Origin of the sequence: Terrabacter sp. 2RAF25 (genome assembly GCF_052115265.1) — a bacterium.
Classification (GTDB): Bacteria; Actinomycetota; Actinomycetes; order Actinomycetales; family Dermatophilaceae; genus Terrabacter.
This window is the reverse complement of sequence record NZ_JBFRGJ010000002.1, coordinates 1,084,268-1,197,281: the sequence shown is the minus strand read 5'-3', so window position 1 is coordinate 1,197,281 and position 113,014 is coordinate 1,084,268. Positions and strand designations below refer to the sequence as shown.

100 protein-coding genes and 1 tRNA gene (2 of these 101 cut by a window edge) are annotated in these 113,014 nt (G+C 71.9%); 44 read left to right on the top strand and 57 right to left on the bottom strand.

The features are described 5' to 3' along the window. Positions 1-158, bottom strand: partial view of an SLC13 family permease gene (locus AB4091_RS08820; RefSeq protein ID WP_442291359.1) — the 5' end (the start) only. Its footprint begins 1,174 nt before the window's first position; the window shows 158 of its 1,332 coding nt (coding positions 1-158); its start codon is at positions 156-158; its stop codon lies off the left edge, out of view. Positions 159-277: 119 nt separating this feature from the next. On the opposite strand from AB4091_RS08820, the gene AB4091_RS08815 reads away from it, so the two are divergent. Further along, a complete protein-coding gene (locus tag AB4091_RS08815; RefSeq protein WP_442291358.1) occupies positions 278-976 on the top strand; it encodes a FadR/GntR family transcriptional regulator in 699 nt (232 codons plus the stop codon). Continuing rightward, positions 973-1,734: a sulfite exporter TauE/SafE family protein gene (locus AB4091_RS08810; protein WP_442291357.1), complete on the top strand. Its 762-nt coding sequence runs from the start codon at positions 973-975 to the stop codon at positions 1,732-1,734. The genes AB4091_RS08815 and AB4091_RS08810 overlap by 4 nt, the downstream gene beginning before the upstream one ends. A 101-nt stretch (positions 1,735-1,835) precedes the next feature. Here the strand turns inward: AB4091_RS08810 and AB4091_RS08805 are convergent, their stop codons facing one another. The 3 genes from AB4091_RS08805 to AB4091_RS08795 form a co-directional block, all read right to left on the bottom strand. Continuing rightward, positions 1,836-3,380 carry a peptide MFS transporter gene (locus AB4091_RS08805; protein WP_442291356.1) on the bottom strand — a complete coding sequence of 515 codons (1,545 nt, stop codon included), beginning with the start codon at positions 3,378-3,380 and terminating at the stop codon, positions 1,836-1,838. A 78-nt stretch (positions 3,381-3,458) separates the two neighbouring features. After that, positions 3,459-5,132 (bottom strand): 5,6-dimethylbenzimidazole synthase, encoded by a 1,674-nt coding sequence (bluB, locus tag AB4091_RS08800; protein WP_442291355.1) that lies wholly within the window; start codon positions 5,130-5,132, stop codon positions 3,459-3,461. A gap of 9 nt (positions 5,133-5,141) precedes the next feature. Beyond that, positions 5,142-5,993 (bottom strand): SDR family NAD(P)-dependent oxidoreductase, encoded by an 852-nt coding sequence (locus tag AB4091_RS08795; protein ID WP_442291354.1) that lies wholly within the window; start codon positions 5,991-5,993, stop codon positions 5,142-5,144. A gap of 150 nt (positions 5,994-6,143) precedes the next feature. Between AB4091_RS08795 and AB4091_RS08790 the strand changes: the two genes are divergently transcribed. Both AB4091_RS08790 and AB4091_RS08785 read left to right on the top strand, forming a co-directional pair. Next, a complete protein-coding gene (locus AB4091_RS08790; protein WP_442291353.1) occupies positions 6,144-6,695 on the top strand; it encodes a SigE family RNA polymerase sigma factor in 552 nt (183 codons plus the stop codon). After that, positions 6,692-7,579: a hypothetical protein gene (locus AB4091_RS08785; protein ID WP_442291352.1), complete on the top strand. Its 888-nt coding sequence runs from the start codon at positions 6,692-6,694 to the stop codon at positions 7,577-7,579. Before AB4091_RS08790 ends, AB4091_RS08785 begins: the two co-directional genes overlap by 4 nt. 19 nt (positions 7,580-7,598) lie before the next feature. On the opposite strand, the gene AB4091_RS08780 is transcribed toward AB4091_RS08785, so the two are convergent. Continuing rightward, positions 7,599-8,111: a MarR family winged helix-turn-helix transcriptional regulator gene (locus AB4091_RS08780; RefSeq protein WP_442291351.1), complete on the bottom strand. Its 513-nt coding sequence runs from the start codon at positions 8,109-8,111 to the stop codon at positions 7,599-7,601. Between the two features lie 132 nt (positions 8,112-8,243). On the opposite strand from AB4091_RS08780, the gene AB4091_RS08775 reads away from it, so the two are divergent. Beyond that, a complete protein-coding gene (locus AB4091_RS08775) occupies positions 8,244-9,539 on the top strand; it encodes an MFS transporter (RefSeq protein ID WP_442291350.1) in 1,296 nt (431 codons plus the stop codon). A 36-nt stretch (positions 9,540-9,575) separates the two neighbouring features. On the opposite strand, the gene AB4091_RS08770 is transcribed toward AB4091_RS08775, so the two are convergent. Together AB4091_RS08770 and AB4091_RS08765 are read right to left on the bottom strand one after the other, a co-directional pair. After that, positions 9,576-10,325 (bottom strand): DUF5995 family protein, encoded by a 750-nt coding sequence (locus tag AB4091_RS08770; protein WP_442291349.1) that lies wholly within the window; start codon positions 10,323-10,325, stop codon positions 9,576-9,578. A gap of 18 nt (positions 10,326-10,343) precedes the next feature. Beyond that, positions 10,344-11,489: an aminotransferase class I/II-fold pyridoxal phosphate-dependent enzyme gene (locus tag AB4091_RS08765; protein ID WP_442291402.1), complete on the bottom strand. Its 1,146-nt coding sequence runs from the start codon at positions 11,487-11,489 to the stop codon at positions 10,344-10,346. Positions 11,490-11,620: 131 nt separating this feature from the next. Here AB4091_RS08765 and AB4091_RS08760 point away from each other — a divergent pair, with 131 nt between their 5' ends. The 4 genes from AB4091_RS08760 (at position 11,621) to AB4091_RS08745 (ending at position 14,308) form a co-directional block, all read left to right on the top strand. Then, a complete protein-coding gene (locus AB4091_RS08760) occupies positions 11,621-12,151 on the top strand; it encodes a phosphoribosyltransferase (RefSeq protein WP_442291348.1) in 531 nt (176 codons plus the stop codon). 51 nt (positions 12,152-12,202) lie between these two features. Beyond that, the gene (locus AB4091_RS08755; protein WP_442291347.1) at positions 12,203-13,075 is read left to right on the top strand and encodes an LLM class F420-dependent oxidoreductase; all 873 of its coding nucleotides are present in this window, start codon (positions 12,203-12,205) and stop codon (positions 13,073-13,075) included. A gap of 110 nt (positions 13,076-13,185) precedes the next feature. Next, complete coding sequence (locus AB4091_RS08750) at positions 13,186-13,845, top strand: hypothetical protein (protein WP_442291346.1); 660 nt, start codon at positions 13,186-13,188, stop codon at positions 13,843-13,845. Further along, positions 13,832-14,308 carry a MarR family winged helix-turn-helix transcriptional regulator gene (locus AB4091_RS08745; RefSeq protein WP_442291345.1) on the top strand — a complete coding sequence of 159 codons (477 nt, stop codon included), beginning with the start codon at positions 13,832-13,834 and terminating at the stop codon, positions 14,306-14,308. Before AB4091_RS08750 ends, AB4091_RS08745 begins: the two co-directional genes overlap by 14 nt. On the opposite strand, the gene AB4091_RS08740 is transcribed toward AB4091_RS08745, so the two are convergent. The 3 genes from AB4091_RS08740 to AB4091_RS08730 are packed head-to-tail and all read right to left on the bottom strand — an operon-like array spanning position 14,301 to position 18,402. Next, entirely contained in the window at positions 14,301-15,242 is a 942-nt protein-coding gene (locus AB4091_RS08740) for an ABC transporter permease subunit (RefSeq protein WP_442291344.1), read from the bottom strand. The two genes, AB4091_RS08745 and AB4091_RS08740, sit on opposite strands and share 8 nt — an antisense overlap. Then, positions 15,239-18,112, bottom strand: coding sequence for an alpha/beta fold hydrolase (locus AB4091_RS08735; protein WP_442291343.1), 2,874 nt, complete (start codon positions 18,110-18,112; stop codon positions 15,239-15,241). Before AB4091_RS08735 ends, AB4091_RS08740 begins: the two co-directional genes overlap by 4 nt. Before the next feature lie 53 nt (positions 18,113-18,165). Beyond that, a complete protein-coding gene (locus AB4091_RS08730) occupies positions 18,166-18,402 on the bottom strand; it encodes a hypothetical protein (RefSeq protein ID WP_442291342.1) in 237 nt (78 codons plus the stop codon). A 31-nt stretch (positions 18,403-18,433) separates the two neighbouring features. On the opposite strand from AB4091_RS08730, the gene tpx reads away from it, so the two are divergent. Further along, a complete protein-coding gene (gene tpx, locus AB4091_RS08725) occupies positions 18,434-18,928 on the top strand; it encodes a thiol peroxidase (protein ID WP_442291341.1) in 495 nt (164 codons plus the stop codon). Between the two features lie 28 nt (positions 18,929-18,956). Here the strand turns inward: tpx and glpK are convergent, their stop codons facing one another. After that, complete coding sequence (glpK, locus tag AB4091_RS08720; RefSeq protein WP_442291340.1) at positions 18,957-20,483, bottom strand: glycerol kinase GlpK; 1,527 nt, start codon at positions 20,481-20,483, stop codon at positions 18,957-18,959. A gap of 120 nt (positions 20,484-20,603) precedes the next feature. Between glpK and AB4091_RS08715 the strand changes: the two genes are divergently transcribed. After that, positions 20,604-21,026 (top strand): hypothetical protein, encoded by a 423-nt coding sequence (locus AB4091_RS08715; RefSeq protein WP_442291339.1) that lies wholly within the window; start codon positions 20,604-20,606, stop codon positions 21,024-21,026. Between the two features lie 14 nt (positions 21,027-21,040). Further along, complete coding sequence (locus tag AB4091_RS08710) at positions 21,041-21,985, top strand: HNH endonuclease signature motif containing protein (RefSeq protein WP_442291338.1); 945 nt, start codon at positions 21,041-21,043, stop codon at positions 21,983-21,985. A 22-nt stretch (positions 21,986-22,007) separates the two neighbouring features. On the opposite strand, the gene AB4091_RS08705 is transcribed toward AB4091_RS08710, so the two are convergent. Further along, complete coding sequence (locus tag AB4091_RS08705; RefSeq protein WP_442291337.1) at positions 22,008-22,439, bottom strand: DUF309 domain-containing protein; 432 nt, start codon at positions 22,437-22,439, stop codon at positions 22,008-22,010. 107 nt (positions 22,440-22,546) lie between these two features. Here AB4091_RS08705 and AB4091_RS08700 point away from each other — a divergent pair, with 107 nt between their 5' ends. From AB4091_RS08700 to AB4091_RS08690, 3 genes are read left to right on the top strand one after another with little or no spacing between them, the layout of a single operon-like run. After that, complete coding sequence (locus AB4091_RS08700) at positions 22,547-24,271, top strand: glycerol-3-phosphate dehydrogenase/oxidase (RefSeq protein ID WP_442291336.1); 1,725 nt, start codon at positions 22,547-22,549, stop codon at positions 24,269-24,271. A gap of 57 nt (positions 24,272-24,328) precedes the next feature. Next, complete coding sequence (locus tag AB4091_RS08695; protein ID WP_442291335.1) at positions 24,329-25,513, top strand: hypothetical protein; 1,185 nt, start codon at positions 24,329-24,331, stop codon at positions 25,511-25,513. Continuing rightward, entirely contained in the window at positions 25,510-26,448 is a 939-nt protein-coding gene (locus AB4091_RS08690; RefSeq protein ID WP_442291334.1) for a carbohydrate kinase family protein, read from the top strand. Before AB4091_RS08695 ends, AB4091_RS08690 begins: the two co-directional genes overlap by 4 nt. Positions 26,449-26,481: 33 nt before the next feature. On the opposite strand, the gene AB4091_RS08685 is transcribed toward AB4091_RS08690, so the two are convergent. After that, positions 26,482-26,910 carry a VOC family protein gene (locus tag AB4091_RS08685; RefSeq protein ID WP_442291333.1) on the bottom strand — a complete coding sequence of 143 codons (429 nt, stop codon included), beginning with the start codon at positions 26,908-26,910 and terminating at the stop codon, positions 26,482-26,484. A gap of 90 nt (positions 26,911-27,000) precedes the next feature. Next, a complete protein-coding gene (locus tag AB4091_RS08680; RefSeq protein ID WP_442291332.1) occupies positions 27,001-27,873 on the bottom strand; it encodes a DNA-formamidopyrimidine glycosylase family protein in 873 nt (290 codons plus the stop codon). 179 nt (positions 27,874-28,052) lie between these two features. On the opposite strand from AB4091_RS08680, the gene AB4091_RS08675 reads away from it, so the two are divergent. Further along, positions 28,053-29,279, top strand: a complete 1,227-nt coding sequence (locus tag AB4091_RS08675) for an extracellular catalytic domain type 1 short-chain-length polyhydroxyalkanoate depolymerase (RefSeq protein WP_442291331.1) — start codon at positions 28,053-28,055, stop codon at positions 29,277-29,279. A 9-nt stretch (positions 29,280-29,288) separates the two neighbouring features. Here the strand turns inward: AB4091_RS08675 and AB4091_RS08670 are convergent, their stop codons facing one another. Beyond that, on the bottom strand, positions 29,289-34,172 hold the full coding sequence (locus AB4091_RS08670) for an ATP-dependent helicase (RefSeq protein ID WP_442291330.1): 4,884 nt from the start codon (positions 34,170-34,172) through the stop codon (positions 29,289-29,291). A gap of 94 nt (positions 34,173-34,266) precedes the next feature. On the opposite strand from AB4091_RS08670, the gene AB4091_RS08665 reads away from it, so the two are divergent. Then, positions 34,267-37,134, top strand: coding sequence for a helix-turn-helix transcriptional regulator (locus tag AB4091_RS08665; protein ID WP_442291329.1), 2,868 nt, complete (start codon positions 34,267-34,269; stop codon positions 37,132-37,134). 9 nt (positions 37,135-37,143) lie between these two features. On the opposite strand, the gene AB4091_RS08660 is transcribed toward AB4091_RS08665, so the two are convergent. From AB4091_RS08660 to AB4091_RS08640, 5 genes are read right to left on the bottom strand one after another with little or no spacing between them, the layout of a single operon-like run. Then, entirely contained in the window at positions 37,144-38,409 is a 1,266-nt protein-coding gene (locus tag AB4091_RS08660) for an FAD-dependent oxidoreductase (RefSeq protein WP_442291328.1), read from the bottom strand. A 40-nt stretch (positions 38,410-38,449) separates the two neighbouring features. After that, positions 38,450-39,190 carry a maleylpyruvate isomerase family mycothiol-dependent enzyme gene (locus tag AB4091_RS08655; RefSeq protein WP_442291327.1) on the bottom strand — a complete coding sequence of 247 codons (741 nt, stop codon included), beginning with the start codon at positions 39,188-39,190 and terminating at the stop codon, positions 38,450-38,452. Then, complete coding sequence (locus AB4091_RS08650; RefSeq protein WP_442291326.1) at positions 39,190-40,032, bottom strand: fumarylacetoacetate hydrolase family protein; 843 nt, start codon at positions 40,030-40,032, stop codon at positions 39,190-39,192. The genes AB4091_RS08655 and AB4091_RS08650 overlap by 1 nt, the downstream gene beginning before the upstream one ends. Further along, positions 40,032-41,195, bottom strand: coding sequence for a cupin domain-containing protein (locus tag AB4091_RS08645; protein ID WP_442291325.1), 1,164 nt, complete (start codon positions 41,193-41,195; stop codon positions 40,032-40,034). Before AB4091_RS08645 ends, AB4091_RS08650 begins: the two co-directional genes overlap by 1 nt. An 11-nt stretch (positions 41,196-41,206) precedes the next feature. After that, the gene (locus AB4091_RS08640; RefSeq protein WP_442291324.1) at positions 41,207-42,574 is read right to left on the bottom strand and encodes an MFS transporter; all 1,368 of its coding nucleotides are present in this window, start codon (positions 42,572-42,574) and stop codon (positions 41,207-41,209) included. 99 nt (positions 42,575-42,673) lie between these two features. Between AB4091_RS08640 and AB4091_RS08635 the strand changes: the two genes are divergently transcribed. Then, positions 42,674-43,474 carry an IclR family transcriptional regulator gene (locus AB4091_RS08635; protein WP_442291323.1) on the top strand — a complete coding sequence of 267 codons (801 nt, stop codon included), beginning with the start codon at positions 42,674-42,676 and terminating at the stop codon, positions 43,472-43,474. 18 nt (positions 43,475-43,492) lie between these two features. On the opposite strand, the gene AB4091_RS08630 is transcribed toward AB4091_RS08635, so the two are convergent. The 4 genes from AB4091_RS08630 to AB4091_RS08615 form a co-directional block, all read right to left on the bottom strand. Further along, positions 43,493-43,933 carry a nuclear transport factor 2 family protein gene (locus tag AB4091_RS08630; RefSeq protein WP_442291322.1) on the bottom strand — a complete coding sequence of 147 codons (441 nt, stop codon included), beginning with the start codon at positions 43,931-43,933 and terminating at the stop codon, positions 43,493-43,495. Positions 43,934-43,937: 4 nt separating this feature from the next. Further along, entirely contained in the window at positions 43,938-45,725 is a 1,788-nt protein-coding gene (gene selB, locus AB4091_RS08625) for a selenocysteine-specific translation elongation factor (RefSeq protein ID WP_442291321.1), read from the bottom strand. Position 45,726: 1 nt separating this feature from the next. After that, a complete protein-coding gene (selA, locus tag AB4091_RS08620; RefSeq protein ID WP_442291320.1) occupies positions 45,727-47,037 on the bottom strand; it encodes an L-seryl-tRNA(Sec) selenium transferase in 1,311 nt (436 codons plus the stop codon). Between the two features lie 21 nt (positions 47,038-47,058). Continuing rightward, positions 47,059-47,154: transfer RNA gene (locus AB4091_RS08615), tRNA-Sec, on the bottom strand. A gap of 55 nt (positions 47,155-47,209) precedes the next feature. On the opposite strand from AB4091_RS08615, the gene selD reads away from it, so the two are divergent. Then, positions 47,210-48,211, top strand: coding sequence for a selenide, water dikinase SelD (gene selD / locus AB4091_RS08610; protein ID WP_442291319.1), 1,002 nt, complete (start codon positions 47,210-47,212; stop codon positions 48,209-48,211). A 13-nt stretch (positions 48,212-48,224) separates the two neighbouring features. Here selD and AB4091_RS08605 read toward each other — a convergent pair whose 3' ends face one another. The 4 genes from AB4091_RS08605 to fdh are packed head-to-tail and all read right to left on the bottom strand — an operon-like array spanning position 48,225 to position 55,183. Continuing rightward, positions 48,225-49,565, bottom strand: a complete 1,341-nt coding sequence (locus AB4091_RS08605) for an L-lactate MFS transporter (RefSeq protein ID WP_442291318.1) — start codon at positions 49,563-49,565, stop codon at positions 48,225-48,227. Between the two features lie 57 nt (positions 49,566-49,622). Then, on the bottom strand, positions 49,623-50,756 hold the full coding sequence (nrfD, locus tag AB4091_RS08600; protein WP_442291317.1) for an NrfD/PsrC family molybdoenzyme membrane anchor subunit: 1,134 nt from the start codon (positions 50,754-50,756) through the stop codon (positions 49,623-49,625). After that, positions 50,753-51,823, bottom strand: a complete 1,071-nt coding sequence (locus AB4091_RS08595; RefSeq protein ID WP_442291316.1) for a 4Fe-4S dicluster domain-containing protein — start codon at positions 51,821-51,823, stop codon at positions 50,753-50,755. Before AB4091_RS08595 ends, nrfD begins: the two co-directional genes overlap by 4 nt. A gap of 3 nt (positions 51,824-51,826) precedes the next feature. Further along, the gene (gene fdh / locus AB4091_RS08590) at positions 51,827-55,183 is read right to left on the bottom strand and encodes a formate dehydrogenase (RefSeq protein WP_442291315.1); all 3,357 of its coding nucleotides are present in this window, start codon (positions 55,181-55,183) and stop codon (positions 51,827-51,829) included. A gap of 150 nt (positions 55,184-55,333) precedes the next feature. Between fdh and AB4091_RS08585 the strand changes: the two genes are divergently transcribed. Together AB4091_RS08585 and AB4091_RS08580 are read left to right on the top strand one after the other, a co-directional pair. Next, positions 55,334-56,368, top strand: coding sequence for an FUSC family protein (locus tag AB4091_RS08585; RefSeq protein ID WP_442291314.1), 1,035 nt, complete (start codon positions 55,334-55,336; stop codon positions 56,366-56,368). Between the two features lie 34 nt (positions 56,369-56,402). Beyond that, complete coding sequence (locus AB4091_RS08580; RefSeq protein ID WP_442291313.1) at positions 56,403-58,952, top strand: DEAD/DEAH box helicase; 2,550 nt, start codon at positions 56,403-56,405, stop codon at positions 58,950-58,952. Between the two features lie 21 nt (positions 58,953-58,973). Here the strand turns inward: AB4091_RS08580 and AB4091_RS08575 are convergent, their stop codons facing one another. Then, entirely contained in the window at positions 58,974-59,417 is a 444-nt protein-coding gene (locus AB4091_RS08575) for an SRPBCC family protein (protein ID WP_442291312.1), read from the bottom strand. A 34-nt stretch (positions 59,418-59,451) separates the two neighbouring features. On the opposite strand from AB4091_RS08575, the gene AB4091_RS08570 reads away from it, so the two are divergent. The 4 genes from AB4091_RS08570 (at position 59,452) to AB4091_RS08555 (ending at position 61,843) form a co-directional block, all read left to right on the top strand. Continuing rightward, positions 59,452-60,324 (top strand): acyl-CoA thioester hydrolase/BAAT C-terminal domain-containing protein, encoded by an 873-nt coding sequence (locus tag AB4091_RS08570; protein WP_442291311.1) that lies wholly within the window; start codon positions 59,452-59,454, stop codon positions 60,322-60,324. Positions 60,325-60,448: 124 nt separating this feature from the next. Next, positions 60,449-60,652, top strand: a complete 204-nt coding sequence (locus AB4091_RS08565) for a hypothetical protein (protein WP_442291310.1) — start codon at positions 60,449-60,451, stop codon at positions 60,650-60,652. A 90-nt stretch (positions 60,653-60,742) separates the two neighbouring features. Beyond that, positions 60,743-61,528, top strand: a complete 786-nt coding sequence (locus tag AB4091_RS08560) for a DUF1206 domain-containing protein (RefSeq protein WP_442291309.1) — start codon at positions 60,743-60,745, stop codon at positions 61,526-61,528. 135 nt (positions 61,529-61,663) lie between these two features. Further along, positions 61,664-61,843 carry a hypothetical protein gene (locus AB4091_RS08555; protein ID WP_442291308.1) on the top strand — a complete coding sequence of 60 codons (180 nt, stop codon included), beginning with the start codon at positions 61,664-61,666 and terminating at the stop codon, positions 61,841-61,843. 97 nt (positions 61,844-61,940) lie between these two features. On the opposite strand, the gene AB4091_RS08550 is transcribed toward AB4091_RS08555, so the two are convergent. Genes AB4091_RS08550 through AB4091_RS08540 form a run of 3 tightly spaced genes read right to left on the bottom strand, consistent with a single transcriptional unit; the run spans position 61,941 to position 64,442 of the window. Then, entirely contained in the window at positions 61,941-62,672 is a 732-nt protein-coding gene (locus AB4091_RS08550; RefSeq protein ID WP_442291307.1) for a phosphatase PAP2 family protein, read from the bottom strand. Continuing rightward, positions 62,669-63,412, bottom strand: coding sequence for a phosphatase PAP2 family protein (locus AB4091_RS08545; RefSeq protein WP_442291306.1), 744 nt, complete (start codon positions 63,410-63,412; stop codon positions 62,669-62,671). The genes AB4091_RS08550 and AB4091_RS08545 overlap by 4 nt, the downstream gene beginning before the upstream one ends. Beyond that, positions 63,405-64,442, bottom strand: coding sequence for a diacylglycerol/lipid kinase family protein (locus AB4091_RS08540; protein ID WP_442291305.1), 1,038 nt, complete (start codon positions 64,440-64,442; stop codon positions 63,405-63,407). The genes AB4091_RS08545 and AB4091_RS08540 overlap by 8 nt, the downstream gene beginning before the upstream one ends. Before the next feature lie 151 nt (positions 64,443-64,593). Here AB4091_RS08540 and AB4091_RS08535 point away from each other — a divergent pair, with 151 nt between their 5' ends. Together AB4091_RS08535 and AB4091_RS08530 are read left to right on the top strand one after the other, a co-directional pair. Next, entirely contained in the window at positions 64,594-65,244 is a 651-nt protein-coding gene (locus AB4091_RS08535) for a DUF1345 domain-containing protein (protein ID WP_442291304.1), read from the top strand. Between the two features lie 102 nt (positions 65,245-65,346). After that, on the top strand, positions 65,347-65,739 hold the full coding sequence (locus tag AB4091_RS08530; protein ID WP_442291303.1) for a nuclear transport factor 2 family protein: 393 nt from the start codon (positions 65,347-65,349) through the stop codon (positions 65,737-65,739). A gap of 21 nt (positions 65,740-65,760) precedes the next feature. Here the strand turns inward: AB4091_RS08530 and AB4091_RS08525 are convergent, their stop codons facing one another. Next, positions 65,761-67,014, bottom strand: a complete 1,254-nt coding sequence (locus AB4091_RS08525) for an ATP-grasp domain-containing protein (RefSeq protein ID WP_442291302.1) — start codon at positions 67,012-67,014, stop codon at positions 65,761-65,763. Beyond that, complete coding sequence (locus AB4091_RS08520; protein ID WP_442291301.1) at positions 66,998-67,744, bottom strand: alpha/beta hydrolase; 747 nt, start codon at positions 67,742-67,744, stop codon at positions 66,998-67,000. The genes AB4091_RS08525 and AB4091_RS08520 overlap by 17 nt, the downstream gene beginning before the upstream one ends. Positions 67,745-67,931: 187 nt before the next feature. Here AB4091_RS08520 and AB4091_RS08515 point away from each other — a divergent pair, with 187 nt between their 5' ends. Next, positions 67,932-69,611: an HNH endonuclease signature motif containing protein gene (locus tag AB4091_RS08515; RefSeq protein WP_442291300.1), complete on the top strand. Its 1,680-nt coding sequence runs from the start codon at positions 67,932-67,934 to the stop codon at positions 69,609-69,611. Positions 69,612-69,757: 146 nt separating this feature from the next. Here AB4091_RS08515 and AB4091_RS08510 read toward each other — a convergent pair whose 3' ends face one another. The 5 genes from AB4091_RS08510 to AB4091_RS08490 all read right to left on the bottom strand — a co-directional run bounded on the left by AB4091_RS08510 (position 69,758) and on the right by AB4091_RS08490 (position 74,315). Continuing rightward, positions 69,758-70,435 (bottom strand): SPFH domain-containing protein, encoded by a 678-nt coding sequence (locus tag AB4091_RS08510; RefSeq protein ID WP_442291299.1) that lies wholly within the window; start codon positions 70,433-70,435, stop codon positions 69,758-69,760. 360 nt (positions 70,436-70,795) lie between these two features. Further along, a complete protein-coding gene (locus AB4091_RS08505; protein WP_442291298.1) occupies positions 70,796-71,119 on the bottom strand; it encodes a TfoX/Sxy family protein in 324 nt (107 codons plus the stop codon). Between the two features lie 5 nt (positions 71,120-71,124). Continuing rightward, a complete protein-coding gene (locus AB4091_RS08500; RefSeq protein ID WP_442291297.1) occupies positions 71,125-71,475 on the bottom strand; it encodes a TfoX/Sxy family protein in 351 nt (116 codons plus the stop codon). Between the two features lie 32 nt (positions 71,476-71,507). Then, the gene (locus tag AB4091_RS08495; RefSeq protein ID WP_442291296.1) at positions 71,508-72,956 is read right to left on the bottom strand and encodes an MFS transporter; all 1,449 of its coding nucleotides are present in this window, start codon (positions 72,954-72,956) and stop codon (positions 71,508-71,510) included. A gap of 33 nt (positions 72,957-72,989) precedes the next feature. Beyond that, positions 72,990-74,315: a M20/M25/M40 family metallo-hydrolase gene (locus tag AB4091_RS08490; RefSeq protein ID WP_442291295.1), complete on the bottom strand. Its 1,326-nt coding sequence runs from the start codon at positions 74,313-74,315 to the stop codon at positions 72,990-72,992. A gap of 28 nt (positions 74,316-74,343) precedes the next feature. On the opposite strand from AB4091_RS08490, the gene AB4091_RS08485 reads away from it, so the two are divergent. Continuing rightward, a complete protein-coding gene (locus AB4091_RS08485; protein WP_442291294.1) occupies positions 74,344-75,942 on the top strand; it encodes an LLM class flavin-dependent oxidoreductase in 1,599 nt (532 codons plus the stop codon). 19 nt (positions 75,943-75,961) lie between these two features. Here the strand turns inward: AB4091_RS08485 and AB4091_RS08480 are convergent, their stop codons facing one another. Continuing rightward, positions 75,962-76,510, bottom strand: a complete 549-nt coding sequence (locus AB4091_RS08480; protein ID WP_442291293.1) for a type 1 glutamine amidotransferase domain-containing protein — start codon at positions 76,508-76,510, stop codon at positions 75,962-75,964. Positions 76,511-76,644: 134 nt separating this feature from the next. Here AB4091_RS08480 and AB4091_RS08475 point away from each other — a divergent pair, with 134 nt between their 5' ends. Then, positions 76,645-77,364 (top strand): MBL fold metallo-hydrolase, encoded by a 720-nt coding sequence (locus AB4091_RS08475; protein ID WP_442291292.1) that lies wholly within the window; start codon positions 76,645-76,647, stop codon positions 77,362-77,364. 73 nt (positions 77,365-77,437) lie between these two features. Further along, positions 77,438-78,424, top strand: a complete 987-nt coding sequence (locus AB4091_RS08470; protein ID WP_442291291.1) for an LLM class F420-dependent oxidoreductase — start codon at positions 77,438-77,440, stop codon at positions 78,422-78,424. A 6-nt stretch (positions 78,425-78,430) separates the two neighbouring features. On the opposite strand, the gene AB4091_RS08465 is transcribed toward AB4091_RS08470, so the two are convergent. Beyond that, positions 78,431-78,961, bottom strand: a complete 531-nt coding sequence (locus AB4091_RS08465) for a DUF4395 domain-containing protein (protein ID WP_442291290.1) — start codon at positions 78,959-78,961, stop codon at positions 78,431-78,433. Between the two features lie 66 nt (positions 78,962-79,027). Beyond that, on the bottom strand, positions 79,028-80,581 hold the full coding sequence (locus AB4091_RS08460; protein WP_442291289.1) for an MFS transporter: 1,554 nt from the start codon (positions 80,579-80,581) through the stop codon (positions 79,028-79,030). Between the two features lie 92 nt (positions 80,582-80,673). Here AB4091_RS08460 and AB4091_RS08455 point away from each other — a divergent pair, with 92 nt between their 5' ends. Then, on the top strand, positions 80,674-81,471 hold the full coding sequence (locus tag AB4091_RS08455) for a deoxyribonuclease IV (protein WP_442291288.1): 798 nt from the start codon (positions 80,674-80,676) through the stop codon (positions 81,469-81,471). Between the two features lie 93 nt (positions 81,472-81,564). On the opposite strand, the gene AB4091_RS08450 is transcribed toward AB4091_RS08455, so the two are convergent. Next, on the bottom strand, positions 81,565-82,473 hold the full coding sequence (locus tag AB4091_RS08450) for a DUF4118 domain-containing protein (protein WP_442291287.1): 909 nt from the start codon (positions 82,471-82,473) through the stop codon (positions 81,565-81,567). Between the two features lie 111 nt (positions 82,474-82,584). Between AB4091_RS08450 and AB4091_RS08445 the strand changes: the two genes are divergently transcribed. From AB4091_RS08445 to AB4091_RS08435, 3 genes are read left to right on the top strand one after another with little or no spacing between them, the layout of a single operon-like run. Next, positions 82,585-82,989, top strand: a complete 405-nt coding sequence (locus AB4091_RS08445; protein WP_442291286.1) for a DUF6855 family protein — start codon at positions 82,585-82,587, stop codon at positions 82,987-82,989. A gap of 8 nt (positions 82,990-82,997) precedes the next feature. Then, positions 82,998-83,933 (top strand): aminoglycoside phosphotransferase family protein, encoded by a 936-nt coding sequence (locus AB4091_RS08440; protein ID WP_442291285.1) that lies wholly within the window; start codon positions 82,998-83,000, stop codon positions 83,931-83,933. 10 nt (positions 83,934-83,943) lie between these two features. After that, on the top strand, positions 83,944-84,345 hold the full coding sequence (locus AB4091_RS08435) for a DUF3224 domain-containing protein (protein WP_442291284.1): 402 nt from the start codon (positions 83,944-83,946) through the stop codon (positions 84,343-84,345). Positions 84,346-84,420: 75 nt separating this feature from the next. Here AB4091_RS08435 and AB4091_RS08430 read toward each other — a convergent pair whose 3' ends face one another. Then, entirely contained in the window at positions 84,421-89,556 is a 5,136-nt protein-coding gene (locus AB4091_RS08430) for a GH92 family glycosyl hydrolase (RefSeq protein ID WP_442291283.1), read from the bottom strand. A 239-nt stretch (positions 89,557-89,795) separates the two neighbouring features. Between AB4091_RS08430 and AB4091_RS08425 the strand changes: the two genes are divergently transcribed. Then, a complete protein-coding gene (locus AB4091_RS08425) occupies positions 89,796-90,827 on the top strand; it encodes a LacI family DNA-binding transcriptional regulator (RefSeq protein ID WP_442291282.1) in 1,032 nt (343 codons plus the stop codon). Next, positions 90,824-91,900, top strand: a complete 1,077-nt coding sequence (locus tag AB4091_RS08420; protein ID WP_442291281.1) for a class I mannose-6-phosphate isomerase — start codon at positions 90,824-90,826, stop codon at positions 91,898-91,900. Before AB4091_RS08425 ends, AB4091_RS08420 begins: the two co-directional genes overlap by 4 nt. Before the next feature lie 21 nt (positions 91,901-91,921). On the opposite strand, the gene AB4091_RS08415 is transcribed toward AB4091_RS08420, so the two are convergent. Together AB4091_RS08415 and AB4091_RS08410 are read right to left on the bottom strand one after the other, a co-directional pair. Further along, a complete protein-coding gene (locus AB4091_RS08415; RefSeq protein WP_442291280.1) occupies positions 91,922-92,773 on the bottom strand; it encodes an ABC transporter permease in 852 nt (283 codons plus the stop codon). Then, complete coding sequence (locus tag AB4091_RS08410; protein ID WP_442291279.1) at positions 92,770-93,816, bottom strand: ATP-binding cassette domain-containing protein; 1,047 nt, start codon at positions 93,814-93,816, stop codon at positions 92,770-92,772. The genes AB4091_RS08415 and AB4091_RS08410 overlap by 4 nt, the downstream gene beginning before the upstream one ends. A gap of 235 nt (positions 93,817-94,051) precedes the next feature. Between AB4091_RS08410 and AB4091_RS08405 the strand changes: the two genes are divergently transcribed. Further along, a complete protein-coding gene (locus AB4091_RS08405) occupies positions 94,052-94,474 on the top strand; it encodes a helix-turn-helix domain-containing protein (protein ID WP_442291278.1) in 423 nt (140 codons plus the stop codon). Between the two features lie 76 nt (positions 94,475-94,550). Here AB4091_RS08405 and AB4091_RS08400 read toward each other — a convergent pair whose 3' ends face one another. The 3 genes from AB4091_RS08400 to AB4091_RS08390 are packed head-to-tail and all read right to left on the bottom strand — an operon-like array spanning position 94,551 to position 97,422. Continuing rightward, positions 94,551-95,504 carry a phage tail tip lysozyme gene (locus AB4091_RS08400; RefSeq protein ID WP_442291277.1) on the bottom strand — a complete coding sequence of 318 codons (954 nt, stop codon included), beginning with the start codon at positions 95,502-95,504 and terminating at the stop codon, positions 94,551-94,553. A gap of 13 nt (positions 95,505-95,517) precedes the next feature. Beyond that, entirely contained in the window at positions 95,518-96,648 is a 1,131-nt protein-coding gene (locus tag AB4091_RS08395) for a peptidoglycan recognition protein family protein (protein WP_442291276.1), read from the bottom strand. A gap of 24 nt (positions 96,649-96,672) precedes the next feature. Further along, positions 96,673-97,422, bottom strand: a complete 750-nt coding sequence (locus AB4091_RS08390; protein WP_442291275.1) for a D-Ala-D-Ala carboxypeptidase family metallohydrolase — start codon at positions 97,420-97,422, stop codon at positions 96,673-96,675. Positions 97,423-97,725: 303 nt separating this feature from the next. Between AB4091_RS08390 and AB4091_RS08385 the strand changes: the two genes are divergently transcribed. After that, a complete protein-coding gene (locus tag AB4091_RS08385; RefSeq protein WP_442291274.1) occupies positions 97,726-98,178 on the top strand; it encodes a hypothetical protein in 453 nt (150 codons plus the stop codon). Between the two features lie 172 nt (positions 98,179-98,350). Then, positions 98,351-100,753 (top strand): tetratricopeptide repeat protein, encoded by a 2,403-nt coding sequence (locus AB4091_RS08380; RefSeq protein WP_442291273.1) that lies wholly within the window; start codon positions 98,351-98,353, stop codon positions 100,751-100,753. Here the strand turns inward: AB4091_RS08380 and AB4091_RS08375 are convergent. Further along, complete coding sequence (locus tag AB4091_RS08375; RefSeq protein WP_442291272.1) at positions 100,740-101,366, bottom strand: ClpP family protease; 627 nt, start codon at positions 101,364-101,366, stop codon at positions 100,740-100,742. The two genes, AB4091_RS08380 and AB4091_RS08375, sit on opposite strands and share 14 nt — an antisense overlap. Then, entirely contained in the window at positions 101,363-101,971 is a 609-nt protein-coding gene (locus tag AB4091_RS08370) for an ATP-dependent Clp protease proteolytic subunit (RefSeq protein ID WP_442291271.1), read from the bottom strand. Before AB4091_RS08370 ends, AB4091_RS08375 begins: the two co-directional genes overlap by 4 nt. A gap of 129 nt (positions 101,972-102,100) precedes the next feature. On the opposite strand from AB4091_RS08370, the gene AB4091_RS08365 reads away from it, so the two are divergent. Continuing rightward, entirely contained in the window at positions 102,101-102,649 is a 549-nt protein-coding gene (locus AB4091_RS08365) for a DinB family protein (RefSeq protein WP_442291270.1), read from the top strand. On the opposite strand, the gene AB4091_RS08360 is transcribed toward AB4091_RS08365, so the two are convergent. Then, complete coding sequence (locus tag AB4091_RS08360; RefSeq protein WP_442291269.1) at positions 102,643-103,830, bottom strand: glycosyltransferase 87 family protein; 1,188 nt, start codon at positions 103,828-103,830, stop codon at positions 102,643-102,645. The genes AB4091_RS08365 and AB4091_RS08360 overlap by 7 nt on opposite strands. A gap of 64 nt (positions 103,831-103,894) precedes the next feature. On the opposite strand from AB4091_RS08360, the gene AB4091_RS08355 reads away from it, so the two are divergent. Together AB4091_RS08355 and AB4091_RS08350 are read left to right on the top strand one after the other, a co-directional pair. Then, complete coding sequence (locus AB4091_RS08355; RefSeq protein ID WP_442291268.1) at positions 103,895-105,541, top strand: FAD-binding dehydrogenase; 1,647 nt, start codon at positions 103,895-103,897, stop codon at positions 105,539-105,541. A 133-nt stretch (positions 105,542-105,674) separates the two neighbouring features. Then, positions 105,675-106,187: an Hsp20/alpha crystallin family protein gene (locus AB4091_RS08350; RefSeq protein ID WP_442291267.1), complete on the top strand. Its 513-nt coding sequence runs from the start codon at positions 105,675-105,677 to the stop codon at positions 106,185-106,187. A gap of 81 nt (positions 106,188-106,268) precedes the next feature. Here the strand turns inward: AB4091_RS08350 and AB4091_RS08345 are convergent, their stop codons facing one another. Next, on the bottom strand, positions 106,269-107,492 hold the full coding sequence (locus AB4091_RS08345; RefSeq protein ID WP_442291266.1) for an MFS transporter: 1,224 nt from the start codon (positions 107,490-107,492) through the stop codon (positions 106,269-106,271). A 142-nt stretch (positions 107,493-107,634) separates the two neighbouring features. On the opposite strand from AB4091_RS08345, the gene AB4091_RS08340 reads away from it, so the two are divergent. Next, positions 107,635-108,072, top strand: a complete 438-nt coding sequence (locus AB4091_RS08340) for a MarR family winged helix-turn-helix transcriptional regulator (protein ID WP_442291265.1) — start codon at positions 107,635-107,637, stop codon at positions 108,070-108,072. A 25-nt stretch (positions 108,073-108,097) separates the two neighbouring features. Here the strand turns inward: AB4091_RS08340 and AB4091_RS08335 are convergent, their stop codons facing one another. The 4 genes from AB4091_RS08335 to AB4091_RS08320 form a co-directional block, all read right to left on the bottom strand. Beyond that, positions 108,098-109,180 (bottom strand): DNA polymerase IV, encoded by a 1,083-nt coding sequence (locus tag AB4091_RS08335; protein WP_442291264.1) that lies wholly within the window; start codon positions 109,178-109,180, stop codon positions 108,098-108,100. 38 nt (positions 109,181-109,218) lie between these two features. Then, the gene (locus AB4091_RS08330) at positions 109,219-109,650 is read right to left on the bottom strand and encodes a hypothetical protein (protein WP_442291263.1); all 432 of its coding nucleotides are present in this window, start codon (positions 109,648-109,650) and stop codon (positions 109,219-109,221) included. 99 nt (positions 109,651-109,749) lie between these two features. Next, positions 109,750-111,435, bottom strand: a complete 1,686-nt coding sequence (locus tag AB4091_RS08325) for a hypothetical protein (protein WP_442291262.1) — start codon at positions 111,433-111,435, stop codon at positions 109,750-109,752. Between the two features lie 136 nt (positions 111,436-111,571). Next, positions 111,572-113,014 carry the 3' portion of a penicillin acylase family protein gene (locus AB4091_RS08320; RefSeq protein ID WP_442291261.1) on the bottom strand. The gene runs 717 nt beyond the window's last position, so 1,443 of the gene's 2,160 nt are visible here — the last part of the coding sequence; the start codon falls outside the window, past its right edge; the stop codon is at positions 111,572-111,574.

Here is a 113,014-nt window from a genome sequence, read left to right as displayed (position 1 = left end):
CTGACCCCGGCGAGGATCTCCTTCTCGCTGAGCTGGAGCGAGTAGACCCCCACGAGCCAGGCCGCCACGTAGGCGAGGGCTCCCATGTTGATCGGCAGCAGGGTGCCGATCACGAACAGTGCGACGAGCGCGATGATCGAGACCCATTCCGGTCCCATACGTGTCCTCCGTCGGTCGCGGCCAGCGCGCCTGGTTCCACGCCCTTGTGACGAGGCTCATGGCTGGCTCAGTGGCCTAGCCAATAGGTCAACAGTCCGACTGTCAATAGGGTGATCTCATGTCGACACCGGGGATGTCCCGCCTCACGCGCACCCGCCTCTACGAGCAGGTGGCCGAGCAGATCACGACCTGGATCGACCAGAACGGTCTCACGGCGGGTGACCGACTGCCTCCCGAGCGCGAGCTCGCCCAGCGCCTCGGCGTCAGCCGCGCGACGCTCAGCCAGGCCCTCGTCGCGCTCGAGGTGATCGGCGTCGTCACGGTGCGCCACGGCGACGGCACGCTGATCGCGGACGCCCCTGCGCCGCGCCGGATCGTCGAGGCCATCCGCGCCCACGCGCACCGGCTGCCCGAGATCATCGAGACGCGCGACGCCCTCGAGACGAAGATCGCCGCCCTCGCCGCGACCCGCCACACCGCCGACGACCTCGCCCGCATCGACGAGGCGCTCGACGACATGCAGCGCGACGTCGAGGCCGGGGGTCGGGGCGTCGAGGGCGATGAGCGCTTCCACGGCGCCGTCACCGCGGCAGCCCACTCCCTGCTGCTCGCCCGGCTGATGGACGAGATCCGCGACCTCGTCCGCGAGACGCGCATCGAGTCGCTGAGCCAGCCCGGCCGCCCCGCCGACTCGCTCGTCCACCACCGCTCGATCGCCGACGCCATCCGCTCCGGCAACCCCGAGGCGGCCGCCGCCGCCATGCACGCCCACGTCGTCATGGTCAGCGACGTCGCCGTGCTGAGAGACGGGTCGTGACACCCGTCGAGATGCTGGCCGTTCTCGGCGCAGGTCTCGGCGCCGGCATCCTCACCTCGACGGTGGGGGTGGCCTCGCTCCTCAGCTTCCCGGTGCTCCTCGCCGTCGGCCTGCCGCCGGTCGTGGCCAACGCGTCCAACACCGTCGGACTCGTGCCGGCCGGCGTCAGCGGGTCGTTCGGCTACCGCGAGGAGCTGCGCGAGCACCCCCGCATCACGTGGACCGTCGTCGTCACGTGCGCGCTGGGGGCGGTGGGCGGCGCCGTGCTGCTGCTCGCGCTCCCCTCCAGCGTCTTCGAGGCGGTCGTGCCGTGGCTGATCCTCTTCACCTGCCTGCTCGTCGGCGTGCAGCCGTGGGTCGCGCGGTGGCTCCGGTCGCGCGGTGGCGACGACGTCGGTCCCCGCACCCGGATGGGGCCGGTGACGACCTTCTTCGCGCTGCTGACCGGCGTCTACGGCGGCTACTTCGGTGCCGGCTCGGGCGTCATGATGGTCGCCGTGCTCGGGCTCGGCCTCGATCTCGACCTGCGGGTCGTCAACGCCCTGAAGACCCTGGCGATCTTCGCGGGCAACGTCGTGGCCGGCCTCATCTTCGTCGTCGTGGCCGACCTCGACTGGCGCGCCATCGCACTGCTCGCGTCGGGCTCGGTCGTCGGCGGCTACGTCGGCGCACGGGTCGGACGGCGACTGCCGCCGACGCTCTTCCGCGTGCTGGTCGTCATCGCCGGCGTCGTCGCCGCGGTGCTGCTCCTGCGCTGAGCCTGCCGAGGCGCTGACGCGCCGATGGCGTATGCCGGGTGGCCCGCCCTCAGCCGTGCGTGGCGTCCCGGTGGCGCCGGGCGAGCTCGGCGACGATCACGTCAGTGCGCCGAGGCCGACACGGGCGTCGACGGCTCCGACACGTGCACCTCGGCCGTGGACATCCTGCGGCGGATCCACGGCACGAGCGCGAGCAGCACGCCCGCGACGACGAGCGTGATGACGCCGTTGACGACATAGAACGTCGCGTCGCTGAGGCCACCCATGGCCTGGATCAGCTGGGCCGCGATGGCCTGGCCCGCCGAGCTGGCGAGGAACCAGAGCGCCATCGCCTGGCTCGCGAAGGCCCGGGGCGCGAGCCGCGTCGTGGCCGACAGACCGACCGGCGAGAGGCACAGCTCGGCGACCGTCTGCATGACGAAGACACCACCGAGGATGTAGACCGGCGCGGTGTTGCCCTGGTAGCTGGCGAAGGCCCAGGCCATGGCGAGCGCCGAGAGACCGATGATCGTGACACCGAGGGTGAACTTCATCGGCGTCGACGGGAAGCGCCCGGCGCGGCGGGTCCAGATGAAGCCGAAGATCGGCGCGAGCAGCACGATGGCGAGCGGGTTGATCGACTGGAACCACTCAGGGTTCACCGAGACGCCGGCGGTCTCGGTGACGGTGTTCTTCGCCGCGAAGATCGCCATCTTGCCGGCGGCCTGCTCGAAGATCATGAAGAAGAGCATCGCGCCGACCCACAGCGGGAGGTAGGCCGCGAGGTGCGACTTCTCCTCTCGCTCGACCTTGGGACTGCGGAACATCATCGTGAAGTAGGCGATGGGCGTGGCGACCGCGACGATCGAGATCGCGTCGATGACCTGGTCGAGCACGGTGTCGCGCCAGAGCCCGGCGAGGGCGACGATCGCCACGAACGCGACGAGCACACCGACGGCGAGCAGGCCGACCCGGCTGCGCTCCTCGGGGGCCAGCGGGTTGGGGACGTCGTCGACGGCCTTGCCGAGGGCGCGGCGCCCGACGACGAACCAGCCGATGGCGATGGCCATGCCGACGGCAGCGGCCGAGAAGCCGGCGTGGTAGCCGTAGTGCTCGCGCAGCCAGCCGACGATCAGCGGCGAGAAGAACGAGCCGATGTTGATCGACATGTAGAAGATCGAGAAGCCGCCGTCGCGGCGGGCGTCGTCGGCGCGGTAGAGCGTGCCGACCATGGCCGAGACGTTGGGCTTGAGCAGGCCGGTGCCGAGCGCGACGAGCGCGATGCCGAGCCAGGCCGTCGCAGCAGCCGGCAGGGCGAGGCACACGTGACCGGCCATGATGACGACGGCGCCGTAGAGGGTCGAGCGCCGGGCACCGAAGACCCGGTCGGCCGTGAAGCCGCCGATGATCGAGAGCAGGTAGACCGAGGCACCATAGATCGAGACGACCGCGGCACCGGTGGTCTGGTCGATGCCGAGGCCGCCGTTGGCCGCGGTGTCGACGAGGAAGTAGAGCAGGATGGCGCGCATCCCGTAGTAGGAGAAGCGCTCCCACAGCTCGACGAAGAAGAGGGTCGACAGGCCCCGCGGGTGCCCGAAGAAGGCACGGTCACCGGGGTCGGAGCCCCGGTCCGGAGTCGGCGGACGGTCTGGGGACAGTGTGGTCATGCTTCGCTCCCAGCCCCTCGTGAGGGCAGTTCGACGGTTGGACAACCCATCCAAACTAGGTGCGAGCGCGTGCCGGACTCAAACCGTGGACGTGCGGGCGACCCCTCGCCGCAGGGCGAGGGCGTCCTTGACGAGCCCGGTCGCGAGGGCCGCGCCGACCCCCTCCCCCGCACGGATGCGCAGGTCGAGGAGCGGCTCCAGGCCGAGCTCGCGCAGCACCGCGGCGTGCGCCTTCTCACGTGACCGCTGGCCCGCGACGAGGTGGGCGGCGACCGCGGGCTCGGCCCGCACCGCCACGAGGGCGCACACCGACGTCGCGAGCCCGTCGAGCACGACGACGCCGCCGGCCTCGGCCACACCGAGCACCACTCCGGTCAGGACGGCCAGCTCGCCCCCTCCGAGGCGTCGCAGCACCTCGTGGGGGTCAGCGGTCGCGCCTACCCGAGCCAGGGCACGGGTGACGACGTCGCGCTTGCGCTCGACCATCGCGGTGTCCGCCGACGATCCCCGTCCGACGACGTCGTCGGGCGGGAGGACGAGCAGTGCGGCGGCGACGGCAGCCGCCACGGTGGTGTTGCCGACGCCCACCTCGCCGAGCGCCACCGGACCCGCCTCGGCCAGAGCGCGCCCGCACTGCTGGCCGAGCGCCAGCAGCGCGGCGTACGTGGTCTCATCCAGGGCATCGGTCGTGACGAGATCGCCTCTGCTGCAACCGATGCCGGCGTCGATCAGCTCGACCTCGAGGCCGGCCGCTGCCGCAGCCACGGCGCCCATCGACGTGCCCTCGCGGGTGGCTCGGGCGACGTCGGCGGTCACGGACGGGTCGAAGGCCGTGACGCCGTATGCCGTCACGGCGTGGTCGGCAGCCGCGACGACAAGGGTGCCCCGACCGTCGACGGCCGGGAGCGCGGTGACCCGGTCGAGCACGGCGTCGAGGACGCCGAGCGAGCCGGGGACGGTGAGGAGGTCGTCGGACCGGTCGCGGGCACCGACGACGTCGCCCTGGTCGGGGGCGCGCAGGTGCGAGACGGGGGCGTCCCGCTCGGCCCAGCGCTCACGCATGACGACCTGCTCGAGCGGCAGCCGGCGGCTCCACCCGGCGCGCTCGAGGCCGGGCTCGGGCGGCCGCTCATCGGGCCACCCCAGACAGAGCCAGCCGAGGGTCTCGACGCCGTCGGGCAGGCCCAGCAGTTGCTTGAGCTCGGCCGGCTCGAAGAGCGTCACCCAGCCGAGGCCGAGGCCGTGGGCGCGAGCCGTGAGCCACATGTTCTCGATGGCGGCGGCGCACGACCAGAGGTCGGCGTCGGGGAACGTCGCCCGGCCGAGCACCCCGGCCGCAGGCGTACGCCGGTCGCAGGCGACGACGACACCGACCGGGGCCTCACGGATGCCCTCGAGGCGCAGGTCGAGCAGGCCGCGTGCTGACTCCTCGGCCATGCCGGCGGCCTGGCGCAGGCGGCAGCGGTCGGCCATGAGGGCGGCCGTGTCGCGCGTCTGCGCCTCGGTGACGACGAGAAAGCGCCACGGCTGGCTGTGGCCGACCGACGGTCCACGGTGGCCGGCGGTGAGCACGGCCGTGAGCACGCCGTCGGGCACGGGGTCGGGCCGGTAGCGCCGGATGTCACGGCGGGCGCCGACCACCCGCTCGAGCGAGGCGAGGTCGTCGCGCAGTGCCCAGGCATCGGGTGCCTGCGCACGCTCGGCCGCCGACGTGGGGTCGCCGATGGTCGGGACGGGCCTGCGGTAGCTCACCGGGCGACTCTAGTTCGGGGCGGTCTCGATCCACCCGCGGGTCGCTCCCAGCACCCGGCTGCCGTCGGTGTCGGCGAGCGACATCCCGACGAACGCCGTCGCGCCGTCCGAGGTCTGCCAGCGGAAGCGGTAGTCAGCGGACATTGCGGCGTCGGCGATGGCGGCCGCGGCGTCCCGGGAGCTCTGGGCGTTGGCGAACGCCCCGGCCGAACGGGCGAGGTAGGCCGCGAGCTGGGCGGCATACGGGCCGTCGGGCACCTCGTCCGTGCGGGCGACGTTGCCGACGAAGTCGCTCGCGACCGCGGCGGGCTCGATGACCGAGACCCGCACGCCGTGGGGCAGCATCACGACGGCGAGCGACTGCATGAAGCCCTCGACCGCGAACTTCGCCCCGCAGTAGGCGTCGGCGAACGGCTGGCCCACGGCGCCCCCGACGCTCGTCACGGTGAGGACCGTGCCCGACCCGGCCTCCCTCATGTGCGGCAGGACGAGCTTGGTGAGGGCGACCGGGCCGAGGTAGTTGACCTCGAGCTGGTCGCGGATGTCGTCGAGCGACAGCTGTTCGGCGGTGGCGACGGCGCCGCGGCCGGCGTTGTTGACCAGCACGTCGAGCCGGCGGTGGTCCGCGATCACGCTGTCGATGGTCGACCGGGCCGCGTCGTGATCGGTGACGTCGAGCACGCGGACGTCGAGCTCGACCCCTGCCTCGCGTGCGGCCTCGGTCAGGGCAGTGGCGCGCGACGGGTCACGCATCGTGGCGACGACGGTGTGGCCGCGCCGGGCCAGCTCGACGGCGGCGTGCAGGCCCATGCCCGAGGAGGTTCCGGTGACGAGGGCGACCGGTTGCCCTTTGCTGTCCATACCGACGACGCTACGCCCGCAGTCGTCTGCTGTCGGCGCGCACGATTCCGCGGCGGCGAGGCAACCGCAGCCCTCGCCGCTACGTTCAAGGGGTGTGGGCCCGCACGGGCGTGGAGACGAACCCTGCAGTGCAGGGCGCACAGGGGAGACATGTCAGAGCGGGACGAGCAGTTCACGCGGTACGTCCAGGGGCGCCGCGAGCAGCTGCGGCGTTCCGCCCTCGTGCTGTGCGGCGACCCCGCAACGGCCGAGGACCTCGTCCAGACGACCCTGACCAAGCTCTACGTCGCGTGGCCACGCGTGGCGGCCGTGTCCGCGCAGGACGCGTACGCACGACGGGTGCTCGTCAACGCGCACATCGACCTGACCCGCCGACCGTGGTGGCGGCGGGAACGGTCGGCCGGCGACGACCTGCCCGATCTGCCCGCGCGCCCCACCGAGGTGGCCCTCGAGAACCGGGACGAGCTCGCCGACGCCCTCGCCGCGCTGCCGCCCGCGATGCGACGGGTCATCGTCCTGCGCTACCTGTGGGATCTCGGCGTCGCCGAGACCGCCGACCTGCTAGGGATCTCGAGCGGCACCGTCAAGAGCCAGACGTCCAAGGGGCTCGCGTACCTGGCCCGCGCGCTGTCACCGGGCGGCTCACCGGACGAGTCACGAGAGCCCGAGCATTCGTTCGACGCGCAGGAGGTGTCGCGATGACCGAGACGATCGAGAAGCAGCTGCGAGAAGGGCTGGCGCGCCTGCGCGACGCCGCCCCCGCCCAGCCCTTCGACCCCGCGGACGACCTGGCGCGAGGTCGTTCCGCGCGCCGCGACGCTCGGACCCGGCCGCTGGCCGGCGCCGCGGCCTCCGTCGTCGCGGTCGCGATCGCCGGCGGCATCTGGGTCCAGGGCACCGGCACTCCGACCTCCCACCCTGCCGGCGTGGGCACTTCGAGCGTCGCGGTCAGGTCGAGCACCCCTCCACCGCGCACGTCCTCCGCTGCCGCCCCGCCACTGACGGGCGACCAGCTCGGCGCCCGCATGGTCGCCGTCGTGCGGGCCCACGTCTCCGGCGCCGGCCGGTATCTCGGCGGCTGGGGGGACGAGTCGTCCGGCTCCGGCACCCGGACCAGCTTCGACGACTCCGGGGTCTCGCGGTTCGGCATCACCGTCTCGTGGGGCCGGAAGGGGTCCAGCTCGCTGGGCGGCGTGGAGATCGGCTCGACCACGGCCGGTTTCGCGCGCGGCGGGGGCGAGACCGACAGCCCGCGCTGCGGCGCTGCCTTCCCCGACGCCCCCTCCGTGTGCCGTCTGGTGCGCCAGGAACCGGACGGGTCGCGTCTCTACTACGGCAGCACCGGCACGACCCGCGCTGCCAGCCACACCCGCCCCGACGGGCGGACGGCCTATGTGTCGGTGACGGCGCGTGAGCCGGGGAACTCGCTCAGGGCCACGACGGCGCCGCTGCCGTCGAGGTCGGAGCTGCTGGCCGTCGTCACCGACCCCCGACTGCTCTGGGTCGGGCCGCTCATCACGTCACCGTCCGCCGACCCGAACGGGCGCGTCCCCTGGCCGAACGCGCCGACCGGGTCCGCGCCCTAGGAGCGCTCGGCCGGGCTGGTCACGCCTCGACGTCGTCGAGTCCTTCGATGACGATCTCGAGCAGGCGTGCGAGCTCGTGCCGTTCCGGCGTGGAGAGCCCGCGGAGGGTGTCGCTCTCGACGACGTTCGACTCGCGCACCGCGGCGCTGAAGAGGGCCCAGCCGTCGGTCGTGAGCGACACGAGCGTGCGGGTGCGGTTCGTCTCGTCGGGACGACGCTGGAGCAGACCGCGCCCCGACATCTTGTCGAGACGGTGCGTCATCGACGACGGGGCGACGTTGGAGAGGTCGGCGAGCTGGCTCGGGGTGAGGCACGTGTCGCCCGCCCGGGCCAGCGCGGCGAGCACCGACCACTCGCCCTGGGTGAGGTCGAGGTCGGCGAACTGCCGGACGTACCACTGGTCGAGCTTCTTCGTGACGGCATACACGGCCGTGATGACGCGCTGGACCGACTCCTCGCCGCCCGCGGCGACGTAGGTGGCGACGTCGGTCGCATGCTCCTGCTGGGCGGACCGCCGTCGCTTCGCTGCCATGGAACCGCATTGTTCCACCTGCGTCGACGCTGCTAATGTTCGACGTCGAACTTCGAATACGAAATATTCGAGATCGAAACTGCGTTGTCGAACGCGGCCCTGAACCCCAGACCCCGGAAGGGTGTGATTCCCGTGCGCACCAAGCTCCTCGTCCTCGCGTCGTCCATCGGCATGCTCGGATGGGGCACCGTGCTGCCCTACCAGTACGCGTACGCGGCCAACACCCGCAGCTGGGGCGCCATGGCCGCCGCCCTGGCGAGCACCCTGTTCTCCGTCGGCGCCCTCGTCGCGGCGCCTTTCGCAGGGCGACTCAGCGACCGCTACGACCCCGTCGTCGTCGCCGTCGCCGCCAAGCTCGTCGCCGCCGCCGGCGTCGGCAGCCTGGTCTGGGCCGACACCCCCGCGACTTTCCTCGTCGGCATGTTCGTCTTCGGCTTCGGGCTCACGGCCTCAGCTCCCGCCGCATCGGTGCTCGTGCTGCGCTGGGCCGGCAGCGACGACCGTCGCAAGGTCTTCGCCTACAAGTTCACGGCCGAGGCGATCGGCATGGCGGTGGGCGCGTTCGTCGCCGGCCAGTTCGTCGACCTGGCGCGTCCGGACGGCATGACGACGGCGTTCGTCGCTGCCGGTGTCGGTTTCGCGCTGTCCGCCGCGATCATCCACGTCGCCGGCGTCGGTGCCCCCGCGGAGGCCGCTCCCGACCTCACCGCGGGCGAGGCAGAGCAGCGCCTCGGGACCGTCGAGGCGCTCCGCCGCATCTTCGCCGTGCCCGCCCTGCGCTGGACCGCGGTCGTCGCGGTTGCGCTGGCCCTCGGCTTCTACGCGCAGTTCGAGTCCGGCCTGCCGGCGTACGCGTTGACCGTCCTCGACGTCGACGAGTCGGCCATCGGGCTGGCCGCGGCCGTCAACTGCGTTGTCATCGTCGCACTCCAGGTCGTCGTCGTGCGGCTCACGGCCCGCCACAACGCGGCCAGCCTGCTCATGGTCGTCGGCGGCATCTGGGCGCTGTCGTGGGTCGTCCTGTCCGTGGCCCAGCTGACGCCCGACATGGCGGCGGCCCTCTTCGTCACGACCTTCGGCATCTTCGCCGTGGGCGAGACGATGTACGCCCCGGTGCTCAACCCGCTCACCGCGAGCCTCGCCCCCAAGGGCCTCGTCGGCACGACGCTCGGCACGTTCACCGCGATCCAGACGACCTTCTCGGCCGTCGGTCCGCTCGTCGCCGGCGCCCTGCTCGGCCTCGGCCTGGCAAACGGCTTCCTCGGGCTGCACCTCGTGATCAGCCTCGTCGCCGTCTACGGCGCCTGGCGCCTGCGAGCCGCACTGCGCGCCGGCACCACCGAGCCCGAAACCCAGCCCGAAACCCAGCCCGAAACCGAGCCCGAAACCGTCGCCGATCCGGTCGCCGGGGCAGCGCTCGCGGCCTGACGCGCGGTGGCCCTCGCCCTCGCCTGACCCACACGGTCAGGCGAGGGCGGCCACCGGCGTCAGCAGGCACCGACCGGCCAGCCCGACGCTGCGGTCGAGCCGGTCGAGGAACTCGCTGCGCAGCGGCTCGACGCCCTGCAGCTCCCAGAGCACGCGGGCGTTGGTCCACGCGGCGTCCCGGGCACGCGAGATGCTCCACGACGCAACGAGGTTCGTCACCGGAGCCGCGACCGAGTCGAGCTCGAGGTGGATGCCGTCGAAGAACGACCGGCGCACCTGCTCCTGCACCGACTCGAGGATGCCGGTGATGCGCTGGTAGTCGGCCTCCACCCCGGTCGCGTCGAGGTCGGTGCCGAGCTGGCGGCAGGTGCGCACGAGCGCCAGCGGCAGGTCGTGGTTGATGTGGGCGTTCATGCCCGCCAGCGCGAACTGGATCGAGAGGATGCCCGGCGCGCGGCGGGACTCCATGACCGGCGCCCATGCGTGCGGGGCGCCACCGGGAACGATGGCCTCGAGGTAGAGGCCGGCGAAGACGACGTCGAGCCGCGTCATGAACCGGGCATCGCCGAAGGCCCCCGCCGACACCCGGTCACGCACGAGCTCGGTGACGTGCACGTACATCTCGTGGAAGGCTCGCACCCCGTCGCCGTCGGGCAGCGAGGCACCCGCGGCCCGCATCCGGTCGAGCACCTCGTCGATCGTGGCAGCCTGACCCACTGGCACCGGGTCGACCCGGCTGCGGAGGCCGGCGCGGACGGCGCCCACGAGGTCGCTGAACCATCCCATGCCCGGGACCGTAGCGGCTCAACGCGCGTTGAACGCCTCGATCCGCTCGATCGCCTCGCCCACGGCCGTGCGGCCGGCGGCGAAGCTGAGCCGCACCGAGCGACCCCCCGCCCGGTCGTCGAAGTCGCCGCCCGGTGTGATCGCGACGCCGACCTCCTCGAGCAGGGCGCGGGCGTATGCCGCCGAGCTCTCCCAGCGCTCGAGGCGCGGTCCGAGGTCGGCCCAGTAGTAGAAGGCTCCGTCCGGCGGCGCCGCGGCTCCCCAGCCCAGGCGGGCAGCGTTGTCCAGCAACAGTTTTCGGGTGCGGGCGAACTCCTCGACGGCGTCGTCGCACTCGCGGTAGGACTCCTCCGCGAAAGCCGACACGGCGGCATACTGCGCCGGCGCCGGAGGGCAGAGCGCCACGTTGCCGGCGAGCGCGTCGACCGGGCGGGCGAGGTCCTCGGGCAGCAGCAGCCAGCCGAGACGCCAGCCCGTCATCCCCCAGTACTTGCTGAACGAGGAGACGACGACGGAGCTCTCGTCGGTCTCCCACGCGCAGACGCCGCGGGGGTCGGGAGCGCGCGGCTCGGGATAGGTGACGCCGTGGTAGATCTCGTCGCTGACGAGGCGGACACCGTTGGCCGCGCACCAGCCCGTGACGGCCGCGAGCTCGGTGCGGTCGACCATGGTCCCCGTCGGGTTGGCGGGCGAGGCGACGATGAGCCCGGCGAGCGGCCCGTCCGAGTGCGCCGCGTCGAGCAGCGCCGGCGTCGGCTGGTAGCGGGTGTCGGGGCCGCAGTCGATCTCGACGACCTCGCAGCCGAGCGCCGCGAGGATGTTGCGGTAGGCGGGGTAGCCGGGCCGGGCCAGCGCCACCCGGTCGCCGGCCTCGAAGGCGGCGAGGAAGGTGAGCACGAAGCCACCCGACGATCCGGTCGTGATCGCCACCCGGGCCGGGTCGACGTCGAGGCCGTACCACCGGCGGTAGTGGGCCGCGATCTCGGCGCGCAGCTCGTGGATGCCCAGGGCCGAGGTGTAGGTGAGCGCACGACCGGACCCGTGGATGCGGGCGGCCGCCTCGGACACCAGGGACGGGGCCCCACCGGACGGTTCGCCGGCGCAGAGGGACACGACGTCGCGCCCGGCGGCACGGAGCACCGCGACGCGGTCGAGGACGTCCATCACCTCGAACGGCGGCACCTGCGAGCGCCGGGAGGGACGGAGGGCGCGGGGCGGGTGGCTCACCCGGCCAGTCTGCCCGACGGCGGACCGCCTGAAACACGGCGTTCACCCGAGGTGGTTAGCCTCGGTGCATGACGACCGCCTACCACGCCGACTCCTCCGCCCTGGTCGACAAGGAGGTGTTGACGTGGGAGGGCTTCGGCATCGCGATCCGCGAGCTCGCGACGCTCGTCGCCGACTCGAGCTTCCGGCCGGAGGTCCTCGTCGCCGTGGCGCGTGGCGGGCTGATCCCGGGCGGCGGCCTCTCGTACGCGCTCGGCATCAAGCTGACCGACGCCATCAACGTCGAGTTCTACACCGACGTCGAGGAGACCCTGCCCGACCCCGTGCTGCTGGCGCCGCACCTCGACACCGACAGCCTCAAGGGCGGGCGGATCCTCGTCGTCGACGACGTCGCCGACTCGGGCCGCACCCTCGCGCTCGTGCTCGACCTGCTCCAGGAGCACGGCGCCGAGGCCCGGAGCGCCGTCATCTACGGCAAGTCGCGATCGGTCGTGACGCCCGACTACGTGTGGCGACAGACGGATCGGTGGATCGTCTTCCCGTGGTCCGCCGAGCCGCCCGTGTCCGGCGCCCTGGTGGGCACCACCAACGGCGACTGAGAGTCCGTCGCCCCCTCGTCCGCTGGTGGTTCCGGACGTAGTGTGCAAGGCATGGACCTCGGACTGCACCTGGCCAACTTCACGTGGAGCGGCGGCTCCACCACGTTCGTCGACGACCTCGTGCGCACGGCACGCACGGCCGAGGACGTCGGCTTCACCAAGCTCTCGGTCATGGACCACGTCTGGCAGATCCGGGGCGTCGGGCCCAAGGAGCACGAGATGCTCGAGGCCTACACGGCTCTCGGCTTCCTCGCCGCCGTCACCGAGCGCGTCGAGCTGCTCGCCTGGGTGACGGCCGCCGTCTACCGCGAGCCGGGCCTGCTCGCCAAGGAGGTCACGACGCTCGACGTGCTCTCGAAGGGCCGGGCCTGGCTCGGCATCGGCGCGGCGTGGAACGAGGAGGAGTGCGTCGGCCTCGGCCTGTCGTTCCCCCCGACGGCCGAGCGCTTCGAGCGGCTCGAGGAGACCCTGCAGATCTGCCTGCAGATGTGGAGCGACAGCGACGAGCCCTACGAGGGCAAGCACTACCGCCTCGGCAGCACACTCAACTCGCCGCAGTCGGTGCAGCGCCCGCACCCGCCGATCCTCATCGGCGGCGGTGGCGAGAAGAAGACGCTGCGGATGGTGGCCCAGTACGCCCAGGCCTGCAACCTCTTCGACTCCCCCGAGCTGGCGCACAAGCTCGAGGTGCTCCGCGGCCACTGCGACGCGCTCGGACGCGACTACGACGAGATCGAGAAGACCGTCATGGGCCCGGTCGACCCTGGCCCCGACGGCGAGAACGTCGACGCGACGCTCGAGCACCTCTCCGCGCTGGCCGGCCTCGGGGTGACCCACCTGCACATGATCGGCGGTGACGGCTCGCGCACCGACTGGCTCGAGCTGATCGGCGAGCGGGTCATCCCGGAGGCGAAGAAGCTGTAGATCACTGCGGCGTCCGGCCTTGACGAAATTACTACGATGTCGCAGTATCTAAGAACTACGACATCGTAGTAAAGCCCACACAGGGCCGACACGTCGAGGAAGGAAGCGTCATGACGACTGCCCGGTCGAGCGAGACCGCCCCAGCAACCCGCGGAGCAGCAGGGCCCCGCACCCGCACGGCCCCACCCGGGCACCGCCTCGTCCGGTCGCTCGCGAGCACGACGGCCCGGCTGGCCAGCTGGCCCGTGTGGCTGAGCCACGCGATCGTCTTCGGCGTGTTCGCCCGTCTGCTCTTCGCCTCCAGCGCGCCGTTCGCCATCCCGCACGTCGAGACCGCCTGCGGTCAAAGGCCCCCGGACGTCCGCGTTTTCACGAGCGCCGCCGACGTGACCGGTTTCCTGAGTGCCTGCGGGGCGGCCGGTCGCGACGCCTACAGGTTCCTGCAGCTGGCAGACCTGCTCTACCCGATGGTGTTCGGACTGTTCATGACGGCCTCGAGCGCCCTCGTGCTCTCCCGGCTCGCCACGCGCCGCCACAGCCTGCTCGCCCTGGCGGCGCTGCCTCTCCTCGGAAGCGCGTTCGACTACGTCGAGAACCTGTGCGCCTGGCTGGCGCTGGCCGCGTTCCCGGGTCAGCCTCCGACCAGCCACCTCCTCGGGCTGGCGTCCACTGCCAAGAACGTCACCTTCTGGGCCTCGGGCGCCGTCCTCCTCTGCGCGATCGCCGTGCTCGCGGCCAGAAAGGCCAAGGCCATTCATGCCACCGCCTGACGGCTCGCACTCCCCCGACCTCGATGCCGGCCTGTCCAACGTCCTCTTCGACGTCTGGCTCGTCTCGCGGGCGGCCACCGCACTGGTCGACGAGGCGGTGCGGGCCGCGGGTCTCGATGCCGACGAGTTCGCCGTCTACTCGGTCCTGTCGTCCACCGCGGGCATGACACCCACCGAGCTGGCTCGCTGGATGGCGGCGCCGGCGACGACTGTCTCGAGCTACGTCAAGCGCTTCGAGCGTCGCGGCCACGTGCGCAAGGTCGCCCATCCCGAAGACCGTCGGTCCTACCGCGTCGAGCTGACCGAGGCGGGCCGGCGCGCGCACCAGGTCGCCGGCGAGCTGTTCCTGCCGACGCTGCACGAGGTGACGCGCAGGGTCGGCGGTGGAACGGCTGACACCCACGGCCGGTTGCGGGCCCTGCACGGGATCCTCGCCGCCATGAACGACGAGTCGCTCAGCTGAGGATGTCGGAGCGCCGGAACCGGCGGTAGGCGAGCATCGTGAAGGCGACGGCCCACACGAGCGACCAGAGCACGCCGTGCGCCATGTCGTTCCAGTCGGGCGAGACCGCGAGCGCGTCCTGCCACTCGCGGGAGTAGTGGCCGGGGAAGGCGTTGCGGTAGGGGTCGAGCGCGTCGAGCTGGTCGAGGATGTTGAGCAGGATGCTGAAGAGCACCGCACCACCCACCGCGGCGAGGGGAGCGTCGGAGCGAGTGCCCAGCCAGAAGGCGATCGCGCCGATGGGCAGCAGGGTCACGAAGATGTAGGCCATCGCCAGCGCGAGCCGCGGCAGGAACTGGCCCCAGTCGAGGTTCTCGCCGATGGGGTTGGTCAGCGGGTCCCAGCCGTAGGCGATCCCGCCGACGAGCAGACCCCACGCCGGCAGCAGGATCGTGGCCGCCAGCGTCGACGCGACGCCGATGACGAGCTTGCTCGTCAGCAGGCGCGCGCGCTGGACGGGTGCGATGAGCAGGTAGCGCAGCGAGGACCACGAGGCCTCGGACGGCACGGCGTCGCCGCAGAAGAGCGCGGCCAGCAGCACGAGCAGCAGCTCCGACGCAAGGAAGACGAGCACGAGGCTGAAGTTCGCGGCCCCGCTCTGCGCGAGGTCGAAGATGCGGGTCGTCGCGCTGCCGCGGTTGTTGTTGCTGCGCTGCCCGAAGGCGAACGACGCGACGAGCACGAGCGGCAGGGCCAGCAGCAGCCCGAACGCCCAGATCGTGCGTCGCCGCCCCCACTGCCGGCGCAGCTCGGACCGCCACGAGAGCGGGTCGCGCACGAACGTGGTGTCGGTGCTCGGTGCGGCCCCGGGCTCGATCGCGTCGAGCAGGGCCTCACCGGGAGTGTGGGGGTGGGCCGGGCCGGGGGTACGGCCCGGAAGGTGGTCCTGCGTCATCGTGCCCTCACCTGCCTCAGTCGCTCGATGAGGGAGGCTCCCTCGTCGCCCGGTTCGCCGGTCGCGCCCGCCGCTCCGTCGGCGGAGGCCGACGAGATGACCCCCAGGAAGACCTCCTCGAGGTGGCGCCGGCTGCTCACCCCGACCACGGGGAGCCCCGCCGCGACCGCCGCGGCGACGACCTCGGCTCGGCCACGGTCGGCGACGACGACGAGTCGGGTCGGCGTGTCGACCCGCACCTCGGTGATGCCGGCAGCCGCCTCCAGCGCGTGCACGCCCGCGTTCACGACATCGTGCCCAGCGTGTTCGGGCAGGTCCAGGATCGTCGTGTCGTCGCTGTCGACGAGGTCGGCCACCGGACCCTGGGTCACGACGCGACCGGCGTGCATGACCACGACGTGGGTGCAGGTCATCTCGACCTCGGCGAGCAGGTGGCTGGAGACGACGACGGTGCGACCGGTCTCGGCGTAGCGGCGCAGGATCGGCCGCATCGCTGCGATCTGCGGCGGGTCGAGGCCGTTGGTCGGCTCGTCGAGGATGAGCAGCTCGGGCAGGCCCAGCATCGCCTGCGCGATGCCGAGGCGCTGCTTCATGCCGTGGCTGTAGGACTTGACCGGCCGGTCGACCGCTCCGCCGAGGGCCGCGACCTCGAGGGCCTCGTCGAAGTGCGCGTCGGTGCGGTCGCGGCCGGTGGCCGACCAGTACGCCTCGAGGTTCTGGCGACCGGTGAGGTGTGGCAGGAAGCCGGGTCCCTCGATGAGTGCCCCGACCCGGCCGAGCACGGTCGAGCCGGCGGTGACCGGCTCGCCGAGCACGTGCACGCTGCCGGCGTCGGACGAGATGAGGCCCATGACCATGCGCATCGTCGTCGTCTTGCCGGCGCCGTTCGGCCCGAGCAGGCCGACGACGTGGCCCTTCTCGGCGCGCCACGAGACGTCGTCGACGGCTCGGTGCCCGTCGGAGTAGGTCTTGACGAGCCCCTCGACGACGAGCGGCACGTCGGCGAGATCGGGACGGGAGGGCAGCAGCCGACGCCGGCGACGCCGCAGGAGCCAGCCGACGAGCGCCGCCAGGAGCAGCAGCACGAGGAAGAGGCTCGCGAGGAACGTCTCGGTGTCGATCCCCACCGCGACGGTGCCGCCGACCTCTGCTCCGGACGCGACGGGCAGGGTGAGCGCGGAGGCGCCGCTGATGAGGAGGCTGCCAGGCGTGCGCGCGTTGGAGAACGTCGACTCGGTGCTCGTGAGGAGCACGCGCCAGCGGGTGCCGGCCGGCATGACGTACGTCGCCGGGGGCAGCGAGATCGTCACGGGCGTGGGCGTGCCCGGGGTCACCTTGAGCCGGACCGGCGCAACGAGCGGGTTGGTCAGCGTGACGGAGCCGCCGGTGACCCGCCACACCGAGGCGAAGAAGGTCGCATCGGTGCTGTCGGAGGTCACCGTGAAACGCATCGTCGGGGAGCCGACCACGGTGGCCGCCTCGGCGATCGGCTGGGAGTCAAGCGCGGTGGACTGCCCCGGCAGCGCGGCGATCTGGTAGGTCGAGACGGTGATGCCGAGCGCGGCGAGCCCCGGCACCGCGATGAGTGAGGCCGGCTGGCCCCCGGGCGGGTGCAGCAGCCCCCCGGACGTCGTCGTCAGCGGGAGCTCGCGGGTCTCGACCTTCGAGCCGGAGAGCCCCGGGTATGCCGGCAGCGTGTGCAGCGTCGTCGGCGCACCGGCGCGCGCACCCTTGGTGCCGTAGGTGAACGCCGCGGTGGGCAGGGCCGAGCCGCGGTCCGCCTTGTCGCGCACATAGTGGTCGAGCCACGTGTAGGAGGCCTCGACCTCCTCCGCCTCGTGCGAGCTGGGTGCGTCGTGGCCCCCGTCGCTCCACCGGACGGCATACGGCGTGCCCGTGGCGGCGAGGGCCGACGCGGTGGCGTCGGCCTGGTCGAGGCCGAAGAGGGAGTCGCCGATGCCCTGGACGAGGAAGGTGGGCGCCGTGACCGCGTTCATCGTCGGCTTGGGGCTGTGGGCGCGCAGCATCGCAGTGAGCTGCGGCGGCGGCGTGCCGGTCTCGGACGTCTGGACGAAGAGCCGGCAGATCGTCGGGTCGAACCGGCCACAGTCCACGGCTGTTGCGGCAGACCCCGTCCCCGAGGCCGTCGGCCCGGCCCCCCGCAGTGCCGACAGGAAGAAGTTCGTGGCCCAGACCTGCTTGAACGGGCCCGGCACGTCGACCGGGCTGCGGCCGGCGGCCGTCGTGGCCGGCGCGGTGACGGCCGACTGCGGGAAGAACGCGTCGGCGAGGTCGTTCCACGTGATCGCCGAGACGACGCCGTCGACGCGACGGTCGGTGCCGGCCAGCATGAGGCCGAGCGCTCCGCCGTAGGAAGCGCCCATGACACCGGCTCGCGGATCGCCGGGCGCGTCGAGCTCGACGTCGGCGCGCTTCGCCGCCAGGTCGAGCAGCACCTTCGCGTCGGCGATCTCGTATGCCGGGTCGTTGAGGTGGATGCGCCCGCCCGACCGTCCGTGCCCCCGGGCGCTCCACGTGACGACCACGTAGCCGCGGGCGTTGAGCTCGTCGGCCTGGGCCGCCACGGACTCCTTGGTGCCGCCGAAGCCGTGGGCGAGCAGGACCACCGGGTGGCGGCCCGCGGGCTGCGGCCAGATCGAGACGTCGAGGCTGACGGCAGTGCCGTCGGGCTCGGCGCCGACGGGCACGCTCGAGACCTCGGGCGTCACTGCGTCGGCGGCGAGGACAGCCGGCGCGGTGTCGGCGGAGGGTGCGGCCTGGGCCGGCGCGACGGCAGCGCCCGGCGCGATGCTCGTCGCGATGCTCGTCGCGAGGACGAGCGCGGCGAGGAGTGGTGCCCGGGGCGACATGCCCACATCACATCACGCGTACTTGTCGATGCGACCCGGTCGTCGAACGTTGGTCAGTCGTCCTGCGCCCGCCGCTCGAGCACGTAGGCCGCGACGATGCAGACGACGAGCACCATGAGCGGCGGGACGAAGCGCATGAAACCCCCGAGACCCAGCCAGTCGTAAGGCGCGGTGGTGAACCCGAAGAACGACACGTCGAGCAGGTAGCGCACCATCGGCAGCGCCCCGAAGAGCAGCCCGACCAGTCCGACCACGTTGATGACGAAGCGCGAGCCGGCACCGGGTTCCATGCCCCCAACCTAAGGGTGTTAGAAACGACCCATGGCCACCACCTTGCTGGGAGACACCACCGTCCACACCGTCGGCGAGCTGCCGCAGGCGGGCACGACCGCCCCGAAGTTCACGCTGACGAGCGCGAAGCTGACCGACGACGTGACCCTCCCCACCGACTCGCGGGTGGTGCTCAACATCTTCCCGAGCATCGACACCAAGACGTGCGCGACGAGCGTGCGCCGGTTCAACGAGCTCGCCGCGGGTCTGGAGAACACGACGGTGATCTGCGTGTCGGCCGACCTGCCGTTCGCCCTCAACCGGTTCTGCGGCGCCGAGGGCATCGAGAACGTCGTCACGGCGTCGTCGTTCCGGTCGAGCTTCGGCTACGACTACGGGGTGCGCATGGAGAACGGCGGCTTCGCCGGGCTGCTCGCCCGCGCCGTGGTCGTCATCGGCACCGACGGAACGGTGCTCCACTCGGAGCTCGTGCCCTCGATCGGCCAGGAGCCCGACTACGACGCCGCCATCACCGCCCTGGGCTGACGGCATACGCCCTCGGGGCTCGCAGGGCTCAGGCGGTGTCGTCGTCGACCCAGTCGAGGGTGCGCTCGACCGCCTTCTTCCACTGCCGGAAGAGGCGCTCGCGCTCGGTCTCGTCGAGCTGCGGCGACCAGCGGCGGTCCTCGCCCCAGTTGTCGCGGATCTCGTCGGTGCTCTGCCAGTAGCCGACGGCGAGCCCGGCGGCATACGCAGCGCCGAGCGCGGTCGTCTCGGCCACGACCGGGCGCACGACGTCGACGCCGAGCAGGTCGGCCTGGAACTGCATGAGCGTCTCGTTGACGACCATGCCGCCGTCGACCTTGAGCTCGGTGAGCGGCACGCCGGAGTCGGCGTTCATCGCCTCGAGCACCTCGCGGGTCTGGAATGCCGTGGCCTCCAAGGCCGCTCGCGCGATGTGACCCTTGTTGACGAAGCGCGTCAGGCCGACGAGCGCGCCCCGGGCATCGGGTCGCCAGTGGGGCGCGAAGAGGCCCGAGAAGGCGGGGACGAAGTAGGCGCCACCGTTGTCGTCGACGGTGCCGGCGAGGGTCTCGACCTCTTTCGCGTCCTTGATGAGCCCGAGGTTGTCGCGCAGCCACTGCACGAGTGAACCGGTGACGGCGATCGAGCCCTCGAGGGCGTAGACCGGCTTCGCGTCACCGAGCTGGTAGCAGACGGTGGTGAGCAGGCCGTTCTTCGAGGCGACGATCTCCTCACCGGTGTTGAGCAGCATGAAGTTGCCGGTGCCGTAGGTGTTCTTGGCGGTGCCGACGTCGAGGCAGGCCTGACCGAAGGTCGCCGCCTGCTGGTCGCCGAGGATGCCGGCGACGGGCACGTCGATGAGGATGCCTGGCTTGCACGTGCCGTAGACCTCTGACGACGAGCGAATCTCGGGGAGCATCGCGAGCGGGATGCCGATCTCGGCTGCGATCGACTCGTCCCACGACAGGGTGCGCAGGTCCATGAGGAGCGTGCGCGACGCGTTGGTGACGTCGGTGACGTGCACGCCCCCGTCGCTCGCGCCACCCGTGAGGTTCCAGAGCAGCCAGGTGTCGATGGTGCCGAAGAGCAGCTCGCCGGCCTCGGCCCGTTCGCGGGCCCCCTCGACGTGGTCGAGGATCCAGCGGGCCTTGGGGCCGGCGAAGTACGTCGCGAGCGGCAGGCCGGTGACGTCCTTGAAGCGCTCGACGCCGCCGTCCTCGGCCAGGTCGTTGCAGATCGCCTGGGTGCGGGTGTCCTGCCAGACGATCGCGTTGTGGACCGGCTCGCCGGTGGCCTTGTCCCACACGACGGTCGTCTCGCGCTGGTTGGTGATGCCGACCGCGGCCACGTGGGTGGCGTTGAGGTTGGCCTTGCCGAGGGCCCCACCCACGACGGCGCGGGTGTTCTGCCAGATCTCCATCGGGTCGTGCTCGACCCAGCCGGCGCGCGGCAGGATCTGGCGGTGCTCCTGCTGGTCGACGGCAACCACGCGGCCGCTCCGGTCGAAGACCATGGCACGCGTGCTCGTGGTCCCCTGGTCGATCGCCACGACATGGCTGCGCTGCTCCGTCGACATGTCGGCACCGTACCGTCGGAGGGCGACAACGTCACGCGTGGGCACGGGTTCCATTGGTGTGCAGCTGAATTGGTCGTTCACGCCTCTTGATTCCTACCCGAACAAATGTTCTAATCGAGTATGCCGTTCACCTCCTCCCCGTCGCCTCTCGAGCTCGTGCTCGGGGCCGCGCTGGAGCACGCCGGGGTGGGGCTGGTCGACCCCGACCCGTTGCCGTCGCTGTTCACCGCGGGCGACGAGGCGCTGCGCGAGATCGAGCAGCTGGAGGGCGAGAAGGCCCGCCTCGAGGGGCGACTGCTCGACGCGTACGCCACGCTGCACACGGTCATGGAGCTTCAGCACGAGATGCTCGGCATCTCGCGGGGTCCCGTCCCGGTGGAAGCCGACACGGTGGTGACGCAGGAGATCGCCTTCGCGACAGGCGTGGGCTCCGCCGAGGTGTCCCGACGCCTCGAGCTCGCCACGACGCCGCGTCGCCACCGCATGCTGCGCGAAGCGCGTGCGCGGGCACCGTCAGCCTCTACCGCGCGCTGCGGGTGGTAGAGCAGACCCGGTTGTTGCCCGACGAGCTCCTCCCGGCAATCGAGACCGCGGTGCTCGCTCCGGCGCCTGACGGGTCGGTCCCCTCGCAGCGGCTGTTCTCGACCAGGTTGCGCCGGCTCGTCTGCTCGGCCGACGACCGGTCGGGCGACGAACGCCGGCGCTCTGCCGAGGCGTCGCGCACGGCCCACGGTCGGCTCACCGACGACGGCCTGGGCACCTTCACCGTGACCGCTCCGGCCGAGACGGTCGTGGCGGTGCTCGACCGGGCCGATGCGATGGCACGGGCAGCCCGAGCGGCCGGCGACCCGCGCACGCTCGACCAGCTGCGCAGCGACAGCATCTGCTCACTCGCACTCTTCGGTTCGCTTGCGGCTGAGCTCAACCCGTTCGGTGCGCCCTTGCCGGCGGCGATGGTGCGCATCGTCGTGCCGTTCGAGGTGGCGGCCGGACTGTCCCATGCGGCGTGCGAGCTGCCCGGGCACGGGTGGGTCACGGCGGCACACGCGCGGCGCATCATGACCGCTGAGGGCTCGGTGTGGCAGCGGCTCGCCGTGGACGTGACGACCGGCCGCGCACTAGAGCTCTCCTCCGACCGCTATCGCCCCAGCCCCGAGATGGTCGAGCACGTGCGCGCAGTCGACGGCGTGTGCCGAGCCCCTGGCTGCCAGGTCCCCGCAGACCGTTGCGACCTCGACCACCTGGTTCCGTGGCCGCTTGGGCCGACCGACGTGACCAACGCCCAGTCGCTGAGCCGCGGGTGCCACAACTCGAAGACCGCAGGGCTGTGGTCGGCGGCACGCGCTCCCGACGACGGCATCCGGTGGACGACCCTCACCGGTCGCGACTACGTCACCTACCCGCGCAACTGGCGCGAAGCGCTCGATGACCCGGGCGCCGCCCCACCCCCGGATGCGTCACGGACCGACGAGCGACCACACGACGATCCGCCACCCTTCTGACAGAGGCCCGGGCGGATGGCGCTCAGAAGGTGCCGTGGTGACGGCGGGCACTCGCCACCACGTCGTCGAGGTCGAGGCCGTGGGCCTCGCGTCCCGTCGCGGCGAAGTCGGCGAGCCTGCCGGCGGCGCGTTCGAACAACCGGTCGGCGCCGGTCTGGTTGCCACGGGCTGCGTGGGTCATCGCGACGCAGAGCTGCGCCAGGCCCTGCCACAGGTCACGCTCCTCGGCGGGGCCGGCCTTCCAGCGGGCTTCGAGGACCTCGTGCGCAGAGAAGGGCCGACCGGCGTCCACCAGCTCACGGGCCAGCCGCAGGGTGTCGGCGGGCGGCAACGCCTCCTCCGACACCGGCTCCACGCCTTCGGCGCCGTAGGGCAGCGGGCGACCCAGCGCATCGCGCGGCCGCGCCTGCCGCGCCCGGCCCCGGGTGTCGCGGTCACGATCGGAGGTGGTCACGGACACCAGCCTGTCACTGGACGGACATGAGCACGCCGGGCGGGCAGCGGCCGGCGCAGCACTCCTCGTTAGAGTGGCGGTCTCGACACCGACGTGAAGGGGTAGCGATGACGAGCCCAGTTCGACTGGACCTCGACTACCGAGCCCGGGCGTGGAAGCGCCTCGCCACCAAGCAGTTCGACGTGCTCGTCGTCGGTGGCGGCGTGACCGGTGGAGGGGTCGCTCTCGACGCCGCGACGCGCGGTCTGTCCACCGCGCTCGTCGAGCAGCGCGACTTCGGCTCCGGCACCTCGTCCCGGTCGTCGAAGCTCTTCCACGGCGGATTGCGCTACCTCGAGCAGATGAACTTCGACCTCGTGCGCGAGGCACTCAAGGAGCGCGAGCTGATGCTGAGCCGCATCGCGCCGCACCTGGTGAAGCCGGTCTCGTTCCTCTACCCGTTGACGAACCGTGGCTGGGAGCGCCCGTACGTCACGGCCGGGCTCACCCTCTACGACTCGATGGGCGGCGCGCGGTCGGTGCCGCGCCACAAGCAGCTGACCCGCACCGGCGCCCTCAAGCTCGCCCCGGCCCTCAAGCGGGAAGCCCTCACCGGCGGCCTGCTCTACTACGACGCCCAGGCCGACGACGCCCGCCACACGCTGACGACGGTCCGCACCGCGGCGGCCTACGGCGCGACGGTCCTGTCGAGTGCGCGTGTCGTCGACCTGCTGCGCGCCGGCGAGCGTGTCGTCGGGGCCGTCGTCGAGAACGTCGAGACGGGCGAGACCGTGCAGGTCAAGGCGTCCGTCGTGATCAACTGCACCGGCGTGTGGACCGACGACATCCAGACCATGGCGGGCGGCCGTGGACGCTTCCACGTGCGGGCCAGCAAGGGCGTGCACATCGTCGTGGCGCGCGACCGCATCAACTCCGAGACCGGCCTCATCCTGCGCACCGAGAAGTCGGTGCTCTTCGTGATCCCGTGGGGCACGCACTGGATCATCGGCACCACCGACACCGACTGGGAGCTCGACCGCAGCCATCCCGCGGCGACCCGCGCCGACATCGACTACATCCTCGAGCACATCAACACGGTGCTCAAGGTGCCGCTCAGCCACAGCGACATCCAGGGCGTCTACGCCGGCCTGCGCCCGCTGCTGTCCGGCGAGAACGAGGACACCAGCCAGCTCTCGCGCGAGCACGCCGTGGCCCGGCCCCAGCCTGGCCTCATCTCGATCGCCGGAGGCAAGTACACGACCTACCGCGTCATGGCCGCCGACGCGGTCGACGCCGCCCGCGAGGACATCGGCGGCGACGTCTCCGACAGCGTCACCGAGTTCATCCCCCTCTCCGGTGCCGAAGGCTACGTCGCGCTCGTCAACCAGATCGACCGGCTCGCCCGCCACCAGGACCTCCCGGTCTGGCGCATCACGCACCTGCTCGAGCGCTACGGGTCACTCGTCCACGAGCTCTTCGCGCTCGCCGAGGACGACCGGTCGCTCTACGAGCCGCTGCCCGGCGCGGAGGAGTACCTCAAGGTCGAGGCGCTGTATGCCGCCACCCACGAGGGCGCGCTGCACCTCGACGACCTGCTGGCCCGGCGCACCCGCATCTCCATCGAGACGCCGAGTCGCGGTATCGACAGCGCGCGCGCCGTCGCCGAGATCGTCGCGCCCGTGCTCGGCTGGGACGCCGATCGCCTCGAGGCCGAGGTAGACGCGTACGTCGCGCGCGTCGAGGCCGAGCTCGAGTCGCAGAAGGAGCTCGCCGACTCCGAGGCGAACGCCGAGCGGCTCAGCGCCCCGGACGTACGCCGCATCCCTGTCAGCCGGGCCGCCGAGCCTTCCTGAGCGGCCATAGGCTTGACAACCCCCGACGTAGCCGATCCCGGTTCCTACACTGGCGCTATGAGGACTCGTCGCGGGCTCGCTGCTGCAGCGATGGCGGCTGCCGCCCTGCTCGGGTCTGCCTGCGCCGGTCCGGTCCCCGCCGCGGCTCCCCCTGCCGCCACCGCCTCGGGCGGGGCAACCAGCGCTGCCAGCGCTGCCAGCGCTACCCGCGCGGCAGCTCCGAGCGCCCTGCGGGCGGGTGAGACCCTCCGCACCGTGGCGGCGCCGGTCTCCTACACCCCCAGGGCACCGACCGTCGGCACCGACGACTACCGCTGCTTCGTCCTCGACCCCAAGCTCACGAAGGACCAGTTCGTCACCGGATTCGACATCAACCCGGGCCAGCCGGCCGAGGTCCACCACGTCATCCTCTTCCGCGTCCCGCCCTCCGCAGTCGCCGCGGCACGGGCCCGCGACGCCGAGAGCGGCGGCAACGGCTGGACCTGCTTCGGAGGCACCGGGCTGGGATCTCGCGGCGCGACCCTCGACGACGCACCGTGGGTGGGCGCCTGGGCCCCGGGCGGACGCGAGAACGTGCTCCCGCCCGATGTCGGCATCCCCATGCAGCGCGGCTCGCTGCTGATCATGCAGGTGCACTACAACCTGCGCCACGGCGTCACCCCCGACCGCACCTCGGTGTCGCTGCGGCTCTCGTCGTCGCCGGGGCTCGAGCCGCTCGAGACGATGCTCTATCCAGCTCCTGTCGAGCTTCCCTGTCGCACAGGCAAGTCCGGCCCCCTCTGTGACCGGTCCAAGGCCATCGAGGACGTGACGGCGCGGTTCGGCGCGATGTCGCCGCGCATCGTCAACGGGCTGCTGCTCGTCTGCAACGGCACCCTGCTGCCCTCGCCGGGGCCGACCCAGTCGTGCACGCGCACCGTCGAGCAGGCAGCGACCGTGCGCGCCGTGGCCGGGCACATGCACCTGCTCGGCTCCTCCCTGCGCATCGAGCTGAACCCCGACACCGCGTCGGCCCGGACCCTGCTCGACATCAAGGTCTGGGACTTCGACAACCAGGGCGCCGTCCCCGTCCCCGCGACGAAGATCAAGCCCGGCGACTCGATCCGCGTCAGCTGCACCCACGACCAGTCCTGGCGCGACAAGCTGCCCGACTTGCAGGGTCTCCCCGAACGCTACGTCGTCTGGGGCGAGGGCACGACCGACGAGATGTGCCTCGGCCTGCTGAGCGTGACTCGCCCATGACCGACGTGCCCGTCGACGCGCCCGTTGACGTGCTCGTCGTCGGTGGCGCCGGGGTCGACACCATCGTGCGCGTCGACGCCCTCCCGGTGCCCTTCGCCGACTCCCACCCCGTGCCGCCCATCGACACCGTCGTCGGTCACACCGGCAGCGGCGTCGCGCTCGGCTGTCACCGCCTCGGCCTGACGACCTGCTTCGTCGACGTCATCGGCGACGACCACGAGGGGGCCATGCTCCGCGACCGGTTCGAGGCCGAGGGCCTGCGCTTCGAGCACGTCGTGCACCCGAGCGGCACGCGTCGGGCCGTCAACCTCGTCGACGCGACCGGACGCCGCATGTCGTTCTACGACCCGCGTCACCCGTACGACCTGGCTCCCGACCCAGCCCTGTGGCGCGGCCCGCTCGAGGGCACCCGCCACCTGCACGCGTCGATCATGCCGTGGACCGTCGGAGCCCTCGCGGACGCCGCAGCCGCGGGCGCCACGACCTCGACCGACCTGCACGACTGGGACGGGCGCAACCCGCACCACCGGCCGTTCGCGTATGCCGCCGACCTCGTCTTCGTGTCGGGCTCACGTCTCGGTCCTGTTGAGGACGACGTCGTCGCCGACATCCTCGACCGTGGCCGAGCCAGACTGGTGGTCGTCATGGACGGCGCCGCCGGTAGCCGGGTGACGGTGCGCGAGGGCGGCTCGTTCGCCGTGCCAGCGCTCGACATCCCGGGACGGCCGGTCGTCGACTCGAACGGCGCGGGAGACGCGTACGTCTCGGCGTTCCTGCACCGGTGGCTCGGCGGTGGTGACGCTCGCGCGGCCGCCCGCGCGGGTGCGGTCGCTGGAGCGTGGGCGTGCGGCACTGCCGGCACGCACTCGAGCCTCATCGACGAGGGCGAGCTCGGCCGTCAGCTGGCCGCTCTCGGTGGCGCGGGCCGACCCTGAGGTCGACCCGCACCAGCGTCGGTCCGTCGAGCCTCAGGCGGAGGCCGCGTCGCCCGACTGCTCGCCGGCGATGTTGACGAGCCAGCCGATGCCGAACTTGTCCTTCAGCTGACCGAACTCGTCGCCCCACATCTGCTTCTCGAGGGGCATCGAGACGGTGCCGCCCTCGGAGAGCTTCTCGAAGTAGCCGCGCAGCTCGTCGGAGTCATCGCCGCTGAGGCTGACGGTGATGTTGTTGCCCGGCTCGTAGGACATGCCGTCAGGGGTGTCGGAGGCCATGATCGTGTAGCCGCTGGGCGTCTCGAGCTGGGCGTGCATGACGTTGTCGGCTGCAGGGCCCGTGTCGCCGTACTCGCCGAAGGTGCTGAGGGCTAGCTCGCCACCGAAGACCGACTTGTAGAAGTCCATCGCGTCGCGCGCGTTGTCCTTGAAGCTGATGTAGGGGTTGAGACGGGAAGACATGTGGCCGTGCTCCTCTCGGGGAATGGGTGTCTCTCACCCTAGGACCGGCATCTGACACAGGGGTGGAGTTCGGTGGAGGACCAGGCGTCGTCAGTACGAACGGCGCGAGCGGCCGGCTCCCCTGCTCGACCCGAGGGGCGCCTGGCGCCGCCCGTCGTCGCTCGGGCCGAGGCCGCCCTGGCAGCCGGGGCAGTAGAACATCGTGCGCTCGCGCGTCGGCTCACCGATCGGCGCGACGCGCACCGTCGTGCCACAGCGGCGACAGGGCCGTCCACTGCGGGCGTGGACGTAGTGCGCCTCACCGAGCTGGTAGCTGCCGGTGCTCGACTGCACCGCGTGCCGCCGGCCGTTGTCGATCAGCCGGTGCGCACGGGCCACCACGCGTTCGACGACGTCGCGGCCCAGCTCACCCGCCGGTGTCCACGGTGGCACGCGTTCGAGGAAGAGCGTCTCGGCGCACCACATGGTGCCCACGCCCGCGAGGTTGCGCTGGTCGAGCAGGGCCTGGCCCACCGGCATACCGGAGCCGACCACGTTGTCGACGGCACGGGCGGGGTCCCAGTCGGGTCCCAGCACGTCGGGTCCGAGGTGGCCGACGAGCTCGCCCTCGCGGGCCGTCGGCACGAGGTCGAGCATGCCGAGCCGCAAGCCGAGGGCGGTCCAGTCCTCCGCCGCCACCAGGGCCCTCAGCTGGGGGTTGCGGCGCCACCGCGCCTCGAGCCCGGGCGACGCCTCGACGCGCCACTGCCCCTCCATCCGCAGGTGGGAGTGCAACGTGAAGCCCCCCTCGACGCGGTGCAGGATGTGCTTGCCGCGGCTGACCACCTCGAGCGTCGCGCGGCCCGACAGGTCGGCCGTCGCGATCTCGCCCGGCCAGCGCAGGTCGGACTCGACGATCACCCGACCGGCGAGCGCCTCGTTGAGCCTCGACGCGGTGCGCCAGACCGTGTCCCCCTCGGGCACGCCATCTCCTCCTTCGCTGGTCTCGACAGCCTAGGCACGCACGCCGGGTCGGTGCGCAATGTCCCGCTGGCACACGCCGCGTGCCGGGCACTGGCATGACGACCCATGCCACGCGGTCGAGGCCGGTGCAATGGTGACAAAACGGGCACCGACGACGATGCCCCGGACCGGAGGCGACGATGACTTCGACACGCACGCTCACCCTGCCCGTACCCGCCCGAGCCGTCCGAGCGGTCGGCGTGCTGCTCGCCCTCGCGGTCTCCGTGGCCACGACCCTCGTCGTGGCCCAGGCACCTCCGGCACAGGCGGCGACGCTCCAGCAGGTCGCGAGCTTCGGCAGCAACCCGGGCGGGTTGACGATGTTCAGCTACCGTCCCGACGGGCTGCCGGCGAACGCCCCGGTCGTCGTCGAGCTGCACGGGTGCACCCAGGACGCGACGACCTACTTCACGAGCTCCGGCTGGCGCACCTTCGCCGACCGTCACGGCTTCGCCCTCGTGCTGGCCCAGCAGAGCAGCGCCAACAACTCCAACACGTGCTTCAACTGGTTCGAGCCCGGCGACATCGCCCGCGGTCAGGGCGAGGCGGCGAGCATCGCGCAGATGGTCGACTATGCCGTCGCCAACTACGGGAGCGACTCCCGCCGCGTCTACGTCACGGGCCTGTCAGCCGGCGCGGCGATGACCGCCGTCATGCTCGCCACCTACCCCGACAAGTTCGCCGGCGGCTCGATCAACGCGGGCATCCCCTACACGTGCGCGACCTCTATGACGGCCGCGTTCACGTGCATGAACCCGGGCGTCGACAAGACACCGGCCGCGTGGGGCGACCTCGTGAGGGGTGCGTATGCCGGCTACTCGGGTCCCAGGCCCAAGGTGGCCATCTGGCACGGCCAGTCCGACACGACGGTCGCCCCGATGAACGGCGTCGAGCTGCGCGACCAGTTCACGAACGTCAACGGTGTCTCTCAGACGCCGACCTCGACGGGCACGATCGCCTCGGGCGTCACGTGGGAGGACTACGGCGGCCGGGTGCGGCTGACCAAGGTCGCCGGCATGAACCACGGCACCGCCGTCGACCCCGGGACCGCGGACAACCAGTGCGGCACCGCCGGCGCGTACTTCATCGACACGGTGTGCGCGGCCTACTACGACGTCGCCTTCTTCGGCCTCGACGGCGGCACCGCGCCACCGACCACGACGGCCACTCCCCCGACGACGACCACCACAGCCCCTGCGCCGACGTGCATCACGTCAAGCAACTACGCCCACGTGCAGGCCGGGCGGGCCTACCAGTCGGGCGGCTACGCGTACGCCCTCGGCTCGAACCAGAACCTCGGCCTCTACAACACCTTCTACACGGCCACGCTCGAGCAGAGCTCACCCGGCTACTGGGAGAAGTGCTAGCCGGCCGCGTCACCGGCGCAGGCGCAGGCCGCGTGGGGTCATGTGGAAGCCGGCATTCGAAAGGGCTTGCACCAGAGGGTGGCCCGAGCCGAGCACCGATGCGCCATCAGCCTTCTCGACGGTGAGCCGGCCCAGGGCTCCTTCGCGCACGGCGAGGGCGAGCGCGTCGGCGGCGGCCTGGAGGCGGTCAGGGTCGTCGGACCAGCAGAGCATGGTCTTGCCGCCCCGCTCGACGTAGAGCACGAGCTCGCCGTCGACGAGCACGACCAAGGCCCCAGCCTTGCGGCCGGGCTGGTGGCCCTTGCGCCGGGAGCCCTTGCCCGAGTCGTCGGCGGTGGCGCTGTCGGGGCCGGAGTCGTCGGTGGCGTCGGTGACTCCGCGCTCTGGCCAGCCGATCGCTGCGCCGTAGGGGTTGGCGGGGTCGCTCGCGGCCAGCACGAGGGCAGGCGGCCCGTTCCGCTCAGGGCGGTCGCGGCGCCGTGCCGGTGGCGAGGGCGTCAGCCACTCGTCACCCTCCGACGGGTCGACCCGCTGCCCACCGTCACCGGCGCTGTCGGCGCCGGGCAGGCGTGACATGGACCGGAGCCGGTCGACGGCGCCGGTCGAGGCGAACTGCGAGGCCCCGAGTCCCTCGACGAAGTAGCCGCGGCGCACCTTGCCGGCCTCCTCGGCCGCGGCGAGCACGCGGTAGACGGCCGCGAAGCCGCCGGGCACGTCCTCGGTGGCGACCGACCCGCGGGTCAGCACGCCGTAGCGGTCGAGGAGCAGCTCGGCGTTGGTCACCGCGCGCACCGTCGGGTCGGTCTCGGCCGGAGGCAGTGCCGTCCAGCGCCCGACGCCCGTCGACGGGCCCGACCCCACAGCGCGCCCGGCGGCCAGCGCCTTCGAGGTCGCGGCGTCCTCGGCCGCCTCGACCCGGGCGGAGCTGGTGCCGGCGAGCGGGCCACGCAGCGAACCGAACCGCCCGAGCGAACCGCGGCGGCCGGCATACCTCGTGGAGCGCGGGCCGGAGGTCGTGCGCTTGTGCGCGGTGCGGCCACCGGCGAGCAGCGCGCGCAACGGCGCGATCGTGTCGTTGGTGATGCGGCCCGACCACAGCAGCGACCACAGGGCCTCGTTCAGCTCGGCGTCGCCGAGGGCGACTCGGGTCGACAGGGCCCGGAAGAAGTACGCGCCACCACCCTCGAGCGCGTCGAGCACCGCCTGCTCGTCGTCGGTGAGCTCGGTGACCTCGGGCGGCGTGAGCGTGAGGTGGGCGGCGTCGGCGAGGTGCAGGCTGACCCAGCCGTCATCGCCGGGCAGCGACCCGTGGCCGCGCCAGACGACCTCGCCCGAGCTCATCACCTCGTCGAGCAGCGCCGGTGTGTAGCCGGCAACCCGGGCGGGAAGGACGAGCGACTCGAGCGCGCTCGCGGGCACCTCGGCGCCGGTGAGCTGCTCGACCGCGCGGAGCAGTCCCTCGCGCCCGCGCAGACCCCCGCCGACGCCCTGCCACTGCGGCAGGAACCGCGCGAGGTCGCTTTGCGCGACCGGCTCGACCTCGTGACGCAGCGCCGCCAGCGACCGGCGTCGGAGCAGCCGCAGCACCTCGGCGTCGCAGAACTCGGGCCCGTGCCCGCCGCCGTTCTCGGTGGGCAGCAGCTCGCCCTCCACGACGCGGCCCGCGGAGACGAGGCGGCGCAGCGCGTCGTGGACGACGGCCGGGCCCAGGCCCCACCACGCCGCGACGGTCTGGACGGCGAACGGCCCGTGCGTGCGGGCAAAACGTGCGACGAGGTCGGCGAGCGGGTCGGGCACCGACTCGAGGAAGGCCTGCGGCACGCCGACGGGAAGCGCTGTGCCGAGGGCGTCGCGCAACCGGGCGGCGTCCTCGATCGCGGCCCAGCGGTCGTCGCCGCCGACGCGAACGGCGATGACCCGACGGGCCGCCTCGAGCTCGGTGAGAGCGGCTTCGACGGCCACCGGCTCGAAGCCCTCGGCAGCCCGGGCGACGACGTCGCGCACGGACAGCGGACCCAGCACGCGGAGCAGGTCGGCGACGTCCTCGGCGTCGCGGGCCCCACGCTCGGGGGTGAGCCGCTGGAGCTCCGCCTCGGTGCGGGCGACGGCCTCGGGGTCGAGCAGGTCGCGCAGCGCGAGCGCCTCACCCTGGCCGAGCAGCTCGGACAGGAGCGACGGGTCGAGCGCGAGCGCTGCGGCACGACGCTCGGCGAGGGGTGAGTCGCCCTCGTAGAGGTACTGGGCGACGTAGCCGAAGACGAGAGACTTCGCGAACGGGCTCGGCTGGCTGGACTCGACGTCGACCACCTTGACGCTGCGCGAACGGATGTCGGACATGAGCTCGACGAGGCCCGGCACGTCGAAGACGTCCTGGACGCACTCGCGCACCGCCTCGAGGACGATCGGGAACGAGGGGTACTGGCTGGCCACCTCGAGCAGCTGGGCCGCCCGCTGGCGCTGCTGCCAGAGCGGCTGGCGACGGTCGGGGCGGCGCCGCGGCAGCAGCAGAGCCCGGGCCGCGCACTCCCTGAACCGCGCTGCGAACAGGGCGGATCCGCCGATCTCGTGGGTGACGAGCTCGCTGACCTCCTCGGGCTCGAGGGTGACGATCTCGACGAGCTGCTGCCCCACTGCGGCGCCGTCGTCGAACTCGAGGTCGGGCAGCCGGAAGACGATGCCGTCGTCGCCGTGCATGGCCTGGACGTCGATGCCGAACCGCTCGCGCATGCGGGCCGCGACGCAGAGCGCCCACGGCGCATGCACCTGGCCGCCGAAGGGCGAGAGCACCGCGACCCGCCAGTCGCCGATCTCGTCGCGGAAGCGCTCGACGACGATGGTGCGGTCGTCGGGGACGTGCCGCGTCGCCTCCTTCTGCTCGGTGAGGTAGCCGATGAGGTTGTCGGCGGCCCACTCGTCGAGGCCGGCTGCCGTGACGCGCGCCCTGGCGCGCTCGGGCGTCAGGCCGACGATCTCGCGCACGAAGCCGCCGAGAGCCCGGCCCAGCTCGGCGGGCCGGCCCTGCTGGTCGCCCTTCCAGAACGGCAGGCGGCCGGCCTGACCGGGGGCAGGCGTGACGAGGACGCGGTCGTGGGTGATGTCCTCGATGCGCCACGTCGACGTGCCGAGGGTGAAGACGTCGCCGACGCGGGACTCGTAGACCATCTCCTCGTCGAGCTCACCGACCCGCCGGCCCGGGCCTTCGCCGGAAGCGAGGAAGACGGCATACAACCCTCGGTCGGGGATGGTGCCGCCGCTCGTCACGGCGAGGCGCTGGGCGCCGCGGCGGCCGGTGAGCGTGTCGGTGACGCGGTCCCAGACGATGCGCGGGCGCAGCTCGGCGAACTCGTCGGACGGGTAGCGACCGGCGAGCATGTCGAGGGTGGCCTCGAGGACCGAACGCGGCAGCGACGCGAAGCTCGCGGCCCGGCGCACGAGGGCCTCGACGTCGGCCACCGTCCAGTCGTCGAGGGCACACATGGCGACGACCTGCTGGGCGAGCACGTCGACGGGGTTGGCGGGGATGCGCAGCGACTCGATGGCGCCGGCACGCATGCGCTCGACGACGACGGCGGTCTGCACGAGGTCGCCGCGGAACTTCGGGAACATGACGCCCTGGCTGACCGCCCCGACCTGGTGGCCGGCGCGGCCGACGCGCTGCAGGCCGCTCGCGACCGACGGCGGGCTCTCGACCTGGATGACGAGGTCGACGGCGCCCATGTCGATGCCGAGCTCGAGGCTGCTCGTGGCGACGACCGCGGGCAGCCGACCGGCCTTGAGGTCCTCCTCGATGGTGGCGCGGTGCTCCTTGCTCACGGAGCCGTGGTGTGCGCGTGCGAGCACGGCGGGCGCACCGCGCGAGGCGCCGGACTGGGCCATCACCTGGGCCGGCGGCTGCGTCGAGAGGGCGGCGAGGCTCGGCGACGGGAGGCCCTCCTGCTCGGCGAGCCGCTCCTCCCAGATCTCGTTGAGACGGGAGGTCAGCCGCTCGGCGAGGCGCCGCGAGTTGGCGAAGACGATGGTCGAGCGGTGCTCGGCGATGAGGTCGACGATGCGCTCCTCGACGTGCGGCCAGATGCTCGCCTGCGGCGCGTTGCCCGCGGCCGGCCCGGAGAGGTCGGGGACGCCCGGCGAGATCTCGGCGGCCGAACCCGACAGCTCACCCATGTCGGGCACCGGCACGACGACGTCGAGGTCCCACTGCTTGGTCGACTCGGGCTGCACGATCTCGACCGGTCGACCGCCGGCGAGGTAGCGGGCGACCTCCTCGACCGGGCGCACGGTGGCCGAAAGCCCGACGCGCTGGGCCGGCTTGGGCAGGATCGCGTCGAGGCGCTCGAGGCTGAGGGCGAGGTGGGCGCCGCGCTTGGTGCCGGCCACGGCGTGGACCTCGTCGACGATGACGGTCTCAATGCCCTTGAGCGCCTCGCGCACCGACGAGGTGAGCATGAGGAAGAGCGACTCGGGCGTGGTGATGAGGATGTCGGTGGGCGTGCGGGCGAAGGCCCGCCGCTCGTTGGCGGGCGTGTCTCCCGAGCGCACGCTGACGCTGATGTCGGGCGGCGGCAGCTCGAGCCTGGTGGCCGCGTGCCCGATGCCGACGAGGGGCGCGCGCAGGTTGCGCTCGACGTCCACGGCCAGGGCCTTCATCGGCGAGACGTAGAGCACGCGGCATCGCTCGAGGCGCTCCTCGGGCACCGGCTCGCTGGCCATCCGGTCGATGGCCCACAGGAAGGCCGAGAGCGTCTTGCCCGACCCGGTGGGTGCGACGACGACGCAGTGGTGGCCCGAGCTGATGGCGTCCCACGCGCCCTCCTGGGCGGTCGTGGGCGCGTTGAAGCTGCTCCGGAACCACTCGGCGGTGGCCGGAGAGAAGCGGTCGAGCACATCGGTCATCACGGGTCAGCCTGCCATCCCGCACCGACACGGCGCCGCGACCTTAGGCTTGACGGAGGCCGGGGGCCACCCCGGGTCGACCACGGAGTCGCGGGTGGGCAGGGCGTTCGAGAAGGGACCACCGGTCGGACGGGACAGGCAGCTCGGTCTCGTCGACGAGCTGCTGCTCGCCCTGACGTCCGAGTCGTCGCCGCCCGACGCGCACGCCCGCGCTCTGTTGCTGGGCGGGGACGCCGGCATCGGCAAGAGCACGCTGGTCGCGGCCGTGGCCGAGCGCTCGCGGAAGCTGTCGATGCCCTGCGGCGTCGGGCACTGCCTCGACCTCGCCACCAGCACCCCCTGGGCTCCAGTGGTCGAGGGGCTCCGGGGCGTTCTCGACGAGCGGGTCGGCGCTGGGCAGGACCCGGACCCGCGCACGGCCTGGCTCAGGTCCGGGACGCGCTCGATCGCGCCCTCGCTCGAGTCCGTGCTCGACGCGACGGAGGCCGTGGGGCAGGGCGGGCCGTTCGTCCTCGTCCTCGAGGACCTGCACTGGGCCGACGCGACGGTGCGGGACTTCGCGCTCGCAGCGCTGCGCACCTGCCGGGCTCCGGTCCTGCTCGTCCTGACCTTCCGCGCCGACGACGTCACCGGGGGGCATCCACTTCGCACCGCACTGGTGGAGCTCTCCCGCAGCGCCCGGACCGTGCGGGTAGACCTCGAGGGACTCGATGCCACCGACGTCGGTGAGCTCGCGGTCCGACTCGCAGGACGGGCCCTCGAGCCGCACGAGCTCCGGTCGCTCGTCGAACGCTCGGGGGGCAACCCGCTGCACGTCGAGGAGCTGCTCGCCGCGGACGAGCCGGGAGTCCCCCGGCTGCTGAGTGGCCTCCTGCTCCGCCACGTGGAGCTGCTCTCGCCCGCGACGGCGGGGCTCGCCCGCCTCGCGGCCGTGGACGGCACCCGGATCGACCTCGAGACCCTGCGCGCTGCGTCCGACCTCGACGTGCCGGGCTTCACCACCGCACTGCGCGAGCTCCTGGACGCCAACGTCGTCGTACGCCACGGCGATCGTTTCGCGTTCCGCCACGCGCTGATCCGCGACGCCGTCCTCGACGACATGCTCCCGGCGGAGCGTGTCGGCATGCACGCGCGATATGCCGGCGCGCTGCTCTCCCGGGTCGGCCCCGGCTCGACCGAGGAGCGGTGGGCGTACGGCTCCTCCCTGGCCCTGCACGCGGCTGGGGCGCTGGACTGGCCGCTCGCCCTCGAGGCGTCGGTGTGGGCAGGTCACGCGGGCCGGCAGTTCGGTTCGGCCGGGGCCGCAGACCACTTCGAGCGTGCGCGCGACCTCTGGGACCGGGTGCCGGACGCCCAGCAGCGCACCGGTCTCGCCAAGGCCGACCTGCCTCGCCTCGCCGCCCTGGTGCTCGCCAACGAGGGCGACCTCGACCGCGTGCACGACCTGCTGCGCCAGGCGGTGGACCTCCTCGAGCCTGAGGGCGACCCGCTGGCCGCGTGTCGGGTGCTCACGGCCGTCGGCGACAGCTGGGTCGAGGTGCCGGGACTGATGCCCCGCCGGGAGGCGCTCGCGAAGGCCATGGAGCTGGCGGGGGCGGAGCCGAGTCGGGAGCTGGCGGCGGCGCTCAGTGCCGCGACGTTCCACGCCTGCCGCATCGGCCATTTCGAGGAGGCCCTTCGCCAGGGGACGCGCGCCGTGGAGGTGAGCCGCTCCGTCGGAGACGACGACCTCCTCGTGGAGGCCCTGTGGGAGCTCGCCGAGCCGCTCTGGAACATCGGACGGTGCAGCGAGTCCATCGAGGTGCAGCGGCAGGCCGTGCACCAGGCAGAGCGTGCCGAGGAGCTGGGAAAGTTCCTCGAAGCCTCCGGCGAGCTCGCTGCCATGCTCGGCTTCCACGGTGCGGTGGAGGAGGCCCTCGCGGTCGCTCGCCGGGCGCGCGAGGGCGCCGCGCGGGCCGGGCTCGCACGGTTCGTGGCGTTCGGGGCCGAGCAGGAGATGGAGATCCTCGTCCGCGAGGGGCGGTTCACCGAGGCCGAGGAGATGTTCGAGACGTACTGCGTCCCTGCCAGGGTGGAGTACCGGCTCCGATGGTGGCGGTCGACCTTCCTCCGGGTCCACGGAGACGCCCGTGGAGCGCTCGCGGTCGAGGAGGAGGCGATCGCCGGCGGATTCAACCCGGTGGGCGTCGTCCACTCACCGCGCCTCATCGAGATCTGCGAAGGACTGCCTGATGTCACACGGGCACTCGGAACGGCCGAAGCGATGGTCGCGGAGGTCCTCGACCGTGACTCGCCACTCGAGCACGCCGTCGCGGCGCGCTATGCGTTCGAGGCGCTCGCCGCGGCCGCCGTCGCGCGCCAGGAGCCGCCGCCAGACCTGGAGCTCGGGGCACGCCGCTCTCTCGACCTCGCGACGGAACGAGTCTCGCCGGAGTGGTCCGACAACTGGTTCGGCGTGCAGCTGGCCTGCGGCATCGCCTTCGCGGCGCAGTGGGGTGGCGGGACCGGCATCCCCGAGTGGCGGCGGGCGTCCGAGCTGGCGACCCCCTTCGGCCGCTACACCGCCCTGCGCCCCAACCTAGAGCTAGCCAGGGCGCAGCTGGCGAACGGTGAGCGCGACGCCGGCAAGGAGCTGCTCTCCACCGTCTGGCACCAGGCCCACGCCATGGGGTCACGGTGGCTCGAGGAGCAGGCCGCCACGAGCGCACGGCGCTTCCGGGTGCCACTCCCCCTCGACGAGGAGCTGCCACGGCCCCTGGCTCGGCTCACCCCGCGCGAGCGGGAGGTCCTGGAGCTCGTCGCGGCCGGGGCCACCAACCGCGCGATCGCCGATCGCCTGTTCATCACCGAGAAGACGGCCGCTCTGCACGTCGGCAACCTCATCGCCAAGCTCGGCGTGCGCAACCGCGGCGAGGCTGCGGCCGTCCTCCGAGCCGTCCAGCCCGACGACCGAGACCCCTGACCGCCGGCGTCAGACCGCGACGACCGCGGGGGGCCCCAGCGGTTCGAACATGGCCGGCTCGTCCTCGGGACGCAACGCGGTCGAGCCGTAGAGCCAGTCGACGAAGGCGTAGTCGTGCACGTCGCGCTCGCGCATGACCTCGTTGCGCCACAGGCGGTCGTCGTCGGTGAGGTGCCACAGCTTCCCCCAGGCACGTGCCGTCGTCAGGACGCGGCGGCAGTGCTCGGGGCGCACGGCCTGGTACGCCGCCAGCGCGGTGTCCCAGTCGAGAGAGGCGCCGTCGGCGCCGGCCGTGACCTGCGCGCCCACGTGCTCCGAGAGCACCCACGCGTCCTCGATGGCCATGACGGCGCCCTGCGCGAGGTACTGCAGGGGCGGGTGCGCGCTGTCTCCCGTGAGGGCGATGCGTCCGATGACCCACTGGTCGATCGGGTCGCGGTCGTACATCCGCCACCACTTGTCGCGCCACATGAGCGGCAGGCCTGCCCGCACGTTCTCGCACGTCTGGTCGAACGCGGCGTCGAGCTCGTCGGGGGTGCCCCAGTCCTCTTCTCCCGCCAGAGCCTTGGGCGACTCGAAGACCGCGACCTGGTTGAACATCTCGCCACCACGGAGGGGGTACTGCACGAAGTGGCACTTCGGCCCGACGTATACGACGACGTCGTCGAGGGCGATGTCGAGCTGCTCGACCTGGCCCATCGGCACGGCGCCACGGTAGGCGACGTAGGCCGACGACACGGGCTGGTCGTCCGAGACGAGCTTCCTTGCGACGGAGTGCAGCCCGTCGGCGGCGATGACGACGCGCGCCGTCTCGCGTCCGCCCTCGTGCACGACGGTCGCGGCATCCGCCCCCTGCTCGTATGCCGTGACCGCCACGTTCGTCACGAGGTCGACCCCGGCACGCTCGCAGGCGCGGAGCAGGGTGCCGTGCAGGTCGCTGCGGTGGATGACGACGTAGGGGAAGCCGTAGCGCTCCCGTGCGTCGCCGAGGTCGAGCCGGGTGAGCTCCGAGCCGTCGACCGCGTCGCGCATGACGAGGTTCTTCGGCACGACGCCGAGTGCGACGACCTCGTCGAGCAGGCCCCACTGGTCGAGGATCCGGGTGCAGTTCGGCGCGATCTGCAGCCCGGCGCCGACCTCACCGAACTCGGCGGCCCGCTCGAGCACCCGCACGCGAAGTCCCTTGCGGGTCAGGGCGAGCGCGTTGGCGAGTCCGCCGATGCCGCCTCCGACGACGATCGCATCGGGCTGGGTGGTGTTGGGGTGGGTGGTCATCTTGACTCCTTCGTCGTCAGGGGGTGCAGGGGTTTCGGCGTCAGAGCCAGCGGGGCAGGCCGGGAAGGGTCCCGCCGTCGGTCGTGAGGCCGGTGTGGTCGCGACCGGTGATGTAGGCGGCCAGCTGCGCGAGCGGCCCACGCACCTGGACCGCCTCGCCCACGCCGACGACCGGCCAGGCCGTGCTGCGGGGCGTGCCGTCGACGGTGTCGGTCGGGTCGGTGGACACGAGGACCACCGCCGGACCGTCCGCCCCGCGCGAGCGCTTGGCGGCTGCGTCGTGAAGCACCTCGATGAGGAAGTCGGTCGGGAGGTCGTCGAATCCGACGCCGCCGTCGAGGTCGACGGCGTGGACCATGACCTCGCGGGTGCGCATCCACGGCACCTCGGTGGCCGGGACGGTGCGGCCCTGCGCGGTGCGCACGAGCCGGGTCCAGCACTCGCCGTCGAGGGCGCCGAGGGCCTTGTCCAGCCCGGCTGCACTGTCGCAGAACCACTCCCGCAGCTCGGCAGCAGGCTTGACGGCCCCCTTCTCGATGTCCGACCCACGCTGCTCCGGCGACGCGTACATCGGGGTCTCGACGCCCGTGCGCGCCCACGTCGCGAGGTTGACCAGCGCCTCGGCGTTGGCCGCGACGTGCGCGACGACGTGCGCCCGGGTCCAGCCCTCGAGCGCGGTCGGCTCCGTGAGCGCGGCGTCGTCGAGGCTGTCGAGCGCCCGCTGGAACAGGACCGTCCCAGCGGTGACGAGGTCGCGTGACCAGAGCAGCGTGGAGGACATCAGCCGCGCCCGTCCGCGACGACGACGTTCTCGCAGCGGCCGAGGCCCTCGATCTCGGTGACGACCTTCTGGCCGGCCTGGAGGTAGCGAGCGGGCTTGCGTGCGTGGCCGACTCCGCCGGGAGTGCCGGTGGCGATGACGTCGCCGGGGCGCAGCGTGATCATCGTCGAGAGGTACTCGACGAGGGCGACCGGGTCGAAGAGCAGGTCACCGGTGGTGTCCTCCTGCACGACCTCGCCGTCGACCTCGGCACGGATCGCGAGCGTCGGGCGCACGCCGCCGGGCAGCTCGTCGGGCGTGACGAGCCACGGCCCGAGCGGTGTCGTGGACTCCCAGTTCTTGCCCTGCAGCCACTCCTTCGTGCGGAACTGCCAGTCGCGCGCGGTGATGTCGTTGAGCACCGCGAAGCCGGCGATGGCGGCCTCGGCCTCGGCGGTCGTCGCGCGCCGCACGGTCGACCCGATGACGACGGCGAGCTCTGCCTCCCAGTCGAACTGGTCGGTCTCGTCGGGGCGCAGGATGTCGTCCTCGGCGCCGACGAGCGTGTCGGCGTACTTGCTGAAGATCGTCGGGTACTCCGGCAGGTCGCGTCCCATCTCGAGGATGTGGTTGCGGTAGTTGAGGCCGACGCAGAAGATCTTGCCGGGTCGTGGAACGACGGGGGCGTATGCCGTCTGCCCGGCTTCCAGGGTGGGTGCCGAGTCGGCGCCAGCCGCTTCACGCCAGTTCGGCTGCGCGAGAAGGGTGCCGACGTCGGCGACGCCGAGCGGGACGAGGTGCGAGCCCTCGACGCGTACGGCCTGGGTGGAGCCGTCAGCGGTGCGGACGGTTGCGAGCTTCATCAGTTGGTTCCTTCGATCTGGGTGCGGGCGAGGTTGAGGCGCTCGAAGATCGGCGCGTCGCTGAAACGGAAGAGGTCGAGGGCGCCGGAGTCGGAGTCGGACGCGGAGGCCTCGGAGCGGATGGAGAGCGGCTGCCACGACGGCACGACGAAGAGGTCGCCCCTTGTCACTGACCAGCTGACGTCGCCGACGGTGACCGTGCCGGCGCCGTCGAACACCTGGTAGACCGACGAGCCGGTCTGCCGGACTGGCGCGGTCTCGGTGCCGGACGCGACGCGGTGGAACTCGGTGCGGATCGTCGGCAGCACGTCGCCGGCGTTCGTCGGGTTGGTGAAGCGAATGGCGGCGTGGCCGTGCTCGACGGTGCCGCCGTAGCCCTCCTTCTCGAGCTCGAGCTGGTCGGTGAGGGCACGGTCGGTGTCCTCCCAGCGGTAGCAGAGCAGCGGGGACCCGGGTGTCGAGCCGAGCTGCGACACCGGCGCGATGCCCGGGTGGCCCCACAGGCGCTGCGAGCGAGAGCGCTCGGGCGTGGTGCGCTCCTCGTCGGAGATGTGGTCGCGCCCGAACTCGAAGAACTGCGCCTCGACCTCGTACTGGAACGGGATGTCGAGACCGTCGATCCAGGCCATCGGCCGGTCCGCCGCATTGTGGTGGGCGTGCAGGTTCCAGCCGGCCTGGGGCAGGAAGTCACCGCGGCGCATCGGCACGGGGTCGCGCCCGACGACGGTCCACACGCCCTCGCCCTCGACCACGAAGCGGAACGCGTTCTGGGTGTGGCGGTGCTCGGGGGCGTCCTCGCCCGGCATGAGGTACTGGATCGCGGCCCAGAGCGTCGGCGTCGCGTACGGCTTGCCACCGAGCGACGGGTTCGCCAGGGCGATCGCGCGACGCTCCCCTCCACGGCCCACGGGCACGAGGTCACCGGCCCGGCCGGCCAGCTCGAGCAGCGTGGCCCACTCCCAGCGGTGCGGCTGGGCCTTGGAGCGCGGGTGCGGCGGCATGAGGTCGCCGATCTCGGTCCAGAGCGGCACGAGCAGCTCCTTCTCGAAGCCGCGGTAGAGGTCCTCGAGCTCGGGCGTCACGGTCGGCTGGTCGGGCGCATCGACAGCGGCGAGGCTCACCGGGGAGACGCCTGCGGCGGCGGGGTCGGTCGTGAGGGACATGACGGTTCCTTTCAGTGGACGAGCTCGGCCGGCACGGCCGCGGAGTCGGGACGGACGACGGGGCGGGTGGCGACGAGCGTCACGAGCAGCAGCGCGGCAGCCACACCGGCCGCGACCGCGAAGGCGAGGAAGTTGCTGCCGACGCCGAGGTTCGCGGCGAGCAGCCAGCCACCGACCTGCGGTGCGAGGACGGCGCCGATGCGGCCGACGCCGAGGGCGAAGCCGAGCGACGTCCCGCGCAGCGCCGACGGGTAGTGGTTGGCCACGGCGGCGATGATGAGGCACTGGGTGCCGTGAGTGCCGACGCCGGCGAGGATCAGGGCGCCGTAGACGGGCAGCAGGTCGCTCGGGTAGGTGAGCAGGAAGGCGAGGCCCACGGCCGCGGCCGCGGCGGCCCAGATCGCGCTCCTGAGCGGGCCGAACCGCATGCCGGCCCACGCCGTGACGACCGAGCCGAGCACGGCGCCGAGGTTGAGGGCCAGCAGGAAGTGCAGGGGCTGGCCCATGTCGAAGCGTGCGTCGGAGGCCATCAGCTTCGGCAGCCAGGTGCCCAGGCCGTACCACGCGAAGAGGGTGGCGACCGTGGCGAGGGCGAAGAGCACGGTGGGGCGCCGCCACTCGCCGGTGAGGATCGAGCGGAAGCCGGGACGGTGGTGCGCGCCCGAGGCCGCCGTCTCCGACGCGTCGTGGACCAGGCCGTGGCGAGCCTCGACCGCAGTTGCCTCCTCGACCCGGCCCCGCGTGCGCAGCCACGTCGGCGACTCCGGCAGGAAGGCCGCGCAGAGCGGCAGGAGGACGACGACCGCGAGGACGGCCACGGCATACATCGACCGCCAGCCGTGCTGGGGCAGCAGCCACAGGCCGACGAGCGCGGCGGCCGAACCACCGATCGGTACGCCGGACATCATGATCGTCGAGACGGCCGAGCGGCGCCGGCGCGAGACGAACTCGGCGGTGAGGGCGTTGGCGGACGGCACGAGGCCACCGAGGCCGAGGCCGGCGACGAAGCGGAACGCGCCGAACGCCTCGGGGCCCGGCGCGACGGCGCACAGGGCCGTGAAGACCGAGAACCACAGCGTGCACCAGAGGATGGTGCGGCGGCGTCCGAGCCGGTCGGCGAGGTAGCCCGCGCCGAGCGCGCCGGCGAGCATGCCGGCGAAGGCGAGGCTGCCGATGAAACCGGCCGACGCGGGGGTCAGGCCCCAGCCGCGCTCCTTGAGCAGGGACGGGATGGTCGTGCCGTAGACGATGAGGTCGTAGCCGTCGAAGACGACGATGAGCCAGCAGAGGAGCGTGACCAGCCAGGCGGGGCGGCGCGAGAGGCGCTGGGCGCGGGCCGGGGTCTGGGCCGGGGTCTGGGGTGTGGGCGTCGTTGCCATGCCGACCATGGTGGGATGGTTCGACATGGCAGAACGAGACTATTCTGCATGGCAGAATTATGGAGTCCCACATGATGGAGCCGAGCGAGGATCACCGACATGAACCTGGGCATTGACACGGGCCTGAAGACGAAGCCGCAGTACGCGCTCCGCAGCGTCGACCACGCCCTGCAGCTCGCCGTGATCCTGCAGGTCGAGGGTCCGCAGACCGTCTCCGACGTCGCCGACCGGCTCGGCGTGGCCCGCTCCACGGCGCACCGGCTGCTCTCGATGCTCGTCTACCGCGACTTCGCCCGGCAGGGGTCCGACCGCCGCTACCACGCCGGCCCGGTCATCTCGCTCGAGGCCGACTCGCGCAGCCACACCGCGCTGCTGCGGGCGGTCGCCCTCCCGCACCTCCAGGTGCTCGTCGACCGGGTCGAGGAGTCGGCCAACCTCATGGTGCTCGCCGGCGACCACGCCCGGTTCGTGGCCTCGGTCGAGTGCCGGCAGTCCCTGCGGGTCGGCGACCGCGAGGGCATGGTGTTCCCCGCCCACCTGGCCTCGGGCGGCAAGGTCATGCTCGCCGACCTGCCCCCCGAGGAGCTCTCGGTGCTCTTCACCGAGGACCGCTGGGAGGGACGGGAGGCCCAGCGACCCGACGTCACCAGCGTGCTGAAGGACCTCGCGAGCGTGCGACGGCGCGGCTTCGCCATCAACAAGGACCGCACCGAGACCGGTGTCACCGCCATCGGTCGCGGCATCCGCGTCGGCGACCGCACCGACGCGGCCGTCACCGTGTCGATGCCGACCGTGCGCTTCCGCGAGGAACGCCTCGTCGACATCGTGAGTGCGCTCGCCCTGACGACTCGCGACATCGAGCGCGACATGGAGCAGAGCCTGCGGGTCGAGCCCGCCTGACGGGCGGCTGCTACCCCGTCAGTACGCCGGCAGCTCGCCCTCGCCCGGCGTCACCCGCAGCTCCGACTCCTCGACGCGTACGTCGTTGATGCTCGCCTCGCGACGGCGCATGTAGCCGAGGTCGTCGAACTCCCACTGCTCGTTGCCGTAGGAGCGCCACCACTGCCCGTCGGCGTCCTGCGACTCGTACTGGAAGCGCACCGCGATGCGGTTGCCCTCGAACGCCCAGAGGTTCTTGCGCAGCCGGTAGTGCTGCTCACGGTCCCACTTGCGGCGCAGGAACTCGACGACGGCTGCCCGGCCCTCGAGGTGCTCGTCGCGGTTCCGCCAGACGGTGTCCTCGGTGTAGGCGCCGGCGACGCGCTCGGGGTCACGGGTGTTCCACGCGTCCTCGGCGGCCTGCACCTTCTGGCGCGCGGTCTCCTCGGTGAACGGCGGGAGCGGGGGTCGGGGGTCCATGTGTTCAGCGTCGCACCTCGCGGTGCGAGCCGTCGATGCGGCGCGTCCAGCCACGCCCGTCGAGGTGCTCGAGCAGCGGGATGACCGTGCGCCGGGTCGACTCGAGGGCAACCCGCGCCTCGCTCGTCGTGAACGGCTGCTGCAGCCCCGCGAGCACCCGCATCGCCCGAGCCGGGCCGGTCGGCAGCAGCACGACGTCGTCGTCGAGGCGCAAGAGCCTCCCGGCGCGCACGGCCGCCGCCACCTCGCGGGGCCCGAGGCCGTGTGCCTGCAGCTCGCGCTGCTCGGGCGCGGCGAACGGCTGGTCGGCGAGGCGGGCCTCGAGGGCCCGCAGCCCTGCCTCGACCTGCTCGGGCAACGCGTCCCGGTGGCCCGGCGCGCCGACTCGCCCCTCACGCACCTCGAGGCCGACGTATGCCGTGAGGTCGGCCATGAGCGACCGGTCGGGCACCTCGGCCGCCGCCCGCGCTGCCTCGAGCGTCAAGGTCGGTTCGAGGGGCTGTCGGGAAGCCTTCTGCTGCAAGGCATCCCGCAGCCTTCCAGCCCACTGCTGCCAGGCGGCGTCGGCGACGAGCCACTGCCCGTGCCGGACGACCGTCGGGCCGGGGCGCTCGCCCTCCGGGACGATCGCCCCGAGCGCGAGCGCGGCATCGACGGTCATGGCTCCACGCCGCCCGACCTCCTGCTCGAGGCTCGGGCGACCGTCCTGCCGCGTCACCACCTCGGCGCGTGCGACTGCTGCCCCACGTCGCGTCAGCGGCGGCGGGTCGGCGTCGACGACGACCGCGCCCTCGATGCGGCGCGAGCCCGGGTCGCGGAGCATGACACGGTCACCGGCGACGAGGGGCAGCGGCTGCGGCACGGTGAGGCGGACCGCGGCCGCGCCCAGGGGTCGCACGCGCGCCTCGACCGCGTGAGTGCCGACGTGGAGCATGAGGTGGAGCGGCAGCCGCTCGGTCGTCTCGCTGCCGAGCCGGACGTCGAGCTGGTCCGTCGTCGGCCACGCGTCCGGCGTGAGCAGCAGGTCGCCGCGGTGGACCTCATCGGCGGGGACCCCCCGCAGGTTGACCGCGACCCGCGCGACCGCGGCGACGGCGTCGTGCGCCTGCTCGAGCGACTGCAGGCCGCGCACGGTCACGTGCCGCCGGCGGCCCGTCGCGTCGTGCAGGACGAGCTCGTCACCTGCGCGGATCGTGCCCTCGCCGAGGGTTCCCGTGACGACGGTCCCCGCGCCTCGGATCGTGAACGACCGGTCGACCCAGAGTCGGGTGCGAGCGTCCACGACGGGCGCGGGCAGGCCGGCCACGAGCGCGTCGAGCGCCACCCGCAGCTCGTCGATGCCCTCACCCGTGCGCGCCGAGACCGCAACCGCCCGGCACCCGCTGAGCGACGAACGCCCCACGCGCGCAACGGCATTCGCGAGCGACGGCGCCGGGTCGGCGAGGTCGCTCCGGGTCACCACGACCAGGCCGTGGGTGAGGCCGAGCGCGTCGATGGCGGCGAGGTGCTCGGTGGTCTGGGCCCGCCAGCCCTCGTCGGCGGCCACGACGAGCAGGACTGCGGGGGCCGGCCCCAGCCCGGCCAGCATGTTGCCGATGAAGCGCTCGTGGCCGGGGACGTCGACGAACGCGACCTGCTCACCCGAGGGCAACGTCGTCCAGGCATACCCGAGGTCGATGGTGAGGCCGCGCCGGCGCTCCTCGGCCCAGCGGTCGGGCTCGATGCCGGTGAGTGCCCGCACGAGAGTGGACTTGCCGTGGTCGACGTGACCACCCGTGGCGATGACCCGCACGTCAGTCTCCGGGGGGCAGGGCGGACCGCACGGCCCGTTCGAGCTCGGCATCGGACTCCACTGGGACACAACGCAGGTCGACGAGGCAGCGTCCGCGCTCGACGCGTGCGACGACCCCCGGGTCGCCGGTCCGCAGGCGCTCCGCACACTCCTCCGGGAGGGCGAGGGCCCACCCAGGCAGCGGCACCCCGGGGGCTCCCCCACCGCCGACGCGTCCCTCGACGGGCACGACCTCGCCACCGACGGCCGCGGCGAGCCGTTCGGTGCGGGCGCGGAGCTCGTCGGCGACGGCATGGAGGTAGGCGGTGACGGGTGGCACCGGTCCGCGCAGGGTGGCCTCGAGGGCGGCTAGGGTGAGCTTGTCGACGCGCAGGGCCCGGGCCAGCGGGTGGCGCCGCAGGCGTTCGACGGTGGCCGCCTCTCCGAGGACGAGACCGGCTTGTGGACCACCGAGCAGCTTGTCGCCGCTGGCCGTGACGACCGTGGCACCGGCCGCGAGGGTCGAGGCGGCGTCGGGCTCGTCGGGCAGCAGCGGGTCGTGGCGCAGCAGCCCGCTGCCGATGTCGACGACGAGGGGAACCGGTGAACCGTCACGTGTGGTGAGCCGAGCGAGCTGCTCGACCGGGGCAGCGCTCGTGAAGCCCTCGACCCGGAAGTTGCTGGGGTGCACCTTGAGCACGCACCCGGTGTCAGGACCCAGCGCGGCGGCATAGTCGTCGACGGTCGTGCGGTTCGTCGTGCCGACCTCGCGCAGCCGCGCGCCGGTCGAGGCGATGAGGTCGGGCAGCCTGAAGCCGTCGCCGATCTCGACCATCTCGCCGCGGCTCACGAGCACCTCGCGACCGGCCGCGAGCGCCGTCGTGGCGAGCACGAGGGCGGCGGCACCGTTGTTGACGACGAGGGCGCCCCCGGCTGCCGGCACGGCGTCGCGCAGTGCCGCGAGAGTCCCTCGCCCACGCCGGGCCCGGGCCCCGGTGGCCACGTCGAACTCCACGTCGACGTAGCCAGCCGCGGCGACGACCGCCTCGAGGGCGGCGGCCGACAGCGGCGCCCGCCCGACGTTGGTGTGCACGACCACCCCGGTCGCGTTGAGCAGGGGCCGCAGCGACGTCGTGCGCGACGGCAGAGCCACGCGCGCGGCCTCGGCGACCTGGCCCGGCTCGATCTCGCCGGTGCGCGCCCGCTGCTGCGCCACGCGTACGGCCGCCTTGACCACCTCGACGCCGTGCCGGGCGACAGCCGTCGCGAGCGCCGGGTCGGCGAGCAGCGCGTCGGTGCGCGGGATGCGCCGCCGCGGGTCGGTCTGCGTCACGCCGCCTCCATGAGAAGTGTGTGGCGGAGGTGGACGGGAATCGAACCCGCCAGACCGAGATGCTCGGTCTCACCGGTTTTGAAGACCGTGGGGACCACCAGGTGCCCAGACACCTCCACGGTCACCGTACCCAGCGCACCCCGTCGATGCTGCGCCGACCTACGGTGTGGGTATGAGCGCAGGTGTGGAGCACGTGAGAACGGTGAGGCTGACCCAGTTCGCCCACGGCGGCGGGTGCGCCTGCAAGATCCCGCCTGGTGAGCTCGAGGAGATGGTGCGAGACCTGGCAGGCGTCAGCCACCCCGACCTGCTCGTGGGCCTCGACAGCGGTGACGACGCGGCCGCCGTCCGCATCGAGGGTGGCATGGCCGTCCTCCTGACGGCCGACTTCTTCACCCCCGTCGTCGACGACCCCTACGACTTCGGGCGCATCGCCGCGGCGAACGCGCTGTCCGACATCTACGCCATGGGCGGCCGACCCGTGCTCGCCGTCAACCTGCTCGGCTGGCCCCGCGACGTGCTGCCGCCCGACCTGGCCGCGGAGGTGCTGCGCGGCGGACTCGACGTCGGACGCCTGGCCGGCTGCCCTGTCGCGGGTGGCCACAGCATCGACGACCCCGAGCCGAAGTACGGCATGGCCGTGACGGGCATCGCCGACCCGAACCGTCTGCTGCGCAACGATGCCGCCACCGCGGGCCTACCCCTCAGCCTCACCAAGCCACTCGGGGTCGGCGTGCTCAACAACCGCCACAAGGTGACCGGCGAGGTCTTCGCCCACGCCATCGAGTCCATGGTGTCGCTCAACGACGTCGCGAGCGCCGCGGCGGTCGCCGCCGGCATCAGGGCCGCCACCGACGTCACGGGGTTCGGGCTGCTCGGGCACCTCTACAAGATGGCCCGCGCCTCGGGGGTGTCGGCGGTCGTCGACGCCGCCGCCGTCCCCTATCTAGAGGGGGCTCGCGAGTCGCTCGCCGCGGGCTTCGTGCCCGGCGGCAGCCGCCGCAACCTCGACTGGGTGCGCCCGCACCTCGACGCGTCCGTCGGCGACGACGAGCTCGTCCTGCTCGCCGACGCCCAGACGAGCGGCGGCCTGCTCGTCGCGGGCGAGGTGCCGGGCGGAACGGTGGTCGGTGAGCTCGTGCCCCGGGCGGACCACGTGCTCACCGTGCGCTGATGGCGTATGCCGTCTAGTGGCGCGCCGTGTCCCGGGCGGCCTTCCTGCCACGCGCGTCACCGACGTCGCTGCCGTCCGCGGCAGCCCCGTCGCGGCGTGGCTTCTTGGTGATGAGCGGCAGCACCAGCGCGACGAGCGTGATGACGCCGATGACCGTGAAGCCGAGGTTGTAGGCCTTGTCGCTGCCGATGAGCGACGCGATGAGCAGTGGGCCGACGACGCCGCCGATGCTCCAGCCGATGAGCATGAGGCCGTAGATCGCGCCGACGTTCTTCACGCCGAAGAAGCTGCCTGCCGTCGACGGCATGGTTCCGAAGGCCCCGCCGTAGCAGAGGTAGATGAGCGCGGCGAGCACGGCGAAGAGGGCCGCACCGGACGCGTGCGGGATGAGCAGGAGGCAGATGCCCTGGATGCCGAGGATCCCGAGGAAGGCCGGCATCTTGCCGACCAGGTCAGAGAGCCAGCCCCAGAAGATGCGGCCGGCACCGTTGAAGAGACCGAGCACGCCGACGAGGGCAGCCGCGCTCGTGGCGGAGTAGCCCGCGACGTCGCTGGCCGTGCCCGCGGCGACGGCGATGAGCGAGATGCCCGCCGTGACGCTCATCGTGAGGATCGCGGTGAGCAGGTACCACTGCTTGGTGTGCATGGCCTCGCTCGGCGTGAAGTCACGCATCGAGGTGCCCGGTGCCGCGGCAGCGGCCTTGGTGCCCGCACCGGCGTCGGCGCGGACCGCCGGGTTGCGGAACACCGAGGTGCAGACGAGAAGGATCACGAGGTAGCCGATGCCGAGCCACAGGAACGCCTTGGTGGGCACGCTCGGCGACTGGTCGATGAGGGCCTGGCCCACTGGGGCCGTGACGACGGCGCCGAAGCCGAACCCGGCGACGGCCAGCCCGGTGATGAGGCCGGGCTTGTCGGGGAACCACTTCTGCAGCATGGCGATCGGCACGATGTAGACCATGCCGAGACCGAATCCGCCGATGACGCCATAGCCCAGGACGAGCAGCCAGAAGGCGTCGGGTGACTGGGCGAACGACGCGAGGATGACGCCGACGGCGTAGATGACGCCTCCGGTCATGGCCACGACGCGGGGGCCACGGGCGTCCTGGAGACGACCGCCGACATAGCTGCCGACGAAGATCATGCCGATGACGACGCTGAACGGCACGGCGGCCTTGGACTTGGACCACCCGAACGCCGCGTCGCTCTGCAGCGCCTTGGCGAAGACGCTCCAGGCGTACACGGAGCCGATGGACAGCTGGACGAGCACGGCGCACACGAGGATCACCCAGCGGTTCGCGCCCCGGCCGGTGGTGTCCGGCCCTGTTCCCAGCCCTGTGTCGGTCCTGCTCACAGCACTTCCCCTTCCGGTTGTCCGGCGGCGCGTCGTTGCGCCGCCGAGGGCTGCGCGTCAGCGCGCCGTGGTGATGGAGTCGTTCACGATGCCTTCGGCCCGACGCGCCTCGAGGCGTTCGCGCTGGGGCTCGACGGTGTACTTGGGATCGATCGCAGAGGTCATACCCGCCTCGAACACGCCGAAGCGCGTGCAGGCCGACCCCGCCATGAGGGCCAAGCCGCTGAGCGCGGCGCCCACACGCGTACGCCCCACGGTGACGGCCCCGACCGCACCGGCGATGGTCAGGACCTTGCTCGCCCTGAGCAGGCGCGCAGCCTTGCCGGTGCGCAGTGGCTCCGACAGGGTCGGGCCGAGCTTTTCCTGCATCCGCTCGAAGGCGACGGTCTCGACGAGGGCGCTGACGGCGGCCAGCCTGCGCGCCGGGCCGTTCTGCGACGCCGGAACGGTGAGCATCGCGAGGCCGGAGGCAGCCGCATTCGCGGAGCTGACGAAGACGAAGGGCAGCTCGCGGTAGGACTCGTGCCAGGTGGGCGTGGCGGTGTCGGCCAGCAGCACCGCCGTGTACGCGGCGAGCGGCGGCGCGAAGAAGGCGGATCCCGCGGTGGCGGGCCCGTCGGCGAGCTCGAGCAGGCGGCCCACCCGGGCCAGTGCGGTGCCGGGCCGAGTTGTGCCGGAACGACTTTCGAGAAATGACTGACCGAGCTCCGACGCGAGCGCGAGCCCGGAGAAGCCGCCGAACGCCGTGAGGATCCAGGAGCCGACCGACATGGGCGAGGTGAGCTTGACGGTGCGCATCATGTTGAGGGCGCGGCTCGGCTTTCCGAGGTCCTTGGCGAGCGCGGCCCCACCGAGAGCCGCGGCTCCCACCGCGCCCATGCGTCCGGCCCGGCGCAGCGCCGGGTAGCCGAGCACCTTGCCACCGGCGGCGAGCAGGGCGGAGCCGCCCGCGACGCCCCCGAGGAAGAGGTACGCCGCAACCTCCTTCTCCCACGGCGCCGGCTTGACGATGTGGCGGCCGTAGTAGCTGTCGAACTGCACGTCGGGCACCATGAGCGACTCGTCTCGCCTGCGGCGTCCACCGTTCTGGCCAGCCTTCGAGCCGGAGTCGCGGGCGTTGCCGTGGCTGGCGTCGTCGCGCCGGCGCTCTCTCTCCGGCGGGCGGTCGGCGTCGAACGGGTTGGTCGTCATCGCTTCCTCCCGACGAAGGCGGCCGCGGCCATGCCGAGCATGGCGATGCCGGCCAGCCCCGCCTTGCGGAACATGTCGGGCAGGTCGGCCGTCGTGACCCGCGGGTCGGGCGGCAGGCCGTAGACCTCGGGCTCGTCGAGCAGCAGGAACACCGAGCCGGTGCCACCGACACCGTCGTTCTCGTCGGCGCCGTAGAGGCGCGCCTCGGTGTAGCCGAGCTCGTGCAGCTCGGCGACGCGGGCCTGAGCGGTGGCCCGCATGTCGGCGAGGTCGCCGAACTTGATCGACGTCGTCGGGCAGGCCTTGGCGCACGCGGGCGTCTCGCCCTCGCCGATGCGGTCGTAGCACAGCGTGCACTTCTGGGCGATGCCGACGTTCTTCACCTCTCCGTTGTGGGCCGGGTCGGCTCCACCCGAGTTGATGCTGATGCCGTGCGACTGGCGACCGCCCTCGTGGCCCTCGTCGCCGCGGCGTCGCTCGATGACACCGAACGGGCAGGCCGCCACGCAGTAGCCGCAGCCGTTGCACACGTCGTCCTGCACCACGACCGTGCCGAACTCGGTGCGGAAGAGCGAGCCCGTGGGGCACACGTCGAGGCACGCGGCGTGGGTGCAGTGCTTGCACACGTCGGAGGCCATCAGCCACCGCATGTCGGGCACCGCGGTATCGGTCGGCCCGGGCCCGGCGGCCGCGCCCGGCCGCACGTCACCTGGCGCCTCGAGCGTGGCAGTGGTGCTCGACGCGTCGCGCACCATCGGCATGCCGAGCTGGACGAGCCGGCGCCCCGACTCCCTTGCCTGCGTGATGCGCTCGCTGTTCTGCTCGACGAACGCGACATGGCGCCACGTGCTGGCGCCGAGGGCACCGGTGTTGTCGTAGGACTGGTTCAGCAGGTCGAGGCCGTCCTCCGGGATGCCGTTCCACTCCTTGCAGGCCACCTCGCACGCCTTGCAGCCGATGCAGATCGAGGTGTCGGTGAAGAACCCCTTGCGTCGCTCGTGGCGGTCCCACGCCGCGTCCGACGCGGGGTCGGTCGGTCCGGACAGCTGGTTGCGCCAGAAGGCCATGCCTCAGCCCTCCTTCTTGGTCTCGGGAACGGACTCGGGGTGCCCGGTGCGCAGCTCGTTGCCCGTCATGACGGTCGAACCGGCCCTCGACTGGTACTCCCCGACGAATCGCAGCAGTGCCTCGCCGGTCGGGCGACGACCCGGCACGATGTCGCACGAGCCGGCCTTGCTCTCCTGGATCTGCACGTTGGGGTCGAGAGCCACGCCGAGCAGGTCGTTGGCGGCGTCACCGCTGACGACCGCAGCGCTGCCGACACCCCAGTGGTAGGGCAGGCCGACCTGGTGGACGGTGCGGCCCCGGATGACGAGGGGCGTCATGCGCTCGGTGACGAGCACACGAGCCTCGACGGCCGCGCGGGCCGAGACGATCGTGGCCCAGCCGCCGGGCTCCAGGCCCCGCTCCTGCGCCAGCTCGGGCGACACCTCGCAGAAGAACTCGGGCTGGAGCTCGGAGAGGTAGGGCAGGAAACGGCTCATCCCGCCCGCCGTGTGGTGCTCGGTCAACCGGTAGGTCGTGAAGACGTACGGGTAGACGTCGGCGCCGGGGGCGTCGCCAGACGGGCTCCACAGGTTGTCCTTGCGGGGGAACACCTTGCGTGCCGGGTTCGACTGCTGCGCGTAGAGCGGGTTCTGGACCGGGGACTCCTGCGGCTCGTAGTGCGTCGGCAGCGGCCCGTCGAGCATGCCCTTCGGCGTGAAGAGCCAACCCTTGCCGTCGGCCTGCATGATGAACGGGTCGTCGCCGGCGAGGCCGTCGGGCCCACCCGTTCCGGCCTCGGGCCGGAAGGTCGGCGCCTTCGTCGGCGGGAAGTCGGGCACGTCGTGGCCCGTCCACTTTCCGGCGTCGGCGTCCCACCACACGTACTTCTTGCGCTCGCTCCAGGGGTTGCCCTCGGGGTCGGCCGAGGCGCGGTTGTAGAGGATGCGGCGGTTGGCGGGCCACGCCCAACCCCAGTCGAGGGCGGTGAGGTCCTGCTCCTGCCCGGGCCGGCGGTTGGCCGCCTGGTTCGTGCCGTCGGCGTAGACGCCGGTGTAGATCCAGCAGCCGCCGTCGGTCGAGCCGTCCGCCTTCATCTCGGTGTACGACGACAGGGGCTGTCCGGCCTTGTCGCCCGTCAGGTGTCGACCGTTGACCTCGGCGAGCACGGCCTCGGCGTCGATCTCGCCGTCGGCGTCGAGCGGGTAGTCCCACGTGAGGTCGAGCAGCGGCCGGTCGCGGGAGTCGGTGGACCCGGCGAGGATCTCGCGTACGCGCTTGCCCAGCTCGTAGAAGAACTCCAGCTCGCTCTGCGCCTCACCGGGCGGCGCGACCGCCTTGTGGTGCCACTGGAGCATCCGCTGGGTCTGCGTGAAGGAGCCGGACTTCTCGGTGTGCGCCGCGGCCGGCAGGAAGAAGACCTCGGTCCGGATGTCCTCGGCCCGCATCTCGCCGGTGGCGATCTCGGGGCCGTCCTTCCAGAACGTCGCCGACTCGATCATCGCGAAGTCGCGCACGACGAGCCACTTGAGGTGCGACATCGCCTGGCGCTGCATGCGCCCGTGCGCCGACCCGACGGCCGGATTCTGGCCGAGGAGGAAGTAGCCCTCCACCTCGTCGTCGAGCATGGCCATCGTGGTCTGGTAGGTGCCGTGGGCACCGGAGAGCCGGGGCAGGTAGTCGAAGCACCAGTCGTTCTCGGCCGTCGCCGCCTTGCCCCACCAGGCCTTGAGCAGGCTGACGGCATACGTGTCGGCGTTGGCCCAGAACCCCTTCTGCTGCTTGCTCCCGATCGCACTGACGTAGTCGTCCCACGTGTCGTGCAGCCCGGCCACCGGCATCGCGAGGTAGCCGGGGAGGATGTTGTAGAGCGTCGGGATGTCGGTGGAGCCCTGGATGCTCGCGTGCCCGCGCAGCGCCATGATGCCGCCGCCGGGGCGGCCCATGTTGCCGAGCAGCAGCTGCACGATCGCTGAGGTGCGGATGAACTGCGCGCCGAGCGTGTGCTGCGTCCAGCCGACGGCGTACACGAATGCCGTCGTGCGGTCGCGGCCGCTGTTCTCGGTGACCGACTTCGCGAGGTACGCGAAGTCCTCGACGCTGACGCCACACGTGTCGGCGACCATCTCGGGCGTGTAGCGCGAGTAGTGCCGCTTGAGGATCTGGAAGACGCACCGGGGGTCCTGCAGCGACTCGTCGCGCAGCACACGGGCGTGCTCGAGCGCGGGCCCGCCGGACCCGTGCTCGTCTCCGGCCGACCGCTCGGACGTGCTCTGGCCGTGCTCGTGCGCACCGTCGCCGCCGCCCTCGTGGCCCGCGGCGGGACCACCGATGGTGCCGGGCGATGCGTCCGCCTCACCGTCCTGGTCGGTCGCGTACGCCCAGGTGTCGGGTGCGTAGCTCCCCTTCTCGTCGTCGTAGCCGGAGAAGAGGCCGTCGAGGTCCTCCGTGTCCTGGAACTTCTCGCTGACGAGCGTCGCGGCGTTGGTGTAGGCGACGACGTACTCCTTGAAGTACAGCTCGTTGCTGAGGATGTGGTTGATCAGCGCGCCGAGCAGCACGACGTCGCTGCCGGCCCGGATCGGGATGTGCTTGTCGGAGGTCGCCGACGTACGCGTGAAGCGCGGGTCGACGTGGATCACCTTGGCGCCCTTCAGGCGTGCCTCCGTCACCCACTGGTACGCCACCGGGTGGCACTCGGCCATGTTGGAACCCTGGATGACGATGCAGTCAGCGTTGGAGAGGTCCTGCACGTACTGTGTCGCGCCGCCGCGCCCGAACGAGGACCCCAGACTGGGGACCGTGGAGGAGTGTCAAATACGCGCCTGGTTCTCGATCTGGATCGCGCCCGCTGCGGTGAACAGCTTCTTGATGAGGTAGTTCTCCTCGTTGTCGAGCGTCGCGCCGCCGAGCGAGGCGATGCCCATGGTCCGTCGCAGCGGACGGCCCTTCTCGTCGTGGTCCTGCCAGCCGGCCCGACGGCTCGCGACGAAGCGCTGGGCGATCATCTCGACGGCCGTCGCCCGCGGCATCGGCTCCCAGTCGGTGCCGCCGGGGCGCCGGTAGAGGACGTGGCGCACACGGCTCGGGTTGTTGACGAGCTGCTCGCTAGCGGAGCCCTTGGGGCACAAGCGTCCCCGCGACACGGGCGAGTCGGGGTCGCCCTCGATCTGCACGACCTTCTCATCCTTGACGTAGACCTTCTGGCCGCACCCGACGGCGCAGTAGGGGCAGATGCTCTGCACGACGCGGTCGGCGGTCGAGGTGCGCGGCTGCAGGCCGCGGGTGCGCTCCGACGTGACGGCGGGCCCGCGGCCGAGGAAGTCACCGGATCGGACCTGCCGGACCACGGGCCACGACAGGAACGTCTTCTTCGCCTCCATGGCGCCCACCTTTCGCGGCGTGCCGGCACGCCGGCCGAGTGTCACGACCTCTCGTACCTCTTCTTTCCCACAAGGCACGCGGTCGTAACCCACCCTAGGCATGCGGACGCGCGAAAAGGCGGATAGGCGCTCCACCTAGAATCGGGGCCGATGGGAACGCGAGGGGTGGCGGCCGGGCTGCTGCGCTGGGGGCCACACGGTGGCGCCCACCGGGTCGCGCTGCGCGCCGGGCTGTCGGTGCTGGTGCCGCTGCTCGTGCTCGTGCTGCTCGGGCGCGTCGAGTGGACGCCGTATGCCGCCTTCGGTGCCTTCACGTCGCTCTACGGCCGCAACGACGCCAGACCGCAGCGTGCCGGCATGCAGGTCGTGGCCGGCGTCGCCCTGACCATCGCCGTCACCCTCGGGGCCCTCGTCTCCCTCGCGCCCGACTCGCGCTGGCTCGTCGTTCCGCTGGGCGCCCTGCTCGCGGCGGCGGGGTCGCTCACGTCCGACGCCTACCGCTGGCACCCGCCCGGACCGCTGTTCCTCGTGTTCGCCTTCACGGTGTGCGCGATGGTGCCGACCACCCCGACGACCGTGCTCGTGGCCGCGGCCGTCTCGAGCGCGAGCGCCCTCTTCTCGCTGGCCGTGTCGCACGTCGGCGTCCTCCGCCGGCGGGGCGAGTGGCAGCGGCCGGACCTCCCGGCGCCGACCTTCAGCGAGGCCCTGGAGGTGCCGGGTGCGCGCACGCACCTGCTGCGTCACGTCGTCGCCCTCGGCGTCTCCGGTGCGATCGCGACGGCGCTCGGCTGGGAGCACCCCTACTGGGCGATGGTCGCCGCGGTCGTCGTGCTGTCCGGTCCCGACCTCGCCTCGCGGCTCACGCGTGGCCTGCACCGCGTGGTCGGCACCGCCCTCGGGGTCGCCGTCGCCGCACCGATCCTGCTGTGGTCGCCGCGAGGCGCGTGGGCGGTGCTCGTCATCGTCGTGCTCCAGGTGCTGACCGAGCTCGTCGTCGGGCGCAACTACGCCGTCGCCCTGCTCTTCATCACGCCGCTCGCGCTGATGATGGGCCAGCTCGCGCACGCGGCACCGGTCGGGCCACTGCTGCGCGACCGGCTGTTCGAGACGGTCCTCGGCGCGCTCATCGGGGCCGCGGTGCTGCTCCTCACCCCCGACCGCGCGCGGCAGCGCGCAGACGGGTGATTCGGCCGACTCGCGGCAGCGACGGCATACTCGCGTGGTGACGAAGAACCTCAGCGAGCGCATCCCACGGGACCCCGACCCCGACGGGCTCTACGAGATCTTCACCGCCTGGACCACCGAGCGGGGGCTCACGCTCTACAGGCACCAGGAGGAGGCGTTCCTCGAGGTGCTGAGCGGCAGCAACCTCATCCTCTCGACGCCCACCGGTTCGGGGAAGTCGCTCGTGGCGACCGCCGCCCACTTCACCGCCCTCGCCGAGGACCGCGTGTCGTTCTACACGGCGCCGATCAAGGCGCTCGTGTCGGAGAAGTTCTTCGCGCTCTGCGAGCAGTTCGGCGCCGACAACGTCGGCATGATCACCGGCGACGCGTCGGTGAACGCCGACGCGCCGATCATCTGCTGCACCGCCGAGATCCTCGCCAATCTCGCTCTACGAGAAGGCAGCTCGGCCGACATCGGGCTTGTCGTGATGGACGAGTTCCACTTCTACTCCGAGCCCGATCGGGGCTGGGCCTGGCAGGTGCCGATCCTCGAGCTGCCGCAGGCGCAGTTCGTCCTCATGTCGGCGACGCTCGGCGACGTCACGATGTTCCGCGACGACCTGACCCGGCGCACCGGGCGCTCGACGGGCGTCATCACCGGCACCGAGCGGCCCGTCCCCCTCGAGTTCTCGTATGCCGTCACGCCCCTCCACGAGACCATCGAGGAGCTGCTCGAGAAGGACCGCGCCCCCGTCTACGTCGTGCACTTCACCCAGGCGGCCGCGCTCGAGCGGGCGCAGAGCCTGATGGCCGTCAAGATCACGACGCGCGAGGAGCGCGAGGCCATTGCCCAGCGCATCGGCGCCTTCCGGTTCGGGTCCGGCTTCGGCCGCACCCTCTCGCGGCTCGTGCGCCACGGCATCGGCGTCCACCACGCCGGGATGCTGCCCAAGTACCGCCGCCTCGTCGAGCAGCTCGCCCAGGACGGGCTGCTCAAGGTCATCTGCGGCACCGACACCCTCGGCGTCGGCATCAACGTGCCCATCCGCACCGTCCTGCTCACCGGCCTGACGAAGTTCGACGGCACGAAGCAGCGCACCCTCAAGGCGCGTGAGTTCCACCAGATCGTCGGCCGGGCGGGCCGCGCCGGCTTCGACGCCCGCGGCTGGGTCGTTGCGCAGGCGCCCGAGCACGTCATCGACAACCTGCGCGCCGTCGAGAAGGCAGGCGACGACCCCAGGAAGCAGCGCAAGGTCCAGCGCAAGAAGGCGCCCGACGGCTTCGTCAGCTGGTCCGAGGAGACCTTCGAGCGGCTCATCGCCGCCGAGCCCGAGCCGTTGCAGCCGCGCCTTCGCGTCTCTCACTCGATGCTCGTCAACCTCCTCGCCCGAGAAGGCAACCCGGTGGCCCATGCCGTCCGGTTGTTCTCCGACAACCACCACGAGGTCAAGGACCAGCGCCGGCTGCAGCGGCACGCGCTGGTGCTCGCCAAGGAGCTGCTCACGTCAGGCGTCGTCGAGCGGCTCGCCACCGCCGAGTCGTCCGGCCGGCGCCACGCCCTGACGATCGACCTCCAGCGCGACTTCGCCCTCAACCAGCCGCTCGCACCCTTCGCCCTCGCCGTGATGGACACCCTCGACCCCGAGTCCGACACCTACGCCCGCGACCTCGTGTCCGTCATCGAGGCGATCCTCGAGGACCCGCGCCAGGTGCTGTGGGCCCAGGAGTTCAAGGCACGCGGCGAGGCGGTCGCGGCGATGAAGCTCGACGGCGTCGAGTACGAGGAGCGGATGGAGCGGCTCGAGGAGGTCTCCTGGCCCAAGCCGCTCGCCGACCTGCTCGAGGTCACCCTGGCGGCATACCGGCACACCCACCCGTGGATCTCACCCGACGCCCTCTCCCCCAAGGCCGTCGTGCGCGAGATGTACGAGCGCGGCATGACGTTCAACGAGTTCGTCTCGTACTACGGCCTCTCCCGCTCCGAGGGGCTCGTCCTGCGCTATCTGACCGACGCGTACCGGGCGTTGCGTCGCACGGTGCCCGAGAGCCACCGCAACGAGGAGCTCGAGGACGTCATCGAGTGGCTCGGCGAGCTGGTGCGCCAGACCGACTCGAGCCTGCTCGACGAGTGGGAGGACCTCGTCAACCCCGCCGAGGCGGTGCTCGCGACGGCCGACGTCGCGCCGCCCGCGCGGCCCGTGACAGCGAACGAGCGCGCGTTCACGGTGATGATCCGCAACGCGATGTTCCACCGTGTCGAGCTCGCCGCCCGCGACGAGTGGGAGGCGCTCGGCGAGCTGGAGGCGCGCATCGCCGAGCTCACCGACCCGCCGCAGAAGGTGGCGATGGACGCGCAGGCGTGGAACGACGCCCTCGGCGCCTACTACGACGACCACGACGCGATCGCCACCGACCAGGGCGCCCGCTCCCCGGCGCTGCTGCAGGTCGAGAAGGTGCCCGGCGAGTGGCGGCTGCGCCAGGTCGTCGTCGACCCGGACGACGACAAGGACTGGGGTATCACGGCCGTCGTCGACCTGGCAGCGAGCGACGAGGCGGGCGCCGCCGTGCTCACGGTCACCGGCTTCGAGCGACTCGGCGGCTGAGCCGCCTGCCGTCGTCCGGGGTCAGGCGCCGGACTCGGCCAGCCGCTTGAGCTCGGCCATCGCGCCCGTCGTCTGGCCCGGCAGCTGGCGCTTGATCATCGGCGTGAACACCTTGCCGAAACCCTTGGTGTCGATGGTGATGGTGTGCGTGAGCGTGGTCTGGTCGGGTGTCGCACCGGGAGCCACGTCGAAGTCGACGGTGACGTCCATCATCTTGTCGGTGAAGCGGTTGGTCAGCTTGCGGTCCTGCTCGCGCGCGACGACCGAGCCGTCCATGACGCCGGTGCGGCTGCCGTCCTTGTAGTGGTACTTGAGGCGCGTGCCCACCGCAGTCGGCCCTCCGGAGAGGTTGTCGAGCTGCGTGCACCGCTTGAGCCACTCGGGCGCCCGGGTGACGTCGTCGAGGATGGCGAAGACCGCTGCGGGAGAGGCATTCACGGTCTCGGTGTGCGAGTAGTCGGGCATGGGCCAATGCTGCCACCATCGGTAGGTTGGGGTGGTGGATCTGCGAACCCGGCCCGTCGACCACGACGGCGTGATCGTCACCCCCGCGCACGGTGGCAACGGGACGGGAGTGCTCGTGCTCTCCGGTTCGAGTGGCCGGGTCGAGACCGACCGGGCGCGCCTGATCGCGTCCGCCGGGGTCTCGGCCGCCCTGACGCACGGCTGGTTCGGCGGCGCGGGCCAGCCCGCGGCCATCTGGGAGTACCCCCTCGAGGCCTTCGGCGCCTCGGTGGAGGGGCTCGCCGCCGAGTGCGACCGGGTGGTCCTGCTCGGCTCGTCGAAGACCGCCGAGGGGTTCCTGCTGTATGCCGCCGACGACCCGCGCGTCGACGCCGTCGTCGCGCTGGCGCCCAGCCACGTGGCCTGGGCCAACGTCGGGCCCGGGCCCGACGGAGAGCTGCGACCACAGCACTCGTCCTGGAGCCGGGGAGGGAGCCCCGTGCCGTTCGTTCCCTACGACGACGACGCGCAGCCGGTCGGCGACCCACCGGCGTTCGCGTCCGTCTACGCCCGGAGCCTGCTCACGGCCGCCGACCGCGTGCCTGCCGCGACGATCCCCGTCGAGCGGTTCTTCGGTGACGTGCTGCTCGTCGCCGGAGGGGACGACCAGGTCTGGCCGGCCGTCGAGTCCGCGCGGGCCGTCGAGGCGCGCCGGACGGCGTACGCCCTGCCGACCACCGTCGTCACGCACCCCCGCGCAGGCCACCGGGTCGTCCTGCCCGGCGAGCAGGTGGTCGCCGGCGGCCAGCGCATGGCCCGCGGCGGCACCGACGACGCGGACCGCGAGCTGGGCCGTCTCGCGTGGCCCGAGATCCTGCGGGTGCTCGGGCTGCCGGCCGGCGACGGCGCGGCCGGTCAGCACCCCTAGGGCTACCTCAGGCGCACGGCAGCACCTCGACCGTCCGGGGTTACGCCGTTGTCCCGATGTGGTCGAGCCCGCCTCAGAACGACGCTGGACAGGTCGCACACCCGACCTCGAAGGACTCGGACCCATGCTTTCTCCACACATCATCAGCGCCCTCCTCGTCGAGCGCGAGGCCGACCTGCGCCGCCGCGCCGAGCAGGCCCGGCTGCGCCGCCCCGACCCGTGGGCCGACCCGACAGCGGCACCGACGGCGCCGTCTGCAACTGCCGTTCCAGAGTCCGGGCCCCGCTCACGGTGGCACCGGCGGCGTCGTCACCTGCGGCCCGCGTGAACCGCGTCGGACCGAACGTGCCGGTGAAGGGTCCCACGTGGGTATGTTCTCCAATGCTCACGGGGACCCCTCGACCGACAGGACACGTGCATGGACTCCACAGACGTCAAGGCCGCCTCACGGCGCGCGGGTGACCACCCGGCGCTCGAGACGGCCGCACGGATCGGCTACGCCGTCAACGGCGTGCTCCACATCGTCATCGGCGCGATCGCGCTGAGGCTCGCCTTCGGGTCCAAGGGCTCCAGCGCAGACCAGTCCGGTGCGCTGGGCTCGATGGCACAGAACGGCTTCGGCGTCTTCGTCCTCTGGGTCGCCGTCATCGCCTGGCTCGGCCTGGCGATCTGGCAGGTCACCGAGGCGATCTCAGGCGGCTTCGAGACGAGCGACCGCCTCAAGGCGGCAGCCAAGGCTGTCGTCTACCTCGTCCTGGCGTGGAGCGCCTTCAAGTTCGCGACCGGCAGCGGAACGTCGAGCAAGAGCCAGTCTGCCGACTTCACGGCGTCCCTGATGAAGCAGCCCGCCGGCACGTGGCTCGTCGGCGCGGTCGGTTTGGCCATCATCGGTGTCGGCGTCTACCACGTCGTCAAGGGCTGGAAGAAGAAGTTCCTCGAGGACCTCGAGACGCACCCGAGCCCGTGGATCGTCAAGGCCGGTCGCTTCGGCTACATCGCCAAGGGCATCGCGCTGGCGATCGTGGGCGGCCTGTTCATCCTCGCCGCTGTGCGGCACAAGCCGAGCGAGGCCCGCGGTCTCGACGGCGCCCTGCGCAACCTGCTCGGCGCGCCCGGCGGCCCGGTGCTGCTCGCTCTCGTGGCCCTCGGCCTCATCGCGTTCGGCGTCTACAGCTTCGGCCGGGCCCGACACGCCCGGGTCTGAGCCTCAGCAGGGCACCGACAAACAGCCCGAAACCGGCCCCATCCGGGCCGGTTTCGGGCTGTTGTCGTCCGTCGTGCATCAGGACGGCCCCCACCTGCTCTGTGTCCATACGCATCACGAGTGCAGGAGGGCACCATGAACACGACATACCTGAACGAGGCCGTCGCCCGTCAGCGCACCGCCGACCTCGGTCGCCGGACGCGACGCGCACAGCGACCCGTCGTCGACTCGGCGACGACTCCGCGCCGCGGGATCATCCTCGCCTTCGGGTGGCTCACGCGCCCGTGGCAGGTGCTCCCCGGCTCACCGGCCTGAGGGACGGGACGCCGATGGCCGGGAACCACGAAGGTTCCCGGCCATCGGCCTGCCTGGACGGCATACGCGTCGGGTGACGACAGGGGCGACGCTTTGGTCAGCGCGAGACCGCCTCGCGTGCCTTCGCGCCCACCCGGCCGCTGTCGGTGCGGCGGCGCAGGTAGTGCCACGCGAGGAGCGCGCAGACGGTGCCGTTGATCGCCCCCACGAGGATGTCGACGAGGTGGTGCATGCCGCGGTAGAGGCGGGCGTACGCCACGAGGAACGGGATGACGGCGCACACGACGGTGACGAGACGGCGCAGCCACGCCCGCTCGATGCGCTGGGCCATGAGCGCGAAGGTCAGGTAGAGCGCCGTGGACGCCCCGACGTGACCGCTGGGATAGCTCGACGTGGGCGGCGCGGGGTCGAGGTGCGCGACCTTCGGGCGCGGCCGGTCGGCGATCGTCGTGGCGGCCACGAACACGCTGGCCTGCATCGCGATCGCGATGGCCGGGACGACGGCGTACCACCACTGCTTGGTGCGCCACCAGATCACGGCCACGGCGATGACGCAGACCCCGATGATGATCTCGGTGTTGCCGATGTGCGACCACACCATGGTGATGGAGTTCCACAGCTCGGTGCGGCCACTGGCGACGGAGCGGCTGATGTCCTCCTCCCACGGCATCCCGCCGAACGGGCCCGTGATGAGGAAGCCGAAGCCGGTGATGAGCGCGAAGAGGACGAGCGCCGGGGCGAACACCCGCAGCGCGAAATCGCGCAGGGCCGACCCGGCGGTCGGCCGGGACGAGTCGATCTCGTAGCGGTGGACGAAGGTGTTGTTCACGAGTTGCCTTTCGCTTGCTCGGGACCGGACCTGCCCTCGGGAGGAGGGGCAGCGTCCGGGCTCTGGGGGTTCCACCCGAGGTATCCGACGTAGGACGCCGTGCCCAGGCCGATGCCGAAGAGCACACCGGCCAGGACGTCTGAGGGGTAGTGCACGCCGAGGAAGACCCGGTCGAGTGCGGTGATGACGACGTATGCCGTGAGGCCGGCAACGAGCCATCGGCGGGCGTTCGCCGACAGCACCGGCCACAACAGGATCGTCAGCACCGCGGCGATGGCGGCCGCGTTGGCGACGTGTCCGGACGGGAAGCTGTAGCCGGGGGCGTGCGAGACGGGGTCGCTGACCACGGGACGGGCGCGCTGGACCACCTCCTTGAGCACGAGCTGGAGGTTCCAGGCCACCATCATCGTGATGAAGGCCCACAGGCACCGCGTGGCCAGCTCGCGGTGCCGGCGCCACAGGAGGAGGCACACGCCGGAGGCGACGATGTAGACCCACCTCGGCTGGGTCGCCTCCTGCCAGACGAGCAGCGCGGTGCGGAACCAGGGGTTGTCGCGGGTGATGTCGGTGGCGGCCACGATGAGGCGCTCGTCGAGCTGGATGACGGGCAGGAACTTCTCCCGCACCACGAACGCCAGCGCCGTCACGGGCACGGCGAAGGCGAGCCCGAACCCGACGGCCTTGAGCAGCCTGCGTCCGCGTCCCGCGGGTCGGGCAACGAGTCCGTGGCGGTCAACCAACGCGCACCACCAGCGATTCGGGCAGTACCCGCACGGCGAGTGCCTGTCGGGCGCCGATCGGGTCGCCGTCGATCTCGGTCTCGACGGGATTGCTTGCGACGATGGTGAACTCGCGCCCCCGGAGCCGGTCGAGGCGGGCGTGCCCCGCGTGGTGGCGGCTCACGACGTCGGCGGCGACCGAGACCCAGCCGATGGCACCCTTCGGCGCGATGACGACCGCGTCGAGCACGCCGTCGTCGACCTTGGCATCGGGCATGAGCTCGATGCCGCCCTGGAGGGTGCCGCAGTTGCCGACGACGACCGTGCGGGCGTGGCGCCTGACGGCCCCGCTGGGCTCGTCGTGCTCGCGGTCGTGGTCGCCCTCGTGACCGGTGACGCCTGAGGCGCCCGTCGAGGCGACCTCGACGCCGAACCCCCGGCCGAACAGCTTCTTGGCTGCCGAGCCGACGTAGGCGGCCCAACCGACCACGGCCTTGACCTTCTCGTTGGTGTCGGCCATGACCTCTCCGTCGAAGCCGAGACCGGTCATCACGAGGAAGACGTCCTCGTCGTCATGGCGAGGCTCATCGGACCGTGGCCCTGCGCTGGTGCGCGACCCGGCCCCGATCGCCGAGAGGCTGTCGCCGCTGCGGACCAGGCCGACGTCGATGCGGCGGTCGCTGCCGCCCATCATCACGTCGACGGCGTGCTCGAGGGAGTCGATGGGCAGGCCGAGGTTGCGGGCCAGCAGGTTGCCCGTGCCACCGGGCAGGAGGCCGAGTGCCACGTCCGTGCCGACGAGGGCCGTCGCGACGGCACGCACCGTCCCGTCGCCGCCGAGCGAGGCGACGACCTGGGCACCGGACCGCACCGCCTCACGTCCCTGCATCTCGCCCGTCTCCTCGGCCGTCGTCTCGATCCACGACGGGTCCTCCCACCCGTGGCGCGCGGCGGCCTTGGCCACCAGCTCCTTGGCCGACTCGACGTCCTCGACCTTCACCGGGTTGTAGACGACGGTGAGGGTGCGGCGAGCGCCGGGAGCGTCTGACATGTGCGGATCCTAGGGACTCGGGGCATGAGGGGTGGACGGGCAGCAGCTCGACCGACCGATGACATACCCGCACCCTGCACCCAGCGGACCACCAGCCATCCTTCAGCAGGGGTCCAGCCGCGGACGCGGTCGCGGCGGTAGCCTCCGGAGCGTGCCCACCATCCGGCGCCGCCTCGCCATCGCGGCCATCGTCGGCGTGCTCGCCGGCGTCCTCGCCCCCATCGCGGCCGCGGCCGGGCCCGGCCGCGCCTTCCTCGTGCACGGCCTCGCCGGCTTCGTCGTCGGCGGCCTCACCTTCGCCCTCCCGCTGCTGCTCCACATCCTCGGGCACGATGCCCCCGCGACCCGCGAGAAGGTCCAGGGCCGTGACGGCGATGCGGCCTGGTACGACGTCGTCGTCATCCTCGTCGGCCTGGCGAGCCTCGCCGGTGTCGGCATCCTGCTCGTCGGTGGGCGTGAGCGCGGCAGCGAGGCGCTCGTCGACGCCCTCGTGGGTGTCGGCGCCGTCGCGGTGGGCTGGCTCTGCGTGCACACCGTGTACGTGCTGCGCTACGCCCGGGTCTACTACGCGAGCCCGCGCCTGCCGATCGACTTCAACCAGGACGACGACCCGACGTTCTCGGACTTCGCGTACTTCTCGTTCAACCTCGGCATGGCCTACCAGGTCTCCGACACCGACCTGAAGAGCTCCGACATCCGGCGCGTCGTACTGGGTCACACGATGCTCGCCTACCTCTACGGCACCATCGTCATCGCCTCGACGATCAACCTCGTCGTGGGCCTCGGCGGGGCGCTCGGCTAGGACATTCCGGCACCAGTCGACCCGGCTCGTGGACACCCTCGCAGCGCAGGAATAGCGTTGCTTGGTTCACGTAGTACCGGGGGGTGGCGAGAGGAGCTGGACATGGGCGCAACAGAGGACATCGAGGTCGTGCGACGGGGTTTCGCGGCTTTCAGCGCCGGGGACATGGCGACACTCAACGACCTGTTCACCGAGGACGCGGTGTGGCACGTGCCGGGCACCGGCCCCCTCTCGGGAGCGAAAGAGGGACGCGACGGCATACTCACCTTCTTCGGCGAGCTGATGACCCGGTCGGGAGGCAGCCTGAAGGTCGACCTCGAGGACGTGGTCGGCGGTGACCAGCACACCCTCGCGATGAGCCACAACCGGGCGTCGCGCGACGCGAACACGCTCGACCAGCAGTCGGTGATCGTGTTCACGCTGCGCGGCGGGCAGGTGGTCGAGGCGCGTCAGTACTTCGAGGACACCGCCCTCAACGACGCGTTCTGGCAGTAGCGGCCGGGCCGCCGACCCGCCTCAGGAGACCCCGAGCCGGGCCTTCTCGTCCTTGACCCAGAGGCCGAGCAGGCCGCCGAAGTGGGCCATGAACTTGTCACGCTCGTGCGCCGGGTAGGTCGTCACGACCGTGGCTCGGAGCAGGTTCTCGAACGCGTCGGACTGGACCCACTCGAGCACCGCTGCGTCGAGGTGCGGCACGTATCGCTCGCACCAGGCCCAGTACTTGTCGGTCTCGAAGTACTCGTCGGCGATGGCGATGTAGCCGTCGAGCTTCTGCTCGTCGCTCAGGTCGTCGCGGTCGGCGACGTCGAAGTAGCGGCGCATCTCGAGGTCCATCGGGCCGCGTCGACCCGTGATCACGCAGTAGGCCGACCAGCGCACCAGCGCCTTGATGGCCCACGGGAAGTAGTAGTGCAGGGAGGTGACCGCGACGTCGGGGCACGCGTTGGCGTAGTCGATGGGGTAGACGTCGTCGCCCTTGACGAGCATCTCGCACGAGTTGAACTCCCAGCCGAACATCGCGTTGACGATGCGGCTTATCGCGGCTGCCTGGCGCCCGGCGGAGGGCTGCAGGAAGTCGTAGCTCACGGCATACCTGTTGTGCATCGGCTGCTCGGGGCGGAAGTCCATGACCATCGTCTCGGGACCGATCGACAGGGCCCGGGCGAAGTGGTCGTACTCGATGGTCGACTGGAGGTGCATGAGCATCTCGCCGGACTCGTCGTAGGCCTTGACGAGGTCCTTCTCGTCATTGATGCGCGAGACCCCGCGCCACCCGCCACCGTCGAAGGGCTTCATGTACATCGGGTAGCCGAGGTTGTCGGCGATCCGCTTGAGGTCGAATGGCCGGTTGTACTTCGCGCTGGTGTAGGCCCATCGCACGTTGTCCACGGGGTTCTTGTACGGGACGAGCCAGGTCTCAGGGACCTTGAGCCCCAGCCGCATCAGGGCCACGTAGGCGCTGTGCTTCTCCATCGACTGGAACGTGAAGGGGCTGTTGAGCAGGTAGGTGTCGTTCATCAGCGCGGCCTTCTTGAGCCACTCACGCGGGTGGTAGTACCAGTAGGCGAGGCGGTCGATGACGAGCTCGGTACGGACGGGCTGGCGCAGGTCGAAGGGCTCGATGGTGAGCCGTTCACTCGTCAGCTCGTGCGTCACGCCGTCGTCGGTCGTGATCGGGCCGACCAGCTTCATCAGCTCCTCGAAGGCGGTCGGCCAGTCCTCCTCGGCTCCCAGCAGCAGTCCGATCAGGTGGTTACGCGTCTGCGGCATGTGCCTCTCCTGCTCGACGGTTCAGGTGCCCCGATCCTTGCAGCAGTGTCAACAGGAAGGGGTCGAAGGCCGACTCCCAGTCACGCCAGTCGTGGCGCCCCGGGAGCTCGTGCAGCACGACGTCGTGGCCGGTCGCGGCGAGCGTCTGGGCCATCTGACGGTTGTTGGTCAGGTTGCCCTCGTCGAGGTTGCACGTCATGACGATGCGCGCGTCGGTGCGGCGCCTGCGGGCCCGGCGCACGCCCGCGACGAACGCCGTGACACGGTCCCAGAACTCGAAGTCCTCCTCGTCGTCGACGCGCTTGCGGAAGAAGGACCCCGACTGGAGGAACAGGGCGCCGAACGTGCCCGGGTGGCGCCACTCGGTCTGCAGCGACGCGAGCGCCCCGAGGCTCGCCCCCATGAGGGTGGGCCTGCCTGCGAGGGCGTATGCCGTCTCGATGGTCGGCAGCACGTGCCGGGCGAGCGCGTCGGCCCAGTCGGGGTTGGCGGCGTAGCGCTCGTTGCGCGCCCCGGGCTCGAGCAGGGCGACGCGGGTGGGCGGGATGCGGCCGGCCCCGGTGGCCCTGCGCAGGTCGGAGACGAGATGGGCGCGGCGGGAGTACTCCGGTCCGTCGTGCGCGACGAGCAGGGGTAGGGGCTGGTGGCGGCGGGTTCCGACGGGCGTCACGACGACGAGCTCGACGTCACCCACCGGGGTGCCGGTCACCGTCAGCCTGTTCCTGGCCATGGGCCAGACCCTAGGTCGAGCACCTGACCGCCGGCGACCCGAAGGCTGGGACGCGTCGACGAGTTCTTGCGAGATGGGCTGTGGCGCAGCCGAATTCGCTTTCCACATATTCGACTGACCCCTTGCGATCGAGTCGAACACCTGTTCTACTGGAAGGAGTTCAAGCACTGCCGAGAGGAGGGGTCGTATGCCGTACGTCGCGTCGTCACGAGCCTCCTTCGGCCTGCGCGGTGGCGGTTCGCCGCGGGTGATCGACGTGACCTGGGCGCGCGGCCCGGAGGCGTTGGGTGCGCCGCTGAGGCCGGTCCTCTCGGAGCGGCTGGGTCGCTTCGCGGGTGAGGTGGAGTACGCCCCGGCTGGCACCGCTCACCGGTGTGAGCAGGACGAGCGGTCTCGCTCTGTCGCGAAGACCGAGAGTCTGCTGCGGGCGAGCGAGCGGGTCATGGGCGAGATCGAGGCGCTCGAGGGGGCCAAGGCGCGGGTCGAGGCCGACCTGCTGGCTGCGTACGGGGCGTTGCACTCGATCCAGGCCCTGCAGGTCGAGGCGCTGCCCCGGGGTGGCAGTGCCGTGCGGATGGCGGCGTTGGTCTCGCCGGAGCGGGTCGTCGCGGAGGAGATCGCGCTGGCGACCGGGGTCGGGGTCGGTGAGGTGTCGCGGCGGCTGGCGTTGGCGACGGCCCCGCGGCGGCACCGGCGTGTCCTGGCCGCGTTGCGGGCCGGGGGCACGTCGTTGTACCGGGCGGTGCAGGTCGCGTCCGAGACGGTGCGGCTCTCGGATGCGGATGTCGCGGCTGTGGAGGAGGCGGTGCTGGCGCCGTCGCGGGACGGGCGCCCGGTGGGGCAGCGGACGTTCACGGCGCGGCTGACGCGGGCGGTCGCCTCGGTCGACGCGCGGGGTGCCGAGGAACGGCGGGCGCACGCGAAGGCCCGGCGTGGCGTGTTCGGGCGGATGGTCGGTGACGGGATGGGCTGCCTGACCCTCACGGCCGACGCGGGCACGGTCGCGGCGATCCTGGACCGGCTCGACACGCAGGCTCGCGCCGCACGAGGCGGCGGGGACCCGCGCACCCTTGACCAGCTGCGCTGCGATCTGGCCACCCACGCCCTGCTCCGCGACGCCCTGATCACGAGCAACGCCAGCCCCGCATATGCCGGCGCACCGGTGACGACGAAGTCCGTCGTGGCGGAGATCGAGAACGAGCCTGTGACGATGAAGTCCGTCGTGCCGGAGATCGAGAACGAGCCGGTCGCTCCGCCGGCGCCGTTCTCGGGTGATGCCGCGGCACGGGTGTGGCTGGTCGTGCCGTTCGAGGTCGCCACCGGTGCTTCCGACGCGGCGTGCGAGCTGCCCGGGCACGGCTGGGTCACCGCCGCCCACGCCCGCGAGCTCATGACCCGCCCGGGCTCGGTCTGGCAGACCCTGCCCGTCGACTTCGCCACCGGGGCCGCGATCACCAGACCCGGCAAGGCCTACCGGCCGACGAAGACCATGGTCGAGCACGTCCAGGCCGTCGACGGCACCTGCCGCGGCCCCGACTGCCAGGTCCCCGCCACCCGCTGCGACCTCGACCACGAGACCCCGTGGCCGCAGGGCGAGACGTCCGCGAGGAATCTCTTCGCCAAGCACCGGCTCCACCACAACGTCAAGACCGACGGCACCTGGACCAGCACCCAAGTCGCCGGCGACGGGCTCGAGTGGACCACCCTCACCGGCCGGACATACACGACCTACCCCCAGAACTGGCGCGAAGGCCTCGACCCGCCACCCGCCAACGGGCCGCCGGCGGATCCCGTGCCGGCACAACCTGATCCATCGCGATCCAACGCCCCTGACCCAGCCAGAGACGCCGACCTCCCGCCGTTCTGAGCCCTGTTGCCCTGAGCTCCCGCGCGCGGATGCGCTCCCGACCGCACGAACCGGTCGGGAGCGCACGCGCCTGTGCACGCATACCCGCACGGAGGCGGGGCGGGACGGCACAAGGAGCGGCGGACGCAGGCACCGGCGCGGCGCCTTCAGTCGTCGACGACCAGCGCAGCCACGTCGGGGACACCGAGCACGATGCGGGTGCCCGGCGGGGCCGACTGGACGAGCCGCAGCCGGGCCAGGGCCGGGTGCGCGTCGAGCAGCTTGGCTCCATTCGCGAGCGAACGCAGCGCCGCGGTCTCAGCGCGGGCGGCCTCGAGCTGGGCCTCCCCGCGACGTCGTGCGGTCGCCAGCTCTGCGGCAGCAACACGCAGCTCGACCGGCACGATGACGTCCTTGACGACGACCTCGGCCACCTCGACGCCGACGCGGCGGGCGACCTCGGCGGTCGCAGCGCTGATCCGCGCTGTCGGCAGTGCGGCGCCCCGACCCACGACGTCGTCCGCGGTCAGAGTCGCGAGCGCGTCACGGAGCGCGACCTGCGCCGCCAGATACACCGTGGCAGCAGGGTCCTCGGCGACCTCGGCGAACGCGACGGGGTCGCCGACCGCCCAGCGCACGACGGCGGAGACCCGCACCGACACCCCGTCGGACGCCAGCACCTCCTGCGGGGCAACCTGGATGAGGCGCTCCCGCAGGTCGAGGACGACGAGCCGCTGCGCGCGCACGCGACGGTGCCGCCCGGCCGGGAGCACCTGCTCGAGAACTCCCTGGCGGTAGCGCAGCGCACAGTGGCGCGGCTGGATCGTGAAGTGCATCAGGGACATCGGGGCGACCTCCTTCGCGGGTCAGCTCGTCTCGGAACGTGGGTGGTCTGGTGGACTGGTGGACGCCGCCGGCCGTCGGACGTGCGCTGCGGGGACCGGCCCCCGTGACGCGAGCGACACGGCACAGATCCGCAAGGCGACGCACGACGGGAGACGGCCGACGACGCCCCGGGGATTCGAACCCCTGGTGCCGGGCACCGTTACCTGGAGTGGGCGCTTTGACAGAGCGCTGCATCCGTGGGTGGGTCCGACGCGCAGGACCTCGTGTGGCACGCCACCTCGGCTGCTTGCCCACCCTGTGCATCCCAAGGATCGCCCGTCGACGCGACTGCGCGCCAATGGTTTTCGCCGGCCGAGTCCTCAGCGGTGCTGGCTGGAGACGTGGTCACGTGCCCGGAGCAGCCAGGCGAGCCGCTCGGCCGACGGCATACGCGAGGGGAGGCTTCGGTAGGCCTTCATCTGGCGACTGCCCATCATCAGCGTCTCCGAGCCAGGCATGGCGCCGAGCTCTGCCAAGGCATCACGACCGAGCTTGACGCCGATCTGCTCACCCATCGCCACCGCGAACACGTGGCCGTCGACGAGCGCTGCGAGCGCGCCGAACATGGGCCGCAGCTCGACGGAGTCGTCGACGCCGATGAGCTCGCGCAGCTCGTCGCGCGCACGATCCTCAGTGGATGGCACGAGCCCTACTTCTTCGGCTTCTTGACCTTGGGCGGCAGCGTCGCCACGTGGTCGCGGGCGCGGTCGACCCACGCGGCGCGGGCATCGTCGTCGAGGTCGGCGGGCAGCGAAAGGTAGCCGCCCATCGGCCGTTCGGCCGGACCGAACGGCCCGCTGCCGGGCAGCGCACGCAGCTCCTCGAGCCCGGTCGGGTCGAGCTTGACGCCGACGTTCTCGCGGAAGAGCCCCGCGAACATGTTGCCGTTGACGAAGGCGCCGAGGCTACCGAACATCGGCTTGACCTCGACGCCGGGCGCCTCGTGGACGAGGGACCGGAAGTGGGCCTTGGCCTCGTCGCTGTGCTTCGGCATCTGCATGGCCCCATCACACCACCGGGGGGCGACACTTGTCAGGGACCGACGTCGACCCTGCTCATGGACGCGTGCACGACAGCGAGGAAGACGGCAGCCACCAGCGCGGTGACGCCGCAGATCGCCCACACGGTCATGTAGCCCGAGAGCGACGCGTGCGCCGTCGCCTCCGCGTCGACGGACCCCGTCGAGGCCAGCGCGATGGCGAAGACGCTGGAGGCGAAGGCGCCGCCGATCATCTTCGTCGTGTTCGTCATGCCCGTCGTCAGGCCCGTGTGGGTCGGTGGCGCCTGGGCCGCGGCAGCGGTCGGCAGGCCGGCCACGAGCGCTCCCGACCCGAGCCCGGCGACCACCATGTTGGTCATGGTCTGGGTGAGGGTGTCGTGGAACGGCAGGAACAGCAGGTAGCCCACGCCCACGAGCACCGCTGCCACGACCATGGCGATGCGGGTGCCGACGCGACGAGCCAGCACGTGCAGCAGCAGCGCGCCGACTGCGAGGGACAGGACGTAGCCGCCGATGATGATCGACACCCGGCCGGCGCTTGCCCCGAGCCCGTAGCCGGTCACCGCGGGGTCGGTGCGTGCGAACGTCGACAACGGGATCTGGGCGCCGAGCACCGAGACGCCGAAGAGGAAGGCCGTCGCCTGGACCGGCCACTGGCCGGGGGTCGACAGGATGCGGAGGTCGACGAGCGGCCACGCGCACCGGAGCTCCATGCGCGCGTACGGCACGAAGGTGACGGCCCCGAGCAGCATGACAACCCATGGCCACACGTTCCCGGGACCCTGGATTCGCACCATGACCAGGCCCGCCATGACGAACCCCAGGGCCACGGTCAGCAGCGCGAAGGCGCGCCAGTGGACGCGGCCCTCACCCAGCGCGGGAGCGTCCTCGACGCCGAACCAGATCGCGACGAAGGCCAGCGTGACGACGATGGCGGGCAGCGCGAGCAGCCCTGTCATGCCGAGCGACTCGGCCAGCGCACCACTCGTCAGGGCGCCGGCGATGACGCCCAGCTCGAGCCCCGCGACGAGCAGTCCGGCGGCGCCACGGACGCGACTCTCCGCCCCGCCGGTGCGGCGGTGGATGATCGCCACCTCCATCGGCAGCCACACCACGTAGAAGCCCTGGATCGCCCAAGCGACGAGGAACGTACCGAAGTTCGGCGCGAACGCGACGCCCCACGAGGCCACCGCGGTGACGACCGTCGACAGGAGCAGCACCTTGCGGTGGCCGATGAGGTCACCGAGGCGCGCGAGGAGCGGCACGACGAGGGCCGACACGATGAGCTGCGCCGCCTCGAACCAGTTGACGTCGGCGTCCTTGATCGACAGGTGCCGGGCGATGTCGGTGAAGATCGGCGTGTAGTAGCCCTGGAGCACGCCGCTCGCGAGCTCGACGCAGATGAGGAAACCGACGACCTTCGTGATCGGGCTGCGGGCCATCGCCCGGGCCGCGTCGGAGACGACCGTGCTGTCGGACATACGGATCCTTCTCTCGCGCAGGGATTTCGGGAGTCAGAGCTGCTCGATGAGGCGGCGGTACCACGCGATGCCGTCGATGAGGTCGGCCACGCCGATGCGTTCGTCCACGCCGTGGATCGAGGCCCGCTGCCCAGCCGTCATCCGGAACGGCGTGAACCGGTAGACGCGCGGCCAGACACGGTGGAAGTGCCGCGAGTCCGTCGCCGCGAGCATCACGTAGGGCACCGCGACCGTGCCCGGGAAGACGTCCGTCAGGGTCGACTCCAGGAGGGCGTATGCCGTGTCGTCCGCCGGCGACACGGGGCTGGGTTCGTCGCCGCTGACGAGGCTCACCTCGACCTGAGGGTCCTTGACGGTGCGGCGAACCCGTTCGATCGCCCCGTCGACCGTCTCCCCCACCATGACGCGCATGTTGACGTGGGCCCGAGCGGTCGCGGCGATGACGTTCGCCCCCGGCGAGCCGGTCAGCTGCGTCACGGCGACGGTCGTCCGCGTCAGTGCCGCCGTCTCGTGCCCGAGGCGGGGCAGCACCCGGCAGAGCAGCGGACGCAGCAGCCGCGCGTTGCCGAACACGGCGGCATACGGCATACGGGCATGGGCGCCCGCGCGCACGAGCATCTCGACGGTGGCGTCGGGGAGGTGGCTCGGGAACGGCTTTCGCTCGAGGCGCAGGATGGCACGAGCCAGTCGCGCGGTCGCGCCCATCCGGCGCGGCGCGGAGGCGTGCCCGCCGTCGCCGCGGGCGACCAGCTCGACGTCGACCGTGCCCTTCTCGGACACGCCGATGACCGCCATCGGCGCGTCGACGCCGGGGAGCGCCCCCCGGACGATCGCACCGCCCTCGTCGATGACGAACCACGGCTCGACGCCCCTCTCGCGGAGGAGCGCCACGGCGTCCTTGGCGGCGCGCCCGGACACCTCCTCGTTGCAGCCGAACGACAGCCAGACGTCACGTCCCGGCACGACTCCGTCGTCGATGAGCCCCTCGACGGCAGCACACGTCGCGACGAGCGAGCCCTTGCAGTCGAGCGCCCCACGGCCCCAGATGAACCCGTCGACGAGCTCGCCGGAGAAGGGCGGGTGTGACCACACCGACGGGTCGTCCACAGGCACGACGTCGAGGTGCGCCATGAGCACGACCGGAGCCTCGCGAGTGCGCCCCGGCCACCGCACGAGAAGGGCATCGCCACAGATCCGCGACACCTCGCACACGTCGTGCAGCCGGGGGAAGCGCTGACGCAGCTCGGTGAGCAGCGTGTCGAAGGCGGAGCGGTCCTCCTTCTCGGCGTCCCAGTCGGACACCGTGGGGATGCGAATGAGGGCGCGCAGCGCCTCGACGGCAGCGTCGTCCCCGGTCATGGACGGGAGCGTATGCCACGCTGACGGCATGGACTACGGGCACGAGCTGCAGTTCGGGGTGTTCGCGAGCCCGGACGCCTCACGCGTCCACGAGACGCTCGAGCTGGCGCAGCTCGCCGACGTCCTGGGCCTCGACCTCTTCACGGTGCAGGACCACCCGTACAACGCGAAGCACCTCGACACCTCGACCCTGCTCACGGCGGTCGCTGCGCGCACGACGTCGGTGCGCGTCGCGGCGAACGTCGCCAACCTGCCGCTGCGCCCGCCGGTCGGCCTCGCCAAGGCGGTGGCCACGCTAGACGTCATCAGCGGCGGTCGGGCCGAGCTCGGCCTCGGCACCGGTGCCTTCTGGGACGCCATCGTCGCCGCGGGAGGCGAGCGCCGGAGTCCGAAGCAGGCCGTGGACGCGCTCGTCGAGGCGATCCACATCATCCGCGCCACCTGGGGCCAGGACCCCGCACAACCCGGTGCTCGCTCGGTCACCCTCGAGGGTGAGCACTACTCGGTCAAGGGGATGCACGCCGGGCCGTTCCCGGTGCACCCGGTCGAGATCTGGCTCGGCGCCTACAAGCCGCGGATGCTCCGCGTCACCGGGCGGCTCGCCGACGGCTGGCTGCCGAGCCAGGGCTATGCCGAGCCCGACGCCCTCCCTGCGCTCAACAACGCCATCGACGTGGCCGCCGAGAGCGCCGGACGAGGCCCGCAGGCGATCCGCCGGATGTACAACGTCTTCGGCCAGTTCGGCGCGGGCAGCGGGTTCCTGCGCGGCACGGCCCGCGACTGGGCCGAGCAGCTCGCCGGGCTGAGCCTCACGGCCGGCATGAGCACCTACGTCCTCGGCACCGACGACCCCGACGTGCTTCGCCGCTTCGCTGGTGAGGTCGCACCCGCGGTGCGTGAGCTCGTCGGCACCGAGCGTGCCCACCGCGCCGACGGATCCGCGCCGAGGTCGGCGCCCACGGCACCGTCCGCAACGGTCACCTCGGGTACGCGTGCCGCCGACTCCCGCAGCCCGCTCACGGTGCGCGCCACCCCCGACGACGGCGCTCGTCTCAGCGCCGAGCGGCCCTGGCGCGAGGACGACCGGCCGGTGACCGCGAAGCCCGACGACGCGGCGTACTCGTCGGCCGAGCAGGCGGTGCCGCAGCACCTCGTCGACGTGCACGACCACCTGCGTGGCGAGCTCGCGCAGCTGCGCGACATCGTCGGGCAGGTGCGTCGCGGCTCGCTGTCGACGGGTGCTGCACGGTCGGTCCTCAACACGATGGCCATGCGCCAGAACAACTGGACGCTCGGGGCCTACTGCGAGACCTACTGCCGGCTCGTCACCGGACACCACACCCTCGAGGACCGCAGCATCTTCGTCCACCTGCGCCGCGCCGAGCCGGACCTGGGGCCGGTCATCGACCGGCTCGAGCAGGAGCACCACGTCATCGCCGACGTGCTCGAGCAGGTCGACGAGGCGCTCGTCGGTCTGGTCGGCACCGACGGCTACGGCCAGGCGGGCGAGGGCGCGCTCGACGAGATCGAGCGCGCCCTCGACCTGCTCACCGACACGCTCCTGTCACACCTGGCGTACGAGGAGCGAGAGCTGCTGCACCCGCTGGCGCGCAACGGTTTCGGCTGAGCGGAGCGGGTGCCGGCCGTCAGGCCGACCTGGCCGCCGCCCCGTGCTCGAGCGCCTCCACGACGGCGCCGCAGAAGTCGGGCAGGTCGTCGGGCTTGCGGCTGGTGATGAGGTTGCCGTCGACGACGAGCGACTCGTCGACCCAGTCGCCACCGGCGTTGCGGATGTCGGTCTGCAGGCTCGGCCACGACGTGAGCCGCCGCCCCTTGAGCACGTCCGCCTCGACGAGCGTCCACGGTGCGTGGCAGATCGCCGCCACCGGCTTGCCCGACGCCACGAAGTCGCGCGCGAACGCGACGGCGTCAGGCTGCGTACGCAGGTTGTCGGGGTTGGCGACGCCGCCGGGCAGCACCAGCGCGTCGAAGTCGTCGGCCTTCGCGTCCGCGACCGTCACGTCGACCGGCTTCGTGTCGCCCTTGTCGAGGTGGTTGAACATCTGGACCTCGCCTGCCTCGGCGCTGACGAGGACGGCCTCGTGCCCGGCGTCGGTCACGGCCTTCCACGGGTCGGTCAGCTCGACCTGCTCGATGCCCTCGCTCGCGACGAGGAATGCCACTCGCTTGCTCACGTCGTCCTCCTGGTGCCGCCTCGCGGGCGGTGGGTCGGGGTGCCGGCGACGTCCGCCGCCTCCTTCCGCCCCTACCCGAAGACCCCCGGGTTCTCTCACCTGCCGATGGCCCGCTGCGCGGCTATCGTCGGCCCATGGCCAGGGCTCTCGTCGTCCAGCTCGCACCGAACGTCTGGCGCATCCCTCTCGTGCGCGACTTCGTCAACGGCTTCATCCTGCGCGACGACGACGGCCAGGTGACCCTCGTCGACATGGGCGTCAAGAGCTCGGGGCCGAAGGTGATGGCAGCGCTGGCGGTGATCGGTTCGGCGCCCTCCGACGTCACGCGGTTGCTGCTGACGCACGCGCACCCCGACCACGCGGGTGGTGCGGCACACGTGGCCCGCGAGACGGGCCGCGCCTTCACGCTGCACCACGACGACGCGGCATACGCGAACGAGGGGTCCTCACCCCCTCGCGACCGCAGCTTCCTGCTCGGCCGCCTCGTCGACCGATTCTCGCGCGCCGGGCGCGACTTCGAGCCGGTGCCCGTGGAGCACGAGATGACCGACGGCGAGGTGCTCCCGATCGCCGGCGGGCTGCGCGTCGTGCACACCCCCGGCCACTCGCCCGGCCACGTCTCGCTGCTGCACGAGGACTCGAGGCTGCTCATCACCGGCGACGCGATCTTCAACGTCCGCGGCCTGCGGTGGCCGGTCAAGTCGTTCTGCACCGACTTCCGCATGACCCAGCGCACCGCGCACCTGCTCGGCGACCTCGACTACGACGTCGCGGCGTTCACCCACGGCCCCGAGCTGCGCGACCGCCCGCGCGAGGCGATCCGCACGTTCCTCGCGCGCCACCCGGCCGACTGACATCCACAGCCCGTCCACAACTGTGGACAAAGGTTGGACGTGACAGACCCGGTCGACCGGGTACGTCGCCAAGGTGACGAACTTCGGATACACCCTGATGACCGAGCAGAGCGGCCCCAAGGACCTCGTCCGCTGGGCCGTCGGCGCCGAGCAGGCCGGCTTCGACTTCGCGGTGAGCAGCGACCACTTCTCACCGTGGCTCACCGAGCAGGGCCACGCCCCGTACGCGTGGGCCGTGCTCGGAGCAGTCGCCCAGGCCACCGAGCGGGTCGAGCTCATCACCTACGTGACCTGCCCGACGATGCGCTACCACCCCGCCGTCGTGGCGCAGAAGGCCGCGACCCTCCAGCTGCTCGCCGACGGCCGGTTCACCCTGGGGCTGGGCAGCGGCGAGAGCCTCAACGAGCACGTCGTCGGCGAGGGCTGGCCTGGTGTCGAGACCCGGCAGGAGATGCTGCGCGAGGCCATCGAGGTCATCCGCCGGCTGCACTCCGGCGACCTCGTGACCCACCACGGCGAGTACTTCGACGTCGACTCCGCCCGCATCTGGGACCTGCCCGATCTCACCGTGCCGATCGCCGTGGCCGTGAGCGGCGACGCCTCGATCGAGCGCCTCGCCCCGCTCGCCGACCACATGATCGCCGTCGAGCCCTCGGCCGACCTCGTCTCGGAGTGGAACCGCACCGACGGCGCCCCCCGGGTGGGTGCTGACGCGCGCGCCATCGGTCAGATCCCGATCTGCTGGGACCCCGACGAGGCCACGGCGGTCAAGCGTGCCCACGACCAGTTCCGCTGGTTCGGCGGCGGCTGGTCGGTCAACGCCGACCTACCGACACCCAAGGGCTTCGCGGGCGCCACGCAGTTCGTGCGACCGGACGACGTGGCGTCGTCGATCCCCTGCGGCCCCGACCTGGACACGATCGTCGAGGCCGTACGCGCGTGGTGGGAGGCAGGCTTCACCGACGTCGCACTCGTCCAGATCGGTGGGGACGCGCAGGAGCGCTTCCTGGATGAGGCGGCGGGCCCGCTTCTCGGGAAGCTGCGCGCTGCTGCCGGCTGAGCCGGTTCAGGCCGCCGCTGCCCGCTCGGCGAGGAGACGCTCGCGTCGCTTCGTGATGTCGGCGCACTCGAGGCAGACCTCCTCGGGCACGAGCCCGATGCGCATGAGGCCGGAGAACACGAGGCAGCCGACGCAGATGCCGAAGATCGACTCGAGCGCCGGGAAGACGACCATCACGGCGCCGATGCCGATGACCCAGGCGGCCGCGACGGACGAACCGGATGCCAGGCCGACGATCCAGAGCACGGTCGCGGCGACCGTCATGACAGCACCGATGGTCGCCGCGAACCGCTTGGGCGGACCGGCCGTCGGGCGCTTCGGGGCGGCCACGGCAGGTCGGATCCACCGCTGCACGAGCCGGGCGACCGGACTGGCCTGGGGCCCGAGCGCTGCCCGCAGGGAGAAGTCGACGGCGAGGACGGCATAGAGCCACCACTGCGAGGTGGCCAGGGCAATGACGCCGACGACGAGGACGACAGCCGCGATCAGCCGGACGGTGACGTCGTCGACCACGGCGGGGAAGCGGGAAGAACTCATGCAGACATTATTGACTGCATAAGGGTTGCTTATGCAAGGACTCCAGATTCCGGACGGCCCTCCCGGTCAGCGGTTGCGCAACACCCGCAGGGCGGCCACGGCGCACACGACGAACATCGCTGCACCGACACCGGCGACGACGTCGAGACTCGTCGAGAACGCGGCCTCGGCTGCGGCGACGAGCTCACGGGCGGCCGCGGCCGGCAGGGTCGACGCGGCCTGCACGGCGCCGGCGAGGGAGTCGAGCGCAGCCGTCGTGGTGTCGGAGACGTGCCCTGCGGCATACGGCCCGAGCTGACCGCGGTAGACGAACGTCGCGAGGGAGCCGAGGCCCGCGACGCCGACGGCGATGCCGAACTCGGCCGAGGTCTCGGACATCGAAGCGACCGAGCCGGCCCGCTCGGGCGGCGCGGACTGCATCATGACGCCCATCGTCAACGTGGAGGGGACCATGATCCCGAACGACGTCAGGCACATCCCGAAGACGAGCAGCCCGAGACCGGAGGCCGCACCGACCTGCGTGTAGAGCGTGAGACCGGCTGCGCAGACGAGCAGGCCGAAAGCCATGCTGCGGGCGGTGCCGAGGCGAGCCGCGATCCGGGCGGAGGTCGACGAGCCGAGCAGCAGCGCGATGTTGGCCGGGAGCATCCACAGGCCGGCACCGAGGGGCGAGAGACCCGCGACGAGCTGCAGCCACTGCGAGCCGAGGAAGGAGACACCGGCCATCACGACGCCACCGACGAGCATGATCGCGAGGGCCGTCGAGAACGCACGGCTGCGGAAGAGGGCCAGGTCGACGAGCGGGTTGGCGATGCGACGCTGACGGCGGACGAAGACGATCGCCATCGCGAGCCCCACGCTGCCCGTGCTCAGCGCGACGGTCGTGTTGCCGCCGCGGGCGATCTCCTTGAAGCCGTAGATCACCGGCAGGGTCGTGGCGAGCGAGAGCACCGAGCTGGCGACGTCGACCCTGGTGCCGGCGTGACGCTCGGACTCGGGCAGCACCCGGCGGCCCACGACGACGAGCAGCACCATGAACGGCACGCCGAGCAGGAACGCCGAGCCCCACCAGAAGTGGGCGAGCAGCACGCCGCCGACGAGGGGGCCGACGGCCATGCCGCCCATGAAGCACGAGTACCAGACGCCGATCGCGGTCATCATCTGCTTCTCGTCGCTGAAGATCGTGCGGATCAGGCCCATCGTCGAGGGCGTCAGGGTGGCACCGGCGATCCCGAGCACGGCCCGCCAGAAGATCAGCTGGCCGGGGCTGGTGGCATAGGCCGCTGCCGCGCTCGCGACACCGAACGCGACGGCGCCGCCGAGCAGGAGGCGCTTGCGACCGATGCGGTCGCCCACAGCGCCCATCGTCACGAGGAAGCCGGCCAGCACGAAGCTGTAGATGTCGAGCATCCACAGCTGCTGGGTCGTGCTCGCGCCGAGGTCTGCCGACAGCTCGGGAAGCGCGAGGTAGAGCACGCTGACATCGAGCGACAGCAGCAGCGCGGTCAGCGCGAGGACACCGAGGGCGAGCCACTGGCGGCGCGACGGCGTGCTGGCGGGGGCGGAGGTGGCGCCGATGGTGGGCGGCTGGGCCGTCTGGGTCTCGGTTGTCGTCGTCATGTCCCTACGTCGAGCGGGCTCCGCCTCCTTCGACACCGCCGGGCGGAAAGGTCGCGAGATCTCCTGTCGGGCCCACGGCATACGCTCGGGGCATGGCTCTACACATCGGTGCGCACGTCGACCAGGAGGACCCGATCGCCGAGGCGAAGGCGCGTGGGGCCTCGCTCTCGCAGCTCTTCCTCGGCGACCCGCAGAGCTACAAGGGCCCCGTCATCCGGTACGCCGGTGGCGCGGCCGCGCTCAAGGTCGACGCCGAGGCCGCGGGCATCGACCTCTACGTGCACGCGCCCTACCCGATCAACGTCGCGAGCCTCAACAACCGCATCCGCATCCCCGGCCGCAAGCTGCTACAGCAGCACCTGACGGCCGCCGGTGAGATCGGCGCCAAGGGCGTCATCGTGCACGGCGGTCACCTCGGCGTCGACGAGGACGCCGCCAAGGGCTTCGACAACTGGCGCAAGTGCATCGACGGGCTCGACCTGCCCGTGCCGCTGCTCATCGAGAACACCGCCGGCGGCGACAACGCGATGGCCCGCCGCCTCGAGGCGATCGCCCGGCTGTGGGACGCCATCGGCTCGGCGTCCGGCAGCGACCAGGTCGGTTTCTGCCTCGACACCTGCCACGCCCACGCCGGCGGCAACGACCTCGGCACCGTCGTCGACGAGGTGCGTGCCATCACCGGCCGCATCGACCTCGTCCACGCCAACGACTCGCGCGACGAGTTCGACTCCGGCGCCGACCGGCACACCAACTTCGGTTCGGGACACATCGCCGCAGAGGCGCTCGCCGGGGTGATCCGGGCGGCCAGGGCGCCGGTGGTGTGCGAGACGCCGGGTGGCCTCGAGGGCCAGGCGGCGGACATCGCCTGGCTGCGGTCCCACGCCGACTGATTCCGCGGGACTCCACGGGACTCCACGGGACTCCGCGGGACTCCGCGGCTGCCCGGCCTTTCAGCCCGATCCCAGCATTTCCTGACACAGTCTTTACCCCACGGACCTGTTCCGGCACCTAGGTTCTTCAAGGGTTGCGCGCGGTCCGTCAATGACGCCGGTCCGCGCGTTCTCCTGTGTCGCGTGCCGCGTCCCGCCATCCCCTCCTCGGTGGCGGGCCGCGGCTTTCGTGCTTTCAGGGGTGTGGCCCGCTTGGCTCGCAGTCTGCGTCACGGCCTCCTCGACCATCCGGTCGGCGAGCAGGGCTGCGACGCGGCGCTGCTCGACGGTGGGCCGCACCACGTGCGTGGACGTCACGACCCGGAAGTGCCCGACCACCTCGCCCCGCCGGCGCACCGGCACGGCCGTGAAGGCGTCCGTCGGCAGACCGGTCCGCTCGACGGGAACCTGTCGGCCGGCCCGTGTGACCACGCCCCCGGCCTCGACGACCGCGTCGTCGGACCCGGGCAGACCGGGCACCCACTCGCACCTGTCGGCGCCGAGGACGGTCGTCACGGCACCGGCGATCTGGCCCGCCCGGGCGGAGCTGCTCGTCCCGTGCGGCAGGTCGAGCAGCTGCGCCAGTCCGCCGAGGTAGCCCTCCCGGCGCTGCGCCTCCTGCTGCTGGCGGCGGCCCCACAGCGCGATCTCCGTGACGGCGAGACCGACGACGACGAGGGCGCCGGCCAGCTCCAGGTCGTCGCGGTGGACGATCGACAGCGAGTGGTAGGGCTCGGTGAGGAAGAAGTCGAACGACGTGGCGGCGGCAAGGGCGGCGACCATGCCGGCCACCCGGTCACCGGTCGCCGCGGATGCGACGACAGTGAGGACGAGCACCATGGCTGCCGTGCTCGTCTCCATGCCGGCGCGCAGCAGCCCGAGCAGCGCTCCGACCGCCACCGGGACCAGCACCGCCAGCCACCGGGTGAGGGTTCGATGGGTCGTCAGCCAGTCGTCGTCCACATCTCCATGACACCCCCGCACCCTCGGAGGGCGCTGCGTGCCGGCCGGGATCCTGATGGGTTCTTGACGCGGTCCTGACGCGGGCGCCTGTCGCGGGAGTACAAAGGAGCCATGAGCGGCGGCGGCACGAAGGACGACCCCTGGGGCCTCAGCACCCCGCCCGGCACGTCGGCGTACTCGATGTACCGCGACGAGGAGGCCGACCCGCCCCAGCTCGTCTGCCGGGTGGGCTCGACCCGCCTGATCTACGACGCCCGCGTCGTCGACGACATGCACGCGTGGCTCCGCGAGCAGGGCGACTGGGTGCCCTTGGGCGCGGCCGACGAGCAGAAGCCCGCCAAGGAGGGCACCGTCGAGGCGTGGGGGCGGTCCGAGTCCAACCCGGTCGGCGGCTGGTACGGCCTGCGCAAGGGCTACCGCGGCCGGGTCGGCATGTACCTCCCGCCGCTGCTCGAGGAGCTCGGGCTCGCCGAGGTGGAGCACAACCCCCGCAACAACCGCATGCGCGCCCTCTGACCGCCGGGATGCCGCCCGCCCGGATGCACGAGGACGAGCTGGTCGTCGACGAGCACCTTGTCCGTCGCCTGGTCGCCGGGCAGCTGCCGCACCTCGCCCACCTGCCCGTGCGTCGCTTCGCGTCCACCGGCACGGTCAACGCGATCATCCGCCTCGGCGACGACCTCTACGCCCGGCTCCCCCGCGTGGCCGCGTGGGCCGACGACCTCGTCAAGGAGCTCGAGTGGCTGCCACGGCTGGCACCGGCGCTCCCCCTCACCGTGCCGGAGCCCGTAGCCGTGGGTCGACCGACTGATGCCTTCCCCCACCCGTGGGCGATCTTCCGGTGGGTGCCGGGCTCGCCGTATGCCGTGGGCGCCGTGGACGAGGTGACCGCGGCCCGTCGTCTCGCCGGGTTCGTCTCGGCGCTGCGCGAGGTCGCCGTCCCGGTCCAGGCGCCGGCGGGCGGCCGGCGGCCGCTGGCGGAGCTCGATGCCGCGACACGTGACGCACTCGAGCGCTCCCGTCACCTCGTCGACGCCGATGCGGCCCTCGCCGCCTGGGACCGGGCGAGGCAGGCGCCCGCCTTCGATCCCCTCGAGTCGCGACGGGTCTGGCTGCACGGCGACCTCCTGCCGCCGAACGTCCTCGTGAACGGCGGCCACCTCGCTGCCGTCCTCGACTTCGGGAGCCTCGGCGTGGGCGACCCTGCAGCCGACGCCATCGCCGCCTGGACGATGTTCACACGGGCCGGCCGGACGGCATACCGGGAGGCGCTCGGGGTCGACGACGCGACGTGGGAGCGGGCGCGCGGTTACGCGCTGACCCAGGCGGCGCTCATCGTGCCCTACTACGAGCACTCCAACCCCGACTTCTCGGCGATGGCCAGGCGCACCATCGCCATGGTGCTGGAAGACGCGCGCGACGTCGGGAACGTTCTATCCCAGAGCGATTCGGCTCGGTAGCGTCGACCGCATGCTCAGCACCTCGACCTTCACGACGTCCGACTTCGACGTCACCGACTACACACCCGACGTCACCACCGCCCTGCCGACGGGGCACCTCCGCATGCGCAAGACGTATGCCGGTGACGTGGCGGGCCGCAGCGTCACCCAGTTCACCTCGGCCTTCGACCAGCAGACGGGCGTCGGCACGTACGTCGCGATGGAGTCGTTCGAGGGCACGGTGGCCGGACGCCGGGGCGCCTTCAACTTCGTGCACGCCGCCTCGACGTCGGGTCCGGACCGGGCCAACGAGTACGGCCTCATCGTCCCGGGCAGCGGCACCGACGAGCTCACCGGCATCGAGGGCACGGTGCGGCTCACGATCGACGCCGACGGGACCCACCACATGGAGTTCGACCACAACCTCGGGTGAGCCGAGGCACGCTGCACGCAGCAGAGCGGCGCGGGGGGCGTGTTCCCCGCGCCGCTCTGCTGTGGTGTCTCCGGTCTAGCCGACCGTGACCGTCAGCGTGCTGAGCACGTCGGACCTCGAGTCGGACACGAGGACCCGCACCGGGTAGGTGCCCGCAGCGGCCCAGGTGTGTCCGCCCTTCACGGTGGCCGTGCCGTCGGCACCGACCGTCACCGTCGCGTCCTCGGTGACCGAGCCATCGCCCCACTGGACCCGGGCGGTGTAGCCACCCGCGGAGGGCACACCGCCCTTGGCCGTGCCGAGCGTGACGGCGGCGGCCTGGCCCGCCTTCGCCGAGGCATCGTCGCCGGCTGTCACACCGAGCGCCGAGCCGTTGTCGGCCACCGCGAACACGTGGATCCGGCCGGCCGACTTCGGGTCGCCCGTCTGGGTCGGCAGGGTGACCGACTGCACCGTCTTCCCGGCCGGCACGGTGAGCGGCGCCGTCGCGAAGAGCTTGGCGCGGCAGCTGTCGGTGCCGGTGCCGTTGAGGCGGTAGGCCATCTCGAGCGCCACGACGTTGCCGAACTGGGGCGACCCGCACCAGTCGCCGTACTGCACCAGGTAGCTCGTCGTCGAGCCATCGGTGAAACGGACGGTGGCGGTCGTGTCCTGGTTCTTCTGCGTCGCCGTGCCGATGAGCGAAAGCTGCGTCGCGCCCGGGGCCAGCGTCACCGGAAGGGTCTGCCGGGCGCCCGTCGCGTTGTCCTCCTGGCCCACCGGGATGCCCGGCATGGAGAACTTCAGCTCGGTGCCCGGGACGGTGAGCAGCTTGCCCGGGACGCCGCCCGCCGCAGCGAGCGCCTCACGGGACAGGCCCGCACGGTCGCCGTCGCACGGGACGGAGTCGCCCACGTTGCCGAAGCACACGGAGTCGAACCCGGCGGCATACGCCGGCACGGAGGCCTGGTGCACGGTCGCGGCACCGAGCACGGAGCCGCCGTCGTTGGCCGTCGTGACGGTCACCTTGGGCTGGTACGGCCCCGGCTTCGCCCACGTGTGCGTGCCGCGGATCGTGTACGAGCCCAGGTCGGCGGCCGCGATGGTGCCCTCGGAGCTCGTGCCGTCACCCCACTCGATCGTCGCCTTGGCCGTGGCCGACGGGTCCTGCCCCTGGCCGACGCCACCCGAGAAGGTCGCGACGGTGCCGGTCCAGGCCGTGTCCTCGGACGTCTCGAACGGCTCGGCGGCGGACACCTTGATGCCGGTGTTCTGCGCCTTGGAGCCGTCGGTGAGCAGCTCGACCTCGGACAGGTTCGCGGCCGCACCGCCGACCGTCGCCGTGACGACGAGACGGTAGGTCGTGAACGTGCCCGTGTGCGCGATCTCGAACGGACGTGTCTGCGTCCGCCACGGGAAGACCTGCCCCGTACGCGTGTCGAGCGTCTGCCAGGTGGCGCCGCCGTCCTTGCTGCCCTCGAGGCGCCACGCCGACGGGTCGCCGGCGTTCGGTCCCGAGGTGAGGGTGTACCAGGTCGCCCGCTGGCCGGTGCCCGACAGGGTGAAGCCGACGGTCGGCGTGGCCGACGTGAACGTCGTCGACGTGCGCGACGTGTTGTCGAAGAGCGCCTTGGCGTCCTGGCCCGACGCGAGGTCGGTCGCCGTCGCGGTGCCGCGGCCGGGGCCGGTCGCGTCCTTGAGCGGCTTCGGCGCCTCGGTGCCCTGCGTCAGCGACGGCGGGGCGTCCTGGGCACGAGCGCCGAAGTCGGACGGCGCACTGCCCATGGCGAAGTCGACCGTCGTCGGCCCGGCGATCTCGCTCTGGTTGATCGAGACGCTCTTGTGCTTCTGGCCGTTGACCGTCACGCCCTGGACGTAGATGTTCTTCTCCGAGTTGCCCGGCGCGTTGACGACGAGGTCGCCCTGGGTGCGCTTGACCGTGACCTGCTCGAACTTCGGCGAACCGATGGCCCAGTTGGGCGAGCCGACCTGGAGCGGGTAGATGCCGAGCGAGGAGAGGACGTACCACGCCGACATCTCGCCGTTGTCCTCGTCACCCGGGTAGCCCTGGCCGATCTCGCCACCGACGTAGAGGCGACGCATGATCTCGCGGACCTTCTCGGCCGTCTTGTACTGCTGGCCGGTCCAGTCGTACATGTACGCGATGTGGTGCGAGACCTGGTTGCTCTGGCCGAGCTGGCCCATGCGGACGTCGCGGGCCTCGAGCATCTCGTGGATGACGCCGCCGTAGCCGCCGGGCTTCGTCGCCGTCTCGGGCGTCGAGAAGAACGTGTCGAGCTTCTTCGCGAGCGCGTCCCGGCCGCCGTAGAGGTTGGCGAGTCCGTTGCCGTCGAAGGGCGCGTGGAAGGCGAAGTTCCAGGCGTTCGTCTCGGTGTAGTCGCCGCCCCAGGCCTCCGGGTCGAAGTCGGTCGGGTAGCTGCCGTCAGCCGCACGGCCCTGGAAGAAGCCGACCTTCGGGTTGAAGAGGTTGCCGTAGTGGGTCGACCGCTCGAGGAAGTACTTCGACTCCTCCGTGAGCTGCGCGCGACGGTTCGCCGGGGTCGCCGGGTCCTTGGCGAGCGCGGCCGCCATGGTGCCGATGCCGAAGTCGTTGACCAGCCCCTCGAGTCCCCACGACACGCTCTCACCGGTGTTGGTGCTCGTGTAGCCGAGGAAGGTCGAGGTGTCGAGGCCCTTGCGCCCCACGGCACTCGAGGTGGGCAGCACCGTCGCGTTCTTGACGGCGGCGTCGTACGCACCCAGTGGGTCGGGCAGCTTGACGCCCTTGACGTACGCGTCGGCGAACGCCACGTCGGAGCTCGTGCCCGTCATGAGGTCGGCGTAGCCCGGTGAGCTCCACCGGGCGACCCAGCCGCCGTCGCGGTACTGCTGGACGAAGCCGTCGGCGATCTGGGCCGCCACCTCGGGGTAGAGGAGGCTGTAGGCCGGCCACACGGTCCGGTAGGTGTCCCAGAAGCCGTTGTTGACGTAGATCTTGCCGTCCTTGATCGCGGCGTTGGTCGTCGTGGTCGTGGCCGAACCCACCTTGGCCGCAACGGGGCTCGCGTACTGGTAGCGCGGGGCGGCGACGGTGCCGGTGTTCTCGAACTGGCTGTTCGGGTAGAGGTTCAGCCGGTAGAGGTTGGAGTAGAGCGTGGTGCGGTCGGAGTCGTTGGCACCCTTGACGCCGACGACGCCGAGCCGCGCGTTCCAGGCCTGCTTGGCTGCGGCCCGCACGGCGTCGAAGTCGCGGTCGGCAAGCTCGGACGCGTGGTTCCTCTTCGCCTGGTCGAGCGAGATGAACGACGTCGACAGCTTGAGCACGACCTGCTTGTTGCTGGTCGTGTCGAAGCTGGCGTAGCGGGTTCCGGTGTGACCGTTCGGCGCGGTGCCCACGGCCGAGGCCGGGCGGTCGAACGTGCCGTAGACGAACATGCGGCTGCGTCCGGCGGACAGGCCGCTGCCGTTGTCGACCCAGCCGGTCATCGTGCCGGTGGCTGCATCGACCGTGAAGGCACCGCTGTCGTCACTGGTGTCGACGACGAGGCTGCCCTTGCTGGCCGAGGCCGGGAAGGTGAAACGGTAGACACCGCCGTGGTCGGCGGGCGCCGTCTCGGCCGTGAGCCCGCCCGCGAGGACCGCCCTGTAGTAGTCGGGGTGTGCCACCTCCGTCGCGTGGTCGAAGGCGAGGCCGCGACCCGACACGCTGCCGGTCGGGGTGCCCGTCGCGATCGACGGCATGACCGACATCTGGTTGCGGTCACCCATCCACGGGCTGGGCTCGTGCGAGATCGCAAGCCCTTGCAGCACAGGGAGGTTCGCTGCGTTGTTCTGCGACTGGTAGTTGTACTCCCACGACTGCGAGTTCGCGTCGGTCACCGGCGTGAAGAACGTGAAGCCGTTGGGCACCGCGCTGATCGGCAGGTTGTTGCCGCGCGAGAAGCCGCCGGACGCGTTGGTGCCGCGTCGCACGTCGACGTAGTTGGTCAGGTCGGCCCCGTCGATGACAGCCGGGTCGCCCTGGACCGCGATGTCGTCGATCCAGCCGCCGAACCTGGTGTCCTTGGTCGCGCCGCCCGTGTTGTCGTAGCCGACGAGCACGCGGTCGATGGTCTTGCCGGCGGCGACCTTGCCGACGTCGAGCGAGACCGCGTTCCACTGGTTGGCGTAGAGGATCTTGCCCTTGCCCTGCCCGCTCGGGCTCGCCGAGACGCCGTGCTGGTCGTCGCCGCCGAGGTCGGACAGGTAGGTGCCGTCGGTGAACCTGAGGTCGAGCGACGCATACGTCGAGGGGTACTCGAGGTCACCGGCGATCATGTCGGGGAAGATCTTGTAGCTCAGCCGGGTCTTCGTGGTGACCGGCAGGTCGACGTCGAAGAGCCGGTTCCAGGCGTACCCGCGGCCGTCGGTCGTGTGGCCGCCCGAGTAGCGCAGCGCCTTGACGCCCGTCCACCCGACGAGCGGCTTGATGTTGAAGCCCGAGATCGGGCCCGAGCCGACGACCGTCTTCATCGGGGACGCCGGGCCAGAGCCCGTGGACCCGTCGGAGAGGTCCCAGTCGGCGAGCTGGACGGTGCCACCCGAGTGCACCGCGGTCACGTCGAGGCGGTAGTACGCGTACGTTCCCGGTGACGTCACCTGGAACGTACGCGTCGCGAAGCGACCCGAGAAGTCGATGCCGGTCTGGCGGTCGAGGTCGGTCCACGTGGTGCCGTCGGTCGACCCCTGGAACGTGAAGTCCTTGGGGTCGCGCTCCGGCGAGTCGTTCGCCGACGTGAGCGAGTAGCGCACCGCCTTGGCCGGCGTGCTGAGCTGGTAGCGCACCCAGGCGCTCGAGGCGAAGGCGAGCCACTTCGAGTCGGGGTTGGCGTCGGCGAGGTTCGCCGCCACCTCGCCCGGGCCGTTCTCGGCGCTCGCGGTGACTCCGGTGACCGAGCCGAGCAGGCTGCCGTCGGCGCTCGCGGTGCCCGAGACGTTGCGCTGCCGCGGGCCTTCGGCACCGGCCTCGACGGTCGAGAGCTCGGGCTGGGGCTGGCCCGACTCGAACGACGTCGAGAAGTCGCCGGCAGGGGCATCTGCCGCGGGCGCGGTGACGGATGGTGCGGTGACGGATGGTGCGGTGGACGCCTCGACCGCGCCGGCCGAGGACGGACCTGCGACCACTCCCGCGGTCGAGGTGGCCAGGACTGCCAGGGCGATGACGCCTCTGCGGATCCCGGATCTGTGGGACATGGGTTCCTCCGTGCTCGTCGTTGAGCCGTGCTGTGAGCAGCTGACATTGGGGAGGCCGGGTCCGGTGGTCTACGGGCCGGCTCCGACCCGGCGAGACTCGTCGCCCACGACAAAGGGCGTCAACAGGGCGAAGGGTTCTTGTCCGGTCAGGACATCGAATCGGACAGAACAGTCAGTACGCGGCGTCGGACGAGCATCCTGCGTTGCCTTTTCCGGTGGGCGCTGGTCGGATGGCAGCCATGACAGCGTTGTCTGACCACCGGACAGCCATCCGCCCGACGATGGCCGACGTCGCAGCCGAGGCCCACGTCTCGGTCAAGACCGTCTCGCGTGTGGTCAACCACGAGCCGGGCGTGCGACCGGACACCGCAGAGCGGGTTCGTGCCGTCATCGAGCGACTCGGCTTCCGCCGGCACGACGGCGCGCGGATGATGCGCCAGGGCCGCACCTTCACCATCGCGCTCGTCGTCGAGGACCTCGCCAACCCCTTCTACTCGCAGATCGGGGCCGCGGTCGAGCGCGAGGCCCGCATCCGTCAGCACCAGCTGATCACCGCCTCGGCCGAGGGCTCACCGACCCGCGAGCGGGCCGTCATCGAGGCCCTCATCAACCGTCGGGTCGACGGCATCGTCGTGGTGCCGGCCGACGAGAGCGCGTCGTCGGACGCCGCGGTCGAGGCGAGCCAGACCCCCATCGTCTACATGGACCGGCCGGTGCGCGGCACACCGCGCGACACGGTGCTCAGCGACAACCACGGCGGCATCCGGAGTGCCGTCGAGCACCTCGTGGCGCACGGCCACCGGAGCATCGCCCTCTTCGGTGACGACCCCGCGTTCTGGACGGCGAGACAGCGCCGCGAGGCCTTCGTCGCGACGCACCAGTCGCTCGGGCTGGCCGGCAGCCCACGGGTGTCGATGGGTCCCCACTCGCCCGCCTCGGTGCGCGAGACCCTGACCCGCTGGAGCCAGACCTCCGACCCGACGACGGCGGTCATCACCGGCAACAACCGGATCACCATCGCGCTGCTGCTCGCGCTCCGTGACCTGCGGCTGCCGCTCTCGCTCGTCGGCTACGACGACTTCGAGCTCGCCGACCTCGTCGACCCACCCGTCACCGTCGTGCACCAGGACCCGGCGGCCATGGGCCAGAAGGCCGCCCAGCAGCTGTTCGCCCGGCTGCTCGGCGACGAGTCCCCGGCCCAGACGGTCGTCATGCCCACGCGCCTCGTCGTGCGGGGCTCGGGTCTGCGACGAGGGACCGCCTCGCGATGACCACCACCCACCCACCGAGGAGCACCACGACCGTGTCAGCGCCGACCCGCCTCCCGCTCAACACCCCGCGACGCTTCTACCGCGGCGGCGAGCGGATCCTCGCGTTCCGCGGGCTCGACACCCCTGCGGACTTCGACGGCCAACGGCCCGAGGACTGGCTGGCGTCGACGACCCGGCTCTTCGCCGAGGGTGGCGACGGGGTCACGGTGTTCGCCGACGGAACGTCCCTGCCCGAGGCGCTGGCCGCCGACCCCGACCACTGGCTCGGACCCGACCACGTGGCCGCGCACGGCGTGGAGCCGGGCCTGCTGACCAAGCTGCTCGACGCCGGGGAGCGCCTGCCCGTGCACTCTCACCCCGACCGGGCCTTCGCCGCCGCCCACCTCGACTGCGAGCACGGCAAGACCGAGGCGTGGATCGTTCTCGACGCCGAACCCGGAGCGAGCGTGTGGCTGGGCTTCCGGGAGGAGCTGCCGGCCGACGAGCTCGCGGCTCTCGTCGAGGCGCAGGACGAGCGGCTGCTCGAGGCCCTCAACCGCATCGAGGTGCAGGCCGGCGACACCGTGCTCGTGCCCGGTGGCCAGCCACATGCCATCGGAGAGGGCGTCTTCGTGCTCGAGCTGCAGGAACCGACCGACCTGTCGGTCATGCTCGAGCACCGTCGCTTCGGGCTCGAGGAGGCGCACGCGTTCCTCGGGCTCACCGTGCCGCGAGCGCTCGACAGCGTCGACCGTGGCCCGCTCACGGTCGAGCAGCTGGGCTCCCTGCGGCGGCGCTGGACCGACGTCGCCGGGGTCGGACACGCACTGCCCGCACCGGCGACCGAGTTCTTCCGGGCCGAGGTGCTGCGGGCGACACCGGGGTCGCCCGTGGTCGGCGCGGCCGCCTTCGCCGTCGTCGTCGTGGTCGCCGGCTCGGGCACGCTCGCCACGGCGGCCGGCCCCGTCGACGGGACGGCCGCGCCCCGCCCCATCGAGGTGGGACGGGGCGACGTGTTGCTCCTGCCCCACGGCGCGGGGCAGGTGACGCTCGACGGCGACGTCACCGTCGTGCGGTGCATGCCGCCGGCCTGACCAGGACTCGAGGACGAGGCCCTACTCGGACGTGCGGTGGTTGAACGCGCGGATCGACAGCGGCGCCAGGACGGCCGTCAGCAGGACCGACCAGAGCACCGTCGCGAGCACGGGGTGATGCAGCGGCAGTGCGGAGTCGGGCGGCAGCGGCACCGTGTTGCCCCACAGCTCGCGCATGGCTCGCACGAGCGAGCTGATCGGGTTCCACTCGGCGATGGTGCGCAGCCAGGCGGGGTTCATGTTGGCGGCCGGTGCGAACGTGTCGGCGAGGAAGGTCAGGGGGAAGATCGCCGTGAACATCACGCCCTGCACCGCCTCGGCGGTCTTGAGACGCGAGCCGGCGAGGATGCCGATCCACATCATCGCGAAGCCGAAGAGCAGCAGCAGCGCGAAGCCGAGCAGGCCCTTGGCGAAGCCGGTGTGGATGCGCCAGCCGATGAGCAGGCCGGTCACGGCCATGACGACCGTGCCGATGCTCGAGTGGATGAGGCTCGAGATGCTGCGACCGACGAGCACCGAGGCGCGCGAGATCGGCAGCGACCTGAACCGGTCGATGATGCCCTTGTTGAGGTCGTTCGTCAGGCCGATGGCCACGATGAAGCAGGAGAACGCCATCGTCTGCGCCATGATGCCGGGCAGCAGCCACTCGCGGTAGTTCACCCCGGCGTTGATCGAGCCGCCGAAGACGTAGGCGAACAGCACGACGAACATGATCGGCTGGAAGGTGACGTCGGCGAGCATCTCCGGCATCCGCCGGATGTGCTTGACGTTGCGCCAGACGTGCGTGCGCACCTGCTTCCACATGCCAGGTGGCTCGATGGTCAGCCGTGCCGGCTGCGTGGCCACCTCCTCGCGCACGGTCGTGTCGCTCATGACCGGCCTCCCTTCGTGGTGTGTGGGACCCGCTCGGCGTCGGTCTCCTCCGCGGACTCGTCGACCTCTTCGGCCTTGCGGCCGGTGAGGTGCAGGAAGACGTCGTCGAGGCTGGGCCGCTTGAGGCCGAGGTCGTCGAGCACGATCTCGGACCCGTCGAAGATGCTCGCGATCCGCGTCACGTCGGCGAGCCCGTCGGCGGGGGCCGTGAGCTGGCGAGCCCCCTCGTCGACGTGCACCTCTCGGACGTGGGAGGCGAGCAGGCCCCTCGCCGCCTCGAGCTGGTGGGCGTGCGAGACCGTCACGACGAGGGCGGCCTGGCCGGACTGGTCCTTGAGCTCGAGCGGCGTGCCCTCGGCGATGATGCGGCCGTGGTCGATGACGACGATGCGGTCGGCCAGCTGGTCGGCCTCTTCGAGGTACTGCGTCGTGAGCAGCAGCGTCGTGCCCTCGCGGACGAGGCCGCGCAGAACCTCCCAGAGCTCGACGCGGCTGCGCGGGTCGAGCCCCGTCGTGGGCTCGTCGAGGAAGAGCACCCGAGGGGCGGCGATGAGGCTGACCGCGAGGTCGAGTCTGCGGCGCATGCCGCCGGAGTAGTCCTTGACGACCTTGTCGCCGGCGTCGGAGAGCGAGAACCGCTCGAGGAGGTCGTCTGCGGCCGAGCGGATCTCGGCCTTGCCGAGGCCGTAGAGCGATCCCATCAGTCGGATGTTCTCGCGGCCGGTGAGAAACTCGTCGACGGTGGCGGCCTGGCCGGTGAGGCCCATGCTGCGGCGGACGGCCTCGGGGTCGCGGGTGACGTCGAAGCCGGCGACACGGGCGGTGCCGCTCGTCGGGGTCGTGAGGGTGGTCATCATGCGGACGGTGGTCGTCTTGCCGGCGCCGTTGGGGCCGAGCAGTCCGAGCACCGAACCGCGAGGCACGGAGAACGAGACGTCGTCGACGGCGACCATGTCGTCGAAGCGTTTGACGAGGCGTTCGGCCTCGATGGCTGGTCCGGTGAACCGCTCGTGCGACGCGCGCACGTCGGAGGTGATGGTCATGTGAGGGCTCCCCAAGGGGTGTGTGCAGATGTGAGCTGCGGGTGCATCGATGCGCATCCGAGCCTAGGAGGCGACACCGACAGCGTCACCGATTCATGTGAACGCCGTCAACATGCGTGGGGGACGCGCGCGCACCCACGTTTCGCCCACGGCGTACGGGGTCGTGCTCCGCACCCGGTCGAGAGAGCCTCTGGCCGTGCGACGCTGGACGGACGCACTGAGATCGGAGACGGCCATGACCCAGATCGCCCCCCGCCCGCAGCAGGTCAGCGCGAGCGTCACGCGCACGCCCCTGCTGCGCGAGGTCTACGGCCGCCTGCTCCGCGGCCTGCGCACCCGTCAGGGCCGCACCCTCGCCGAGGTCGCCGCCCGCGCCGGCATCTCGGTCGCCTACCTCTCCGAGGTCGAGCGCGGCCTCAAGGAACCGTCGTCCGAGGTGCTGGAGGCGATCTGCATCTCGCTCGACTCGAGCATCGCGAGCCTGGTCGGCGCCGCGCACCGCGACCTGCGCGACCTCGCCGCCGACGGCGCCACCGGCGGCCGTGTGCTCGACCTCACCTCGCGCGTCGGCTCGAGCCTCGCCGAGCCGACCGGCCACGAGGTCGCCCCGTCGGGCACCCTCCTCGACACGAGCGGCTCGGTGTCGTTGGCCGCCTGACCGGCACCCCGGTCCGCAGTCGACAGAGCAGCTCGTCACACCGGTGACGAGCTGCTCCTGCCGTCGACTGAAGGGCTCAGTCGACGAGGCTGCCCCACGTGTTGTTGCCGACCACACCGTCGACGACGAGGCCCACCTTCGACTGGTAGGACCGCACCGCCGTGTTGGTCGCCGGCCCGAACGAGCCGTCCACCGTCAGCGAGTAGCCGGCGTCGACGAGCTCGCGCTGGAGCCCCGTGACGGCCTCGCCGCTGCTGCCCTGGCGCAGGACCGGCAGGATCGAGTACCACGTGTTGTTGCCGACGACACCGTCGACGGTGAGGCCGTGGGCCGACTGGTAGCTGCGCACCGCGGACTCGGTGCCCGAGCCGAAGGCCCCGTCGGCAGTGACCGTCCGCCCCGAGGCGCGCAGCATGTACTGCAGCGTGCGCACCGCTGCACCCGAACTGCCGTTCCTCAGGACGGGCAGCGCTGTCTCCGTGGAGCCCCCGCCGGTGCCACCGGTGCCGTACTTCGCGAGGACGTCGTTGGCGTACGCCACGCGCTGAGTCGTCGCGCACGTGCCGCAGCGCTCGAACTTCTGCATGAACACGGTCGTCGCGCTGCTGACCGAGGTGGCCCCGCGCAGCTCGGCGAGGCCGTAGCCGGAGAGGGTCGACAGCTCGTACCACGTGAAGTCGAGCTGCGCCGCCAGGGCGTAGCGGCTGCGCCCCGACAGCCCGGCGTACCAGACCATGTTGTCGCGCGAGTCGGTGTCCCACCGGCCGCCCTCGCTCCACTGGGCGATGCCCATGCCGGGTCCGCTGGGCTGGTTGGCGTACGGGTTGACCGGGCTGCCCGACTCCTGGATGAGGTTGCCGACGATGCCCGCAGACTGCCTCTCCGTCAGGCCCTTGCCGACGAAGTAGTCGAAGGCGATCTCGTCGTTCGACGCCGCTGACGCCGACGGCGCCGCAACGACCGCGAGCACCGCGACCGCAGCGCCGGCGATCAGGCCCGCGACTCCACGACGAATCCTGTTGGTCTTCATGGGTTCTCCGTTCCTACGCGAGCAGCTTGGCCCACGTGTTGGGGCCGACGACGGCGTCGGCGTCGAGCGAGTGGGCGGTCTGGAAGGACTTCACGGCCGAGGCGGTGCCCGAGCCGAAGACGCCGTCGACCGTGACGGCATACCCCTTGCTGTTGAGGCAGGTCTGCACACCACGGACGGCGTCGGAGGCCTGCCCCTGGGAGCACGTTGCCGCGAGGGGCGCCTCCCAGGTGGCGCGGCCGATGACGCCGTCGGCGCCGAGCCCCTTGGCCTGCTGGAACGAGACCACGGCTGTCTTGGTGCCGGGGCCGAACGAGCCGTCGACGGTCAGCGAGCGGCCCGAGTGGCGCAGCAGGTACTGCGCAGTCGAGACGCGGAACCCGCTGCTGCCCTGCTGGAGCGTCGGCCACGACCGGGTGGGCGCCGGTGGTGGGTTGCTCGTGCCGAGCCTCGCCGCCACATCGCTCCGCAACTGGGGAAGCCTGGCGTACAGGGCGTTTCCCGGACACTCGGTGTCGAGGAAGTCACGGTGACCGTAGATGTCCTCCGGGCCGAGGGCGTACGCCTGGCAGAGGTACGCGCACAGGTCGACCAGCGCCGTCCACTGGGCCGACGTGGGCAGCGCCGTCGTGTACGTGCCCTCGTTCTCGATGCCGATCGACGTCGAGTTCTGGCCCGTGCAGTGGGCCCCGAGCGGGAACACGGTGCTCGACCCGGAGCCGAGGCCCTCGATGGACCGGTGGCGCCCCTCCATCGTGTAGCCGCCGCGGCTGACCGTGAACTGCTGGCCCGAGTCGATCCAGCCGCGGGCGAAGTGCCACTGCTGGATGTTCCGGGCCAGGGCGTATGCCGCCGCCTGCGAGTAGTCGGTGGTGTTGGCCGACGCAGTGTGGTGGACGAGGATCTTCTGCGGCGGGCCGGTCATGCTCACCGTGCCCGTCGCCGGCTGGGCACCCCACGTGCCGCAGGACGCGATGGTGGGCCGCGCGACGCCGGTGACCGCTGCGTTGGCCGCGCCGGCCTTCGCGACCCCGAGGGCCCCGACGGCGCCGACGCCGAGGGCGCCGAGGGCGCCGACGAGAAGGGACCTCCGGTTCACGCGCGGGACGTCGTTGGCCACGGCCGGGCCGGGGCTGACGGACATGCCGTCACACTCACGACACACGGTTCACCAGCCGGCGCAGGCGTCGGCATCCCAGGCGATGCTGGATCGGATGTCGACGTGGGCGTGGTCGTCGTGTGCCGGGTAGCCCGGGCCGAAGATGCCGCCGAAGCCGGCGTACCGGGCCTGCTTGGCGATGCTGCAGATCGACGTCGCGCTGTCGCCGGGGACGAGGTCGAGTGCGCCCCCGTCGAGGTGCACGCTGTTGCTCGCCCCGCCGACCGACGCGTTGCACGCGGGGTCGCGGAAGCCGGACGTGACCTTCAGCGGATGGTCGCCGAGCTGGTGGCGCAGCGCCTCGGCGCGCCACAGCGCCCGCTTCATGTTCTCCTTCTGGGCCGCTGTCCCGGTGAAGCCCTTGCCGCAGTTGTTGCTCGCCTCGGCGTAGGTGAAGTGGACGGGGCTGCAGTCGGGGTCCTGGAGGGCGTAGATCTTCGAGAAGGTCGCGGGGCCGGCGACCCCGTCGGCTGCGAGGCCGTACGCCTTCTGGAAGTTCGTGACGGCCGTCTTCGTCTGCGCCCCGAAGGAACCGTCGATCCCCATGACCTGGCCGCGCGGAACCCAGCCGGCGACACGGATCTGCAGCTGCGTGACGTCACTGCCAGAGGCGCCCGAGCTGAGGGTCCGCGGCCACGAGTAGCACTCGTCGGCGTGGGCGGTCGGGGCCGACGCGGTCATGGTCGCCGTCGCGACCCCGAGGCCGCCGAGGGCGAGTGCCATGGCCGCGAAGGCGTGGGTGAGCTTGTTCCTGCGCATACGAGTTCCCTTTCGTGAGGTGCTGCGTACCTGTGGTTCGAGACTGTCCGAGGGGGTCGGAGTCCGCGCGCCGAGTGAATGGGGAGAACTCCCCGTGCCGGGGGGCCGGTCCCCCTCAGGCTCGTGACCGGGCTCCCCCGCGGGCCACGCACGGCGACCCGGACATCGCGGTGTCCGGGTCGACCCGGACGCCGGATGTCCGGCCGCACATCGAGCCGTGTCCGTGGGGCGCGATGTCCGGGCCGACCACTCTCGTCGTCAACGGCTCGGCAGCCGCCGACCGCCCCGAACCAGGAGGAACACATGAACAAGAAGCTCGTCGCCGGGCTCGTCAGTCTGGCCGCAGGTGCCAGCGTCGCGATCGCCGTGGCCCCCCCGGCCCAGGCCTCGTCGATGTACGGCTGCACCTACCCGAAGGTCTGCCTCAAGGACGGCAGCTACCAGTCGGGCACGGTGTTCTGGGGCGGGGTCGACACCGTGTACCAGAACCTGCCCACCTCAGGACAGAACCGCGCCGACTCCGTCGTCAACACGCGCAACGACGACTCCGTGTGGCTCATCGACACGGGGTCGTCGCCCGACCGCTACATCTGCATCCCGCGCAACACCGCGGTGAACCTCGGCGACTACACGCTGTCCGGGACCAACACCTGGGCCAACGACGTCGACACGGTGCGCATCTGGAGCGACGACGGCAAGTGCTCGGGCACCTACAACGTGGTGACGGGGACCCGGCCCGACGGCTGGCGCGGCTGACACCCGACCTCCCACAGGGGACCGGGCCCGACCGTCGCGTCGGCCCGATCCCCTGCGTCGTCCACCGTCCCGAGTTGCGGGGTGGCTGCCCCTCCCCCACGATTCGAGGGCGGGACTCCCAAGGCCCGTCTTCGCACGGTCGCATCTGCGGCCCCACCGATCAGGGGACGGTATGGACGGAGATTTCGGGACGGCTCTGCGTCGGATGCGACGTGACGCCGGTCTCACGCAGGAGACGCTCGCCGAGCGCTCGGGCCTCAGCGTCGAGGGCATCAGCGCCCTTGAGCGGGGCCACCGCAAGCAGCCCCGAGCCGACACGGTCGCCCTGCTCGCCGACGGGCTCAGGCTCGGGCCCGAGGAGCGTTCGGCCCTCGCGGGCGCCGCTTCGAGGGCCCGGGTCGTGCCCGCCTCGAGGCGCGACGGGGCCCCTCGTCAGCTCCCCTCGCGCACCCACGCGTTCACGGGCCGTGAGGCCGAGCTGCGCACCGTCACCGGCCTTCTGTCGCAGCCCGGGGAGCGCGACGCCCCGGCCGTCGTCGCGATCGTCGGGATGGGCGGGCTCGGCAAGACGACGCTCGCGGTCCACGCGGCGTCGGCGCTCGTCGACCACTACCCCGACGGCCAGCTCTACCTCGACCTGCGGGGTCACGACGCGAGGGCCCCGCTCACGGCGCTGCGGGCCCTCACGTTCCTCATCGGCTCGCTCGGCGGCGACGCCGGCGACGTTCCTGACGACCTCGACCACGCGGCCGCGACGTTCCGCTCGATCGTCTCCGGGTCGAGGGTTCTCATCGTGCTCGACAACGCCGCCGACGCTGCCCAGATCGAGCCCCTGATCCCGGCTGAGCCGGGCTGCGCCGTGCTCATCACCAGCCGGCGTGCGGTGTCGGGGCGCGTCGACGTGCACCACGTGCCCCTCGACGTGCTGCCACAGGAGGACTCCCGTCGGCTGCTCGGAGCACTCGTCGGAGCCGATCGCCTCGATGGCGACCCTCGCTCGGCAGAGGAGCTGACCCAAGCCTGCGGCGGCCTCCCACTGGCGCTGCGCATCGTCGCCTCCCGGCTCCAGGCCCGGCCGACGTGGCCCCTGGGCTTCCTCGCATCGCGGCTCACCGAGGCGCGCACATGTTTGAGCGAGCTGTCCGTCGGCGACCTGGCGGTGCGCTCCAACATCGCCCTGTCGGTCGAGCACCTCGAGTCGAGTGACGACCCGGTGGACCACCTCGCCGCCCGCGTGCACCTCTGGTGCGGTCTGCTTCCGGCCGCTGGCCTGTCGGTGGCCACGGTGTCGGCTCTCGTCGACCTTCCGGAACCCTCAGCTGCGGCGGCCCTGGAGCGACTGGTCGACGTCAGCCTCGTCGAGGCCGTCGCCCCCGGCCGCTACCGGGTGCACGACCTCGTCCACGCCGTGGCGCGAGATCGTGCCGCAGCCCAGCTCGACAGGGCCGAGCAGGTCAGCGCCATCGAGCGGCTCACGCTCTTCTACGTCGCCGTCGGTTGGCGCACCCGTCACCACTGCCGCCCCACGCCGCCCGGCGTCGATGCGGACTCGCTCACACGTGCGTCGGGGTCGCTCGTCGAGACGGCGGACTGTCTCGACCTGCTCGTCGCTGACGCCGACCAGTGCACGGCACTGGCCGGGATGCTCTCCTGCACGGGACACCCTGCACGTCGCCATCTGCCCTGGCTTGTGCTCGGGCTCATCACCTTCTTCGTCGGCAGGGTCGACACGTCGGGATGGCCCGAGATGCTGGTCCTCGCGCTCGAGTCGGCAGACGGCACTGGCGCCGACCCCGCGGTGTCGGGGCACCTTCGCGAAGACCTCGCGCTCGCGCTCAGCGGCCGGGGCGAGCACCTGGCCGCACTCGAGGAGGCGCGTGCGGCGACGGCGCTGTTCGAGCTGGCGCGCGACGAGCGGTCACGCGCCTCGGCCCTCGGCACCGAGGCGATCATCCTGGGCCGACTGGATCGCATCCCCGACGCGATCGCGCTGCGGGAACAGGCCCGTCTCCTCAGCGAGTCGGTCGGTGACGACCGCGCCGTCGCGGCCGCCCACCGTGACCTCGGGCTGCTCCTCGCCCGCGTCGGGGACTTCGACGCCGCCATCGACCACGAGGGCCGGTCGCTCGAGATCTACACCCGCATCGGGGTGACGCGCGGGATCGCGATGGCTGCAGTCAACCTCGGCGTCATGCTCCGCGACACCGGCGAGCTCGCCAGGGCGAGGGTCCACCTCGAGCAGAGCGTCGCGATCTTCCACGAGATCGGCGACCGGGCGGGCGAGACGGAGGCCCTCGACGAGCTCGGCTACTGGCACGTCGTGGCCGGCGATCCCGGGCTCGGGCTCACGATCCTCAGTGACGGTCTGGCCCTCGTCGACGACAGCGACACGGGCCAGTGGGAGGCGAGCATCCGCAAGCGGCTCGGCCTTGCGCTGCTGCGTCTCGGACGTCGTGCCGAGGCCGAGCACCACTGGCACGCGGCCGTCCAGATCCACATGCGCCGGGGTGAGTGGCGGGCGGTCGCCGAGGCCCACCAGCTCTTCGTTCCCCCAGCCGCGCTCACCCCCTCGTGACCACCGTGTCGAGCTCGGCCTCCGAGGCTCGCTCGATCACGTGGTCGACGAGTCCGAACTCGACGGCCTGGTCGGCGGTCAGCACCTTGTCGCGGTCGGTGTCCAAGCGCAGCTGCTCGATGCTCCGGCCGGTGTGCCGACTCAGCACCTCCTCGACCTGCGACCGCACGCGCAGCAGCTCGTCGGCCTGCAGGGACAGGTCGCTCACCGTTCCCTGGCCGCCCCCCGACGGCTGGTGCAGCAGCACCCGCGAGTGCCGCAGGGCGAAGCGCCGGCCCGGCTCGCCGGCAGCCAGCAGCACGGCCGCGGCCGACGCCGCCTGGCCGAGGCAGTAGGTCGCGACGGGTGTCGGCACGAACTGCATCGTGTCGTAGATCGCCATCAGGGCCGTGAAGGAGCCCCCCGGGCTGTTGACGTAGAGCGAGACCTCGCGGTCCGCCGCCACGTCGGCCAGGTGGAGCAGCTGGGCCATGACGACGTTGGCCACGCCGTCATCGAGCTCCGTGCCCACGAAGATGATCCGCTCCTGCAGCAGTCGGCTGTAGATGTCGAAGCTGCGCTCGCCGGCCGGGGTGCGCTCGATGACGTAGGGGATCGTGTAGCCGGCGGTCATCTCAGGCCCACCTTCCGCTCTACACCGACCGGGCGGACGTCCGTCAGCGAGGTGACGACATGGTCGACGATGCCGTACGCCTCGGCCTCCTCGGCACTGAACCACCGGTCGCGCTCGCTGTCGCGCGTGATCTGCTCCACCGTCTGTCCCGTGTGCTCCGCCTGCAGCTCGTTGACCCGCTGCTTGACCGCCCTGAGGTTGTTGGCCTGCACCTCGACGTCAGCGGCGGTGCCCTGGATGCCGGCAGACGGCTGGTGCATCATGATCCGCGCATTGGGCAGCGCGAACCTCTTGCCCGGCGTGCCGGCACCGAGGAGGAACTGACCCATCGAGGCTGCGAATCCCACTGCGAGAGTGGACACGTCGTTGGGGATCACCCGCATCGTGTCGTAGATGGCGAGACCTGCCGTGACCGAGCCGCCGGGGCTGTTCACGTAGAGGCTGATGTCGGCGCGCGGGTCGCGGGCCGAGAGCAGGAGCAGCTGGGCGGTGATCCGGTTGGCGATCGGGTCGTCGACCTCCGCCCCGAGGACGATGATCCGCTGGTGGAGCAGCTGCATCGACAGCTGGTCGTCCAGCAGCGCTGGCGTGAGTGTGTCGGTCATGTCGACCAGCGTCCGTCAAGCGATGCGGCATACGGAATCTTCCTCTGCCGCCGGCAGATTCGCCGAGAGCGTATGCCGCCCGGCCGATATCGCGTGGCGCGTCGTCGCCCGCTGCACGACGATGGCGGCATGGCCGGACAGAAGTACCCCGACATGTGGGTCGACCCCGAGGACGACCCCCGATCGCAGGACGCCGTGCTCGGCGACGAGCGCGCCACCCTGCTCGACTACCTGCGCACCTACCGGCTGACGCTCGAGATGAAGTGCGCCGGGCTCACGGCCGAGCAGCTCGCGATGCGGTCGGTGCCGCCCTCGACGCTGTCACTGCTCGGCCTGGTCCGCCACCTCGCGCAGGTCGAGCAGAGCTGGTTCCGTCGCGTCATGGCCGGGGAGGACGTGCCCTTCCTCTACCGCACGGTCGATGACCGCGACGCCGACTTCACCGGAGCGGTGGGTGACGACGACGTCGTGGCGGAAGCGTGGGCCCGCTGGCGCGAGGAGGTCGCCAACGCCGAGGCGTTCGTCGAGGAGGCGGAGTCGCTCGACCTCGTGAGCCTCGACCCGGCGAACCCGATCCAGCTGCGCGAGGTGCTGGTGCACATGGTCGAGGAGTACGCCCGTCACTGCGGCCACGCAGACCTCCTCAGGGAGTGCATCGACGGCCGCACGGGTCAGTAGCCGACCCCTTGGTGCGACGCCCGGCCGACCCTCTCACGACGTCCCGGGTGCCCGACTCGGGAGGTGAGGGCGAGCGCCGCCCAGAGGACCACGGCGAGGGCAGCGAGCAGGTACGCGTTGCCGATGAGGTGCTCGACCGGGCTCCACGCGTACTCACGGCGCTGGCCCCACGGGGGCCACAGGATCGGGCGGGCCACGAAGACCGCGGTCCACGCTGCGGCCGCCCATCGGCTCCGCTCCCACAGGCAGAGGGCGACAGGCACGGCCCACACCCAGTGGTGCGACCACGAGATCGGCGACACGACCAGTGCCGCCAGCGCCGCCACGCACGTGGCGAGCACGTGGTCACCGCGGAGCCACCAGCGTCGCGCGACGAGCAGGATCGCCGCGCCGAGCGGCACCGCGACCGCGAGCCACACCAGGGTCGGCGGGCGGCCGTCCAGCAGCCGGGTCAGCGCACCGTAGACGGACTGGTTGTGGGCCAGCGCCGGCGGCCCGATGCGGCCGGCGTCGAGGAGACCGTCGGTCCAGTACGACGCGGCCCACCGGGGTGCGGCGAGAAGACCGAGCGCGACCGTGGCGACGAAGGCGACCAGGGCCCGTCGACCGGACGCGCGACGACCTACCAGCAGGAGCAGCAGCACGAACACGAGAGGGGTCAGCTTCAGCCCGGCGACCAGGCCGACGAGCACCCCGGACCAGCGCCGTTCGGGTCGGAGCAGGTCGAACAGCACCGCCGCCATGACGATGACGTTGACCTGCCCGAAGGCGAGGTTCTGCCACACCGGCTCGAGGGCGAGGGCGCCGGCCGTGACGACGGCGGCCAGCCAGCCCGGGGTGGGCCGGCCCGTCGCACGACGAACCATCACCACCACCGCCGCGAGCGCAGCCGTCGACGCCCCCGTCCAGACCGCTGCGGCGAGCCACGCGGGGAGCAGGGCCAGCGGCACCATGACGAGGGCGGCGAACGGCGGGTAGGTGAACGTCAGCCCGGTCACGGGGTCGCGCGGCGCCGAAGCCGGGAGCCCGTCGAGGATCGCCCGGCCGGCCTCCTGGTAGACGAAGAGGTCGGTGAAGCCGCCGTGCAGACCACCCGCGACGGCCGCGGCGACGACCACGACCGCGACCGGGGCAGCGCCGTGCAACAGGCGGGACCACCTCACCGGACGCTGAGCCAGCACCCTCGAATCGTACGCAGGCGCCGCCGACGGCATCGCGCTCGAGCCGGATGACATGATCGGACCCATGGATGCCGACGTCGTCGTCGTGGGAGCCGGCCTCGCCGGCCTCGTCGCCACCGCCGAGCTCGCCGAGCGTGGCAAACGCGTCGTGCTCGTCGACCAGGAGGGCGAGCAGTCGCTGGGCGGCCAGGCGTTCTGGAGTTTCGGCGGCCTCTTCCTCGTCGACAGCCCCGAGCAGCGCCGGATGGGCATCCGGGACAGCCTCGAGCTCGCGACCCAGGACTGGATGGGCTCCGCACAGTTCGACCGCGACGAGGACTTCTGGCCGCGCAAGTGGGCCGAGGCGTACCTCCACTTCGCCGCAGGCGAGAAGCGTTCGTGGCTCCATGAGCAGGGCCACCGGCTCTTCCCCGTCGTCGGCTGGGCCGAGCGCGGCGACGGCCGCGCCGACGGGCACGGCAACTCCGTCCCGCGCTTCCACATCACGTGGGGCACCGGGCCCGGCATCGTCGCGCCGTTCGAACGGCGCGTCCGCGCCGCTGTCGCCGGCGGTCTGGTGACGCTGGCGTTCCGGCACCGCGTCGACGACCTGGTCGTGTCCGGCGGGACGGTCACCGGCGTACGCGGGAGCCTCCTCGCGCCCGACGGCGCCGACCGTGGCCGGCCGAGCAGCCGCGAGGAAGTGGGTGACTTCGAGATCACCGCCCAGGCCGTGGTCGTCACGAGCGGCGGCATCGGCGGCGATCACGACCTCGTCCGCCGAGCCTGGCCGGAGCGGCTCGGCACACCCCCTGCGCGGATGGTCGCCGGCGTGCCGGCACACGTCGACGGGCGCATGCTCGGCATCACCCAGCAGGCCGGCGGCAACGTCATCAACCCCGACCGGATGTGGCACTACACCGAGGGTCTGCGCAACTGGGACCCCGTCTGGCACAACCACGGCATCCGCATCCTGCCCGGGCCGTCCTCGCTGTGGCTCGACGCGCGCGGCCGGCGCTTCCCGGCCCCCTTCTTCCCCGGCTTCGACACGCTCGGCACGCTGGGGCACATCCTGCGCACCGGCTACGACTACTCGTGGTTCGTGCTCACCCAGAAGATCATCGAGAAGGAGTTCGCCCTCTCCGGCTCGGAGCAGAACCCCGACCTCACCGGCAAGGACGTCCGGCAGGTCCTGGGGCGGGCGCGCAGCGGGGCTCCGGCACCGGTCGACGCGTTCATGCGCAAGGGCGAGGACTTCGTCGTCGCCCGCACCCTCGAGGAGCTCGTGCGGGGGATGAACGCCCTCACGGGTGACGACCTCATCGACCTCGAGTCGCTGCGCCGCACGATCGTCGCCCGAGACAACGAGATCGACAACGACTTCACCAAGGACGCCCAGATCACCGCGGTGCGCGGCGCGCGCAACTACCGCGGCGACAAGCTGATCCGCGTGGCGAGCCCTCACCGGCTGCTCGACCCCAAGGCCGGTCCACTGGTGGCGGTGCGCCTCAACATCCTCACGCGCAAGACGCTCGGCGGCCTGGAGACCGACCTGGCCGGCCGCGTCCTCCGGCCCGGCGGCGAACCGCTGCCCGGCATCTACGCGGCCGGTGAGGTGGCGGGCTTCGGCGGCGGCGGCATGCACGGCTACAACTCGCTCGAGGGCACCTTCCTCGGCGGTTGCCTCTTCAGCGGGCGCACCGCAGGGCGATCGGTGGCGGCCGCGCTCTGAGCCCCGGCGCTGCTCTTGACGACCCCCGCCGGGATCGTCTACAACAGGAGAACAAGCACGAAGTTGAGCGGTTTCCACTCAAGAAAGGTTCCGGGAGGCCGATCGGATCGGCCCCGTTCTCCGAGGAGTAGCCATGAGCACCACCACCTTCGACCCGTTCCGCTCCATCGACCGCACGTTCGACCGCCTCCTGGGCGAGGGCCTGCGCGGGGCGTCCACATCCGGATCGATCATGCCGATGGACCTCTACCGGTCCGGCGAGAGCTTCATCGCCCACATCGACCTGCCCGGGGTCGACCCGTCGAGCATCGACATCGACGTCGAGGACCGCACGCTGACCGTCCGCGCCGAACGCCAGCCGCCCGAGGCGGAGGGCGCCCAGTGGCTCTCGCGCGAACGACCCACCGGCACCTTCGCCCGGCAGCTCTCGCTCGGCCGCGGCCTCGCCCTCGACCGCATCCAGGCCGACTACCGCGACGGCGTCCTCTCCCTGACGATCCCGGTCGCCGAGGAGGCCAAGCCACGGCGCATCACCGTCTCGCACGCCGGCTCCCGGGGCGACGGCAACGACGCACGCCGCACCATCGAGTCGTCCGAGGCGCAGGCATCGGACCCGCAGCACACCTCGTCCCCCGCGTCGGTCTGACAGACGGGGGCCCCAGCTGGCGAAGCAGGGCCCGGCGGTCGCACGCCGGGCCCTCACGCTCCCTGTCGACCCGGCCTCGGCCTAGCCGGTCACGGCGAGCACGTCGTCCGTGACCGCGACGCCGACGGCGCGCCTGCGACCCGCGTGCCGCTCGGCCGCGGAGGCCACGACGATCACGAGCAGCCCGAGGCCGGCGAAGCCGGCACCGACCCAGAGCGGCGAGGTCCAGCCGAGCCCTCCGGCGATGGCCAGGCCCGAGACCCAGACGCCGAGGAAGTTGCCGAGGTTGAACGCGGCGATGTTGGCCGACGAGGCCATGGTCGGGGCGCCGGCCGCGTGGGCGAGCACCCGCATCTGCAGGCCGGGCACCGTCGCGAACCCGAAGAAGCCCATCGCCATCAGCATGGCGGCCGCACCCAGCGGGCTCTGCGCAAGCAGCGCGAAGCCCACGAGCGAGACGCCGAGCGCCACGGTGAGGAGCACGAGGGTGCGCGACAGGGCGCGGTCGGCCCAGCGGCCGCCGAGCAGGTTGCCGACGAAGAGCCCGACCCCGAAGAGGACGAGCAGCCACGGCACGGCGGTCTCATCGAAACCGGTGACGCGGGTGAGCAGCGGCTCGACGTACATGAACGCGCCGAACATGCCGCCGAAGACGAGCACCGTCATGCCGAGCGAGAGCCACACCTGGCCGTTTCGGAACGCCGCGAGCTCGGCCCGCAGACCTTGCGTAGCGGCGTGGCCGTCGGCCGCAGCATCCGCGCCGGTGTTCGGGACGAGGGCCGCGATGCCACCGGCGGCGACGACACCGACGGCAGCGATGAGCGCGAAGGTGGCGCGCCAGCCCCACTGCTGGCCGACGAAGGTGCCGAGCGGCACGCCCAGGACGTTGGCGAGGGTGAGGCCGCCGAACATGATGGAGATGGCGCCCGCCTTGCGGTGGGCGGCCACGAGGGAGGCGGCGAGCACGGCGCCGATGCCGAAGAACGCACCGTGTGCGAAGGCTGCGACGACACGTCCGGCGAGCAGTGCGGCATACCCGGGCGCGACGGCCGACAGGCTGTTGCCGATGACGAAGAGGGTCATGAGCAGCAGCAGCGCCCGCTTCGGGCGCCAGCGTGCGAGCAGGGGCGGCAGGGACAGCGCCCCTACGACGACCGCGAGGGCGTAGCCGCTGACGAGATAGCCGGCCGCGGGGATGCTGACGTCGAGGTCGGTGGCGACCGAGGTGAGGAGACCCGCGATGACGAACTCCGTCAGGCCGATGCCGAACGCCCCGAGAGCGAGGGCGATGAGACCGAGTGGCATGTGTTCCTGGTCCTTCCGAGGAGGATGCGGGCGCCGGGGCAAGCCTCGCTGGTTTCGCCGGTATGCCGCGTGTGCAACTACTTGACCGGCGAGACGTTAGTTGCATGCGCGGCATATTGCAAACGCGCGATATGATCGGCGCATGGGAATCGCAGACACCGCCGTCGAGGTGCGCGCCACGGGGTGGCGCACCCTCGCCGCCCTGCACGGCCACATCGAGGCCGCGCTCGAGCGTGAGCTCGTCCGCCGGCACGAGCTCTCGGTCGTCGAGTTCACGGTGCTCGACGCCCTGTCGCGGCAGGACGGGTGGCACATGCGCATGTCACAGCTGGCCCGTGCTGCCGCCCTCTCCTCGTCGGCGACGACGCGTCTCGTCAACCGGCTCGAGGACCGCGGGCTGCTGACGCGGGTGCTCTGCGCCGACGACCGGCGCGGCATCTACACCGAGCTCACGGCAGCGGGTCGCCGCCTGCACGCCCAGGCCCGCCCGACCCACGACGCCGTGCTGGAGGAGTCCCTCGGCAGCGCCGGTGAGGTGCCCGAGCTCGCGGCGCTCGTCGACTTCCTGCACGGGTCCTGACGCGCTGCCCCGAGGCGCCCGCGGCTCAGAGGCGCCCGCGGACCGGGGTGCGCTCGACCGGGTCGCCCTCGTCGGGCATGACCATCTCGGCGCGGACGCCGAGCAGGCGCACCTCGCGTTCGGGGTCGAGCATCGCCGCCAACGCCACGGCCGCCTCGACGACGTCGGCGCGATCGGACGTCGGGGCCTTGAGCTTGCGGGCTCTCGTCTGGGTGAAGAACGGCGCGTAGCGCACCTTGAGGGTGACCCGGAAGACGGGCCGGCCCTCCTTCACGGTGTCGTCGAAGGCCTGGGCGGCGAGCTCGCGCACGGCGTCGCGCACCTCGTCGGGTGTCGTCAGGTTGCGCTGGTAGGTGGTCTCGCGGCTGTGCCCGCGCGCGACCCACGGGGTGTCGTCGACGACGGCCGACCCCATGCCCCGACCCAGCTGGGAATACCAGACACCCATCCGCGGCCCGAACTCGCCGACGAGCACGGCCTCGTCGGCCTCGGCGAGCTGCCGCACGGTCTCGATCTCGTGCGAGGCGAGACGCTTCGAGACCTTGGAGCCGACGCCCCACAGCGCGATCGTCGGCCGGTCTCCCATGACCTCGAACCAATTGTCGCGCGTCAGCCGGAAGACACCGCGTGGCTTGCCGAAGCCCGTCGCGATCTTGGCCCGCACCTTGTTGTCGCCGATGCCGACCGAGCTGTGCAGGGCGGTGACGTCGAGCACGGCATCGCGGACCCGTTGCGCGAAGGCCTCGGGGTCGTCGGTCTGCACCCCGAGAAACGCCTCGTCCCAGCCGAGCACCTCGACGACGACGCCGAGCCCGCGCAGCGTCTCCATCACCCGCTCGGACGCCTCGGTGTAGGCGGGCGCGTCGACCGGGAGGATGACGGCGTCGGGCACCTTGCGCGCCGCCAGGCGAAGCGGCATACCGGAGCCGACGCCGAACTGGCGGGCCTCGTAGCTGGCGGTGGACACGACGGCCCGCTCGGTGGGGTCGCCGCGCCCGCCGACGATGACGGGCCTGCCGACGAGGTCGGGACGTCGGAGCACCTCGACCGCTGCGATGAACTGGTCGAGGTCGACGTGCAGCACCCAGTGGGCCGGGTCGGCGCTCATGTCGCCATTGTGCCCACGCGGACCGACAGGTCAGCCGGTCAACCGCGCGAAGGGCGGTCGCGCTTGGCAGGTCGGGCCGAGCGATCGGCGACCGGCTTGCCGGCCCGGAAGGTGTAGACGGCCGGAGGCTCGGGCGCCTCGGACCCGTCAGGTTCCTCGGCGTTCTCGGGGACTCCGGCGGATCTGGATCCCGGGCGGTCGCCCTGACCGGGCAACGAATCTGCAGCCCACGCGTCGTCGGACGCGACCGGGCCGGCCGCGGCGTCCTGCTCACGAGCGGCCAGCATCACTCCGTGGAAGAGCATCGCCGCCGCCAGCGCGGTCAGCCCGAACGCCCCGACGGCGAGGGGCACACCGGTGTGGGCGCCACCGAGCTCGGAACGGAGCAGGTGCAGCCCGCCGGCGGCCGCGCCCACGATCGCGGAACCGACGAACCAGATGATCGTGCCCCGGGTCATTGAGTGCGCCACGAGGTCACTGTGGCACACGCGAGCGCCGTTGAGGCAGAGGCCTGCTGCTCGGGGCCTCTGGGTTTGCCGCCGAGGGCCGCCGAGGCCGGCAACGAGTCGTCAGCGTCCGGACGTCGCCGACGCGCGCGACGACGTGGCGGCCTTCTTGGCGGCCTTGTTGGCGGCCTTGTTGGCGGCCTTCGTCGATGCCTTCCCCGCAGCGTTCTTCGCGCCCTGCTTCACAGCCTGCTTCGCGGACTTCGTCGCGAGCTTCGCGTCCTTCTGAGCGACCTTCGCGCCTGCCTTTGCCGCTGACTTCGTCTGGACGCCGACGATCGTGGCCCCGGCAGTCTTCCCGGCCTTCTTCACGACGCCGAGGGCGTTGCGCGAGGTCGACGTCGAGCTGAGTCCGCGGACCGACGTGCTGTCCGAGACGGCGCCCTTCGTCGCACCCTGGACCGCGGCCCGAGCCTGCCTGGCCTCGGCCGCGGCAGCCTTGGCCGCCTTGGCGAGGGCGGCCTTGGCTGCCTTCTCGCGCGCCTTCGCAGCCTTCTCGGCGGCCTTCTTCGCCGCCTTCTCGGCAGCCTTGCTGGCGTCAGCGCCGGTCCCCTTGCCGGCGTTCTTGTCGGAGCCCTTGCCGGAGCCCTTGCCGGCGTTCGTGCCGGAGCCCTTGCCGGCGTTCGTGCCGGAGCCCTTGCCGGCGTTCGTGCCGGAGCCCTGGTCGTCGGCCTGGTGACCGACCTGCACATCGACCTGGTCGACCTGGTCGACCTTCGGACTGAGCGCATCGAGAGAGAGGGTCAGGCCCGGGGCGGTGACCGACGGCGCTGCCGGCGACGAAGAAGCCGGAGACGGTGTGGGCACCGCAGCAGGCGTCACGGCCGGAGCCGCGACGTGGGAGGTGACCGGACGGGCGCCGGCCGTGCCACTCGCCGACGGGTTGGACGAGCCGTGCGAAGCGGCGGCCGATCCAGCGGACCCGGCGGATCCGGCGGACCCGGCGGGGTCGCCGGGCGGGGGCACGGCGGCATACGCGGTCCGGGTGCTGACCGCGAACGGTGAGCTGACGGGAACGGGCACGCCACCCGCGACCTCGGGTGCGGGACGACGCTCGTGCGTGGTGACGGAACCGACGATGAGGGCGGTGACGGCGGCACCGAGCAGCACTGCTGCACCCCGCTGGCCACCGACGGGTGAGAGCGACACGTCGCCACGGACGATCGCGGCGGTGGCCGCGAGCAGGGTCGAGACGCCGATGACGACGAGGCCGGCGGTGAGGCCGCCCACGAGGCAGCTGAAGGCGACGAGCGCACCGATGACCGCGAAACCCGACACCGTCCCCTCGGGCAGCCGGCGGGGCTCGGGGTCGGCGAGCAGGTCGACCGGCTCGGGGGCCAGCAGACCAGGCCTGGCCGGCAGCGTGAACGAGGGCTCCTCGAGCACGGCGAAAGCGGACATTTCGGACGTCACGGGAACAGTGTGGGGGAAAGCGGGCTCCACGTCACGTCCTGCCCGTTCACCACCCCGGTCGTCAGCCTTGTCGTCAGCCTTGTCGTCAGCCTTGTCGTCAGCCTTGACGCCACCCTTGTCGCCACCTTGGTCGCCCCCGTGGCCCCCGTCGTGACCATCGCTGCCGGGACGCTCGGCGCGGGGGCTCCGGGAGGGCGCGCCGGCGGCGGCCCAGAGCTGCCAGCCGCGCGGCGGGACGGGCCAGGAGGGGTCGGGCAGCCAGCGGTCGACATCGGCCGACGCGGACCATGCCGGGCGCGGCGGAGTGCCGTGCGTGGGCGTCGTGTGCGTGGTCACCGGACTCACTTCTCCTGCGTCAGCGCGCGGCCCGCTCGATGAGCGGGACCTCTCATAGCAGAACAGTACGGTGCAGAGTCACGTTTTGTACCGCAAATGGTAAAAGGCAGGCAAAGTGGCCTCTCGACGCCGAGAGCTACCTCGCGACCTCCTGACCTGCGTCCACCGGGTGCAGCTCGCCGACCAGCCAGGCCGCCGTCTGGTCGGCGAAGTGGCCGACGCGGGCGTCGCCGCTCGCCCCGAACGGCACCACCCAGCGACTCGCGTCGCGGTCGGCGAGGTCCCAGACGTAGCGCGCCACCGGGCCGCCGTAGCAGCGGTCGGTCACCCCGGGTGCGCTCGCTGCCGCCAGCACGCAGCCCTTGTCGCCCCCGACGGGGTCGCGCCGCACCGACGGCGCCCGGTCGCTGACGTCGAGCGCGTGGAGCGGGTCGAGCCAGTGCCGGTCGCCCCAGACGGCGCTCGGGTCGTACTGCCCGGCCACGCTCTCGAGGGCGGCGCGGACGCCTTCGGCGACGTCGATGCCGCGCTCGGGCCCGAGCCGCGCCATCGAGTGCCAGCCCGCACCGATCTGGCCGACCATCCCGGTCCAGGCCGCGAAGATGCTCGAGTGGCCGCTCGGCTCGAGCATCGGAGCCAGGCTCGGATGGTCGGAGAACCAGCGGACGAGGGCCGTACGCCACCGCGCGAAGACGGCGGCCCCGTGGCTGTCGGGGTCGCTGTGGCCGTCCCAGGCGAGCAGCACGTCGCGCACGTCGGCCGCGCGCCCATGAACATCTGCGGCCTCGACGAGCTCGCGCATGAGGTCGGCCTGGCCGTTGCGGGTGTCGACGTGGATCGTCGCGCAGTCGTCGACCGTGAGTCCCACGCGCGCACCGATGAGCGAGCGGATGCGCTCGGCCCGGAAGGGCGTCGCGTACTCCACGCCGAGCCCTCCCCCGCTCGCCCGGTCGTTGGCACTCACCATGACGTCGGGCACGTCGGCGGCGGGCCCGCGGCGATAGCCGTGCCACGTGTGCCTCGGGTCCCACGCGGGCAGCGGCACCACCAGACCGGCCTCGTGACGGTCCGGAACCCGCCCGACGACGAGGTGGCGCATGCGGCCGCTCACGTCGGCGACGAGCGCCGAGTTGACCGGCTCGACCCAGTGCGAGAGGGCCTGCTCGACGTCGTCGACGGTGCGGGCGCGCAGCAGCGGCAGCAGCGCCCCGAAGCCGAGGTCGGCCTCGACCTGCGTCGGGGTGCGCAGGCTGTACGGCGGCGGGCCGGGGGCGGGCGCTGCGTCCGCACCCTCGCCGCCCCCGCTGCCTTCCCCGTTCGCGGCCATGGCCCGCTCGAGCTCGGCCTCGAGGCCGGTGACGACCGGGCCCCGTGCGGTGACGACGACGGGCACGTGCAGCTCGCCCTCACCCCGCACCCGCACCGTCTCGGTCGTGTGCTCGACCGGCTCCCAGCCGTCGATGCCGCGGGCCGCGAGCCGGGGCCCGCCATCGACCTCGGCACCCTCGTGCCGCAGCCGCTCGAGCGTGAGGTCCTGATAGTCCGCCATCGCATTGGTGATGCCCCACGCCACCGACCC

Bases quoted from the DNA above. Each gene is read 5' to 3' on its own strand.
- AB4091_RS08635 (WP_442291323.1), top strand. From the start codon at position 42,674: ATGAACCTGGGCATTGACACGGGCCTGAAGACGAAGCCGCAGTACGCG.
- AB4091_RS08475 (WP_442291292.1), top strand. From the start codon at position 76,645: ATGGCCAGGGCTCTCGTCGTCCAGCTCGCACCGAACGTCTGGCGCATC.
- AB4091_RS08460 (WP_442291289.1), bottom strand. From the start codon at position 80,581: ATGACGACGACAACCGAGACCCAGACGGCCCAGCCGCCCACCATCGGC.
- nrfD (WP_442291317.1), bottom strand. From the start codon at position 50,756: ATGACGACCAACCCGTTCGACGCCGACCGCCCGCCGGAGAGAGAGCGC.
- AB4091_RS08490 (WP_442291295.1), bottom strand. From the start codon at position 74,315: ATGACCGGGGACGACGCTGCCGTCGAGGCGCTGCGCGCCCTCATTCGC.
- AB4091_RS08365 (WP_442291270.1), top strand. From the start codon at position 102,101: ATGGCCGGACAGAAGTACCCCGACATGTGGGTCGACCCCGAGGACGAC.
- AB4091_RS08340 (WP_442291265.1), top strand. From the start codon at position 107,635: ATGGGAATCGCAGACACCGCCGTCGAGGTGCGCGCCACGGGGTGGCGC.
- AB4091_RS08465 (WP_442291290.1), bottom strand. From the start codon at position 78,961: ATGAGTTCTTCCCGCTTCCCCGCCGTGGTCGACGACGTCACCGTCCGG.
- AB4091_RS08485 (WP_442291294.1), top strand. From the start codon at position 74,344: ATGGACTACGGGCACGAGCTGCAGTTCGGGGTGTTCGCGAGCCCGGAC.
- AB4091_RS08400 (WP_442291277.1), bottom strand. From the start codon at position 95,504: ATGAAGACCAACAGGATTCGTCGTGGAGTCGCGGGCCTGATCGCCGGC.
- AB4091_RS08345 (WP_442291266.1), bottom strand. From the start codon at position 107,492: ATGCCACTCGGTCTCATCGCCCTCGCTCTCGGGGCGTTCGGCATCGGC.
- AB4091_RS08370 (WP_442291271.1), bottom strand. From the start codon at position 101,971: ATGACCGACACACTCACGCCAGCGCTGCTGGACGACCAGCTGTCGATG.
- AB4091_RS08675 (WP_442291331.1), top strand. From the start codon at position 28,053: ATGACTTCGACACGCACGCTCACCCTGCCCGTACCCGCCCGAGCCGTC.
- AB4091_RS08815 (WP_442291358.1), top strand. From the start codon at position 278: ATGTCGACACCGGGGATGTCCCGCCTCACGCGCACCCGCCTCTACGAG.
- AB4091_RS08495 (WP_442291296.1), bottom strand. From the start codon at position 72,956: ATGTCCGACAGCACGGTCGTCTCCGACGCGGCCCGGGCGATGGCCCGC.
- AB4091_RS08700 (WP_442291336.1), top strand. From the start codon at position 22,547: ATGACGAGCCCAGTTCGACTGGACCTCGACTACCGAGCCCGGGCGTGG.
- AB4091_RS08565 (WP_442291310.1), top strand. From the start codon at position 60,449: ATGCTTTCTCCACACATCATCAGCGCCCTCCTCGTCGAGCGCGAGGCC.
- AB4091_RS08690 (WP_442291334.1), top strand. From the start codon at position 25,510: ATGACCGACGTGCCCGTCGACGCGCCCGTTGACGTGCTCGTCGTCGGT.
- AB4091_RS08760 (WP_442291348.1), top strand. From the start codon at position 11,621: ATGACGACCGCCTACCACGCCGACTCCTCCGCCCTGGTCGACAAGGAG.
- AB4091_RS08410 (WP_442291279.1), bottom strand. From the start codon at position 93,816: ATGACCATCACCTCCGACGTGCGCGCGTCGCACGAGCGGTTCACCGGA.
- AB4091_RS08355 (WP_442291268.1), top strand. From the start codon at position 103,895: ATGGATGCCGACGTCGTCGTCGTGGGAGCCGGCCTCGCCGGCCTCGTC.
- AB4091_RS08685 (WP_442291333.1), bottom strand. From the start codon at position 26,910: ATGTCTTCCCGTCTCAACCCCTACATCAGCTTCAAGGACAACGCGCGC.
- glpK (WP_442291340.1), bottom strand. From the start codon at position 20,483: ATGTCGACGGAGCAGCGCAGCCATGTCGTGGCGATCGACCAGGGGACC.
- AB4091_RS08655 (WP_442291327.1), bottom strand. From the start codon at position 39,190: ATGTCCTCCACGCTGCTCTGGTCACGCGACCTCGTCACCGCTGGGACG.
- AB4091_RS08395 (WP_442291276.1), bottom strand. From the start codon at position 96,648: ATGTCCGTCAGCCCCGGCCCGGCCGTGGCCAACGACGTCCCGCGCGTG.
- AB4091_RS08745 (WP_442291345.1), top strand. From the start codon at position 13,832: ATGCCACCGCCTGACGGCTCGCACTCCCCCGACCTCGATGCCGGCCTG.
- AB4091_RS08650 (WP_442291326.1), bottom strand. From the start codon at position 40,032: ATGAAGCTCGCAACCGTCCGCACCGCTGACGGCTCCACCCAGGCCGTA.
- AB4091_RS08795 (WP_442291354.1), bottom strand. From the start codon at position 5,993: ATGGACAGCAAAGGGCAACCGGTCGCCCTCGTCACCGGAACCTCCTCG.
- selD (WP_442291319.1), top strand. From the start codon at position 47,210: ATGAGCGCAGGTGTGGAGCACGTGAGAACGGTGAGGCTGACCCAGTTC.
- AB4091_RS08500 (WP_442291297.1), bottom strand. From the start codon at position 71,475: ATGCAGATGCCGAAGCACAGCGACGAGGCCAAGGCCCACTTCCGGTCC.
- AB4091_RS08645 (WP_442291325.1), bottom strand. From the start codon at position 41,195: ATGTCCCTCACGACCGACCCCGCCGCCGCAGGCGTCTCCCCGGTGAGC.
- AB4091_RS08405 (WP_442291278.1), top strand. From the start codon at position 94,052: ATGACCCAGATCGCCCCCCGCCCGCAGCAGGTCAGCGCGAGCGTCACG.
- AB4091_RS08560 (WP_442291309.1), top strand. From the start codon at position 60,743: ATGGACTCCACAGACGTCAAGGCCGCCTCACGGCGCGCGGGTGACCAC.
- AB4091_RS08780 (WP_442291351.1), bottom strand. From the start codon at position 8,111: ATGGCAGCGAAGCGACGGCGGTCCGCCCAGCAGGAGCATGCGACCGAC.
- AB4091_RS08510 (WP_442291299.1), bottom strand. From the start codon at position 70,435: ATGTCCCTGATGCACTTCACGATCCAGCCGCGCCACTGTGCGCTGCGC.
- AB4091_RS08385 (WP_442291274.1), top strand. From the start codon at position 97,726: ATGAACAAGAAGCTCGTCGCCGGGCTCGTCAGTCTGGCCGCAGGTGCC.
- AB4091_RS08390 (WP_442291275.1), bottom strand. From the start codon at position 97,422: ATGCGCAGGAACAAGCTCACCCACGCCTTCGCGGCCATGGCACTCGCC.
- AB4091_RS08455 (WP_442291288.1), top strand. From the start codon at position 80,674: ATGGCTCTACACATCGGTGCGCACGTCGACCAGGAGGACCCGATCGCC.
- AB4091_RS08430 (WP_442291283.1), bottom strand. From the start codon at position 89,556: ATGTCCCACAGATCCGGGATCCGCAGAGGCGTCATCGCCCTGGCAGTC.
- AB4091_RS08660 (WP_442291328.1), bottom strand. From the start codon at position 38,409: ATGACCACCCACCCCAACACCACCCAGCCCGATGCGATCGTCGTCGGA.
- AB4091_RS08575 (WP_442291312.1), bottom strand. From the start codon at position 59,417: ATGCCCGACTACTCGCACACCGAGACCGTGAATGCCTCTCCCGCAGCG.
- AB4091_RS08515 (WP_442291300.1), top strand. From the start codon at position 67,932: ATGCCGTACGTCGCGTCGTCACGAGCCTCCTTCGGCCTGCGCGGTGGC.
- AB4091_RS08670 (WP_442291330.1), bottom strand. From the start codon at position 34,172: ATGACCGATGTGCTCGACCGCTTCTCTCCGGCCACCGCCGAGTGGTTC.
- AB4091_RS08750 (WP_442291346.1), top strand. From the start codon at position 13,186: ATGACGACTGCCCGGTCGAGCGAGACCGCCCCAGCAACCCGCGGAGCA.
- AB4091_RS08540 (WP_442291305.1), bottom strand. From the start codon at position 64,442: ATGTCAGACGCTCCCGGCGCTCGCCGCACCCTCACCGTCGTCTACAAC.
- AB4091_RS08695 (WP_442291335.1), top strand. From the start codon at position 24,329: ATGAGGACTCGTCGCGGGCTCGCTGCTGCAGCGATGGCGGCTGCCGCC.
- AB4091_RS08595 (WP_442291316.1), bottom strand. From the start codon at position 51,823: ATGGCCTTCTGGCGCAACCAGCTGTCCGGACCGACCGACCCCGCGTCG.
- AB4091_RS08770 (WP_442291349.1), bottom strand. From the start codon at position 10,325: ATGGGATGGTTCAGCGACCTCGTGGGCGCCGTCCGCGCCGGCCTCCGC.
- AB4091_RS08740 (WP_442291344.1), bottom strand. From the start codon at position 15,242: ATGACGCAGGACCACCTTCCGGGCCGTACCCCCGGCCCGGCCCACCCC.
- AB4091_RS08440 (WP_442291285.1), top strand. From the start codon at position 82,998: ATGCCGCCCGCCCGGATGCACGAGGACGAGCTGGTCGTCGACGAGCAC.
- AB4091_RS08435 (WP_442291284.1), top strand. From the start codon at position 83,944: ATGCTCAGCACCTCGACCTTCACGACGTCCGACTTCGACGTCACCGAC.
- AB4091_RS08420 (WP_442291281.1), top strand. From the start codon at position 90,824: ATGACCACCACCCACCCACCGAGGAGCACCACGACCGTGTCAGCGCCG.
- AB4091_RS08805 (WP_442291356.1), bottom strand. From the start codon at position 3,380: ATGACCACACTGTCCCCAGACCGTCCGCCGACTCCGGACCGGGGCTCC.
- AB4091_RS08735 (WP_442291343.1), bottom strand. From the start codon at position 18,112: ATGTCGCCCCGGGCACCACTCCTCGCCGCGCTCGTCCTCGCGACGAGC.
- AB4091_RS08380 (WP_442291273.1), top strand. From the start codon at position 98,351: ATGGACGGAGATTTCGGGACGGCTCTGCGTCGGATGCGACGTGACGCC.
- AB4091_RS08640 (WP_442291324.1), bottom strand. From the start codon at position 42,574: ATGGCAACGACGCCCACACCCCAGACCCCGGCCCAGACCCCGGCCCGC.
- AB4091_RS08585 (WP_442291314.1), top strand. From the start codon at position 55,334: ATGGGAACGCGAGGGGTGGCGGCCGGGCTGCTGCGCTGGGGGCCACAC.
- AB4091_RS08630 (WP_442291322.1), bottom strand. From the start codon at position 43,933: ATGGACCCCCGACCCCCGCTCCCGCCGTTCACCGAGGAGACCGCGCGC.
- AB4091_RS08520 (WP_442291301.1), bottom strand. From the start codon at position 67,744: ATGGCCAGGAACAGGCTGACGGTGACCGGCACCCCGGTGGGTGACGTC.
- AB4091_RS08525 (WP_442291302.1), bottom strand. From the start codon at position 67,014: ATGCCGCAGACGCGTAACCACCTGATCGGACTGCTGCTGGGAGCCGAG.
- AB4091_RS08335 (WP_442291264.1), bottom strand. From the start codon at position 109,180: ATGAGCGCCGACCCGGCCCACTGGGTGCTGCACGTCGACCTCGACCAG.
- AB4091_RS08765 (WP_442291402.1), bottom strand. From the start codon at position 11,489: ATGGACGTCCTCGACCGCGTCGCGGTGCTCCGTGCCGCCGGGCGCGAC.
- AB4091_RS08790 (WP_442291353.1), top strand. From the start codon at position 6,144: ATGTCAGAGCGGGACGAGCAGTTCACGCGGTACGTCCAGGGGCGCCGC.
- AB4091_RS08350 (WP_442291267.1), top strand. From the start codon at position 105,675: ATGAGCACCACCACCTTCGACCCGTTCCGCTCCATCGACCGCACGTTC.
- AB4091_RS08415 (WP_442291280.1), bottom strand. From the start codon at position 92,773: ATGAGCGACACGACCGTGCGCGAGGAGGTGGCCACGCAGCCGGCACGG.
- AB4091_RS08555 (WP_442291308.1), top strand. From the start codon at position 61,664: ATGAACACGACATACCTGAACGAGGCCGTCGCCCGTCAGCGCACCGCC.
- AB4091_RS08425 (WP_442291282.1), top strand. From the start codon at position 89,796: ATGACAGCGTTGTCTGACCACCGGACAGCCATCCGCCCGACGATGGCC.
- AB4091_RS08755 (WP_442291347.1), top strand. From the start codon at position 12,203: ATGGACCTCGGACTGCACCTGGCCAACTTCACGTGGAGCGGCGGCTCC.
- AB4091_RS08445 (WP_442291286.1), top strand. From the start codon at position 82,585: ATGAGCGGCGGCGGCACGAAGGACGACCCCTGGGGCCTCAGCACCCCG.
- AB4091_RS08785 (WP_442291352.1), top strand. From the start codon at position 6,692: ATGACCGAGACGATCGAGAAGCAGCTGCGAGAAGGGCTGGCGCGCCTG.
- AB4091_RS08715 (WP_442291339.1), top strand. From the start codon at position 20,604: ATGCCGTTCACCTCCTCCCCGTCGCCTCTCGAGCTCGTGCTCGGGGCC.
- AB4091_RS08530 (WP_442291303.1), top strand. From the start codon at position 65,347: ATGGGCGCAACAGAGGACATCGAGGTCGTGCGACGGGGTTTCGCGGCT.
- AB4091_RS08730 (WP_442291342.1), bottom strand. From the start codon at position 18,402: ATGGAACCCGGTGCCGGCTCGCGCTTCGTCATCAACGTGGTCGGACTG.
- AB4091_RS08375 (WP_442291272.1), bottom strand. From the start codon at position 101,366: ATGACCGCCGGCTACACGATCCCCTACGTCATCGAGCGCACCCCGGCC.
- tpx (WP_442291341.1), top strand. From the start codon at position 18,434: ATGGCCACCACCTTGCTGGGAGACACCACCGTCCACACCGTCGGCGAG.